Genomic DNA, 115,343 nt, shown 5'->3' with positions numbered 1-115,343 from the left:
TGTCCTGCCCAATCGGATCATGAAGAGAAACATCCTTTTTTGTCTTTTTTAAAGCTCGCAAATGCATTAATATTTCGTTTTCAATACAACGAGCAGCATAGGTGGCAAGCTTTGTCCCTTTTCCTTCTGAATAGCTCTCAATCGCTTTGATTAATCCGATTGTACCGATGGAAATCAAATCCTCTGAATCTTCACCCGTATTTTCAAACTTTTTCACAATATGGGCCACAAGTCGTAAATTATGCTCGATTAGCATATTGCGAGCATGGCTATCACCTTCAGCCATTGAACGTAAAAATTTCTTTTCATCTTCAGGTGATAATGGTTGAGGAAAGGCGTTGTTCTTTACATAAGAGACAAGAAAGAAAATCTCTTTAATCAAGACTCCAAGTGCAGTCAAAATTCCAGACATATTGGCACCTCCGCTAATGTAACATTCGCCTATAACTAATACCTATGTGAAAGCGTGTTTGTTTTTGTCTGTCCCATAAAGATATTTTTTATGATTAATAAGTGTAGCTTTCCATTTTCTCCTTTGAACAGAAATCGACAGTTGCCTATACAGTTGGCAGGCTGTTGCATAGATTATTAATAGAGGATTAGTGGAGTCTCGATTAAAGGAGGTTGTGAGATGGCTTACGGATATCCGGGTCCTTACGCATATCCATCCCCTTATCCACCTCCATACTATCCTGGAAGTGGTGCGTGGGCGGCGTTATGGATTGTATTGTTCGTCCTTTTATTAATTTTCTTTGGATGGTGGTACTTCGGGGGGTACTATCGTTAAGTTGGAAAGAGTTTTGATATCACCTTTTTAGCAGTAGGCAAAATGCTTGCTGCTTCCATTTTGGCACTAGTAATCTTTAGACTAACGAAATATATTGTGATATACTAAAAAGAAATTTCTGAAAAGAGTAAATTTTTTATAGTGTATATAAATGGGAGGAAATTACATGGCGGAAAATACATATTCAGAAGTATGGGATTTAGATGTCTTTTTTGAAGGAGGAAGTGGCTCACCCAAATTTGCGCAGCATTTGCAGGAAACGAAGCAGCTCGTTGCAGAATTCAAAGCGCTTGTTTCGAATTGGGAGCCGAAAAATGTGGTGCGAGAAGATGCAATTGATCTTAAGACAATTGTTGATAAATTTGAAGTTGTCACGAAAAAAGTTCGCCAAGCGGGTGCATTTGTAAGTTGCTTACAAGCCCAAAATACAGAGGACTCAAAGGCTGATGTTTTAAGAGGAGATGTCACCGGTCTTAATGCTGAATTCCAAATTGTCTTGACAGAATTGAACCAAAAGTTAACGACGATTCATGATGATGTCTGGGCTGGCATTGTTGCCCAAGAGCGTTTAAAGGAGCTTTCTTTTGTCTTATCTGAAGGAAGACGTTCAGCGAGTGAAAGGCTTTCAAAGGGCGAAGAAACCCTTATTAATGCTTTAAGTGTTGATGGATATCATGGCTGGAGCCAAATGTATGATGTCATTGTCGGTACAATGAAAGTAAATGTGAATGAGGATGGAACAACGAAGGCATTGTCAGTAGGGCAAGCTGCTAACAAATTCTCTAACCCAGACAGAAGTGTACGCAAGAATGTCTTTGCAGCTTGGGAAACGGCTTGGGCTGATAAATCCACTTATCTGGCAAAAACATTAAATCATTTAGCGGGTTTTCGTTTAAATGTGTATAAACAACGCGGTTGGGAAGAAGTAATTAAAGAACCGCTTGATATTAATCGAATGAAAAAGGAAACATTGGATGCGATGTGGCAAGTGATCGCGGATAATAAAATGCCTCTTGTGAAATTCTTAGAGAGAAAAGCAAAGCTGCTTGGTCTCGGTAAATTAAGTTGGTATGACTTGGATGCACCACTTGGACAAGCAGATAGCAAAATTTCATATCAAGAAGGAGCAGAGTTCATCCTCGAACATTTCTCTAAATTTGGGGATGAAATGACAGCTTTTGCGAAAAAAGCATTTAAAGAGCGCTGGATTGAGGCGGAGGATCGAGATGGAAAAAGCCCTGGTGGTTTCCATACGTATTTCCCTGAAGACAGTCAGTCAAGAATCTTTATGACGTATTCAGGTACTCCCTCCAATGTTTCCACATTGGCTCATGAGTTAGGACACGGTTTCCATACATATGCAATGAGAGATTTACATACATTAAATCGTAATTATGCGATGAATGTTGCGGAGACAGCGTCCACGTTCGCAGAGATGATTGTTGCAGATGCTGCCGTGAAAAATGCAAGCTCTGAAGAGGAGCAGCTTGCGCTTCTTGAAGATAAGATTCAACGTTCCGTCGCACTATTGATGAATATCCATTCCCGTTTTCTTTTTGAAACAAGATTTTACGAAGAAAGAAAAGAGGGTACTGTTAGTGTGGAGCGCTTAAATGAATTAATGACAGAGGCGCAAAAAGAAGCCTACGGTGGGGCGCTTGAAGAATACCATCCTTTTTTCTGGGCTTCAAAGCTACACTTTTACATTACAGGTGTCCCTTTTTACAACTTCCCATACACTTTCGGTTACTTATTCTCATTAGGCATTTATGCGAAAGCTATAGAAGAAGGGAAAGGGTACGAAGAAAAATATATTGCTTTATTAAAAGATACAGCCTCAATGACTGTTGAAGATTTGGCTCTCAAACATTTAAATGTGGATTTAACAAAACCTGATTTTTGGCAGCAAGCAGTACAACTTTGCATTGATGATGTTGAAGAATTTTTACGATTGACAGAAGGAAAATAATGAAGTAAAGAACAGTACTCAGAGATGGGTGCTGTTTTTTTGTGAGTAGGATCGAATTTGTAGTTGTGGCTTCCAGCATATTTAACGTCTAGGACAAGCTGAAAAGTCTATCAACCTTTATGGGGACTTTGTTTCAAAGGTGCGCTGCTCCATAAGCCAAAAATTGTTATCATCTTATCTGTTTAACAAAGCGCTTGTTTTAATGTTACCTGCGTCTCATCAAGGCAATAAATATGGTATGATAAAGCGGGTATAGCTGAATTTAATATAGTATGATACAATACAGTTTTGTCTAAACGTTGATTGATAATGAGGTAATTAATGGAGGAATGCGATTTGATTCAATGGTTTTACCGAAATTTAATTGAATTATCGAATGGAAGGTGGACATCTTTTTTGTTGAAAAAATTGGCTCAATCGAAAGCGAGTCGATGGTTCATTCCTTCTTTTGCGAAAATATACAAGGTCAATGTACACGAAATGGCGACCCCGATAGAAGAGTTCACGACTCTTCATGATTTTTTCATTCGAAGATTGAAGAGAGGAGCTCGGACGATTGACGCTGGTGTAAACTCTATTGTAAGTCCGGTAGACGCTGTACTAGAGGATATCGGTTCGATTTCCCCTGAATTAACCTTGACTGTTAAAGGGAAGGAATACTCCGTTATTGAAATGCTTGGTAGCGTCGAAAAGGCACAAAAATATATGAATGGAACTTACTTTCTGCTCTATTTAAGTCCTAGTCACTATCATCGCATACATAGCCCACTCTCAGGAAAAGTGGTTGGTGAATGGACTCTAGGCAAGAAATCCTACCCGGTAAACCGCTATGGACTTAAATATGGCAGAGAAACGCTCGCAAAAAATTATCGTAAAATTACTGAGGTTGAACATGATTCCGGTGTAACAGCAATTGTGAAAGTGGGCGCGATGTTTGTTAATTCGATTGAATCGATTCATATGGGTGAGCAATTGGAAAAAGGCGAGGAAATTGCCTACTTCACTTTTGGTTCGACTGTGATCCTCTTATTTAATCCTGATTCAATTGAACCATTGCAAAAACACGTAACACCAAGGGAAGTAAAGGTTGGTGACGTGCTCTGCCTTATGCGGACCAAGCAAAATTAACAAAAAGAAAAGCCCTTTTGGGCAAATAGTAAGTTATGAAGAGGCTTTAATTTTATGAGTTAAAGAACGACGGTGAATTTCTGTTTCAATTAGAAGGATGAAATCTTTTGATAAATTCAATTCTTTCGCTTTGAAATAGGATTCAACTAGTAATTCATCTGACAGCTTTCTCATGTCAGAATTCACCTCCTCAATTACTCGTTCTAAAAAAGGGTGAATATACATATTATGTAAGTTCCCTTTGTTGTATTCTTACTCTAACAAAAATATGAAGGTAGAACAACCGTTCCGTTTATCCACAGTGTTCGGTGGATAAGTTGTGATTAAAATGTTTATAAGTTATGGGAAACTATATAAATCAATGTGGGATATGTGAATAAAGTTATCCACAACTGTTGAAAAGAGGCTATTTGTGTCGAAAAGTTTTTCCGTTATCGTGATTTTTTACTTCATTTCGACGTATTCTGACGCAGGGAGCGGCTTGTATAATAGAATTGCTTGCACTCCTTCTTACACAAAAGTAAAATTGGGAATAAAACCGAGATAAAGAAATTGAGGTGTCTATCATTGTTGAAGATATTTTTACCGGATCAGCATGTAAAAAGTATTTTCCAAATCACTCCTGAAAAACTAAAGGAGCAAGGGATAAAGGGAATTATAACGGATTTGGATAATACTCTAGTGGAATGGGATCGTCCCAATGCAACACCAAAATTAACGGAATGGTTTGAAATGATGCGAAAGGAAGATATTCGCATTACAATTGTTTCGAATAATAATCGAGAAAGGGTCCAAGCTTTTTCCGATCCCCTTAATATTCCGTTTATCTTTCAAGCGCGTAAACCACTTGTAAGAGCTTTTCATAAGGCTGTTCAGAACATGGGGTTGAGGAAGGAAGAGACCGTTGTGATTGGTGATCAGCTGCTGACGGATGTACTAGGCGGGAATCGCGGTGGATTTCATACAATATTAGTCGTACCAGTTGCATCAACCGATGGCTTTTGGACAAAATTTAATCGAATGATCGAAAGAAGAATATTAAATTGGTTTCGTAAAAAGGGCATGATTGTTTGGGAGGAAAAATCTTGAGTGAGCAATACATTTGTATAGGTTGTGGAGTTAAAATTCAAACGGAGAATAAGGAGCAAATTGGCTATGCGCCAAAGTCGTCTCTTGATAAAGAGGAAATTGTTTGTCAAAGATGTTTTCGTTTGAAGCATTATAACGAAGTACAGGATGTAAATTTAACGGATGACGATTTTTTAAAAATACTCAATGAACTTGGGAAAAGAGATGCGCTAATTGTAAAAATTGTTGATATATTTGATTTTAACGGTAGTTGGCTACCTGGTTTGCATCGTTTTGTAGGAGATAACCCCATCCTTCTAATTGGCAACAAGGTTGATCTTTTGCCTCACTCTGTTAAACCGAATAAATTGATTAACTGGATGAAGCAAGAAGCCAAGGAATTGGGGCTGAAGCCAAAGGATGTTTTTCTTGTTAGTGCGGAGAAGGGACATTTTATTAAAGAAGTAACAGAAGCGATCGACAGCTATCGTGAAGGCAAGGATGTCTATGTTGTTGGCTGTACGAATGTTGGGAAATCAACCTTTATTAACCGCATTTTAAAGGAAGTAACGGGAGAAGGCGATGTCATTACAACCTCCCACTTCCCAGGAACAACGCTTGATATAATTGAGATCCCTTTAGCTGACGGGAAATTTTTGGTGGATACTCCAGGAATTATCAATCATCATCAAATGGCTCATTATATTGATAAAAGAGATTTAAAAGTAATCACTCCGAAAAAGGAAATTAAACCGAAAATTTATCAATTAAATGAAGGACAGACTCTCTTTTTTGGTGGCTTAGCTCGTTTTGATTATATTAGTGGCGGCAGAAGTTCGTTTGTTTGTCATGTTTCGAATCAAATTCAAATTCACCGTACAAAGCTTGAGAAGGCTTCTGATCTTTATGAAAGGCATAAAGGGGAGATGCTGACTCCACCGCGTAAGGAGCAGATTGATTCCTTCCCACCGCTCATTAAGCATGAATTCACGATTAAAGAAGGGAAAACGGATATTGTTTTTTCAGGACTTGGCTGGATCACTGTCAATGATCCTGGAGTGAAAGTAGCGGTCTACGTTCCAAAAGGGGTCTACGCAATGCTTCGTAAGTCACTTATATAAGGATAGAAAGGATTGGGGAGGGGAATGAAAAAATTATACGCTGTAATTGGAAATCCGATTGCCCATTCTATGTCGCCTCTCATGCATAATGATTTATTTCAGCACTATGGAATCGATGCTCATTATCAGGCATTCGCGATTAAAGAAGAGGATTTGGCTGAAGCGGTTAAAGGATTTCGTGCGATGAACATGAGTGGATTTAATGTAACTGTGCCCCATAAAGTTGCCATTATTTCACTGCTCGACGATGTTGACCCATTGGCACGTTCGATTGGAGCCGTTAATACGGTAGCCAATGAAAATGGACGCCTAATTGGGTATAATACCGATGGAAGTGGCTATGTTAAAGCTCTCAAATCAGAGTTACAAGAGCTTAAAGAGAAGAAGGTGTTAATCATTGGCGCTGGAGGGGCAGCACGGGCAATATATTTTACCCTCGCTTTCGAAGGTGTAGCCCATATTGATTTGACAAATAGAACTCCGACTAAAGCGGAGCGTCTTGTAGAAGAATGTCCATATCATGCTAAATCGAATATTCTGAGTCTGAATGAGGCGGAAGAGCAATTGGCAGCATATGATATTATTATTCAAACAACATCTCTTGGCATGTCTCCGAATTCTGAATGCAAAGTATTATCATTACATAATTTAAAGGAAAGTGCTTTTGTGAGTGATATTATTTACAACCCGTTAGAAACAGAGCTATTACGCCAGGCTAGAGATAAAGGTGCAAAAACACAAAATGGGATTCAAATGTTTGTTCAGCAAGGAGCGCTTGCTTTTGAAATATGGACAAATGTAAAGCCGGATATTAATCGGATGACGAATAAAGTGTTACAACAACTAGGAGGAACCATATGTTAACTGGAAAACAAAAAAGATTTCTTCGCTCGAAAGCTCATCATCTTACCCCGATCTTTCAAGTGGGGAAAGGCGGAGTGAATGAAAATATGATTAAGCAAATTAGTGAAGCGCTTGAAGCAAGGGAACTTTTGAAAGTAAGCGTGCTTCAAAATTGTGAAGAAGAGCGAGGCGCAGTTGCAGAAAAGCTCGCAGATGGTTGCGTAGCAGAGCTTGTACAAGTAATTGGTAACACAATTGTTCTCTACAAAGAGTCAAAAGAAAACAAAGAGATTGTGCTGCCTTAATGGTACTTAAAAGCAGGCAATTAGTTCCCAGGGGTATAGCTATTATTGCCTGTAGGACTATGAATTCTTTTAGGTAGGGTGCTAAGAGCCTATCTTAGTGGTTTGGAGGTGTGTGAATGAGGAAAATTGGATTATTAGGAGGAACTTTTGATCCCCCGCACCATGGTCATCTTCTCATTGCAAACGAGGTTTTTCATGAGCTGGAGCTTGATGAGATATGGTTTCTTCCTAATCAGGAGCCTCCTCACAAGAAAAAATCCGCTCTGATTTCAACTGAGGATCGATTGAATATGCTTAAATTAGCGCTTGAAAATGTCGCCTATTTTAAAATTGAAACGATTGAACTGGAGCGTCCTGGCCCGTCGTATACGTACGACACAATCCAGCAATTAAAAAAACTGCATCCTGATAAGAGCTTTTATTTTATTATTGGAGCGGACATGGTCGAGTATTTGCCTAAATGGTATAAAATAGATGAATTGGTGCATATGGTGTCCTTTGTCGGGGTGAATAGGCCAACTTATCAGGACAAAACTTCGTATCCGATTATTCATATTGATATTCCGGAGTTTCAAGTTTCATCTAGCTTAATTAGGGAGAGAATTCAAGAAGGGAAATCGATCCGCTATTTGCTTCCAGACACCCTGATTGAATATTTGAAGGAGAATCATTTATATGAATCAAAGTGAAGCGTTGGCAATCGTAAGAGAGCATTTAACAGAGCATAGATATCAACATACGATTGGTGTCATGGAAACAGCAATACTTTTAGCGCGTCAATATGGGGCTGATGAGAAAAAAGCAGAAGTCGCCGCGATTTTTCATGATTATGCGAAATTTCGGCCAAAGGAAGAAATGAAACAAATTATTCTCGCAGAGAAAATGGCGCCTGAGCTGCTCCAATATAACAGTGAATTATGGCATGCCCCAGTCGGTGCTTTCTTAGTTGAAAAGGAAGTTGGTATTGCGGATATGGAGATTTTAAATGCGATTAAATATCATACCTCTGGTCGAGTTGGAATGTCTATACTGGAAAAGATTATTTATTTAGCCGACTATATTGAACCAGGGCGCCAGTTTCCAGAAGTGGAAGAAGTAAGGGAGCTCGCCAACAAGGATTTGCAGCTTGCTTTAATAAAAGCGGTGCAGAACACGATCTCATTTCTAATGAATAAAAATCAGCCTATATTCCCAGATACATTTCACACATACAATGATCTAATTGCAAATAGGAGGACTTTAGTTGATGAATGATAACCAATTATTAACGATAGCGGTAAAAGCTGCTGATGATAAGCGTGCAGAGGACATTGTTGCACTTAATATGAAAGGGATTTCTTTAATTGCCGATTATTTTATAATTTGTCACGGAAACTCTGACAAACAAGTGCAAGCAATTGCGCGGGAAATAAAAGAAAAAGCTGTAGAAAATCATTATGATGTGAAGAGAATGGAAGGCTTTGATGAAGCGAAATGGATTTTAATTGACCTTGGTGATGTTGTAGCACATGTCTTTCATCGTGATGAAAGAAGCTATTATAATCTGGAACGTCTTTGGGGTGATGCTCCTACCCTTAATATTCAGAGTGAACTCTCATGACTTATGAGCGATTTGCCTATTTATACGATGAGTTAATGAAAGATGTTCCGTATGAACAATGGGTTCGCATCGTTAATGATAGTTGCCAAAAATACAATATTTCTGGGAAAAAGCTGTTAGACCTAGCTTGTGGTACAGGAGAATTATCACTTCGTTTGCAAAAGCACGGTTATACAGTGACGGGAGTCGATTTATCTGCTGACATGCTCACTGTTGCACAGGCAAAGGCAGCTGATGAAGGACTAGCGATTGATTTTTTTCAGCAAAATATGGTTGAACTTGATTTGCTGACAAAATATGATGTAATAGGAGTATTTTGCGATTCTTTGAATTATTTACAGACAGAGGAAGAGGTGAAGCAAACCTTCCGTCAGATTAAGCAGTTTCTCAAAGAGGATGGTTTGCTAATTTTTGATGTTCATTCCCTTTATAAAATAAATGAAATCTTCCTAAATGAAACATTTACATATGATGATGGCGGTATTTGTTACATTTGGAACTGTTTTGCAGGGGAATACCCCGGTAGTGTGGAGCATGAATTAACCTTTTTTGTTGAGGAGTCTTCAGGGAAGTATGAGCGGATTGACGAGAATCATACTCAACGCTCATTTGCGCTTGAAACGTATGAGCAATGGTTAATTGAAGCTGGTTTCACTGTGCTCGAAAAAATTGGTGATTTTGCAGGGAAACCACAAGCCAATTCTGAACGTGTCTTTTTTGTTGTAGCTCATAAATTATAATTTTTGGCAGCACTGTTTTTACATAGAAACGCTGGGATTTTGAACTGAACTTAATACAGCTCAGAATTCCAGCGTTTTTTTTTACGTTCTTCCCTATCCGGTTGAATGTCCGAATGTCCCTGCTATTCGGAACCAGAGCATGCAAAAAAGTCGGTAAAAAGTCCGAATGGAAATCTACACAAAACTTGCAATTTGTTCAAACCCATGCAATTTAACGAGATTGAAATCCATTCGGTTGTGTTTTAGGTTTTCACATTTTTGTTCCAATTTATGATGGTCTTCTTTCCTGTTCAAAACTGTCCAAATAGGGCTTCTATTCTCCCCGGTTTATCAAGCATATATGGTCTGAATCCTTCTTCCCCATTCGGGCCCTCCTACGCAAATTTCCCTACCTTGCGCTTGATTGCGGATTTCTAGGAATGATAATCGAAAAAATGCAAAGGAAGAAGTAAGCTTCATTTATGCCTCTTGCTTTATTTTTGAAACTCTTCAGGCAGCTCGAGTTTGTCCGAAGGAAAACGACTTTGAATCATCATCGAAAGGAACAATCTGCTTTCCGATTTTTCCGAAGGTGCCCCACGCTGTTATTCTTACCACCTACTTTGATTAGTTTCATCTCTAGCCTATTTTACTTATGCTGTTTTTCTCAATTTTTTTTGCTTAACACTTTCATAAAACTCAAAAACAACATACCAATGCTTTTGACACAAAATCGCTACAATTCTTTTCATTTGTGAAAGGATTTCATCGTAATGAGTCGAATTATTTTAATATCTTGGACTCTTCTGTTCTTCTACTGTGGCGAAAGCTGCATTGACCTCTTGTAGATCTTCAGCAAACTTTACATGTGTTGCCTGAAACAGATGCTCAAATACTGATCCAAGCTCATTTTCCAACACTTTAATCCCTTCTCCTGTTACTCCACCTTTCACACTAACCTTTTCCTGTAAAGACTCAAAAGTATAGAACTGTTTGCTGAGGAGAGCACCTAGCCCTATCAGCATTTCACCTGCCATTTTTGTTGCTGACTCCCGGTCTATATTGGTTTCGGATACGGCAGCATCAATGAATCTTCTTGTTAAATAAGTAAAGAATGCCGGTCCGCAGCTAACGATGTCAGATGAAACCCGCGTTATATCTTCATCAATGATAAGCGGGGTGGAAATTTTCTCGAATAATTGTATTAAGTATTGTTGCCACTGAGGTTCGCATTGTTCGCTAAAGGTAAGAAGTGAGACTCCGGCCAGAGCTCGGTTGGTAATGCTTGGGATTGCCCGAGCTGTTGAACAGGGAAGGAGCGATGCCAGTAATGAAGTGTTGAGCGGACTTGTAATAGAAGTTAGACATTGTTCTTTGTTTAAAAAGGGAAGTATTTCTTGAATCACATCATACATATTTCCCGGCTTCACGCAAAGGAAAAGAAGATCTGCTTCCTTTGCTACCTCCGTAGCATCATGGGCTATGTTAATAGCTGGATAAAGCTCCTGGATCGCAACTGCCTTTGAAATCGTACGATTGGTCATAATGATCGAAGAAGGGGATACGGCTTTTCCATCGATAAAGGCTTCGATCATAATTCTCCCCATGTTGCCTGTACCAATAATCCCAATTTTCATGATTACAGCCCTCCTTCTTTATTTGAAAACCTCAAAATTAACCCATTAGTATAACGATATGAATTTTGTGATTGAAATATGTCAAGGAAAGGAAGATGGTGAATGATAGAGTGGATAAAAGAGCAAAAAAAATACCTTGCCATTGTGGTTGTTCTAGCAGGGCTTTTTAGCTATTATCTGTTTTCTTCCGGAGCGTCTAACGATAATGAAAGAGTTGAGGAAAGCTGGGGTTCCTCGGCTGAACCATTGCAAGAAGAGTTAAGCGATATAGAAGAACAAGAAGATCATGACATATTGGTTGATGTGAAAGGGGCAGTGCGGAGACCGGGAGTATATAGAGCTTCCGCTGGCGACCGAATCAAAGATGTGATTGAAAGTGCAGGAGGGATAACAGAAGACGCCAATCCTGATGCGACTAACTTTGCCATGAGGGTAACAGACGAGATGGTTGTATATGTTCCGAAGATTGGAGAGGAGGAAGCTATAGGTGAAGGGAGCTTGATGGATGGAGGAACTGATTCCGCTAATCAAAAAATCAATATTAATAAGGCAACTGCTCCTGAATTAGAAACGTTGCCAGGTATAGGACCAGCAAAAGCAGAGGCGATTATTGAGTATCGTGAAAGCAACGGGCCATTTAAAGCGATAGAAGATATTATGTCTATTAGTGGATTTGGCGAGAAGACTTTTGAAAAGTTAAAGGAAAGCATTGTAGTTAAGTAGGAAGAATTTTTACTCCATTGCCATAATTTCAAATTGACGAGTCTTCTTCTTTCCCATTAAACTGAAGATAAGTCAGAAAAAAGGGTGAGACATTTGAGTGATAACAGGTTAACTTGGGATCAGTATTTTATGCTGAATGCCCATCTAATTAGTATGAGAAGCACATGCAATCGATTAAATGTTGGTTCAGTGCTCGTGAAGAATAACCGTATTATTAGTACAGGCTATAATGGAGGAATTAGCGGAGAGGACCACTGCTTAGATGCAGGTTGCTTTGTTGAAAATAATCATTGTTTAAGATGCCTTCATGCAGAAGAAAATGCTATTTTGCAATGTGCTTTACAAGGGGTTTCGACGAAGGGAAGCCAAATTTATGTGACCCATTTTCCTTGTGTCCATTGCATGAAGAAAATCCTTCAAGCTGGCATTACAAAAATTTATTATAATTATGATTATAAAAATCATGACTATTGCTATCATCTCCTAGAAATTAGCAATGTCGAGGCAGTCAAAATGGATGTGCAAATTGAAAATTATAGCGATGATATACGAAACTCCGCTGGAGGATTAAAGTGGGATTTTCAACCTTTATAAGTGAGTGGGAGGAGTAGCCTCGTCGAGAGAGTGCGCTTTCGAGAGATGCTATCTCCTATTCTTTTGAAAGGAGGATATCGTTGAAAGGTAAATTTATTTTTGTTGGCTTAGGAGCGCTCTTTGGAGTATTAACTGCTCTAGAAAGTCTTGTTTTTTCAGGTGTCTTCTTGCTCGTTTGCTTCTCTTTTTTTATCCTCAAAAGATATTCTTTTCCACAGCTGCTCCTTATATTCAGTGTGTTTCTTCTCTTTTTTTTACAAGCAAAAATATATGACAGTAAAAATCAGACTCGAATGAGCGGTGATGAGCAAGAGTTTATAATTGCTCTTCAAAATCCAATGAAGATTGACGGAGATTTTTTCTCAGCATATGGAAAGGAAAGCAAATCAAAGGAAAAGCTTGTCCTGCAACATCGACTTTCCAGCATAACAGAAAAGGAGAATTTTTCAAAGCTAACAGTTGGCACAGTTTGTCAGGTACAAGGTCGATTAAAGGAACCGGAGACAAATGGAAATCCGCGAATGTTTAATTATCGGGAGTACCTGCGTTACGAGCAAACATTTTGGATATTAGAGGTGGAAAAGTGGAATCCCGCACATTGTTATGAACAAAAGAATCCTCTTCTTTATCTTCAAAAACTGAGACAAAAAGGCATTCAATTTATCGGTGAGCAATTTCCTGAAAATTCAGCTCCTCTTGTAGCGGCTCTCGTATTTGGTGAACGGAATTTCATCCGTGAAGAATTAATTGAAGCATATCAGAGGTTGGGGATCATTCATTTGTTAGCGATCTCTGGGCTGCATGTTGGAATGCTAGTGGGATTTTTATTTTTCATCGGGTTGAGATGCAATGTTTCTAGGGAACTAATGCTGCTCTTTTTAATGATGTTTTTACCAGTTTATATCGTTTTGACAGGAGGAGCACCCTCTGTCATTCGAGCGTGCTTTATGATGTTGCTTGCTTTGCTTCTCATGAAGTTAACAAGAAAGAAACTCATTCCTGCTGATATAATTAGTATCGTGTTCCTTTTTTATGTGTTTACAGATCCATTTGTCATTTATCATGTTGGGTTCCAGCTCTCCTTCGCTGTAAGTGCATCTTTAATTTTTTCTCGTTCTATTTTGCGCCGTTACATGGATAGACCATTCTTGCTTTTATGTGCTACCTCTTTCATTGCTCAACTGGCCTCCATCCCCATTATGCTTTATCATTTCTATGAATTCCCCCTCATTTCCTTAGTCGCGAATATTATTTTTGTGCCCCTTTATTCAGTTGTTGTTCTCCCGTTATGTCTTATTTGGTATATCTTTGCGCTTCTGTTTGGAGAAATTATGGCTCCGGTGGCATCCTTTTTAGATTTTAATTTTCAGTTGCTGAACGGACTTACATTGTTTCTTGCGAAGTTTCCTTATAATACATTAGTACTTGGAAGACCGAATCAGTTGGGCCTGGTCATGCTTTGTTTTGGGATCCCTTATGGGTTTTATTTATGGGAAAAATTTAAAGCAAATAAGCAAATGTACCTGAGGCTGTTTTTTTTATTATTGCTCTTATTTATTCCTTTCTTTGTGGAAAGGTATTTTTCTCCAGGTGAAATCACACTTATTGATGTCGGGCAAGGGGATAGTATTTTAATTCAATTACCTAAAAATAAAGGCACATACTTAATTGATACAGGTGGAACGATACAATTTTCACTTGAGGATTGGAAGAAACGAAGAAATCCTTTTGAAGTGGGAAAGGATGTTCTGGTTCCATTTTTAAAAAGTAAGGGCATCAACGTTCTTGATAAGCTTATTCTCACGCATGGAGATATGGATCATATCGGCGGTGCGACGGCAGTGTTAAACAATATGAAGGTTAAGGAAATGGTTGTTCCAACTGTGGAAAATCGAGCAGAGCTTGAAGATGAAGTGATTGCTCTTGCAAGAAATAAAGAAATTCCGATTTATTATGCGCAAAAGGGAGATCAATGGAAAGTTAGTGAGTATACTTTTCATGTTTTATCGCCTAGCTCTGACAGAGAGTTGGAACGAAATGATCAATCTATTGTTATTTATGTGAAATTAGGGGGACTGCATTGGATGTTTACAGGAGATTTAGAGGAAGAGGGAGAGGGAAGGTTACTTTCATCCTATCCAGCTCTCCGAATTGATGTTTTAAAAGTAGCTCATCATGGAAGTAAAACGTCTACATCAGAATTTTGGTTAGAACATTTAAAACCGGAAATTGCCCTCATTTCTGCCGGTAAGAATAATCGATTTGGACATCCTCATGCTGAGGTTCTGAAACGCCTGGAAGAGCGGAAAATCACTATTTTTAGGACTGATAGGGACGGAGCAATCGGCTATTATTTTAAAGGTGATAAAGGAACCTTTTTAACAGGAAAGCCATATGCTAAAGCAAAAGCAAAATCGAATTGAACACATAAATAAAAAGACTGCACAAACGATGTGCAATCCCAAGAAATGAATACTATGTACTTAAGAGCCGATGTATTGAATTACGGTTGCAATAATGAACAATGTTGCAAAGAAACCGAAAGAGACGATAAAACCTACTCCAGAATCAATAGCATCATTGCGTTTGCTTTGTACTTCTTTTTCAAATGGATTCACAATAACCCCTCCTATTTCCATTATAATAGATGGACCTCATAAAGCAATAAACAATTGCCAACGAAGCACAAATTAGCTTTGTTCGTTTTCGAAATTCTTCAGAATTCATGAAAATGCTCAGACGTTTTATAGTATAAGCGACTTTTCCTTTACTGACAAGAGTTGTCACAAATAGTTTGCATTCATCCGGCTACACTAGTAATAACAGGGTGTACCGCTAGTGGATAAGTATCCTAGGCCTTATTTGCTAGCGTTTACTATAAACAGGGAGTTGGTTTTAAGCGAAACCAATTCCCTTTTAGTATGTCCTGAAAATTTTTCTCCCTTGTCAAAAACTCCGTGCTTCTATACGATAAACGTAAGAATGTTAAAGAACGGAGAGAAAAAATTGGTTTTAGATGTGTGGAAGCAAATAAAGAAAAAGCAATTTTCCCCCGTATATGTATTATATGGAACAGAGTCCTTTCTTATCAATGAAACGAAGCATTTATTAATGAAATACGCCCTCAATGAAGAGGAAATGGAATTTAATTTTGCGACATATGATTTGGAGGAGACTCCGATTGAAGTAGCGCTAGAGGATGCAGAAACATTTCCTTTTATGGGAGAACGTCGACTCATTCTGATGAATAATCCTTATTTTTTAACTGCAGAAAAATCCAAAGCAAAAACCGAACATAATTTAAAGAAGTTGGAATCTTACCTACAAGAACCTGCTCCGTATTCGATCATTGTGTTTGCCGGCTCCTATGAGAAGCTTGATGAGCGGAAAAAGCTTACAAAGGAGCTGAAAAGAAAAGGGATCGTTGTTGAGGCGAAGAAATTAAACGAACAGGAGCTAAAGCTCTGGGTTAAAGAACGGGCTGCTCTTAATCGTGTCAGTATTGATGAAGAGGCAGTTGAGCAGATGTTGACGTTAGCAGGAACAAACTTATTCATGTTAACAACTGAAATAGATAAGTTGGCTCTTTATGCGACAGAAGGAAATACGATCACAGTCGCAATGGTTCACGAGCTTGTGTCCAGGTCATTGGAACAAAATATATTCGTATTAGTGGATAATATTGTCCAAAGAAAAATAGATGCAGCTTTTCGCATTTATTACGATTTATTGAAACAAAATGAAGAGCCGATTAAAATTTTATCAATCCTTTCTGGACAGTTCCGACTAATTTATCAAGTGAAGGAATTTGCGAGAAAAGGCTATGGGCAGCAGCAAATTGCCGGCTCCATTAAGGTCCATCCCTTTCGTGTAAAGCTGGCAGCAGGCCAAGCAAAGTTATTTAAGGATGAAGAGCTGACAAAGATTATGCAGCTGTTAGCAGAGGCTGATTACCAATCAAAAACAGGTGCGATGAATAAAGAGTTGATTATAGAAATGTTTTTATTCCGCTTACAAGGAGGAATTTAAAAAAAGGAACCGGGAAGGTTCCTTTTTTGTGCAAAAAATAAGGGCTATCTGTTTGAGAGATAGCCTCACACAATTATGCGTTTAAAGTGTTTAACTTCTTTGCTAAACGAGATTTTTTACGAGCAGCAGCATTCTTGTGGATAAGACCTTTTGCAGCAGCCTTATCTAATTTTCTTGCAGCTTCTACGTAGCTTTCTTTTGCAGCAGCTTCGTCGTTATTTACAATTGCAGCTTCTACTTTCTTAACAGCAGTACGCATTGCAGATTTAACTGTTGAGTTGTGAGCATTACGTTCTTCACTTGTCTTAGCACGCTTGATAGCAGATTTAATATTTGCCATTCCATTCACCTCCCGAAAAAGCAATCGAGATTATATAAAACTCGATATTCACAATCCTAACATTAATTGCAGAACAAGAGATATTTTATCAAACGGATATATCTTTTGCAATACTATCTGTTTATTTTACGGGAAAGTAAATGTTTTTTCAAATGAATGTTTTGTATATGTGACGGTAATGCTAGATACTAGCAAGATTTTTATGGAATTACTAGTAGATTTTCCCTGGAAAGGAAAGGAAAGGAGAGGTGTTAATGGATTTAAGTAAATTTACTGTTCGAACCGATTTAGCAGTGGAAGCAAGAGAAATGGTCATTGCTGAAAGAGAAAAGGATCATGTACACGGACAGGAAGATATCTCTCAAGTTGAGGGAGTGATCATAAAGGAGAAGGAAGAAAACAATATAAAAGTTTCTTTAGTAGAAATTACGAAAGAGGGTTCCGATGCAGTCGGGAAAAAAGAAGGAAAGTATTTAACTCTTGAAGTGATTGGTATCAGACAACAGGATACAGAGCTTCAACGAAAGGTTGAAGACACATTTGTATTAGAATTCTCTCATTTCTTAAAGGAGCTGGGAATTAAAGAGGATGCCTCCTGTTTAGTAGTTGGTTTGGGAAATTGGAATGTTACGCCAGACGCCCTCGGACCACACGTATGTGAGAATCTTATTATAACGCGACATCTATATGAATTACAGCCTGAAAGTGTAGAAGAAGGGTTCCGACCTGTTAGTGCGATTGCGCCAGGGGTTATGGGCCTGACTGGAATTGAAACAAGCGATATTATTTTAGGGATTGTTGAGAAGACGAAACCGGATTTTGTCATTGCGATTGATGCTTTGGCGTCAAGGTCGATTGAGAGGGTAAACTCGACCATTCAAATTTCCGATACTGGCATTCATCCCGGTTCAGGGGTAGGAAATAAGAGGAAGGAATTAAGTAAAGAAACGCTTGGTATTCCAGTTATTGCCATTGGTGTTCCGACGGTTGTCGATGCTGTTTCGATTACAAGCGATACCATCGATTACATTTTGAAACATTTTGGAAAAGAACTAAAAGAAGGAGACCGACCTTCGCGTGCTTTAGCTCCAGCAGGCATGACTTTCGGTAAAAGAAAAAAATTAACAGAAGATGATTTGCCTGATGAGCATCATCGCAAAACATTTTTGGGAATGATTGGGACTTTGGAGGAAGAGGAAAAGAGAAAATTAATTTCAGAAGTTCTCTCTCCTCTTGGCCATAATCTTATGGTAACACCAAAAGAAGTGGATGTTTTTATAGAGGATATGGCTAATCTTCTTGCCAATGGATTAAATGCAGCATTACATCATTCGATCAACGAAGAGAATGCGGGCTTCTATACGAGATAATAGGTTCACTCCTTTTTAGGAGAGTGTTAAAAAAGGTTCTATCTTTTCTAGTAAAGTCATAAGAATTAGTAGACTTACTAAAAGAGGTGGAACGATGAAATATAACAGGTCTTCTTCATTTGTCGTAACTGTACAAGGGACCAGTGTTTTTCAATTTGTATTAGTCGTGATGTTATTGCTGTTGCTTATCTTTTCGGTGAGTGGCCTCATTACATCTTTGAAGCCAGAGTATCAAATTAAATCATCATCTATTAATAGTGCGACAGGACATTTGACAGGGGAAGTGTTATATCGCCTCCTAGGTACGGAAAATCATGCTTTTGGACAAGTGCTACCAAAAGATGAATCAACACCAAGTTTGACCAGTTTAGTGTTTAAGGTCTCAACAAATGTTAGTCTCGATGATCCAAGAAGTCTCCTCGGAAGAGAGTTGCCAGGATTTTCAATATTTGATGGGGAACTGGTGATTGCTGGAGAAGGCATTAATTATACGCATTTACCGATAGAATCCCCCCCACCTCCTGAAGCGTTGCAAAAGGAGAATGAGGCAGCGATAAAAGATATTGAGGAATTAGATGACTTAGATAATGGGGATGAAGAAGCGCCTCCACCAGCACAAACAACTGGTGATCGAAAAATGGTTTATCTTTATTTTACACATACTAGAGAATCCTTTCTTCCTCATTTAGAAGGTGTTACAGATCCTAATAGAGCACATCATTCAAAGATTAATGTGACAAGAATTGGCGATCATCTTCAAAAACAATTAGAACGTTATGGAATTGGAACGGTTGTAGATAAAACGGATATTATGACCAATCTAAGTGAAAAAGGGCTTTCTTATGGAAGATCTTATGATGAATCGAGAAAAGTTGTTGAAGCGGCGGTTACCTCTAATCGTGACCTTACGTATTTAATTGATATACATCGTGATTCACAACGGAAAGACAAGACTACAATAGAGATTAATGGTAAGTCCTACGCTCAGTTAATGTTTGTCCTTGGTGCAGAAAACCCAAATTATGAAAAGAATTTGAGACTAGCTGAAGAATTACACAAAAAGCTTAATAAGAAATATCCAGGCATAAGTAAAGGAGTTTCGAAAAAGCAAGGAGCTGGTACGAACGGAAAATTTAATCAGGATTTATCTGAAAATGCAATGCTCGTTGAGTTTGGTGGAGTTGATAATACATTTGAAGAATTAAATCGCTCCGCAGATGCCTTTGCAGCTGCATTTAGTGAAGTCTTTTGGCAAGCAGAAAGTGTGAACTTCCCGGTTGACGAGCCTGCAAATGAGCAATAATGGTGAAAAGGCAATTGCGATGATAACCCAATTGTTTCAGGATGTTGGCGACATTGAGTTTGTTCATCATAAAGAATTCATAAGGACAGTGGATGCAGAATTAGAGGAAAAGCTGTCCGCATAAAGAGTTCAAGAGGACCCCGAAAGCGGAAGTTGAGCGAAAGGTGCTCGCATAAAAGGGCTCAAGAGGACGGCAAAAGCAGATTTTAACCCAAATCTGCCCACATAGAGGACAAACTCAAGTAGATTTTGAGCAAAAATTGTTCTTATAACGGTTTACCAGCTTTTTCTAAATAAAAACGTAAGTAGGTGACATGATGAAGTTGTTTTTTTTGAAGTTTGTATTTGTCTTGGCTTTGATGTTTGTCTCTGTTTTATTTGGGATGCAACAGGCAAATGAAGGAATCGATCGGATGAAGGGCTTTGAGGATCACAACTTCAAAGAAGCGCTTCATGTTACTGAAAACGAAGGAGGGGAAGTGGAACTTGCTGTCTTAGGCAATGATATCAGTAGTCATGATATACAGGAAAAGAAAGCAAAGCTCGAAAAAATGAAGGCTTATAATTTTTTCTCCTCTATTGGCAAGAAGCTGGCAGAAGGTGTTTCCTCTTTTGCTAATAAGGCAATAGAATTAATTACAGAGCTGTTTCAATAGTGCCTTCTATTTTCCGTTGAATCTTGCCGAATCGACTGCTATAATCAAAAAATAGCGTATTTAATCAATTCCAACGGCTATGTGCTGTAAGCGTTTAGTTAAATTGGAATTGATTCGATGTGTGCGAGTATAGTAGGAGTGAACGATATGAACAAAGAAGAAAGACTGATGAGGCAATCAAAGATTCGCAATTTCTCGATCATCGCTCATATCGACCATGGAAAGTCGACGTTGGCAGATAGAATTTTAGAGAAAACGAATGCTTTAACTGCTCGTGAAATGAAGGACCAGCTCCTCGATTCGATGGATCTTGAGAGAGAACGGGGCATTACGATTAAATTAAACTCAGTTCAATTAAAATACAAAGCAAAAGATGGCGAGATCTATACGTTTCATTTAATCGACACACCTGGACATGTCGATTTCACCTATGAAGTATCCCGCAGTTTAGCAGCATGTGAAGGTGCTGTTCTCGTGGTCGATGCGGCACAGGGAATTGAAGCACAAACGTTGGCGAATGTTTATTTAGCACTTGACAATGATTTAGAAATCGTACCGGTTATCAATAAAATTGATCTTCCAAGTGCCGATCCGGAACGCGTTCGTAACGAGATTGAAGAAGTAATCGGATTAGATGCTTCTGAAGCTGTTTTAGCCAGTGCAAAAGCTGGGATTGGGATTGAAGAAATTTTGGAACAGATTGTCGAAAAGGTACCCGCACCTGTTGGAGATCCTGAAGCTCCATTAAAGGCGTTAATTTTTGATTCACTATATGATGCATACCGAGGAGTGGTTGCATATATTCGTGTGGTTGAGGGTACGGTGAAAGCTGGCGATAAAATTAAGATGATGGCAACGGGCAAGGAGTTTGAAGTGACAGAAGTAGGTGTCTTTACGCCAAAAGCCGTGCAAACAGAAGAATTATCTGTCGGAGATGTGGGATTTTTAACGGCTGCCATTAAAAATGTTGGGGATACCCGTGTTGGGGATACGATTACAAATGCAAAAAATGGTGCCTCAGAAGCGCTCCCAGGTTATCGTAAATTGAATCCAATGGTATATTGTGGTTTATATCCTATTGACAGCGCGAAATTTAATGACTTAAGAGAAGCTCTCGAAAAGCTTGAATTAAATGATTCCGCTCTTCAGTTTGAACCAGAAACATCGCAAGCATTAGGCTTTGGCTTCCGATGCGGGTTTCTTGGATTGCTCCATATGGAAATTATTCAGGAACGCATTGAAAGAGAATTTAAGATCGATTTAATCACGACTGCACCGAGTGTTATTTATGATGTTATTTTGACGGATGGTTCGCAAATAAAAATAGACAACCCTTCTGATATGCCAGATCCACAGAAAATTGAACGGATTGAAGAGCCATATGTAAAAGCAACGATGATGGCTCCAAATGATTATGTCGGCGCCATTATGGAGCTGTGCCAAGAAAAAAGAGGAAACTTCATTGATATGCAATATCTCGATGAAACGAGGGTGAGCATCATTTATGAAGTACCATTGTCCGAGATTGTCTACGATTTCTTCGATCAGTTAAAGTCGAGCACGAAAGGGTATGCTTCCTTTGACTATGAACTGATTGGCTATAAGCCATCAAAACTTGTGAAGATGGATATCCTTTTAAATGCAGAGAAAGTCGATGCGTTAAGCTTTATCGTTCATAAAGATTTTGCTTATGAACGAGGTAAGGTTATCGTAGAAAAATTAAAGGAATTAATTCCGAGACAGCAATTTGAAGTGCCTGTCCAAGCGGCAATCGGACAAAAAATTGTTGCCCGTTCTACGATTAAGGCGATGCGCAAAAACGTCTTAGCGAAATGCTACGGTGGAGATATTTCCCGTAAACGAAAGCTTCTTGAGAAGCAAAAAGAAGGGAAAAAGCGGATGAAACAGGTAGGCTCAGTTGAGGTACCTCAAGAGGCCTTTATGGCAGTATTGAAAATGGATGATAGTCAGAAAAAATAGGGTTTTTTAGAGTTTAACTTAAGAAAGAGGGGTTAGCCAGTCTTGTTATAACAAGAACTCTAACCTCTCTTTCATATTTAAAAAACGAGGTTGTGATTGTTTGATTAATGCGGCGTATATTCATATCCCCTTTTGTGAGCATATTTGCCATTATTGTGATTTTAATAAAGTGTTCCTTCAAGGACAACCAGTTGATGAATATATAAATTCATTAAAAAAAGAGATGGAGTTGACATTGCAAGAAGTGCCAACGTCTCACCTGCGTTCTATTTTTGTTGGTGGAGGCACGCCGACGGCATTAAATGAAAGGCAGCTTGCAGCTTTATGTCAAGGCATCCATGATTACCTTCCTTTCAATCAAGATACTGAGTTTACATTTGAAGCGAACCCGGGAGATCTTTCTAAAGAAAAATTGCAAATCCTCTATGAGGCAGGGGTCAATCGCTTAAGCTTTGGCGTCCAGACCTTTAACGATGAACTTTTGAAGAGAATAGGTCGTGTACATCGTGGAGCAGATGTATTCACATCGATTGCGCTTGCAAAAGCTGCAGGATTTGAAAACATTAGTGTCGATCTTATTTATAGCTTACCGGGCCAAACATTAGCTGATTTTAGAGAAACGCTTGCTACTTCTTTTTCATTAGATATTCAACATTATTCTGGGTATTCGTTAATAATTGAACCGAAGACGGTTTTCTATAATTTAATGAGAAAGGGCCGCCTTCCTTTGCCGGGAGAGGATGCTGAAGCCGCCATGTATGAGGAACTGATGGAGCAGATGGACAAGCATGGCTACCTTCAATATGAAATCAGTAATTTTGCAATTCCTGGCTATGAAAGCAGGCATAATTTAACGTATTGGAACAATAATGAATATTATGGTTTTGGAGCTGGCGCCCATTCTTATGTTAAAGGGCTGCGGCGTTCAAATGTTGGTCCTTTAAAGAAGTATATGGATCCACTTGAAAATGGGAAACTTCCTGTTTTTGAAGAAAATAAGCCGACAAAAGCAGAGCAAATGGAGGAAGAAATGTTCCTTGGATTAAGAAAGAATGAAGGGGTTTCGATTGAACGGTTTATTGAAAGATACGGGATTTCACCTGTGGATTTATTTGCAAATGAAATGTTGGATTTAAGGAAAAAGGATTTAATTTGTGAAGAAAATAATTATATAAGATTAACCAGGAAAGGTAGATTTCTTGGAAATGAAGTATTTCAATCGTTCTTAGGCATAGTCCAGTAATGTGATGATGGTTTTTTTGAATAAGGAATGGGGATGGCATCCAGACTGAATAAAAAAGCTTAAATGATTGACACGATCCCCTGATATTTGATAATTTAATAATAGATTTAGCACTCGATATAAAGGAGTGCTAACAGAGGTGATATAAAGTGTTAACAGATCGTCAATTGTTAATTTTCCAAGTGATTGTTGATGATTTTATTCGGTCTGCTCAACCAGTTGGTTCGAGAAGCTTGTCGAAGAAGGAAGAAATACAGTTTAGTTCGGCTACAATTCGAAACGAGATGGCAGATTTAGAAGAACTCGGTTTTCTGGAAAAAACACACACCTCATCGGGGAGAATTCCATCCGAGAAAGGGTATAGATTTTACGTAGATCATTTGCTATCTCCGCAAAAACTTGATACAAAAGATGTGAACTCTGTACGTTCAATTTTTACGGAGAGAATATATGAATTAGAGAAGATTGTTCAAAGATCTGCACAAATTTTATCAGAGTTGACAAATTATACTGCTATAGTTCTTGGTCCAGCAGTGAGGGAGAACAAGCTAAAGAAAATTCAAATTGTCCCTTTGAACGATGAAACAGCGATTGCCATTATTGTTACAGATACTGGGCATGTAGAAAATAAGATGTTCCATCTACCGATTGGAATTGATTCTAGTGATATTGAGAAGCTTGTCAATATTTTGAATGAACGGCTTACAGGTGTCCCACTTGAGGAATTAAACGGAAAAATCTACAAGGAAGTAGCTCTTGTTTTGCGGCAGCATATTCGCAGTTATGATTCGATGTTTTCTTCACTGGTAGAAACGTTGAAAATTCCAACAAATGAAAAATTATTTTTTGGTGGTAAAACGAACATGCTCAGTCAACCGGAATTTCATGATATTAGTAAAGTGAAAAACCTGTTGACAATGATTGAACATGAGGAAGATATGTATGATATCATTCGAAAAAATCCTTCTGGTATTAATGTTAAAATTGGGAAGGAAAATGGCAATTCTGCAATGGATGATTGCAGCTTAATCACCGCCACTTATTCAATTGGAACTGAACAATTAGGTACGATTGCTATTTTAGGGCCAACTCGAATGGAATATTCAAGAGTTATAAGTTTATTAAAATTTTTTAGCAACGATTTATCGGTAGTGCTAACAAAGCTGTATCAAAGTAAGTAGTGCTGGAAATATTGATAAAGGGTGGAATTAAGCAATTCCATCCCTTTTCCTTGCGTTGCTGTTATTTTTTGATTTACATAGATGTTAGCTGACAGATTTAGTCGGTGTCTACTTTAAAGGGAGGTGAAAACGTTGGCTGAAGAAAAAAACACACTGGAGGAAGAAGCGGTGTCTACCAACGAAGAACAAAATATTCAAGAAGAAATTGAACCTATAATTGATGAAGAGAAAGAGGAAGTACCTGAAGATTCATCCTCTGTTGATGAAGAAAAACTTACAAAGCTAGAAGAGCAGCTTGCAGCTCTGCAAAAAGAGCTGGAAGAAAAAGAAAACCGCTACCTTCGATTACAAGCTGATTTCGAAAACTCTCGCCGTCGAGCTAGATTGGATTATGAAGCGGCGCAAAAATATAGAGCACAAAATTTAATTTCTGATATTCTGCCTGTATTGGATAACTTTGAACGTGCATTGAATGTGGAGACCGATCATGAACAGACGAAATCCTTGCTCCAAGGCATGGAAATGATTTATCGCAGTCTTCTTGATGCTTTAAAGAAAGAAGGCGTAGAAGTGATTGAATCGGAAGGGAAGGAGTTTGATCCGAATTTCCATCAAGCGGTTATGCAGGTTGCGGAAGAGGGATATGATTCGAACATTGTCGTGGAAGAATTTCAAAAAGGATATGTATTAAAGGATCGTGTCATTCGACCAGCAATGGTTAAAGTTAATCAGTAAAAAATAGAGAAAAAGTGTTTACATATTAAAATTGGGAGGCTAATAACATGAGCAAAATTATTGGTATCGACTTAGGAACAACAAACTCCTGTGTAGCGGTTCTTGAAGGTGGCGAACCAAAAGTAATTCCAAATCCAGAAGGAAATCGCACAACTCCATCCGTCGTGGCATTTAAAAACGGCGAGCGTCAAGTGGGAGAAGTAGCAAAGCGCCAAGCGATTACAAACCCTAATACCATCCTATCTATTAAACGTCATATGGGAACTTCTCATAAAGAAACGATTGAAGGAAAAGAATATACACCACAAGAAATTTCAGCTATTATTTTACAGCATTTAAAATCTTATGCTGAAGATTATTTAGGTGAGCCCGTTACAAAAGCAGTTATTACAGTACCAGCATATTTCAACGATGCAGAACGTCAAGCAACAAAGGATGCTGGAAAAATTGCTGGATTAGAAGTAGAGCGTATTATTAACGAACCTACTGCTGCTGCACTTGCTTACGGTTTAGATAAAATGGAAGAAGATCAAACGATTCTAGTGTATGACCTTGGTGGTGGTACGTTTGACGTATCGATCCTTGAATTAGGAGACGGCGTATTTGAAGTTAAATCTACTGCTGGTGATAACCGTCTTGGCGGAGATGACTTTGACCAAGTTATTATTGACTATTTAGTTGAGGAATTTAAGAAAGAGAATGGCATTGATCTCTCAAAAGATAAGATGGCTATGCAGCGCTTAAAAGATGCAGCTGAGAAAGCAAAGAAAGATCTATCTGGTGTAACTTCTACACAAATTTCTTTACCGTTTATTACCGCTGGTGAAGCAGGTCCACTTCATTTAGAAGTCACATTATCACGTGCTAAGTTTGACAAATTATCTTCAGATCTCGTTGAAAGAACAATGGGACCGACTCGTCAAGCGTTACAAGATGCAGGTCTTACAGCTGCTGATATCGATAAAGTTATTCTTGTCGGTGGTTCTACTCGTATCCCAGCTGTGCAAGAAGCGATTAAAAAAGCAACTGGTAAGGAACCTCATAGAGGAGTAAACCCAGACGAAGTAGTTGCAATGGGTGCAGCTGTTCAAGGTGGAGTGATCACGGGTGATGTTAAAGATGTTGTCTTACTAGACGTAACACCTTTATCACTTGGGATTGAAACAATGGGTGGTGTCTTTACGAAGTTAATTGAACGCAATACGACGATTCCAACTTCTAAATCACAAGTATTCTCTACCGCTGCTGATAATCAAACAGCAGTTGACATTCATGTTCTCCAAGGAGAGCGTCCAATGGCAGCTGATAACAAAACACTGGGACGTTTCCAATTAACAGATATTCCACCAGCACCACGTGGAATTCCACAAATTGAAGTGTCATTTGATATCGATAAAAATGGTATCGTAAATGTACGTGCGAAAGATCTTGGAACCAACAAGGAACAAGCAATTACAATTAAATCTTCAACAGGTCTATCTGATGATGAAATCGATAAAATGATTAAAGAGGCTGAAGCAAATGCAGAGGCTGATCAAAAGCGTAAGGAAGAAGTGGAATTACGCAATGAAGCGGATCAATTGGTATTCCAAACAGATAAAACATTAAAAGATCTTGAAGGTAAAGTTGATGAAGCGGAAGTAACGAAAGCAACAGAAGCGAAAGATGCACTTAAAGCAGCAATTGAAAAGAATGATCTTGATGAAATCCGTGCGAAAAAGGATGCACTACAAGAAATCGTTCAAAACCTTTCTGTTAAGCTTTACGAGGAAGCTGCCAAGCAAGCACAGGCTGCACAGGGAGCTGAAGGAGAAGCAGGTGCTGCTCCTAAAGACGACAACGTTGTAGACGCTGAATTCGAAGAAATCAAAGATGATAAATAGAAAAGCGGATGCGGCTTGAACAAACCCGACAAGCACTGGAAGGCCAGAAGTGGAAGTCGCACTTTTGACTTTTGCGTCTGGACTGAAGTGTCTCGAGGGTTTAGCCGCAGAAGCTAGACAAATAGAAAAGCGGAGAGTGCTCGTCCATCGGCGACAAGCATCGAATTAGTTATTGAATATAGAATATAGAAAGGTCAAAGTCACTGTCTTTATGACTTTGGCTTTTTCTATGTAAGGTCCTAGTGATAGATTTATTTGCACTTCTACAAGTTTGAGTGTTAAAATAACTTTTATGCGAATGGATTCGGGGAGTGGTAAGGTTGAGTAAAAGAGACTATTATGAAGTCTTAGGAGTAAGCAAATCCGCCTCTAAAGACGAAATTAAAAAAGCATATCGAAAGTTATCGAAAAAATATCATCCAGATATTAATAAAGAGGCGGATGCGGACGAAAAATTTAAAGAAGTTAAGGAAGCGTATGAAGTATTAAGCGATGATGCGAAGCGCTCACAATACGACCAATTCGGTCACACTGATCCAAATCAAGGCTTCGGTGGTGGAGGCTTTGGGGGCGGCGGCTTCGGTGGCTTTGAGGATATATTTGAAACGTTTTTTGGCGGCGGTGGTTCCAGACGTCGTGATCCTAATGCTCCTAGGCAAGGTGCTGACCTTCAATATACGATGACGCTTTCTTTTGAAGAAGCAGTCTTTGGAAAAGAAACAGACATCGAAATTCCACGTGAAGAGACATGTGATACTTGTCACGGAAGTGGGGCAAAACCGGGAACGAAGCCGGAAACTTGTAAGCACTGTAATGGTAGCGGTCAATTAAATGTAGAGCAGAATACTCCTTTTGGAAGAATAGTAAACCGAAGAGTTTGTCATCATTGCAGCGGTACAGGCAAAGAAATTAAGCATAAATGCTCAACTTGTGGCGGCACAGGGAAAGTGAAAAAACGTCGCAAAATTCATGTCAAAATTCCCGCTGGAATTGATGACGGTCAACAGCTAAGAGTATCAGGACAAGGAGAGCCTGGCATTAACGGCGGTCCAGCTGGGGATCTATATGTAGTATTTCATGTTCGCTCCCATGAATTCTTTGAGCGGGATGAGGATGATATTTATTGTGAAATGCCGATCACGTTTGTTCAGGCAGCTCTTGGTGATGAGATAGAAGTGCCAACGCTGCATGGCAAAGTAAAGCTTAAGGTTCCAGCAGGTACACAGACAGGCACTAAATTCCGTCTTCGTGGAAAAGGAGTTCCTAATGTAAGGGGATATGGAGTTGGTGACCAGCACGTTATAATGCGAATTGTCACACCAACGAAGTTGACTGAAAAGCAAAAGCAATTGCTACAGGAATTTGCCGAAATAAGTGGAAAAGTCCCTCAAGGTGATCAAGAAGAAGGCTTTTTTTCAAAGGTAAAAAGAGCATTTAAAGGTGAATAACGCAAGTAATATACAGTGTTATCGGAGTTTAAGGAAACGGAGTTGGTAGAATGAAGTGGTCTGAAATTGCCATTCATACAACAAATGAGGCGGTTGAACCGATCTCAAATATTTTACATGAAGCAGGTGCCTCTGGTGTTGTCATTGAGGATCCTTTTGAGCTTGAGAAGGAGAGGGAAGACCACTTCGGTGAAATCTATCAATTGAACCCTGACGACTACCCTGAAGAGGGAGTAATTATTAAAGCTTATTTACCAGTTAATAGCTTTTTAGGCGAAACAGTTGAAGAGATTAAAGAAGCAATTAATGGACTAATTCTTCACAATATCGATATTGGGAAAAATACTGTTACGATTAGTGAAGTCAATGAAGAAGAATGGGCAACAGCTTGGAAAAAATATTACCATCCTGTAAAGATCTCAGAAAAATTCACCATCGTTCCTACCTGGGAGGAGTATACGCCTGTTCATAGCGATGAGCTCATTATAGAATTAGACCCTGGGATGGCCTTTGGTACAGGAACCCACCCAACAACGGTCATGTGTATACAGGCTCTCGAGAGAACGGTCAAACAAGGTGATCATGTTGTTGACGTGGGAACGGGTTCCGGTGTGTTAAGTATCGCTGCTGGTTTGTTAGGAGCAGAAAAAATACAAGCACTGGACTTGGATGAAGTGGCTGTCAATTCAGCCAGAATTAATATTAAACTTAATAAGGTCCACGATCGAGCAACTGTTTCTCAAAATAACCTGCTTGATGGGATCACAGGACCTGTTGATGTAGTGGTAGCTAATATTCTTGCTGAAGTCATTCTGCGTTTTACAGATGATGCAGCACGGATTGTAAAACAAAACGGATATTTCATAACATCTGGAATTATCCTGCAAAAGAAGCAAGAGGTTAAAGAAGCAATGATTACATCTGGGTTTGAAATTGTTGAAACCATTCAAATGGAAGATTGGGTTGCGTTCATTGCAAAACGAATTTAGTTAAGAGGTGCTTAAAATGCAGCGATATTTTGTGAGAAATTTCGAAGATAATCGTTTCTATATTTCTGATGATGATCGCCATCATATTGTCAAGGTAATGCGTTTGCAAGTGGATGATGAAATCTACTGTGTTACCAAAGGCAAAAGTGCCCTCTGTCGGATAGAAGAAATTACCGATCAACAAGTCGTTGCAAAAGTTGTAAAATGGGAAGAAGCTTCTGTTGAAATGCCGATACAGGTGACCATTGCGAGCGGTCTGCCCAAAGGGGATAAACTGGAGTGGATTATTCAAAAAGGGACGGAATTAGGGGCAGCTAAGTTTATCCCTTTTACTGCATCTCGCTCCATTGTGAAATGGGATGAAAAAAAGGCATTTAAAAAGGTTGAACGCTGGAATCGGATTGCAAAGGAAGCGGCCGAACAATCCCATCGTCACATACGGCCAGAAGTACACCAGCCAATTTCCTTAAAAAAACTAGTCGAGTTAAGTGAAAATTATGATTATAAATTGGTGGCTTATGAAGAAAGTGCGAAGCAAGGGGAAGCATCCGTTTTTTCCTCTGTATTAAAAGAAATGAAAGCGGGGCAATCCATTCTCATTATATTTGGACCGGAGGGTGGATTAACAGAGGAAGAAATAGCTCTGTTAAATGATGCTGGTTTCCTTTCTTGTAGTTTAGGTCCGAGAATTTTAAGAACAGAAACAGCACCATTGTATGCATTAGCTGCTGTTTCTTTTCAAACTGAATTAATGGGGTGAAGATAAATGGCATCAGTTGCCTTTCATACATTAGGTTGTAAAGTCAATCATTATGAAACAGAGGCCATTTGGCAATTATTTAAAGAGCAGGGCTATGACCGAACAGATTTTGAATCCCGAGCGGATGTTTATGTCATTAATACATGTACTGTTACAAATACTGGAGATAAGAAAAGCCGGCAAGTGATTAGACGTGCCATTAGAAAGAATCCTGATGCAGTTATTTGTGTAACAGGCTGTTATGCACAAACTTCACCAGCAGAAATCATGGCGATTCCTGGGGTAGATATTGTGGTCGGTACTCAGGATCGGGTGAAAATGCTTGAGTATATTGAGCAATATAAGGTGGAACGTCAGCCGATTAATGGCGTCGGAAATATCATGAAAAATCGCGTTTATGAAGAATTAGACGTGCCTGCTTTTACAGACCGTACTAGAGCCTCTTTGAAAATTCAAGAAGGCTGCAATAATTTCTGTACATTCTGCATCATTCCTTGGGCGCGTGGACTCATGAGATCACGTGATCCACAAGAAGTTATCCGTCAAGCACAGCAGTTGGTGAATGCTGGATATCAAGAAATTGTCTTAACCGGGATTCATACAGGTGGGTATGGAGAAGACATGAAGGATTACAATCTCGCATCCCTTTTAAGAGATTTAGAAGATCAGGTAAAAGGATTGAAGCGCCTTCGTATCTCTTCCATTGAAGCAAGTCAGATTACGGATGAAGTTATTGATGTCATCGATCAATCAAATGTCATTGTCAGACATTTACACATTCCAATCCAATCTGGTTCAAATACGGTGTTAAAAAGAATGCGTCGTAAGTATACAATGGAATTCTTTGCGGAAAGATTAGAGCGTTTAAAGGAAGTACTTCCCGGTCTCGCGGTCACCTCAGATGTGATTGTCGGTTTCCCGGGAGAAACAGAAGAAGAGTTTATGGAAACTTACAATTTTATCAAAAGACATCAATTCTCTGAGCTTCATGTGTTCCCATACTCTAAAAGAACAGGTACGCCAGCAGCAAGAATGGAGGATCAAGTAGATGAGGATGTGAAAAATGAAAGAGTTCATCGCCTCATCGCGCTTTCGGATCAATTAGCGAAAGAGTATGCTTCCCAATTTGAAAATGAAGTTCTTGAAGTGATACCTGAAGAAAAATTCAAGGATGATCCAAATGGTGAGATGTATGAAGGATATACAGATAACTATTTAAAAGTCGTTTTCAAAGGCACTGAAGACCTGATTGGAAAAATTGTTAAAGTAAAGATTGAAAAGGCTGGCTATCCATATAATGAAGGCCAATTTGTTCGCGTATTAAATGATTTGGATGTCCAAGAAACAGCAGTATAATCGTTAAAATAAAAAGATGTCCCAACTTCTACACCTTTGGACATCTTTTTATTTTCTGTCCATTTTTTGGTGCGTCTAACAGGAGCTTTTGCCTATCAAACTTCACGTCTCCTCCTTCAGCCAATTTAACTGGAGGTATTTTTTCACGATAGTTTGGTCGGCGATGGGCATGAAGGAAAGCTCATTTGTTTCGCAGCAACAAATAAATTTTAATTGTTCCCTGTTTTTCCGAAGCAATGTATAGGAAAATAGCTGCTGTATTCTTTCTAAAATTAAGTGCTAAAATCTGACGTTCTCAATTTGTATGATTTTTTCATAGAAATTTACCGTTGCAAGCTTTTGGAGTAATGATGACGAATATGGTGCTTTCTAAATGGCAAAAAAGCTAGGGAAACTTTAATGTCCATTTAAAAAGGTGATCGGTTATTTTTGTGAAAATGACAAAAAATAAGCTCGAAAAAGAAAAGCTTCAATGATATGATGAGAGAGGTACGTACAACTTAATGTTATTGGAAAGGGGCTTGAAAAAATGGAACATACCATTGCCAACTATATTGATCATACATTATTAAAAGCGGATGCGAAAGAAGAGCAAATTGAAAAACTTTGCTTGGAAGCAAAGGAATATGGATTTGCTTCTGTTTGTGTGAACCCTGCATGGGTCCGCTATGCAAGTGCAATTCTTGATGGTACCGATGTCAAGGTTTGTACAGTGATTGGCTTTCCGTTAGGGGCAGCTACTTCCGAAACAAAAGCATTTGAAACGAAGAATGCGATTGATAACGGGGCAACAGAAGTGGATATGGTAATTAATATCGGTGCTTTAAAGAGTGGTGATACTGATTTAGTAGAAGCGGATATTCGTGCGGTTGTAGAAGCGGCTAAAGGTAAGGCACTTACTAAAGTAATTATTGAAACATCTCTACTTGCTGAAGAAGAAAAAGTAACTGCTTGTGAATTATCTGTCAAAGCTGGTGCAGATTTTGTGAAAACATCAACCGGGTTTTCCACGGGAGGAGCAACGATTGAAGATATTCGCCTTATGAGAAAAGTTGTTGGACCGAATATTGGCGTAAAAGCATCTGGAGGAGTAAGAAGTGCCGATGACGCAAAAAATATGATTGACGCTGGGGCGACAAGAATTGGTGCAAGCTCTGGCATTGCAATTGTACAAGGATTAGCTTCAAACTCCGATTATTAACAGAGTCGAATTATGCTAGGTTCTAACAATATTTTGAGAAATTGATTATTTCTTCATTTCATGTGAACTCTTGGTCTCATGGAATAAGAGAGAAAATGAGCCAATAATGAACAAGGACATACAGCAAAGCCTTAAAAAAAGATTGAGCGGATTCACTCAATCTTTTTTATTTCTGATAAAATTTCAACATTATGTCGGCTATTTTGTTAGCAAAAGGTAGAGCGATAATGGATGAAATGCAGTTAAAGATCAAACTAATATGAGCTAATTGGACATCTGGCTGTGTTGCAAGTATTTGAGCGAGTTTTGATAAGTAAGGAATAAATGGATAGAACAATATCACTCCAAGAAGATTCAACCATATATGGGCATAGGCACAGAGCTTTGATTCATTACCTCCGCCAATGCTGGCAAGAAGGGCAGTAATGCAGGTACCAATATTGGCTCCTAGCATTATGGCAATTCCAGCATCAATTCCGATTACAGCGCTGCTTAAAAATCCCATTGCAATCCCAGTTGTTGCCGTGCTTGATTGAATAATCATGGTTATGATCATTCCTGCAACGATGCTCGCAAAGTGATTTTGATTAAGCATTGAAGTATACTCGTTTATCCATGGCAATGCGGCAATTGGTGTAGCAATAAGTTCAAATCCATTCATAGCTGAAAAAATGAGGGCCAATCCAAGTAAAACGAATCCAATGCTTTTAAGGATCGTTTTTTTCACTAATGCGAGAATCGCTCCTGCTATCGCAATCGGAACTATGGCGGAATTGATGTTGAAAGTAATGAATTCAGTTGTAAAAGTCGTGCCTATATTCGTTCCTAAAATAATGCCGATTGACTGCTTAAAGGTGAGCATTTTTGCTCCAATAAGGCCAATTGTCATTACCATAACGGCTGAACTTGATTGCAGGATCCCAGTAACAACAGTTCCAACAAGCATTCCCCTAAAGGGGGTATTGGTAAGTTTAATTAACCATTGTTTTGAAGAGGAGGCAGATGCATTAAACAAGCCTGTTCTTAAAACAGTCATCCCAATGAGAAACAAGATAATAAAAAAGATAAATACCAAAATATTAAACAAGCTTATCACCCTTTCCATAAACTCTATGGCGTGAAGAAGACAAGCATGCCTATATTTCTTGTAATGAGGAATTTATAATGATACTAATTACAACAAAATACGACAATTAGCTTTTTCAACAAAGGTTAAAATAGGAGTCGTGTGGTAATAGGAGCGAATACTGTTGACCTTGCCCCGTCATTATATTATAATTGCAAAGTACATGGTTTCATGTAGTGTAAGTGTGTTGTGTTCGGAGGGAGGGAAAGAGAATGTCTAAAACTGTTGTTCGTAAAAACGAATCACTTGAAGATGCTCTTCGTCGTTTTAAACGTACTGTATCTAAATCGGGTACTATACAAGAAGCTAGAAAGCGTGAATTCTACGAAAAACCTAGCGTAAAGCGTAAGAAAAAGTCTGAAGCTGCAAGAAAACGTAAGTGGTAAGAGAGGGTGTAAGTAATGAGTCTTCTCGAGCGTTTGAATCAGGATATGAAGCAGGCGATGAAAAACAAAGAAAAAGACAAACTCTCCGTTATTCGGATGGTCAAGGCTTCTTTGCAAAATGAAGCGATTAAGCTTGGTCACGAGTTATCCGAGGATGAAGAGTTAACAGTCCTTTCTCGTGAAGTAAAACAACGCAAGGATTCCCTCCATGAATTTGACAAAGCAGGCCGCGAGGACCTAGTTGAAAAAATTCGTACTGAGTTGCAGTATGTGGAAGAATATATGCCTAAGCAGCTATCTGAAGAGGAAATTTCTAAAATTGTCCAAGAGACAGTTGCAGAAGTAGGTGCTACTTCAAAAGCTGAAATGGGAAAAGTGATGGCTGCGATTATGCCGAAGGTAAAAGGCAAAGCAGATGGATCACTTGTTAATAAACTTGTACAACAACACCTTTCATAAGCGTATTAAAGACCGTAGGGCCCGTGCTCTATGGTCTTTTTACGCTCTTCGCTTGAATTTAGCATAGTACGAACGATTTAAATGAATGTTTGACCGCCGCAAATTCTCGTTGACTTATCCGCGCAAATTGTTTGCCACTTCATATAAGTTTTTACAGTCCAAAAGTGCAGTCTTGGCCCGATCAATAGACAATAGCTCCTATTTGCTTTTGCATTTGTTCCATACCTGAGATATATTGTTACTTAGTTTAAGAGATATTTCGTTAAATGGGCGCAATTGATTAAACTATTTGACCTAATTGTGGTAGAGTATAAAGAGAAAAGTAACGAATTTTTGAAACCTTTTCATGCTTTCATCCGTATTGATTACTATCGTTATATATGAGAGGGGGGAAGATTGTGCAAAGCCATTTGAGGCTCAGAAGGGTAGTTACGCTCCTTTCTTTTCTAGCAGCCCTCATCATCCTATCACTGCCATTTCACGGGAAAGCTGACAATGATGTAGTTTACGTTGTACCGATCGAAAATTCTGTTGAGAAAGGCTTGTCATCTTTCTTAAAGCGGGGAGTAGAAACTGCGGAGAAGGAAAATGCGAAAGCGATTATTTTTGAAATAAATACACCTGGTGGTGCGGTTGATGCAGCAGGGGAAATTGGGAAATTATTTACGTCAACATCTCTTAAAACGGTCTCATTTATTAATAAAGATGCCTTGTCTGCAGGGGCCTTTATTTCATTAAACACAGATGAGATATATATGGTACCTGGAGCAACGATGGGGGCTGCAGCAATTATTGATTCAGAAGGGAATGCAGCCGATCAAAAAGCCCAATCCTATTGGCTGAGTGCGATGAAAGGAGCAGCTGAACAAAACGGTCGCGATCCGATTTACGCGCTAGCAATGGCAGACACGGATGTCGATTTACCTGAGCTTGGCTCTCCGAAAGGAAAGCTTTTAACACTTACGTCTGACCAGGCATTTGAGGTCGGATATTCAGAAGGTACTGTCGCCTCAATTGATGAAGTTTTAGTGAAGATTGGATACCCAAACGCAGAAATTCGTACTATTGAAGAAAGTTTCGCTGAGAAATTGGCAAGATTTATTACGAATCCTGTCGTCATCCCTATTTTACTTTCTGTAGGGAGTCTAGGGCTTATATTAGAACTGTATTCACCTGGTTTTGGTATCCCAGGTTTTATGGGGATTTCTGCCCTCTTACTGTTCTTTTACGGTCATTTAGTGGCAGGTCTAGCAGGTTATGAGACGCTGATTTTATTCGTTCTTGGGATAGGACTTATCATCCTGGAGTTTTTCCTTCCGGGTGGGGTAGCAGGAATAATTGGGTTTATTTCCATATTGGCGAGTTTATTCCTGGCCACTGATAATGTGGTTTACATGGGAATCTCTTTACTAATCGCCATTGGTGTATCAATTTTAGCTTCTATCTTAATGATAAAGGTGTTTGGTAAAAAGATGAAAATATTTAAGAAGCTTGTTTTAACAGATTCAACAAATACGGAGAGCGGTTATGTATCAAATGAAACGAGAACAGAGCTTGTCGGTCTTGTTGGTCAAACGCTAACTGCATTGCGACCATCTGGGACCGTAGTAGTTGAAGATGAACGCCTTGATGTAGTTAGTGAAGGGGCATTCATTGAAAAAAATAAAAATGTTAAAATTGTCAAAGTAGAAGGAGCAAGAATTGTTGTTCGAGAAATACCAAATTTAAATAAAGAATAGCTTTAAGGAGGAAACAATATGCCTATTGATGCACCAACGATTTTTTTATTAGTGGCAGTAGTAATCGGTATTATCCTGATTGCCGTGCTACTAACATTTGTACCAGTAATGCTGTGGATTTCAGCACTTGCAGCAGGTGTAAAGGTCAGTATCTTTACTCTTATTGGTATGAGATTAAGAAGAGTAATTCCAAGCCGGGTAATTAATCCGCTAATTAAAGCTCATAAAGCGGGGATCGATGTGACAACGAACCAGCTGGAGAGTCATTATTTAGCTGGAGGAAATGTTGATAGAGTTGTAAATGCATTAATTGCAGCACAAAGAGCGAATATTGAGCTTTCTTTTGAACGCTGTGCTGCGATTGACTTGGCTGGACGTGACGTTTTAGAGGCTGTCCAAATGAGTGTAAATCCGAAAGTAATTGAAACTCCTTTTATTGCCGGTGTGGCGATGGATGGGATTGAAGTGAAAGCAAAGGCGAGAATCACCGTTCGTGCGAATATTGAGCGTCTTGTCGGTGGTGCGGGTGAAGAAACTGTTATAGCCCGTGTTGGTGAGGGAATTGTCTCAACAATTGGTTCCTCAGACGACCATAAGAAGGTTTTAGAAAATCCAGATATGATTTCTCAAACTGTATTATCAAAAGGTTTAGATTCTGGAACAGCCTTTGAAATTCTTTCGATTGATATTGCGGATGTTGATATCGGTAAAAATATCGGAGCTGAGTTACAAACAGAGCAAGCTGAAGCGGATAAGAAAATTGCTCAAGCAAAGGCAGAAGAACGTCGTGCAATGGCGGTAGCCCAGGAGCAAGAAATGAAGGCGCGTGTCGAAGAAATGAGAGCAAAAGTGGTCGAAGCCGAAGCAACTGTACCACTTGCGATGGCAGAAGCGCTTAAATCTGGAAACATCGGTGTAATGGACTACATGAACATCCAAAATATTTCAGCAGATACGGATATGAGAGATTCGATCGGTAAAATAACGGATGACGAAAAAGGGAAAAAGAACGACTAGATGAAGTGCCAGAAAGATAAAACGGCTCCTAATTAAAGAAGGGAGGTAGCCTCTCTTGCAATTCTTATTAGAAAACCCTTTTATACTCATTATCCTTTTAGGGATCATTTCGTCGATGTTTAAGACAAACAAAGAACAGCCAACGAATAAGAGACCTACAAGGCAAGCTTCAACGACAAGTACTGAAAACCCTCCTCCTTCGAATCCGATGGCAGAGGTATTTAGAGAGCTTGTAGAAGAGGCTCCAGCCAAGCCGATTTATAATGAATATGTGGATACAAAAAAAGAGGCAGAGGCAAAAATTGCCGCTTTGAAAAAACAGCAGGAGCAGTATGCTGAAAAAGTAAGTAGAATGAATACACAAAGTCGTATAAATGGACAATCACATCCATTGATGGATAGTGTTTCCAAAAGCAGCCGTACTTTCAAAGTTGAAGGAGAAAAACTGGCAGATGCTATTATTTGGTCTGAAATACTTGGTCCTCCAAGAGCGAAAAAGCCTCATCGCTCCATGAACTTTCGCTCGCGATAAAAAGAAGTGCTAGAACCCTCTTTCATCTCATAAATATGAGATGAAAGGGGGTTCTTTTTTTATGGCAAAAAAGTGGGGACATCGCATAAAAAGCTGGATGACAACGCAAATGGAGCTTCCTCAAGATGTCATGATGGACCTACCCCGAATAACGATGATCGGTCAAATTCATATATACATTGAGAACCACCGGGGATTAATAGCATTTTCTGACAAGGAAGTTAGACTGCTTTTAAAGCATGGGCAATTATTAGTAAAGGGAAAGGCATTTGTTATAAAAACGATTCTTCCGGAAGAGATCCTTCTGGAAGGAAAAATTGATCAAGTTGTCTTTTTGAAGGAATAAATGGTTGAGAAAAATGGGGAAAGGAAATCTCTCTAGGTGATTTCCTTTCTGTTAAAAAGAAGTGCGGGAGGCAAAGATATGAGAAATCATTGGATCTATTTTTATTGGGGAATTGTTACTGTAAAAGCAACGGGAACCGGTTTAGAAAGGTTCATTAATCGTCTTACAAGGAATGGAGTTTTAATTTGGGACGTTAAAAAGCATGGATTAGAGACAATGACCTTTAAAATGTCATTGAAAGATATGAAAGAGCTGAAGCAGGCAGTAAGGAATTCAGGATGTAAGGTGAAATTTTTAAAGAGGACAGGCCTTCCGTTTTTAATTCGACGTCTCTTTAAGAACAGTGGTTTTTTTGTCGGTGCAGTTCTTTTTTTAACGGTACTTTTCCTTTTATCGAATATGATCTGGGGCATCGAAATAAATGGGGCTGATCCGGCTACAGAGCATAAAATTAGGAAGGAATTGGATGCCATTGGACTAAAAAAAGGGCAATTACAGTTCTTCGTTGAGGAACCGGAAGGTATTCAGCGAGCTATAATGAATGCGGTTGAAGAGGTTACATGGGTTGGTGTCGAGTTGCAGGGGACAACCTATCATTTTCAAGTGGTCGAAAAAAATGTTCCGGAGGAGCCTGAAAAACTCGGGCCACAAAATTTAGTAGCAGCAAAAAAAGCGGTAATTGTGGATATGTTTATTGAAGAAGGACAGCCAAAAGTCGATATCCATGATCACGTGAAACCTGGACAGCTTTTAGTATCAGGACAAATTGGGAAGGAAGGACAAACAAAGTCTGTTTCAGCCAAGGGGAAAGTATATGGTGAAATTTGGTACAAATCTGAAGTGATTTTACCTTTAAAAAGCAGCTTTCAAGTGTTTAATGGCAATGAACTAAGGAAGCATTATCTAAAAATTGCGGATTTCTCCATTCCGATTTGGGGTTTTAAAGACCATGGCTATAAGACATTTGAAAAAGAAAAGAAAGAGAAAAAATTTAAATTTTTAAAATGGGAATTGCCAATAACTTATATTGAGGATACGTTTCGAGAGAGTGAACATATAACAAGACTATACAAAGAGAACGAGGCAATTGAAGCAGCGAAAGAAATGGCAAGAACAGATATAAAAAATGGCTTACCTGAAGATGCTACTATTAAGGGAGAAAAAGTTTTGCGCCAAACAATCCAGAATGGTAAAGTATATTTATCAATGCATTTCCAAGTGATCGAGAATATTGCAAAATCATATCCCATCATTCAAGGAGAGTCGGAATGACAGAAGAATTAACAACTATTAAAGTACAATTAGAAGACCCAAATGAAGCGGTTTCTTTACTCGGTAATTCGGACGCGAATATTAAAATTTTGGAAGCTGAGTTAAACGTATCAATTATTACTAGAGGCGAAACGGTTCATGTCTCTGGGAATGAAAATAATGTAGAGCTCTTCTCTCACATCATTGAACAGCTGCTCTATGTCATTCGCAAGGGAATCAACATTTCCGGTCGCGATGTCATGTACGCTATTCAAATGGCAAAAAAGGGAACGCTTAATTATTTTAAGGATATTTATGAAGAAGAAATTACAAAAAATGCAAAGGGTAAATCAATCCGTGTTAAAACCCTTGGGCAGCAGCAGTATATTGCAGCGATGAAAAAGCATGATCTTGTTTTTGGGATTGGACCTGCGGGAACAGGGAAAACATATTTAGCGGTTGTGATGGCGATTCATGCTTTAAAAAATGGCAGTGTGAAGCGAATTATTCTTACCCGTCCTGCTGTTGAGGCGGGTGAAAGCCTTGGTTTTTTACCAGGCGATTTGAAAGAAAAGGTAGATCCTTATTTAAGACCGTTATATGATGCCTTACATGATATTTTAGGGACTGAACATACAGGAAGAATGATTGACAGAGGAACGATAGAAATTGCTCCCTTGGCCTATATGCGGGGGAGAACACTTGATGATGCGTATGTCATATTGGATGAAGCTCAAAATACGACAAATGCACAAATGAAAATGTTTTTAACTCGCCTTGGATTTGGATCAAAGATGGTTATTACAGGTGATAAAACACAAATCGATCTCCCGAAAGGAGTTCAATCAGGGCTTGTAGAAGCAGAAAAAAGATTGCAAGATGTAAAAGGAGTTGGGATGGTTCATCTTGAGCAATCTGATGTTGTAAGGCATCCGTTAGTTGCTAAAATTATCCAAGCATATGAAACTTAAAATCGCTGACTACTAAGCCGTTTGGACCTTCCAAACGGCTTTTTTCATCGTGAAAACTAGAAAATATAGGTGAAACTTGGAAGGAAACCTGTTATCATTTTCATAAGTGAGTGGCTATTCCATACATTTGGAACTATTTTATGACAATAATCATGTTTATTTTTGCTCATAACAACCATATACATATAAATAAGGCGATATTTGTTTAAGCATCAAAAACGAGTGAGTATTTGTTGCTGACATTACTTTGACGATGTAGGAGGAAGTTTTAAAATGGAGAAATTTCAGCGACAATTGGCCAAAATTCGCAATTTATTAGATATTTCATTCTTTAGAGTAGCACTGTTCCTAATTTTGGGCTTTGTTTTATACCTCGTCATGTATAGTAATGTTAAGCCTGAAAAGCTGAATTTAACCCTTTTTTCTGTTGCAACTGAAGCAATTCGGTCGCCGGTGACGGTCTCGGATCGAGAAAGCACAGAAAGGAAGCGCGAAGCTGCAGAAGAGCAAGTAGCGGATGTCTATGTGCTAAAAAAAGAAATTAACGAAAACCGAGTCGATCTCATTACCTCGATTTTTGATTCTTCGATCGCTGTAAAAAAGGAGTTAGAGGCGCCAAATAATACGGAAACAGAAGAGGGCGCTGCTAATAAAAGTACTGACGATGCAGGAGATCCAACACAACCGGTAACGACAAGCGAAAAGATTGGCATGCTGAAGGAGCATTTGACGGAAGACGTTGCCAATGATGTATCCGACGCAACTTTTACAGCCCTCATTTCGGCATCGACAGCAGACCTCTCCATTGCCAAGGATTTAACGATAACAGCAATTAATAATATTATGAAAAATAAAATTCCCGCCGATGAAATTGAGAATGCTAAAAAAAGGGTGGAAGATGAATTAAGATATACGAACTTAGAAAGTAATTTAAAAAATGCTGTTATTGAACTTGGGCGTTATGCCATCATGCAAAATGAATTTTATGATGTCGAAGCAACACAGGAGCTAAGACAACAGGCAAGAGAAAGTGTGGAGCCTGTGAAAATTTTGCAGGGGCAAATTATTGTTGAAGAAAATCAGCTCATCAATCCGGAGATTTATCGTCAGTTAGAACTTGTTGGCTTGTTGGATAGTGAAAAGTCATTTCTTCCATTTATCGGCCTTGGCTTGTTTATTATTATTTTGTTGGCAGCTTTATATTATTATTTTTACGAACTAAAGCTTAAGCGAGAAACGAGGCAAAATTATCTTTTGCTTTTTAGCATTATTTTTATTTTCTCCATTGTATTATTAAAGGGAATAAGCCTTATTCAGCTTGAATACTCGGAAATAGGTTATGTATTTCCTGTTGCGATGGGTGCAATGCTATTAAAGATATTAATTGATGAGCGCCTTGCCATTTTATGGACAGTATCAATTTCTCTTTGTGCAACGATCATTTTCAATGAAGGAGTGACGTCGGCGCTAAATTTTCATGTGGGGATTTACTTGCTTTGCAGTGGAATTGCAGGCATCCTATTTTTAAGTAAGCAAAATCAAAGATCGAAAATTTTGCAAGCGGGCTTGTTTATTTCCTCAATTAATTTAATGGTTATATTTGCATTAGTGTTTATGCAAAATGCTCACTATAATGCACTTGAGTACACATTTTATTTTGTAGCTGCATTTATTTCGGGGATTGCATCCGCAGTATTAACGATTGGGCTTTTACCATTTTTTGAAGCGGGCTTCGGAATTTTATCGACAATGCGATTAATTGAACTGTCAAATCCTAATCATCCATTATTAAGGAAAATATTGACGGAGGCACCTGGTACTTATCATCATAGTGTGATGGTGGCGAATTTATCGGAATCAGCTTGTGAAGCAATAGGGGCAAATGGACTTTTAGCACGTGTAGGCTGTTATTATCATGATATTGGCAAGACAAATAGACCGCAATTCTTTATAGAAAATCAAATGAATATCGAAAATCCTCATGATCGTTTGCCTCCGCAGACGAGCAAGAATATAATTATTGCGCATGCAACTGATGGTGCGGAGATTTTACGTAAGTATAAGCTTCCAAAGGAAATTGTTGACATCGCAGAACAGCACCATGGTACGACTTTATTGAAATTCTTTTACCATAAAGCAAAAGAGAACGGATTGGAGGTTGAAGAAAAGGATTATCGTTATCCCGGTCCAAAGGCCCAAACGAAGGAAACGGCTATCATAGGCATTGCTGATAGCGTCGAAGCGGCTGTCCGTTCCATGGCAAGTCCGAATCCTGAACAAATTGAAGGTTTAGTGCGTAATATTATTGCTGATCGCTTGCAGGATGGACAATTAAATGAATGTGATCTAACTTTAAAGGAATTAGAAATAGTAGCCAATACGTTATGTGAAACATTGAAAGGGATTTTCCATTCTCGCATCGAGTATCCAGAAATGACAAAACAGAAGGTGAAACAAGCATGAGTTTGAATATTGATTTTTTAGATGAAACGAATGAAGTAGGGGAGAAGCTGACCGAACAGCTTGAAGATTTATTACAATTCGCAGCGAGCAAAGAAATGGTGGAATCGGGGAGTGAGCTTTCGGTTACATTTGTGACAAATGAAAGAATTCAAGAAATAAATCGTGAGTACCGCGGTAAAGATTATCCTACAGATGTGATTTCCTTTGCCTTAGAAGAGATCGGAGAAGGAGAAATTCAAGTAAGTGGAAACGAACTTCCTCGAGTGTTGGGAGATATCATTATTTCGATTAAAAAAGCACACGAGCAGGCAGGCGAATATGGCCATAGCTTTGAGCGGGAAATTGGCTTTCTTGCAGTGCATGGCCTCCTTCATTTATTAGGATATGATCACGAGAATGAAGAGGACGAGAAAAAAATGTTTGCTCGACAAAGGGTCATTTTAGATGAATACGGATTACAGAGGTAAGCGCCCCTTCAAAGCGAAAGGTGTCCTCCAATCTTTTTACTATGCCTTTGAGGGAATAAAGCATACCATAATGACAGAAAGAAATATGAGAATTCATGTGTTGATTTCTATTCTTGTTATCGGAACAGGATTTATTCTAAAGATCACAGCTTTAGAATGGTTATTCATATTAATCGCTGTGGGCGGAGTTATTTCGTTAGAGCTAATCAACACAGCGTTAGAAAGGTTAGTTGATCTGGCGACGAACGACTACCATCCATTGGCCAAACAAGCGAAGGACGTTGCTGCTGGAGCAGTCATGGTCTATGCTTTACTGTCAATTATCATCGGATTGATTATATTTTTACCAAAACTAATTGGATGAGAGCGTTGAAAACCTGTAGACAAAGCAAGTATTGTCTATGGGTTTTTTTATAGAGTATCAAGTTCTGGCACGGTACGTCCTCCATTGATCGTAAACAGTTATCGGGCCAAGAATATCGAGGGAGGCTCTTTTGATTACTTAGCAGAAAAAAAGTTCTTGAGGAACCGAGCAAAGTTAGTTTCATAAAGGAATCATAAGCACAAACTTTTACAAGATCCGATATTTGTCAAATATATTGGCATTTATAAGCAGACGAACGATTGTGAAAGAATTTAACTAACAATCAAATTTTCACCAAGTAGTTATGTTAAGATGGAGTCAATTAAAATAAAGGAGGGAGCTAAGGTGGGATTCGTTTTGGAAATCGGGAATATTTTACTCCCTCTAATAATTGTGGGTGGGATTGCAATATTTGTAGTGGTCAGAATGAAGCACAAATATAAAAAAGGTACTTTGAGTAAGAAGAAATCAAAAAATGCTCAAAATTTATTAGACAGTTTAATTCCACTTGGTATGATGTTTGGTTCTGCTCTTGGTGCAATTATTAGCATGTATTCTCCGCTCTCTTTATTATTCACCATCAATATTGGTGCTGGAATAGGTTTATTATTTGGATATTTTGCTTATGAAATTTTTGGAAAGAAGATTGTTTAGGTGAAGATCAGCTAGCGAACAGCTTTGAAGATGATCGACAAATGACCTATAGAGAAAAATCAGCATTTAAATTGCTCATTTATCCACTTTTATCATGAGAACTTTCAAAATTGGCTTTTCTTTTTTGCATCTGACTTCAGAAACCGCTAAAATAACATCACATATATTTTACCCGTAAGGTTGATTTTTTAGAAAATTCAAATTCTTTTATTACAATTTTGCAACAACTAATGAAATCTCGGCAAGAATACGGTAAAATATAGGAAGTAGTAGTCTTCGTTATGAAAGGAAGTAGTAATTGGTGAATCAAGCAGAATTAATCGAACAAGCAAAGATCGCAATGGATAAAGCGTATGTACCATACTCTAAATTTAAAGTCGGAGCTGCCCTCCTTACAGCCGATGGAAAGGTCTATCATGGCTGTAATATTGAAAATGCAGCATATAGCATGACGAACTGTGCAGAAAGAACAGCATTGTTTAAAGCTGTTTCTGAAGGGGTTAGGAATTTTACTGTTCTTGCTGTAGTAGCAGATACGGACCGACCTGTCCCTCCATGCGGTGCATGTCGCCAAGTAATTGCGGAATTGTGCCCAAAAGATATGAAAGTAGTTTTAACGAACTTAAAAGGGGATATTAAAGAACTAACGATAGAAGAATTATTGCCTGGAGCATTTACACCGGAGGATTTGCATGACTAACGTAGAAGAAACTAGACAACATAAGTCAGGATTTATTTCTATTATTGGACGTCCCAATGTAGGAAAATCAACATTTTTAAATCGAGTGATTGGACAAAAAATTGCCATTATGAGTGATAAGCCGCAAACAACTAGAAATAAGGTTCAAGGTGTGCTCACAACGAATGATGCCCAGCTCATTTTTATTGATACGCCAGGAATTCATAAACCAAAGCATAAGCTTGGTGATTTTATGATGAAGGTCGCTCAAAACACTCTCAAAGAAGTTGATATCGTTTTGTTTATGGTCAATGCTGAAGAGGGTTATGGCCGAGGAGAAGAATTTATCCTTGAGAAATTTAAGAGTGTGAAGACACCTATTTTCCTAGTGATTAATAAAATTGACAAAATACATCCTGATCAATTATTAACGTTAATTGAATCCTATAAAGAGAGGCACCCATTTGCAGAAGTGATCCCAATTTCTGCTCTAGAAGGTAATAATGTTGAAACATTACTTGAGCAAATTAAAAAGTATTTGCCTGAAGGTCCACAGTTTTACCCAGCAGATCAAGTAACCGATCACCCTGAAAGATTTATTGTTTCAGAATTGATTAGAGAGAAAGCGCTCCATTTGACACGGGAGGAAATTCCTCATTCTCTAGCCGTGGTCATTGAGAAGATGGAACGTCGGGAAGACAGTGATGTCGTTCATGTGATGGCTACAGTCATTGTTGAAAGAGATTCGCAAAAAGGGATTATTATTGGTAAGCAAGGTAGCATGCTTAAAGAAATTGGAAAAAGAGCGCGAATTGACATAGAGAACCTTTTAGGGACGAAGGTTTTTCTGGAATTGTGGGTGAAGGTACAAAAAGATTGGCGCAATAAAATGACTCAGCTTCGTGATTTCGGTTTTCGAGAGGATGAATACTAACATTCTTCTTTTTTCTAAATTATTATGGAAGCCATTAGAATATGCCTGTTTCGAGACATTTACTTGTCTAAAAAAACTGGCAGGTGAGCGGGAGCTTTCCCTATGTATTGGTCGTTTTAACAATATTTATGTAACATGAAATTTAGATGTCAGGGCTATGATAAGGTTAAGGATTTGGGATAGTAATTGCTAGTCGAAAAATTGAAAGGTGGGGTTTTTGATGTTGGATTTTACCTGGAGAATCTTTTCAGAGACAGGTAATATTGACACGTATCTTCTCTACAAGGAATTGGAGAAAGAAAATCAAGAAATACCCGAAAATCAGAGCAACGAGCTAGCAGAGAAGTTTCCATATCTCTAGTTTTGTCCTGCTATAGGATGGATGGTGATGGTCGATGCTGCAAAAATGCGAGGGCATCGTCATTCGAACAAGTCATTATGGTGAAGCGAATAAGGTTGTCACTTTATATACCCGAGAATGGGGAAAGGTTGGTGTGATGGCTGGAGGGGCGAAAAAGCCAAACAGCCGCTTAGCGGCCGTCACCCAACCTTTTACATATGGATATTTCTTAATTAAGAAAGGTTCAGGTTTAGGAAATCTTCAACAAGGGGATATTCTTTCCTCAATGAGAGGGATTAAGGAAGATATTTTTCTTACCGCCTATGCAAGCTATATCATTGATTTAACAGACAAAGCTACAGATGAGAAAAAACCGAATCCTTTTCTGTTTGAGCTTCTTTATCAAACTCTAAACTATATGAACGAAGGCATCGATCCAGAGATATTAATGAATATTTATGAGATGAAAATCCTTAATATGCTTGGATTGTATCCAGTGCTTAATCAGTGCTCCATTTGTGGGAATACCGAAGGTGAGTTCTCCTTTTCGATTCGAGAAGGAGGCTTTATTTGTCACCAGTGTCTTGAGAAAGACCCGTATCATTATAAGATTTCAAAAGCAACCGTACAGCTTTTGCGGTTATTTTATTTCATTGATATTTCAAGATTGGGAACTATCTCCGTTAAAGAGGAAACAAAGAAAGAATTAAAAATGATTATATCTGCCTATTATGATGAGTACTCAGGCCTGAATTTAAAAACAAAACGATTTTTAAAACAAATGGATCAAATTAAAGGATTGGATGAGAAAAACTAGCTATAGTCATTTTCATATTGCTTTTTCATCATTTAACTTATGAAAAATTGTAAGAGTTTCTTTGCCTCTCGTTGGATTACGGGGTTTGTTTTTAATGAGCAGCGATTATACGTGATGAATAATTGACAATTTTTTTGTTTTTCGATATTATAATTGAAATTACAATACGCGAAGAAGGAAAAGAGTACTTAACATTTCTCTATGAAAGCGATCCTAGGATGGTGTAAGCTAGGAGATAGGGCGTTAAGGAAGGGCGTTCCGGAGCGTTCGTTAGAAAGTGGCTGTCATCAGTGGCAGCAAATAGGGTGGAACCGCGGGTAAACTCTCGTCCCTATGCTTACTAAAAGCATATGGAACGGGAGTTTTTTTGTTTCTATATGCTAGAAAATGAGAAGGAAGGGAAGAAACGATGAATATTCAAAACATGATTTTAACACTGCAAAAGCACTGGTCTAATCAAGGCTGCATTCTCATGCAAGCCTATGATGTCGAAAAAGGAGCCGGTACGATGAGTCCATATACTTTCCTGCGTGCAATCGGCCCAGAACCTTGGAATGTTGCTTATGTCGAACCATCTCGTCGACCGGCAGATGGACGTTACGGAGAAAATCCAAATCGTCTTTATCAGCACCATCAATTTCAGGTAATTATGAAACCTTCTCCAGATAATATTCAAGAGCTTTACTTAGATTCTTTAAAGGCATTGGGAATTAATCCGTTAGAGCATGATATTCGTTTTGTTGAGGACAATTGGGAAAATCCATCACTTGGTTGTGCTGGTCTAGGCTGGGAGGTATGGCTTGATGGTATGGAAATTACTCAGTTTACGTACTTTCAACAAGTTGGTGGATTAGAATGTAAGCCTGTTTCCGTTGAGATTACTTATGGAATTGAGCGCTTAGCTTCCTACATTCAAGAAAAGGAAAATGTTTTTGATCTAGAATGGACAGAAGGTTTTACGGTGAGAGATATTTTCCTTCAGCCTGAGTTCGAGCATTCTAAGTATACATTTGAAACATCGGACACAGAAATGCTCTTTCATTTATTCAATATTTATGAGAAGGAAGCACATCGTCAGATGGATGAAGGTCTTGTTCATCCAGCTTATGATTATGTGTTAAAATGCTCCCATACTTTTAACCTGTTAGATGCTAAAGGGGCTATCTCGGTTACTGAACGAACTGGATATATTGGCCGCTGTCGCAATTTAGCAAGGAAAATCGCGAAAACATTTTATGAGGAAAGGGAGAAGCTTGGCTTTCCGATTTTACAGGCAAAGGAGGACATGAGCCATGAGTAAGGATTTATTAATTGAGATCGGTTTAGAGGAAATGCCTGCACGTTTTGTCACAAGTTCGATTGAGCAATTTACTGCTAGAATTCAAAAATGGTTTATCGAACAAAAAATTGAGATTGGAGAAATCTACTCATACTCGACGCCGCGTCGCTTGGCAGTCATCGTGAAGGAAGTTTCCGAGTCGCAGCAGGATATTCAGGAAGAAGCGAAAGGACCTGCTAAAAAAATTGCTATGGATGAAAATGGTAATTGGTCTAAAGCTGCTGTTGGCTTTTCCCGTGGACAAGGAATGAGTGTTGATGATATTTACTTTAAGGAAATCGGCGGCGTTGAATATGCTCATGTTGAAAAATTTATTAAAGGGGGAGAAACCCGTTCGCTTTTACCTGAATTAAAGCAAATTATTACCGGCTTAACTTTTCCGAAAAATATGCGCTGGGCAAATGAGGATATGAAATATATTCGCCCGATCAAATGGTTAGTTGCTATGTATGGCAGCGAGATTATTTCGTTTACAATCGCAAATGTAGCAACAAGCAATTGGACAATGGGACATCGTTTTCTCGGGGAAAGGGTAGAAGTTCCTGCACCGGAGGAGTATGTTACTACTCTTTTAGGACAGTATGTAATTGCGGATAGTGGGGAAAGAAAAGCAGCTATCGTATCACAATTGAAAAAAATAGAAGAAGAAAATAATTGGGTTATTCCAATTGATGAGGATTTGCTGGAAGAGGTAAATAATTTAGTCGAGTATCCAACCGCTCTTTTCGGAAAGTTTGCAGAAGAATATCTTGAACTACCGGAAGAGGTCTTAATAACATCAATGAAGGAACACCAACGTTACTTCCCAGTAAAGTCAGCAGACGGAAAGCTTCTTCCCTTTTTTGTAACAGTTCGAAACGGTGATCACCAGCACCTCGAAACCGTCGCAAAAGGGAATGAGAAAGTGCTAAGAGCAAGGTTAGCCGATGCGGCATTTTTCTATAAGGAAGACCAGAAACTTGAGATTAACAAGGCTTTAGAAAAGTTTAAAACGATTGTTTATCATGAAGAAATTGGCACTTTAGCTGAAAAGGTAGAACGTGTTAAACGATTAGCTAATAAGTTAACACTTGAATTGAATTTTTCAAATGAGGAAAAAAATATTACGAATCGTGCTGCAGAAATAAGTAAATTTGATCTCGTTACGAATATGGTGTACGAATTCCCTGAGCTTCAAGGGATTATGGGTGAGAAATACGCTATTCAAAAGGGCGAGGCGGAAGAAGTCGCGAAAGCGATTAATGAGCATTACATGCCTAGAAATGCGGAGGATGATACAGCGGGATCGAACCCAGGAGCGGCATTGGCAATTGTTGAAAAATTAGATACAGTTGCATCTACATTTGCAATCGGATTGATTCCAAGCGGTTCTCAAGATCCGTATGCATTAAGAAGGCAAGCGACTGGAATCGTGCAAACACTGATCAATAAAAACTGGCATGTCGAACTTGAGAAACTTATTTTGCTTGCAATTGACTCGATTGAAGAAGCTCAATTTTCAAAGATGACGAGAGCTGATTTAGAGAATGAACTGATTGCTTTCTTTAAACTTAGGTTAAAGTACGTTCTACAGGAACGGGGCATTCGCTATGACGTTATTGATGCTATTATTTCGCAAAAAATAGGAAGTGTAGCAGTGCTGGTGCGTAAAGCAGAAACACTGAATGCTCATAAAGAGGATGCTGATTTTAAAGAAACGATTGAAGCTCTGAGCAGGGTGATAAATATTGCTGCAAAGGCGGAAACGCTGGTGAATGTTGATTCAGCATTATTTGAAAATGAGCAGGAAAGCGAGCTGAATACAGCGTTGATTGCAGTAGAGAATGCTCTAGAAACTGAAGTAACGGAAGAAGAGTATTTTCAATTACTTGTATCATTAAAGGCGTCGATCAACAACTATTTTGAGCATACAATGGTTATGGTTGAGAATGAACAGTTAAGAACAAATAGACTGAGTTTATTAGCGAGAGTAGCAAATGTGATTAAAGGTTTTGCTGATGTTACTGAAATAATCGTGAAATAGAAAACGGTATAAGTCGGAGAATTCATCCAATTGTCTTTTTATTTGTAAGAGCCTGCTCTACATGAGCGGGCTCTTGCTGATAGTTTCGGAATATTGGCATAGTCCATTAAGTAAAAACTTTCAGTACAACTTTAAGTAGTATATAATAATAGTCATAAAGTATAGCATTATTCACTAGGTTGATTAGGTGGTGAGTACAATAGAGCTGAACAAACGACAAGAGCAAATTTTAGAAATCGTGAAGGAAAATGGTCCTATAACTGGAGAGCAGATTGCTGAGCGGTTAAGCTTAACTCGTGCTACGCTGCGACCAGATTTGGCCATTTTAACGATGGCAGGTTATTTAGATGCTAGACCGAGGGTCGGCTATTTTTATACAGGGAAATCAGGGGTGCAGCTTTTAACTGAGAGTCTCAAAAAACTGTATGTAAAGGACTATCAATCTATTCCGGTCGTTGTCAATGAAAATATCTCTGTATATGATGCGATCGTAACGATGTTTCTCGAAGATGTGGGAACACTATTTGTGGTAGATCAGAAAAATCTTTTAGTTGGAGTGCTGTCTAGGAAAGATTTACTTCGCGCAAGTATTGGCAAGCAGGAATTAACGACTCTCCCGGTTAATATTATAATGACAAGGATGCCCAATATTACGATGTGTGTAAAAGAAGATTTGTTAATTGATGTAGCAAGTAAATTAATTGATAAACAAATTGATGCTTTACCTGTCGTTAAAGAAACAGATAAAGGATTTGAAGTGATTGGCAGAGTTACGAAAACGAATTTAACAAAAGCGCTGGTTGCCCTTGCCAATAATGAATAAATGGTTATTTGTACATATACTGCTATTGCTTATCGAAACAGGGGCCTTAAAAAATGGATGCAAAAACTTGATCTGTGAAAATTGACTTGAAAATGAGTGTAAAGCATCTTTTGTTTTGTAGCTACAAAGCTCTATAAGGGAAAACATAGTCGAAAAAGTGACAGAGGGGATGGTTTTTTAAATGGGAAAGGTTCCAATCATCTATGTTGTATCTGACTCTGTTGGGGAGACAGCAGAGCTTGTAACAAAGGCTGCAGTCAGCCAATTTAATGGTAGCAATACCACCATTAAACGATTCCCATATGTAGAAGATATTGAAGATATTGATGAAGTTATCTCACTTGTGAAAATGGACAAGGGAATGATTGCCTATACGTTGGTAAAACCAGAGATTCGCAACTATATGAAGCAAGCGAGCAAGAAAGAGCAAATCTATGCCTGTGACATCATTGGGCCATTAATTGATGAAATTCAAGCAGCAAGTGGGATAAAACCGCTTTTTGAACCAGGATTGGTAAGAAAGCTCGATGAAGACTATTTCAAAAAGGTGGAGGCAATCGAGTTTGCAGTCAAGTATGATGACGGAAGAGATCCGAGAGGGATTTTGAAAGCTGATATCGTCCTTGTTGGTGTTTCGCGCACATCGAAAACGCCACTCTCGCAATATTTAGCCCATAAACGACTCAAAGTTGCTAACGTACCGTTAGTTCCTGAAGTCGACCCACCTGAGGAGCTTTTTCAAACTTCGTCTGAAAAATGCTTCGGATTAAAAATCGGCTCGGAAAAATTAAATAGTATTAGACGGGAGCGTTTAATTTCCCTAGGACTAAATGATCAAGCGAGCTATGCCAACTTAACGAGAATTAACGAAGAACTTGAATACTTTGAGAAAATTGTTTCCAAAATTGGTTGCCAAACCATTGATGTGACGAACAAGGCTGTGGAAGAAACAGCAAATATCATTTTAAATCAGTATTATAAAAGAAAAATATCTCAATAAGTGAGTGTGACTAGTGCATAAATTTTGTGCTAGTTTTCTTTTTTATTGGCTTTGTTATATGCCAGTGTTCGATCTTTAGCCGAACTTTTTCAGCATAACCCAAAAAGGTGGGGGAAACCTTGATTCACACGAAATGAGTCAAAAATCGTTTGAACCATCATATTGTTTAATAAAGTTTTTTATTATGAAAGAAAAAATAATGGAAAAATACTATTGTTTATACTATAATAAAAAATTGTGATAAAAATGTTTATTATAGGTTTAGACTTACTTCCGAACGAATAAACTAATTATGAATAGAAGTCAAGTTCAGAACCAAAAGAAAATTCGACAAATTCAAGATTTAAAACTTATTCCTATTTTAAGCAGGAATATGTGGAGTGATGTAGAATTTATAGTACATTAGGAAATATAAAGGTCATTGTGGATGCCGATTCTTGTCCGGTAAAAGCGGAAATTGTCGAAATTGCTCAGAATTTTGGTGTGGCTGTTTCCTTTGTTGCTTCCTACAATCATATGACAAATAACACTTTAGGCGGGAGCTGGCATTATGTTGATTCAGATAAAGAGGCTGCAGACTTGTTTATCATGAATCATGTTCATGCTGGTGACATAGCTGTTACACAGGATATTGGTTTAGCCTCAACCCTATTGGCAAAAAACGTTTCTGTCCTTAGCCCACGCGGAAGCTTGTATGATGAAAAAGATATTGAAGCTGCCCTGCATATGCGATATTTATCGGCTAAAGCACGAAGACAAGGGAAGTATGGCAAGGGACCGAAGCCATTCACGACGGACGATCGAATCTGCTTTGAAAAAAATTTCACTAAATTATTGTCGAAAATTAAAGGGGTTCTTTGATTTTTGCCGAATATCTCATCATTGAGCTTATGATGAACATTTCTTTTTTCATGTTATGACCTTACGAAATTCAATATATGGAGTTGTTTTCAATGCAAGTGCGAATTCCGGAAGACAAAATAAATGAAATTCGCCAAGCCGTTGATATAGTTGACCTCATTAGTGACTATGTGCAACTAAAAAAACAAGGGCGTAACTACATGGGTTTATGCCCATTCCATGGTGAAAACACACCATCCTTTTCCGTTTCACCAGATAAACAAATTTACCATTGTTTTGGGTGTGGAGCAGGAGGAAATGTTTTCTCGTTTATTATGGAGCTTGACAGTCTCACGTTTCCTGAAGCGGCGATTAAACTGGCTGAAAAAGCAAATATCGCGTTAGATATTACGTCATCACAGGTTACATCTACGACTGAGACTTCTTTTTCAAAAGAATTAAAACAAATGATTGAAGCTCATGAATTAATACGTAAATTTTATCATCATTTGCTGGTGAATACAAAAGACGGTCAGCACGCTTTGGAATATCTGCTTAATCGAGGATTTACAATAGAATCGATCGAGAAATTTCAAATCGGATATGCATTAAATTCATGGGAATTTGTTTATAAATTTTTGACAAAGAGAAAATTCGAACCCTCTATACTGGAAAAATCAGGTCTCATTATTAAACGAGAAAAGGACGGAACTTATTTTGATCGTTTTCGCGATCGAATTATGTTCCCTATTTTTGACCAAAAGGGAAATACGATTGCATTTTCAGGGAGATCATTGGGGTCAGAAGAACCTAAATATTTAAATAGTCCCGAAACAGCAATCTTTAATAAAAGTAAAATTTTATATAATTTTCACTTAGCAAGATCGAGCATGCGAAAATTACAGCAGGTTGTACTATTTGAAGGTTTTGCCGATTGTATCGCAGCAAACAGAGCTGGAATTGAAAATGGTGTTGCTACAATGGGAACATCGTTAACAAGTGATCACGTTGCTTTAATTAGGAGGAATAGTGAATCGGTAACGGTTTGCTATGACTCTGATAATGCAGGAATTGAAGCGGCTTATCGTGCAGCCAATTTGTTGAGTGAAGCTGGCTCCCAAGTGAGGGTTGCGATGATGCCTGATGGTCTGGATCCGGATGATTATATTAAGAAATACGGAGAAGATAGATTTACAAAAGAAATCATCGGTTCAAGCATGACCTTCATGGCTTTTAAGCTATTGTACTTCAGAAGAGGAAAAGATCTGCAAAACGAAGGAGATCGCTTGCAGTATATCGAAGAAGTATTAAGGGAAATTAGCCAGCTCGATAAGGCGGTGGAGCGGGATCATTATTTAAGGCAGATTTCGAATGAGTTTTCTCTTTCCTTGGATGCTTTAAAAGAGCAACAGAAGCAGCTCTATTTTGCACAGAAAAGAAAAAAACAAGGACAGTCCTTTACGGAACAAAAACAAAAATTTGTCTCCAATAGGCAGATTGAACCATTAAAACCAGCCTTTCACAATGCTGAAAGAAGATTAATTTACCACATGATGAGAGATCCTAATATAGCCTATAAAGTGCAAGAGAGGCTTTCAGGTCATTCTTTTAATATTGATGAGCATCAAGCGATTATTACTTATTTATATGGATATTATGAAAAAGGAATGGAGCCCAATCCAAGTCAGTTTATGAACTTTTTGTCAGACGATAAACTTAGGCGGGTTATCGCGAACATCGAAATGATGTCTGTTAATGAAGAACTGAGTGAACAAGAGTTAAGTGATTACATTAATCAGGTGTTGAAACACCAAAAGTTGTTAATGATAAAGGAAAAAGAGAGGGAACGGCAACAATTAGAGACAGAATCTGATTTTTCTGGCGCGGCTCGAGTTGCGATGGAAATCATTCAGCTCAGAAAATCCTTATAATCAATATTGGTTTCAAAATGAAGGTTATGCAATGAAAAATAACCAAAATTTTAACGATAAAAGTAAAAATTTCAATCGTTTTCGTGATTTTTAGAAGGAGGGGTACATATGGCTGAAAAGTCGGCCCGTTCAAAAGAGGTTGATTCAGATTTGACCCTAGAACAAGCAAAGGAACAATTAACAGAAGTAGGAAAGAAAACAGGTGTTCTCGCCTATGATCATATTGCGGAAAAACTGTCCAGTTTTGAATTAGATTCGGATACTATGGATGAATTTTATGCTTTCTTAGAGGAGCATGGTGTGGAACTTGTAGATGAGAATGATGATAGTGATCCGAATGTGCAGGAACTTTCAAAAGGTGAGGAAGAGTTTGATTTAAACGACCTCAGTGTTCCTCCTGGTGTGAAAATTAATGACCCAGTTCGTATGTATTTGAAGGAAATTGGGCGCGTTGATCTACTCTCTGCGGAAGAAGAGATTAACTTAGCTGAGAGAATTGAAGATGGTGACGAAGAAGCAAAGCGCCGTTTAGCTGAGGCGAATCTTCGTCTCGTTGTTAGTATAGCAAAGCGTTATGTCGGACGCGGAATGCTTTTCCTAGATTTAATTCAAGAAGGAAATATGGGCTTAATTAAAGCAGTTGAAAAGTTTGACTACCGTAAAGGTTTTAAATTTAGCACGTATGCAACATGGTGGATTCGCCAAGCGATTACTCGTGCAATCGCTGACCAAGCAAGAACGATTCGGATTCCGGTTCACATGGTGGAAACGATTAATAAACTAATTCGTGTCCAACGTCAACTTCTTCAAGATTTAGGACGTGAACCGACACCAGAAGAAATCGCGGAAGATATGGATTTAACACCAGATAAAGTCCGGGAAATTTTAAAAATTGCGCAAGAGCCTGTTTCTCTTGAAACTCCGATTGGTGAGGAAGATGATTCGCATTTAGGAGATTTCATTGAAGATCAGGATGCAACATCACCTTCTGAACATGCGGCATATGAATTATTAAAAGAACAGCTTGAAGATGTTCTTGATACATTAACCGATAGAGAAGAAAATGTGCTACGTCTGCGCTTTGGATTAGATGACGGACGCACACGTACACTAGAAGAAGTGGGCAAAGTCTTCGGAGTGACACGTGAACGGATAAGACAAATTGAGGCAAAAGCGCTTCGCAAGCTTAGACACCCAAGCAGAAGCAAAAGATTAAAAGACTTTTTAGAATAAAGCTTCAATAAAATATTAAGAAAGTTATTGCTAGAAAATAGTTTACTTCTTACAATTGAAGTAAGCTATTTTCTTTTTATAAGGAATAGCCTTTTATAATAAAGGATGCGAAACCATGGATGAAAAGCGAAAAACGATTATCATAAAAGAAATTATGACCTGGAAGGAAAACAGGATGCTTCCTGAACAGTATTGTGACTATTTATTAACTTTATATACGGAAGGAGACCATCCTCAGCAGTCTAACTCAAAAAAAATCAAAAAAGTATTTCAGAAGCAATTTATTCTTCCGATCCTGTTAATTCCAATATATGTTTTTTTCTTTTATTTTACAGAATTATCTTTCGATTTGCAAATAGGGGTTGCAGTTCTTTTTACGATAATGGGAATATTGCTCACATATTATTTTTTCAAAAAAGGCATACAATATCACATTGCTTTAATTATGACGGGTCTTCTTTTATTACTGTCCAGTGCGGAAATAGCAACAAATTTCATGGGCGACAATATGCTCATTCTCTATGTTGTACTATGTATGAACTGCTTGTTATGGATCATAACAGGGAAAAAGTTAAGGCTTGTATATTTTTTGATTTCTGGATATCTTGGTTTAGTCCTTCTCACAATATCTATTTTGATCCAAATTTTTTAGGTTAATGCCTAGCTTTTTTAGAAATACAGAGATAATTCACGAATTTTCTTCATACTATCATTGTAAGCGATTGCATCGTCAGGTCAAGGGGGGAGTTTTCGTGAATTTCGAATTAACGCCTGAACAAAATATGATTCGACGTACGATTAAGGAGTTTGCGAAGGAAGAGGTTGAACCAGGGGCAATTGAACGTGATGCGAAAAGGGAATTTCCGAGAGATATTTTCAACAAACTTGGTGAAATGGGGATGATGGGCTTGCCTTTTCCCGAAGAGTATGGGGGAGGGGGAGCTGATACAATCAGCTTTGCGATTGTTACAGAGGAATTAAGCAGGGCCTGTGCATCAACAGGCATCACGTATTCTGCTCATATTTCATTAGGGGGTGCTCCACTCGCATTATTTGGAACGGAAAAGCAAAAGCAGGAATATTTAGTACCCATTTGTGAAGGCCGTTCTCTCGGGGCATTTGGGCTAACGGAGCCTAATGCAGGCTCTGATGCTGCAGGTACGGAAACAGTGGCAAAGGAAGAGAATGGCTCATTTTTCATTAATGGAAGCAAGTGTTTTATCACCAATGCCAGCTACGCAAACCATCTTGCGTTGACCGCTGTGACTGGTCAAGTAAATGGAAAAAAACAAATAAGTGCAATAATTGTTCCAACTGATACTTCAGGGTTTTCAGTTAAAAACAATTATGAAAAAATGGGCTTACACGCTTCAAATACGACAGAACTTGTTCTGGACAATGTTGAAGTTCCGACTGAAAATCTGCTTGGTAAAAAAGGTGAGGGATTTAAACAATTTCTTATTACGTTAGATGGGGGAAGAATTGGAATAGGGGCGATGGCGGTAGGAATTGCTCAAGCAGCCTATGAAAAAGCGCTGCAATATGCAAAAGAAAGACGACAATTCGGAACAACCCTTTCAAAATTTCAGGCAATTCAATTCAAGTTAGCAGATATGGCGATGAAGATTGAACTCGCTCGCAATATGGTTTATAAAGCAGCATGGTTAAAAGACGTTGGGCGCTCTTTTACAAAGGAAGCATCGATGTGCAAGCTCTATGCCTCTGAAATTTGTTGCGAGGTTGCCGACCAAGCGATACAAATTCATGGTGGCTATGGATATATGAAGGCGTACGAAGTCGAACGCTATTTTCGAGATGGAAAATTAACGGAAATTGGGGAAGGGACTTCAGAAATTCAACGGATGGTCATTGCACGCCAAATTGGCTGTTAAAGATTGATTAGAATAAAAAATAACAAAATAACAAATCATAACCGATGAAACTTCACGTTTATTAGTGAAGTTTTTGACTTTTTTTTGAACTTACTGTGATAAACTTTACTTTAGGTCTTTTCCTTCAATCATTTTTCGAGTAAAATAAAAGTTGTTTGTATTTATATTTGTCCTTTTCATAATGGCTCTGCAATAGGATTGAACGAACGCGATGAAATGATCTCATTTTTTGCTCTACGTATGTATAAAGGTTCGTTTTTTGCCTTTAGCTCATTATGGAATTGACTAAATCTATGGGACTGGCGTTTTTTACATAAGGGAGGTTTAAAAGCAATGAATCGGAATCCAATTATTCCATTTGTTTTAATTATGGTCATTGGGGTGGCTGCCATGTTCTTAATGTCTTTTAAAGGTGTTGGAGACATGAAAGAAATTGCGGCTGAGCAAGAAAAAGGCGGTGCAGAAACGGAAGACTTGGCATCTGCAACTCCGGAGGAGCTTTACCAACAAAAAGGTTGTGTTGCTTGCCATGGTGGTAATTATGAGGGTGCCACTGCCCCTGCATTAATTGGTGTTGGTGATAAATTTAGTCAAGAGGAAATTGTTGAAATCTTAACGAATGGAACTCAGGGAGGTATGCCTGGAGGACTAGTTCCAGGTCAAGAAGAAGCAATGGCTGAATGGCTTGCAGGATTAGAATAAAACAAAATAGTATTATAAGGTCCTTTGCATATGTAAAGGACTTTTTCTATACTTATAAAATGGACAGCCCCTATAGTATTGAAAAAGTGGTGAAGAGATGAATATTGATAAATTATCGCAGCGTCTGCAAACTGTAGCGGAATACATACCAGAAGGAAGTCGGATTGCGGATATTGGTTCAGATCATGCCTATTTGCCATGCCATGTCGTGAAAAAAGGAATAGTCAGCTATGCCATTGCTGGCGAAGTGGTAGAAGGCCCTTTCCAGTCTGCTAAAAAGCAGGTCGAAGCTGAAGGCTTATCGGATAGGATTGATGTGCGCAAAGGAAATGGACTTGAGGTCATTTCTAACGATGAAGTCGATTGCATAACAATTGCGGGAATGGGTGGAGCGTTGATCGCAAGCATTCTTGACTCTGGTGAAGCAAAGCTTACAAATGTTAAACGACTCATACTGCAGCCAAATTTAAGTGCTAAGTCAATCAGGCTCTGGTTATTGGAACATGGTTGGCAGCTAGTGGCGGAAGAAATTTTGGAAGAAGACGGGAAAATTTATGAAATACTAGTCGCTGAAAAAGGTGAGCCCAATAAGCCTTATCATAATATGAATATTGCAGCGTCTTTATTAATGGGCCCGTTTTTAATCGAGCAAAAAAAAATGCCCTTCGTGAAAAAATGGCGGAGTGAAGTGGCCAATTGGAAAAGAATATTAGGCAGGCTTGAAGAAGCTGCCGAAAATGAAGACAATCAAAAGAAGAGAATGGAGTTAAGCAACAAGATACTGTTGGTAGAGGAGGTATTGGATTAATGAAGAATGCAAATGGCTATGAAGTGATCGAATTATTTGAACAATTTTCACCTAAAGCATATGCGATGGAGGGAGATAAGATTGGCTTGCAAGTCGGCCGTCTCAATAAACCGATTAGCAAGGTATTGGTAGCATTAGATGTGCTGGAAGAAGTTGTCGATGAAGCAATTGCTGCTAACGCTGAACTTATTATTGCCCATCATCCGATTATTTTTCGTCCACTGCAAAAAATTACAACTGAACAGACATCTGGCAGGATCATTGAAAAACTTATTAAGCATGATATTGCTGTCTATGCTGCCCATACCAATTTAGATGTGGCAAAAGGTGGGGTAAATGATCTATTGGCAGATGCGTTAGGATTAACAAATACGGAGGTTCTTGTTCCGACCTACGAAGTGAAACTGAAAAAGCTAGTTGTCTATGTCCCGGAGGAAAACGCAGAAGCACTGAAACAAGCATTAGGAAATGCGGGAGCTGGTGCGATCGGTAATTACAGTCATTGTACTTTTTCCACTAATGGAACGGGGCAATTCCTTCCTGGGGAGAATACGAATCCCCATATCGGCACGCACGGTAAGCTAGAAAGTGTGAATGAGTCTCGAGTAGAAACCATTTTCCCAGCCCATTTGGAAAAAAAGGTTCTCTCTGCTATGTTTAAAAGCCATCCTTATGAAGAGGTGGCTTACGATATTTATCCATTAGACAACAAAGGAGAGGCATTAGGGCTCGGAAGAATTGGCTATATAGATGAAATGTCATTAGAGGAATTTGCCATGCATGTTAAACAGGCATTGGGGGTAACTGGCTTGAGGGTCGTCGGAAACCTAAAAGAGCGGATAAAAAAAGTTGCTGTACTTGGTGGCGACGGCAATAAGTATTTTCGCGCTGCGAAGTTTAAAGGGGCAGATGTTTATGTTACAGGGGACATGTATTATCATGTTGCCCATGATGCAATGATGGAAGGGTTGAATATTATCGATCCAGGTCATCATATTGAAATGATTATGAAACAGGGGGTTGTCGATGTCCTGACTAAAATGTGTCAGGCCAAGGGTTTGAATGTTTCTTTTATCGCCTCTAAACCAAATACAGACCCATTTCATTTTATGTAAATATCTAGGCGCTGACGTCTCTTTGCAACGAATAAAGTGCAGGATGATGCTCAATACTTCTCGCTAAAGTAAATCCGGTCTTATTTAGCAGATGTGTAAAAAGCAATGTTGAAATGATTTATTTATGGCAATGATAAAAAAAGTATAGCCGACAGCCCGGCTATACTTTTTTTACTTTTGGCAAGATTTTACTTAAAGGCACCTTTTTTTCTACATTCCAAGTGGATTGATCGTTTGGATCGAACTGCTCAATAAATGAGATAACTTCCTTTGTTATGGGGGTCGGTGTTGATGCACCTGAAGTAACAGCGACAGTTTCTACATCTTTAATCCAGTCTATATTCAGTTCACTTACATCACCGATTCGATAAGCCTTTGTTCCAGCAATCTCCTCTGAAACCTGTGCTAATCGGTTAGAATTATTGCTCTTTGGATCGCCGACGACGATTGTTACATCAGCAGCTCCTGCCGTTTGCGCTACAGCTTCTTGTCTTACTTGAGTAGCATTACATATTTCGTTATGAAACTCAGCATGAGGGAATTTCTCCTTTAGGAGATCCATAATATGACCAACATCCCATTGGCTCATCGTCGTTTGGTTTGTGACGATCAATTTATCGTGATTGAGTTGAAGTCTATTTACATCCTCTTCTGTCTCAACGAGGTGCACGATGCCAGGAGCAACACCTAGGGCTCCTTCAGGCTCTGGATGACCTTTCTTGCCAATATAGATCACTTGAAATCCTTCTGCTTTTTTTTCTCTTATAAGATTATGAGTTCTTGTCACATCAGGACAAGTGGCATCAATCGTTACAAGCCCTTTTTCCTTGGCTAACGCCCGAACCTCAGGAGAGATTCCATGAGCGGTAAAAATAACCGTACCTTGGTCAACCTTTTCAAGAATCTCTTTACGATTGCTTCCATCTAATGTAATAATGCCTTCTTCTTCAAAAGCATCTGTGACATGCTTGTTATGAACAATCATCCCAAGAATATAGATTGGTCTGGGCAATGTTTTATCTAAAGCAGCATTTCTTGCAATGACCATAGCATCAACGACACCATAGCAGTAGCCGCGTGGAGAAATTTTAATAACTTTCATTTTGAAACCTCCTAAAAGCGAAGATTGCTCTTAATCTATTAGTCAACCTCTCACTTTTAAACAAAAAAGCAGAAATTGATTGAATGCCGTGCAATAAACACAGAAATTATTTTTAATCATTATAACGTATTCTTCTCCTACGAACCTATTATAAAGGATTATGTCTAAAACCTCAATTTGAGGAAGCTGGAAAAAAGAAATGGGAAGAGTGTTGATAGCTCCAATACTGCTGATTTAGAGGGCTTTCTGTAGTGATATGGCCGTAGAAATAGAGGGCAGTTAAATTTTAGACCTTGTCAAGGGACGTTGAGAAGCTAGAATTTAAGCATAAAGATGTTAAAAAAATCGCTGTACAGGGCAAATATCATGCAAAACTAAAGCTTTGCATGATATGGATCAAAATAGTTCTCAAAAGTCGATCATAAAAAAAGAACGCTTGTAACAGCATTCTTTCAGGAAATTATCCATCCATTAAATATATAGTTTTGGGACGGATATATTGTTTTCAGAAGAACTTCTCTTTTGATTTGTTTCTTTATGCTCTTCAGAACTTGAACTTTTTTTCTTTTTCGTTTGGCCGTTGTTTTTCTTCGTGCTTTTTTTGTCTGTCTCTTCTTTTGGAGCATCATCTTCAGTGTCGGAAGGGAGATCTCTGAAGCCTTTATACAGCTTCCATAATGAAGGTAAATTTTTGACTATTGGACCATATTGCTGAACCATTGGACCGATCTGCTGTGCAGTATTGAGCACTTTCTCAGTATTCGCAAGAAATCCGTTTAACGCATTCGGGTCGGTTAAGGTTTTTAACAAACCGCCACTGCTTCCACCACGGCTAGTGGCTTGCCCGGCTGCAGTGGAAGTGGGGAAAGAAAAAGGATTTGAGCTTGCTCTTTGACTCCCGCGATTTCCAAATATTCTGGCCAACAGTCCACCGCCACCGCCCCGTTGCGGTTGTGGCGGTCTAAATCCAATCCTATTCATGGGAGGCCCACCTCTAGGCATCATAGAACGCATGGCTGGGTTTCCAGGTGGAGGGAAAGGAGCTCTCATTCTTGGTGGCATGTTCTTCCTCCTTTCAATCTTTAGCCTTTAGACATATGCATAGATTCTCTCCTATTAAGGTATGCATTTAGGCTGGAATCGTTAAGTACTTTTGCGGATTTCTAAGGAATTTGGTATAAAGGATAAGAAAACATCCTTAATTGGCACAAATAACAATTCTCGATTATAATGGGTAGATGATGTCCGAAAACGGGCGAAGTTAATGAAGGAGTAGAACTATGGCAGAATCGAAATTTAATATATATGGATTTCAACCATTTGTGATGAAGGCTTTACAGAAGATCGGATTTCATGAACCAACCGAAATCCAACAAAGATTGATCCCTCTCGTCCAAAGAGGAGAAAGTGTTATTGGACAGTCGCAAACGGGAACGGGAAAAACCCATTCTTATATTTTACCGCTCATCGATAAAATTGATCCAACCAAAAAAGAGGTACAAGTGGTGATTACAGCACCGACGCGGGAACTTGCAAGTCAAATTTACCAAGAGATTATAAACATAACAGAATTCAGTAATGAAGAAATTTTAACACGTTTATTCATCGGCGGGACGGACAAGCAGAGAACGATCGAAAAGCTCAAGGTTCAGCCACATATTGTCGTTGGTACTCCAGGGAGGATTAATGATTTAACGAAGGAGCAGGCGCTCTTCATTCATAAATCGACTACACTTGTTATTGATGAAGCAGATTTAATGCTTGACATGGGTTTTCTTGAAGACATTGATCAATTTGCTTCAAAAATGCAAGAAAAACTGCAAATGCTCGTTTTCTCTGCAACAATCCCTGAAAAGTTAAAGCCGTTTTTGAAGAAATACTTGGAAAATCCTCAATACATTCATATTGAACCGAAACAATTAACAGCAGAAAAAATTGCTCATTATTTATTGCCCGCCCGCCATCGTAATAAAAAGGAAGTAGTTTATGATGTGTTGACGGCATATAATCCATATTTAGCGATTGTGTTTACAAATACAAAAAAAATGGCTGAAGAAGTAGCATTTGCGTTAACAAATAAAGGTCTAAAAGTTGGGCGGATTCATGGCGATCTTAGCCCTAGAGAACGCAAAAAAATGATGAAACAAATTAAGGATTTAGAATTTCAATACATTGTCGCAACAGACTTAGCGGCAAGGGGAATTGATATCGAGGGAGTAAGCCATGTTATTAATTATGAGCTTCCTTCAGATTTAGACTTTTACGTCCATCGTGTAGGGAGGACTGCACGTGCGGGTTATTCAGGTGTTGCCTTAACGATTTACAGTTCGTCAGATGAGGATGCGCTTAATCGGCTAGAAAACCTTGGAATCCAGTTTAAAAACGTTGACTTAAAAGATGGGGAGATCATTGAAATTAGCGATCGCAACAAAAGAAAGAAACGGCAAAGACAGCAGGATGAGATTGATGTTATGGCGAAAGCAATTGTGAAAAAACCGAAGAAGGTAAAACCTGGTTATAAGAAAAAAATGCAATCAGAGGTTGATAAAATTAGAAAGCGTCAAAATCGCTTAAAAAGAAAATAAGTGAGTAATGTTTATGTTAAGGGAGAGATAATGATGTTGAAAATTGGATCGCATGTATCAATGAGCGGAAAAAAGATGCTTTTATCTGCAAGTGAAGAAGCTGTATCATACGGTGCTAATACTTTTATGATTTATACAGGTGCACCGCAAAATACGAGACGCAAAAAAATTGAAGATTTAAATATTGAAGCAGGACGCCAACATATGAAAGAGCACGGCATTGATGAAATCGTTGTCCACGCACCTTATATTATCAACATTGGAAATACGACCAATCCTGATACCTTTGAGCTGGGAGTCCGGTTTTTAAGAAGTGAAATTGAGCGTACAGAAGCGATTGGCGCTAAGCAAATTGTGCTCCACCCAGGTGCCCATGTCGGCGCAGGAGCGGAAGCAGGAATTCAGAAAATCATTGAAGGGTTGAATGAAGTGTTAACCGGAAGGGAATCGTTGCAAATTGCCTTAGAAACAATGGCGGGCAAAGGTTCAGAATGTGGAAGAACATTTGAAGAAATTGCAATGATTATTGACGGGGTAACTCATAATGAGCGTCTATCTGTTTGTTTCGATACTTGCCATACCCATGATGCAGGTTATAATATTGTCGAAGATTTTGATGGGGTATTGAATGAATTCGATAAAGTTATCGGCATTGATCGTTTAAAAGTGCTCCATATTAATGATAGTAAAAACGAACGTGGCGCAAGTAAGGATAGACATGAGAATATTGGATTTGGCCATATCGGATTTAAGGCATTAAACGATATTGTTCACCACCCTCAATTAATGGATATCCCAAAAATTCTTGAAACTCCTTATGTAGGTGAGGATAAAAATAATAAAAAGGCACCTTACAAGCATGAAATTGCCATGTTCCGCGAGAAAGAATTTAACAAAAGCTTGCTAGAAAATATTTTAGCCGAGTAAGTAAGATGGAGAAAGAAATCCGCTCAGGCTGCCCGCAAACGCTCGCTTTCTTTGTTGCTCGTCTTGTCCGGTGCTCATTACCCATTTTGGTAACTCCGCTCCTCCCAAGGCTTCGCGCCTCGAAAACAAACGTTTTCAATCAGCCTGAAGGGAACTGATTTTATTTATTTTTGACTTTGTCTACACTCTGAATCCGCTTCTTCTGAAGTGGATTTCTTTTTGTGTTATTTTGTAAAACTAACAAAAAGACGATTTATCTCGTTTGCTTTTTCGTTACCGACAATGTTGGCAAGTTCATTTATGAGGTTTTTCCTTTCTCCATCATTAAAAATATTAACATTTTTCCCTCTTAAATGGGCGGCGATTTGTTCAGCCTGTTCATTTGTAATGCTTATTTGAAATTGCTTACCGTATTTAAGCAACTCTCTTCCTGTAATGGAATTGATTTTATGATTAATAATTTTCTGGAAGATTTTCAAATGTCCCACACCCCTTCTTCTTTACTTTATGAGCATGGTCATTTAGTTGTGACGGACTGCATAAAGCTTTACAATAAAGATTTGATCCTGTATACTTCTAAATCGAAATGATTCTTTTTTAAATTCGAAGCTGTGAATCAGGCTGTTGAATGGCTTTCCTTCAACCTTGACTTGATTGGGAACCAACAACATTTTCATACATGGCTAATTTCAAAAAATAGGTGATATGATGAATGCCACGCAACCAATTATCGAAATAGACGATTTGTCCTTTCATTATGAAAAGGAAAATGTTTTAGAGAATATACAACTAACGATCCCTATGGGAGCTTTTTTAGCTGTAGTTGGACCGAATGGATCTGGAAAATCTACATTATTAAAATTAATTCTTGGTCTTTTGAAGCTACAAAGAGGAAGTATTCGCCTTTTTGGTGAGGACATTCACCGTTTTAAAGACTGGCAGCAAATAGGATTCGTCTCGCAAAAAGCGAATTCATTTAATAGCGGATTTCCTGCGACTGTTTATGAGGTCGTTAGTAGCGGATTAACCAAAAAGATCGGAATGTTTAAATTTTTGCGGGCTGAGGACCATCGGAAGATTAAGGCAGCGATAGACTCGGTTGGGTTAAACGAGTATCGGAATCGGAATATTGGACAGCTATCAGGTGGTCAGCAGCAAAGGGTTTTTATTGCCAGAGCATTAGTAAGTGAACCGAAACTGCTGATTCTTGATGAACCTACGGTCGGCGTAGATGCACAAAATGTTCAATCCTTTTATGAAATGCTCGCACACTTAAATAAAGAGCGAGGAATTACACTGCTGTTGGTTACCCATGATATTGGTACCATATCTGATAAAGTCTCGCATGTAGCTTGTTTAAATAAATTTTTACATTTCCATGGGAAATCCGAGGAATTTGAACAGCTGCAAATTAATGACATGTCGCAGATTTATGGTCATGATGTTCATTTGCTCTCCCATGAACATCATCATGAAGGAGTTTGAAAATGATCAAGGATATTTTTCAATTTGAATTTTTACAAAATGCCTTTCTGACGGGGATGATTATTGGCGTAATTGCACCATTGCTAGGGGTTTTTATCGTGGTTAGACGCTTATCGCTCATTGCGGATGCATTGAGTCATGTGACATTAGCTGGAATCGCGGCAAGTCTGCTCCTTGAAAAAAAATTCTTAGTGATGAGTGGTCTGAATCCACTGTATATGGGGATGGCGTTTTCTGTTACGGGTTCATTATTTATCGAAAAGCTGCGAACCGTTTATAAACATTATCAAGAGCTGGCGATACCGATCATCCTTTCAGGAGGAATTGGCTTAGGCGCAATCTTCATTTCTTTAGCAGACGGGTTTAATACGGATCTATTTGGTTATTTGTTTGGAAGTGTAAGTGCTGTAAGCAGGGCTGACTTATATACAATCTTATTCATTAGCGCATTTGTGATTATTGCAATTATACTGTTGTATAAGGAACTGTTTTTATTATCATTTGATGAAGAGCATGCGAAAGCGTCTGGCATCGCTGTTAAAAGCATTCATTTCATTTTTATTATTATGGTTGCCCTCGTAATTGCTGCATCAATGAGGATCGTTGGGATTCTTTTAGTTTCTTCTTTAATGACCCTGCCAGTTGCGGCAAGCATCCGGATTGCAAAGGGATTTAAAGAAACGATCTTTTATTCCGTATTATTTGGCGAAACATCTGTTTTGGGTGGATTACTTATTTCTTATTATTTAGACTTGGCACCGGGTGGAACTATTGTTATGATCGCAGTAGTAATATTAGTTGTCACGATCGGCTTAAAGAAAATAAGCTCATCTAGACCTGTTAATAATGGGGTGAAATCATGAATGTAAGTGAAGCGTTGCAATTATTGAAAGAAAAAGGGTACAAGCATACTGGCAAACGGGAAGAGATGCTCGAATTGTTTTCAAATAGCGAAAAATACTTAACGGCAAAGGATGTTCTTGATCAAATGAAGGATGATTATCCTGGCCTGAGTTTTGATACAATATACCGCAATCTTTCAATGTTTGTTGAATTAGGGATCTTTGAAATGACAGAATTATCAGGTGAAAAGCATTTTCGGTTTACTTGCTCTCACCAGACTCATCACCATCATTTTATTTGCTTGGATTGTGGCAAAACGAAAGAAATTGAAACGTGTCCAATGCAAAGTTTAAGTGAAAATTTACAAGGATTTGATATATCAGGTCACAAATTTGAAATTTATGGACGCTGTCCTGAATGCAATGCATAGAGTCTTATTCGTAGGCTCTATGCTTTTTTTACCCTTGCTGGACCCATCTCTTTACCCATGCTTTTGCTTCAAACCAATGATAAATTCTAATGACACCTTGGGGGAGTGGTTGTTGATTGTACGGGGTGTCGAAGAGAAGAACAGGGATTTTGCATTCTTGATGAACAATCACTGCATTATCATGTTTGTCTTCAATAAACAAATCAAGCTGGTAATTTTTAATCAATTCGACCTTATTATGCGAACCGGTTAACTCAATATGATGAAAGGGTAAACCCTCTTTTTTAAACCAATTCTCGGTAATCGCTAATAAATGGGTACTGCGGGCACTAATAAAATAGAGCTCATGCAACTTTTCCCATTCGAGCAAAACGTCTTTTACATGCTCCGCTAAAGGTGATTCTTCATATACTTTTGCTTCAATATTGAGCCACCATTGTGCAAATTCTGAGGCTGGGATGTCAACTAAAAGAGATAGATCGTAATCGACTATGTCTTCTAACGATAATGATAAACCAAAATCTTTGTTCATATACGGGAGGATCGTCTCTGGACGAGTAACGGTCCCATCTATATCGATGCCTAATCTTTTCTTCATCTTCGCTCTCCTTTGTCAATGCTCACATCATCATTTTAACAATTTCAGCTGAAATTATGTAGCGCAATTTTACATCCTTCTTTGACAGACTTTAACACTTTTAAAATGACTCGCTCTGAAAAATAATATAAATGCTCCTATAAAGAAAGCGAGGGATTTTAAATATGGCAGATCAAGAACGCAAGGTCCCCGTCACTAATTTGCGAAAGGATGACTGGGGATTAGAATCGTATGAACAAACAAAGACTGCAGATTATTTAGAGGAAACCTCAGCTGAAATGGCTGCTCCAGTAACTTTTGACAGAGAAAATAAGGAAGAGCGGGATGCGGATGCAGGTGCGGGGGGAACAGGACTGGGCTTTGCCGCGATCATCCTCTCGATCTTATCTTTATTTGTTTCTCCGATTTTGTTTGGGGCAGTAGGCATCGTGCTTGGATTTATTGCACGTCGCAGAGGAGCACAAAGTCTCGGTAGCTGGGCGATTGGGATCGGGGCTGTATCTATTATTTTAGGGATGTTTATTCTTCCGTTTTTTTAAGCTTTTCAAGCTAGGAGCACTTGAAAGCTATAAAAAATACGAGGCTTGGCATACAGCCAAGCCTCGTATTTTTATTATTGAACAGTTTCCACTTTTGCTTCTGCTTCTTTTTTAGCAAAATATTCGGCCGCAATTTGATCAATTTCTTTTTTCAATTCCTCAACCATTGTTTCCTCGGGAACTTTACGAACAATTTTTCCTTTGCGGAAGAGGAGTCCTTCGCCACGGGCACCTGCAATACCAATATCTGCTTCCCGGGCCTCACCTGGACCATTTACCGCACAACCAAGCACCGCTACTTTTATAGGGGCTTTAATCGTTGAAATATATTCTTCAACTTCATTTGCGATGCTTATTAGATCGATTTCGATTCGACCGCATGTCGGACAGGAAATTAAAGTTGCTGCATTTGAAGATAGTCCAAATGATTTGAGAAGCTCTCTAGCCACTTTAACTTCTTCAACAGGATCGGCACTTAAAGAAATCCGTAATGTATTTCCAATTCCTTTGCTGAGGATTGCACCTAAGCCAGCAGCACTCTTTACTGTGCCGGCGAATAATGTTCCGGATTCTGTTATTCCTAAATGTAATGGGTAATCAAAGGCTTTTGCCGCTTTTTCATATGCCTCGATCGCTAAATTTACATCAGACGCTTTCATGGAAACGATAATATCATGGAAATCGAGATCTTCTAAAATTTTAATATGATGAAGGGCGCTTTCCACCATGCCATCAGCAGTCGGATAACCATATTTTTCAATTATGCGTTTTTCAAGGGAACCAGCATTAACTCCAATGCGAATAGGAATTCCTTTTGCTTTAGCGGCTTTCACAACAGCTTCTACTTTTTCTCTCTTACCAATATTGCCTGGGTTAATGCGGATTTTGTCGGCTCCTCCTTCGATTGCTTTAAGAGCCAGCTTGTAGTCAAAATGTATATCGACTACTAAAGGGATATTAATTCTTTTCTTAATTTCAGCGATGGCATCAGCGGCCCGCTCATCTGGACATGCAACCCTGACAATTTGACAACCAGCTTCCTCTAATCGATTGATTTGTTCTACAGTAGCATCCACATCATGCGTTTTGGTTGTTGTCATACTTTGGATGACAAGTTCATTATTGCCTCCAATTGTTAAATTACCAACTTTGACAGGACGGGTTTTTGTACGATGTATAATTTCACTCAAAAGTGATTCTCTCCTTTTTTTAAAAGAAATAAGCACCTGAATCAAATCCGTTAAGTAGGACAATACGAAGTTGATTCATCTATCATTATAATGCTAATATGAGTTAATTGTATCAGTGAAGGGTTTACCTTGACAAGAAACTTACTGGTTTAAATGGATTATTCATGTATTTTACTATAATCTGGAAATTTGTAAATTTTACCAATTTGTATTTTATTCGCTTCAGTTCCATTATTGAGGATGCGAAAATCCTTTGTTATTTCATCTATCGGAACAGGGATTGGACCATTTAATTGTTTTTCGATAATGGACAGGACTGTTTCCCCGCTTTGCACTTCTTTATCAAAGTAACTGATACTGGATTGCCAATTTGTAGGCATTTCACTTTGAGCACTCGTATTTGTTTCAATTGCCATAGGGAGTGTTCCTTTACTCAAGTCATAGTAAATGGAAAAAATAGTTGCGACGATTAAAAGTAGGATGAATAGGCGTTTCATTGGTCTAACTCCTTTATCGGGTTTTTTCCATATATATGCTCGTCCAATTTATAATAGTACAAAAATGGAAGTAACAGGTATTTGGCATTATTATTTGAAGTTTATTTGTCTGTGGAAGAACTATTGAAACAGGATTCATGTTCCATCCCGTCATTCTAACCTTTCTTTTTTAGGATGAAGATGTGCAGTTAAGAAAACTGTTAATTGCACATTGAGTTTTCAATGATGTTTTTGCAAGGATAAGGGAATGAATTTTAAAGTTTCGCTTATAGAAGAAGAGTGCGCGGTGCCCTGCCCTGTATGTCGTTTGAGGAAGCGTATAAAGAGACTGTTTCGATTTTTATGAACTCTCTAAAATGACAAAAGACAGTGAGAGTCATCTCGCTGTCTTTTGCTGATAATCAAAAACGCATTTATAGTTCTGCTTCTTTTGCAGAAGGAACTTCTTTTAATGCTAGGAACAATACAAGTACAGAGACGAGCCAATTTAACCAAAAGCCATATGGAACAACTGTACGGAAGATATCCATAATCATGAAAAATACTGTAGGCAGAACAATACTATAGGCAGCCATTCGCCATATATGACGATACTTTAGTTCCTCGCCTTTTCTATAAATCATGACTCCGATTAGGGCCAAAACGGAAATTCCAATAAATTTCATCGCGCTTGCAAAGAGATAAATAAAGATGATTAAAATGGGGATGGCAATAGCTAAAAGAGAGTCCAGGGAATTGACAAAACTGGCTATATCACTCTTTGTTAAAGCGATGTCCATTGATGAATAAGAAAAATGATCATTAGCACTGCCTGGGATGATAATGGCAAAGTCATTTTTTAAAAGAGCAATGGAATTAATGGAAAGATCTAAATCATTTAATTCAATTTCTCCAGTTGAGTCGAAAATAACGGTCAAATCTGGATGTTCAATTTTGACAGGAGCGTCATGATCAGAAATTAATTCACCATCTGCAATGGTGAAATCTGGTATGTCCTTATCGATCGATTGTTGCATGACATTAAATCCATTCACAATATCCGTACTAATCTGTATAGAAGTAGGAATAATGGAAATAAGGACGAGCAAAAAGACAAATAAAATCGTTTTGCCTATTCCTTGGTGTCGCCATGATGCAATGCTTTTTGGAGAGTATATGCTCAAGATGAGCTGCTTAAAAATATTCATGTGAAACCACCTTTTAGTTATTCTTTATTCATTTTAGCCTGTGCTAAACCCCAATACAAGATATTCGTATAAGCTTTTTTGTATAAACGATATTAACAACTGCTAATAAGGCTCTGATGTCTGAAAGGGGAGGAGAAGTTCTCATGATTTATCAGTCAAGCGCTCTTTTAAGTATCCACTAATGTAAAGAGAACCTTTTTCTTTCCTTATAGCTTTGATAAAACGATTTTTAGCTCATTTCGTTCGAAATTTGGTTTCACACGAAATGAGCTAAAAATCGCCAAAAATACGTAATATTCCCTTTTGAATAATATTATAATAATTATTGTTTGTAATTTGTTTGTAATATAACGTTGATTTATTAAGGGATTGTAAATTTACATCATAAATTATTTACATTGTTACAAACGATAACGCATAATAGGAGAGTCGGTTTTGTAAATATACTCATTAACGAGCACTTAAGCGGTTCAAATACTGATGACAGAGATAAAATTTGGAAAGTGAATCGAGTTCGTTCTTACTCTGAAGCGTATTTTTATGAGATTGATGCGAGAACTTTTTTATTACTTTTTCTTTATTTCATGTAATAGGGGTTGAAGAGTTTGGAGTTTGATGTTCAACAGATGATATTTGAGTTTCTTGGTGGACTAGGGATTTTCTTGTTTGGCATAAAGTATATGGGCGATGGTCTGCAAAAATCTGCTGGGGACAAGCTTAGAGATATATTAGATCGATTCACGACCAACCCTTTAATGGGAGTGCTGGCTGGGATTATTGTTACTGGATTAATACAATCGAGTAGTGGAACGACCGTTATTACAATTGGTTTGGTTAGTGCTGGCTTTATGACTTTACGTCAGGCAATTGGAGTGATCATGGGTGCCAATATTGGAACGACCATAACGGCTTTTATTATTGGCATTGATGTTGGCGCATATGCCTTACCTATTATTGCTCTAGGATCTATATTATTATTTTTCTTTAAAAATAAAAAGGTGCACAGTATAGGACAAATTGTTTTCGGTTTTGGTGCCTTATTCTTTGGACTTGAGCTGATGAGTAGCGGAATGAAACCGTTAAGTGGTTTAGAGACCTTTCATGAATTAACAGTAAGCATGAGTTCTAATCCAATTCTTGGAGTTATAATTGGAACCGTCTTTACTGTGATTGTCCAAAGTTCTAGTGCTACAATAGGCATTTTGCAAGGCTTATTTGCTGAAGGTTTAATTGATCTTAATGCTGCGCTGCCAGTATTATTCGGAGATAATATTGGAACAACAATAACAGCTGTTCTAGCATCGATTGGAGCTTCTGTAGCAGCAAAACGCGCCGCAGCAACCCATGTGTTATTTAACTTAATCGGTGCAACGATTTTTATGATATTTATCACTCCTTTTACAATCCTAATTGAATTTTTGCAAGATAAGCTACATCTTAATCCGGAAATGACAATTGCTTTTGCACATGGTATTTTTAATACAACGAATACATTGATTCAATTCCCGTTTATTGCGGTTCTTGCCGTGATTGTGACAAAATTGATTCCAGGTGAGGATTCTGTCTTTGAGTATAAAGCGAAGCATTTAGATCCGGTTTTCATAGAGCAGTCCCCTTCCATTGCGTTGGGACAAGCGAAAGAAGAGGTCCTGAGAATGGGGCAATTTGCTGTGCTAGGATTGACAGAGACGAATAATTATATGAAAACGAAAGCGCAAAAACACTCAGATACAGCAGCTCAGCTTGAAGATGCGATAAACAATTTAGATAGAAAGATAACGGAATACTTAGTGGCATTATCATCTAGCTCTTTATCAGAAACAGAATCAAATGAGCATTCTACTTTAGTTGATACCATTCGTGATATTGAAAGAATTGGTGATCATTATGAAAACGTGCTTGAATTAGTTGAATATCAATTAGCCAATAAAGTAAAAATAACTAAACCGGCGATGGATGAGCTTGAGGAAATGTTCCAATTAACGATCTCTACTGTTAAGGAAGCAGTCAATGCCTTAGATCATAATGATAAAGAACAGGCACGAAACGTCATTAAGAAGGAAGAGCAGATTGACAAGATGGAAAGAAAATTGCGCAAGCAGCATATTCTTCGCTTAAGCGGCGGGGAATGCAGCGCCCAAGCAGGTATTGTGTTTGTTGATATAATTAGCAATCTTGAAAGAATCGGCGATCATGCTGTAAATATCGCTGAAGCTGTGTTAGGAGAAAGACATTAAATTATGAAAAACTCGCTCTTTTTGGCGAGTTTTTCTGATCTCGTTTATAATTTATGTGAATGATGGAAAGGAATTGATAAAATGGATATTTTGTACTGGATTATTATTATTGCGCTTTTTGTCATTTCATTTATTGGATTGATTTATCCGATTGTTCCAAGTGTTTTGTTTATTCTTGGAGGATATCTTTTATATGGATTTTTCTTTAGTTTTAAACCATTTAATTGGTTTTTTTGGATTATTCAGGGTTTATTCATTCTATTATTATTTGTCGCTGATTTCGTCGCCAATTTGCTGGGAATAAAAAAATACGGAGGTTCAAAAGCTGGAATTTGGGGCAGTACCATTGGAATATTGATCGGTCCATTTGTTATTCCTTTTCTTGGGATTATTATCGGTCCTTTTTTAGGGGCCGTCATGGCGGAATGGATGATTAATAAAAAAGGGTTTAAAGAGGGGCTAACGATTGGATTTGGTTCTGTCATCGGTTTTATTAGCAGTGTTGTAACAAAAGGATTAATTCAAGTGTTGATGATCATTTATTTCTTTGTCATTGTGTAAAAAACAATACTAGCTCAATTTTTTATGGGGCCAGTATTGTTTTTCTTGCAAGCTGGTTTTAATATCTCGGGCTCTAAACTTATCAAGCAATTGAAAGGAAATTCAGTGCGAACAATGTTTCGAGGTAGTTGCCGTTTTGTTAATTTATCCCGCAAATTTCAAACGGACAGTTTTGACAATCCACGCTTTCTTTTAAATAATTAATGTTTTTAATAATGAGCTTTTGCTGATTATAAGAGATGATATCTTTTTCACGAAGCTCTTTTAACATCCTTTGTATAACTTCTCTCGTTCCATAAGTAAAATTGGCAAGCTCCTGGTGTGTCAGCGGTAAATCAATCAGTATTCCCTCATCCGTCATAACGCCATAGCTATTGCATAAACGAATGAGAATGGAATAGAGTCCGCCCTTTTTCCCATTCATCATCAGATCCTGGCATTTCATTTGCGCTTTCAAATAACGGGTGCTTAACCATGAGGATAAGGCATTTAAAAGATTTTGATTGCTATGCACAAATTCTTCGAAATCGGCACGTTTAATCATAAGCATTTCACAGTCTGTAAAAGTTTTTGCGTAAAAATGATATTTGGCTTGTGGTTTGAATAGTTGATATTCAATAATTAATTCTTCTCCTGATAAAATTTTCAGGATGAATTCTTTTCCTTTCATATGAACACGGCCAAGGGCAACGCTGCCACGCAGTAATATAAAAATATAATCAACTGAATCTCTTTCATTAAAGAGGATGGTTCCAGCTTTATATTTTTGAATGGTTTCTTTATCAATAAATTCTTGTATGAGGAGGCTATACAGAGAAACGGTGGACTCTTTCATACGATCTCACTCCTATGTTCAAAATTTTCGATAGAAAGGTTATCATAAATAGTATAATGAAAATGACCTTTCTTTCTTTTTAAGGGACACCTCGATTTCGAAAGAATACCTTTTAACAGGTTGAAATATGCCAAATCAATTTGGTCGAAGCAGATTGTATAAAAAACATTGTGATATTCTTCACTTTAGAAAAATTTATCGATACTGTCAATATCGTCAGGAAGCTGAAATCTCTATTAATACAGTGATTATGACTTAAAACGTTGATATATAAGGAAATAGAGACTCTTGACAAATTATCGAACTTTGTGATAAATAGTGTTGAATTTAAGAAGGAAAAAAGAACCTGCATGTGGAATACTATCAGTTGAATAGGAAATAATAGTTATGTTACCTAAGTCATTATGTTTGAAAGGAATTTCTAACTTTGGTAATCTTAATTTAAACACATTAGGAATATTCTTAATATAGAAAAGGGAATATTTCTAAAATCATTTCTATTACATAGGGAGGAATTAACAATGGCTTTTGAATTACCACAATTACCTTATGCTTATGATGCACTTGAACCGCATATTGACAAAGAAACGATGAACATTCACCACACAAAGCATCACAACACATATGTTACAAATTTAAATAATGCGTTGGAAGGTAATGAGGAGCTTCTTTCTAAGTCGGTTGAAGAAGTTGTTTCAAATCTTGATGCGGTACCGGAAGCTGCACGCACAGCAGTACGTAATAACGGTGGCGGTCATGCTAACCATTCGTTATTCTGGACCATCCTTTCACCAAATGGTGGAGGTGCACCTACTGGAGAATTAGCGGATGCAATAACTGCTAAATTTGGAAGCTTTGATAATTTCAAGGCCGAATTCACAAAAGCAGCAACAACACGATTCGGTTCTGGTTGGGCTTGGTTAGTTGTAAATAATGGAGAATTAGAAGTAACAAGTACGCCAAACCAAGACTCTCCATTAATGGAAGGCAAAACACCTGTACTTGGACTTGATGTTTGGGAGCATGCCTACTATTTAAATTATCAAAACCGCCGTCCTGACTACATCGGTGCTTTTTGGAATGTAGTTAATTGGGATGAAGTGGCTAAGCGTTACAGCACAGCGAAATAATTACTACTGCAAAAAAAGCAGGGGATTTTCCCTCTGCTTTTTTTGATCTTGATTATTGTGTATAATCATGCTCCTTTTGTTAGAAACTACCCCTTAGATATAAAGGGGAGAATTAAATGAGTAAAATAAATAAACTGCTTGGTGATGTAGAACTAACAAGAGATCTGTCTTTATTACTAATGATTGGCGGATTATATTCCCTCAGCATTGCTCTATCCAATACATTCGTGAATATATATTTATGGAAGCAATCAGGTGAATTTCGCGATTTGGGAATGTATAATCTGGCTGTCGTTGTATTACAACCGATTACATTTATTCTTGCGGGAAGGTGGGCTAAGAAAATTGACAGAGTGATTGTGCTAAGGATCGGCGTCATTTTTTTAGCTCTCTTTTATTTGACCGTTTTAATTATCGGCACCGCTGCTTCTAAATATTTATTACTGCTTGGCGGTTTATTAGGTGTTGGATACGGGTTCTACTGGCTTGCTTACAATGTACTTACCTTTGAAATTACGGAGCCGGAAACGAGGGACTTTTTTAATGGCTTCCTCGGAATTTTGTCTTCTGTTGGCGGGATGATTGGACCGATAGCAGCAGGTTTTATTATTGCAAAGATGGAAAAGTTTATTGGTTATTCAATCGTATTTGGAATTTCATTAGGCTTGTTTTTTTTAGCTGTGATTCTAAGTTTTTCTCTGAAAAGGAGACCGGCAAAAGGAAAATATTATTTTATTCGAATCTTGCAAGAAAGAAAACAGAACAAAAATTGGCAATTGATCAATCATGCCCATTTCTTTCAAGGTTTTAGAGAAGGTACGTTTGCTTTCATTATTTCCGTGTTTGTCTTTATTGCTACTGGCAGTGAGCTATCGTTAGGAACCTTTGGGTTGATTAATTCGGGAGTTGCTTTTGTCGCCTATTACTTCGTTTCTAGAATGATAAAAAAAGAAATGAGGAAAAGAGCAATATTAATCGGAGGCATTATTTTATATTTATCCATTTTTATCATTGTCTTCGATCCAACCTATATGAAGCTGCTGATTTATGCTGGAGTAATTGCTGTCGCCTATCCGCTCCTACTGGTGCCATATATGTCGATGACATACGATGTCATTGGCCGTGGTTGGAAAGCAGCGGAGATGAGAATAGAATATATTGTCGTAAAAGAGATATTTTTAAATGCTGGCAGAGTCATTTCGATTTTATTATTCCTGCTGGGAATAGCATTTTATGATCCGGAAAAGGTGATCCCGCTCCTATTATTGCTGCTTGGAGCAGGACACACATTGATCTATTTTTTTATTCGAAAAATAAAACTTGCTTAATGAAGGGAAGGGGGCAATTAACCTCTCCCTTTTATTATGTTTCAATGTGCGGATGTTTCAGGGAAAAGGACTTTTGTTTAGATGAAATGTTAGAAGAATCGCGATCTTCTACCTGTTCAATAAAAACCGAAGCAAATTCTGTTAAAACATAAAATGCTCCTTCATGGAGTTGTGTAAAAAGGAAAAATCTTTTATTGCATAAGAATAGAAATTTCAAGGCCTTTCAATTACAATTAAACTATTGTATAAAGCAACTAGGAAGTAGGTTTGACAAAATGGTTCAAAATAAAAAAAAGAAGAAAAAGAAAATTATTCCAGTTCGGTTGAATTTGTTGTTTTTTGTTGTCTTTTTTCTATTTTCTATTTTGATTCTCCGTCTTGGGGTCGTCCAAATAGTGTATGGGGATGACTATAAACGCGAAATCGAAAGAACGGAGGATATTACGGTAAACAATCCGGTTCCAAGAGGGAAAATGTACGATCGAAATGGTCATGTAATTGTAGATAACACTCCGAAAAATGCAATTACCTATACGAATTTTGGAGCAAGTCAAAGTGAAATGCTTGAAGTGGCAGAGAGGCTAGCTCAATTGATCGAATTGAAGCCTGATAAGGTGCAAGAGAGGGATAAAAAGGATTATTGGATAATCAAAAATCCTGATCGTGCTGCTGAAAAAGTATCTGAGGAAGAACATGAGGCATTAAAAGAAGAGCTTGAAACTAAAGAATATAATAGTAAAGTATACAGCCTTCAGCTTGAACGGATTACAGATGAAGAACTTGAAGAGCTAACGGAAGATGATTTAGAAATTTTAGCGATTTATCGAGCGTTTAGTAGTGGTTATGCTTTGACACCGCAGATTGTCAAAAATGAAGATGTAACGCAAAAAGAATTTGCTCTTGTCAGTGAAAATTTGCAATACCTTCCTGGTGTTGATACGACGACAGATTGGGAACGTTCTTATGCATTTGGAAATACATTGAGGACAGTGCTAGGAAAAGTAACGGACTCAAATGAAGGAATCCCGAAAGAAGAGCTTGATTATTACTTAGCGAGAGATTATAACCGAAACGACCGAGTTGGCAAAAGTTATATTGAAAAGCAATATGAGGATGTGCTCCACGGTCAAAAGGCGAAAGTAAAGAATATTACCGATAAAGCAGGGAAAGTGATTGAAACCGAGGTGATTTCCGAAGGTCAACGAGGAAAGGACCTTGTTCTAACCATCGATATGGATCTTCAGCTGGAGGTTGAAAAAATCATTGAAGAAGAACTAAGGGCTGCGAAAAAATCACCAAGAACAGGATTATTAGATCGGGCATTTGTCGTTCTGATGGATCCAAATACTGGTGATATTATAACGATGGCTGGCAAACAGCTTGTTCGAGACAAGGAAACAGGTAAAACCGAAATGCAAGACTTTGCATTAGGAACGATTACGACTTCCTACAATGTTGGCTCAACGGTGAAGGGGGCAACGATCCTTACTGGTTATCAAACGGGAGCGATCAGACCTGGAACCGTATTTTACGATGCACCATTGAAAATTGCTCAAACACCTGAAATGAGTTCTTGGAAGAATTTTGGAAATACAAATGATATCCGTGCTTTAAGAGTTTCGTCCAATGTTTATATGTTCAAGACAGCTATTGAAATTGGTGATGGCCGTTATCAATACGAAAAGCCGCTACCAATCAATACGGAAGCTTTTGATACGATTCGTGAATCTTTTGCCCAATTTGGACTTGGAACAAGGACAGGCATTGATTTGCCAAATGAAGCAACTGGCTATAAAGGGCCTTTAAAAGACCCTGGATTATTGCTCTTTTTATCAATTGGACAGTATGATACGTATACTCCAATGCAATTGGCACAATATGTGTCAACGATTGCCAATGGGGGAAATCGAATTCAACCGCGCATCGTTAAAGAAATTCGTGCGCCATTAATGGAGACAAACGAGCTAGGGCCTGTAATTGAAGAAATAAAACCAACTGTTCTCAATCGGATTAAGCTTGAGAACGGCTGGATGGAAAATGTGCATGAAGGATTTCGTCAAGTTACCCAGCATCCTGAAGGAACTGCGTATGGAAAATTTCATGATGCTTACTATTCACCCGCTGGAAAGACGGGAACGGCACAAGCCTTTTATGATGGTCCTGAAAGAAGCAAATATGCTGAGCCACCAGAAGTGATGAATTTGAGCTTTGTCGGCTATGCTCCTCATAATAATCCAGAAGTGGCCATTTCTGTTGTCGTTCCGTGGGCATATCAGGGAAGAAGCGGAGGACACTCTGCCAATACGATTATTGGACGCAGAGCTTTGGATGCCTATTTTGACTTAAAGAAAACGAGAGAAGAAGCGAAGCTTCACAATACATCCATTGTTGAACAAGAGAATGCAGATGATGATCAGGAACAAACGGAAGAAGAATAACTGTTGCACAAGAAGCTGTGTCAAAAGGTCGTTAAAACGACTTTTTGATGCAGCTTCTCTTTTTTATTTCAAAAATGAAGAGGCTTTATTTGATAATGTCGGGCAAATGGGGAAACCAATGATAAGTCTTTTAATAGAGAGCGGAGGGATGTTCATTTATATTTGAATTGCGCCAGGAACATATTGTCTTTAATCAAATAGTGTGTCCACAAAAATCGACTTTTACTTACATTTACTGCATATTTACACAAGCTTTACAATTTATTAAAACCCTTTTTACAGTCAAACGTTATGCTAATATGCGTAGGACAAAACCACCAATACTCTTAGGGGGAATTAAAGAAATGAAAAGTCTTAAAAAACTAGGTTTATTTTTAATCCTAGCAGCATTTATCGTTGTAGCGACAGCATGTGGTGGCTCAGATGATGCTGATGAAACAGAAGGCAACGAAAACAGCAGTACTGGAAATGAAACTCCAACTGAAGAAGTAGCAGATGAAGGACTTGAAGGTAGCGTTGTTATCGATGGTTCAGGTACTGTCTACCCATTCATGGCAAAAATGGCTGAGAACTATATGACAAACGAACAAGAAGGCGTTTCAGTAGAAGTAGGCCGTGCTGGAACTTCTGCAGGATTTAAAAAATTCTTAGTTGATCAAGGCGGAACAGATTTCAATGATGCCTCTCGTCAAATCAAAGACGAAGAACAAGCAACAGCTGATGAATTAGGAATTGAAGTTCAAGAAATTAAGGTAGCTTTAGACGGTTTAACATTCGTCATTAATCCAGAAAATGATTGGGCAAAAGAATTAACAAAAGATGAGCTTATCAAAATTTTCTTGGATAGCGAAGGAATTAAAAACTGGTCTGACGTTCGTCCTGATTTTCCAAATGAACCAATTTCTAAAATGGGTCCAAACGAGAACCATGGAACTTACGAATTCTTCTGGGAAAAAATTCTTGAAGAGCAAGATTTAGATGCGGACACAAATCTTCAACAAGAATATTCAATTTTAGTTGATCTTGTTTCCAAGGATAAAAATGCTATTGCGTTCTTCGGGTATGGATATTATGAAAACAACAAAGATAAACTGCAAGCAGTACAAGTTGACTTTGGAAATGGTCCTGTTGAACCGAATTTAGATACAATTGGTGAAAGTGAAGACTTTGCTTATAGCCCATTCACACGTCCAGTATTCACATACTTGAATGTAAACATGGCAAAAGAAAAGCCACAAGTATTAGACTTTGCTATCTATGCTGTTGAAAATGCTCAAACTGTTGCAGCAGAAACAGGATTCGCACCATTGACAGATGATGAAGTTAAAGCTTCACTTGATGCGTTAAATGCATTAAAATAATTCATTTTTGAAAGATGAGATGGGGAATTTCCCCTCTCGTCTTTCAGGTTTATATAAATGCCTTCTTGTATATAAATAGGGTCAAATTCTGGAAGGGGAACGTTACGTTGGAAAAGTCGATTGGTCAAGTAAGAAAGATGATCGAAGAAAATAAGAAAACTGCATCTTTAACGAATGTGGTAGAAAAAGTAATCCCGAAAACATTATTTGTTATTGCTGTAATTTCCATTTTAACGACATTGGGTATTTTAGTAACGCTATTGTCTGAAACTGTTGCGTTTTTTAAAGAGATCTCATTCATTGAATTTTTTACAGGTACAGTATTAAAGCCTCTAGGGCAGAATGCGCAGTTCGGTGTTCTCCCTTTACTTACAGGTACATTAATCTCCTCAGCTATAGCGATGGTCGTTGCAATACCGATTGGCTTAATGACAGCCGTTTATTTAAGTGAATATGCATCTGAGAAAGTACGGAAGGTTGTAAAGCCGATTTTGGAAATCCTTGCAGGAATTCCAACGATTGTATACGGCTTTTTTGCGCTTACATTTGTTACTCCTATCTTAAGATCTTTAATTCCAAGTTTAGAACCAACAAATATTTTGAGTCCTGGTATTGTCATGGGAATTATGATCATCCCGATGGTAGCATCACTTTCAGAGGATGCGCTTGGTGCAGTTCCGAACTCGATGAGGGAAGGTGCTCTTGCACTTGGAGCAACGAAATTAGAAGTAACATGGAAGGTAATTGTTCCCGCGGCAATTTCAGGGATTGTAGCATCATTTGTTTTAGCTATTTCCCGAGCAATTGGAGAAACGATGATTGTGACAATTGCAAGTGGTAGTTCGAAAAACTTTACCTTCGATATTACACAGTCTATGCAGACGATGACCGCTTATATTGTAGAGGTAACTGGTGGAGATGCTCCGGCAGGTTCAACACTCTACTATAGTTTATATGCAGTTGCGATGACGTTATTTGTTTTCACCCTTGTGATGAACCTAATTGCCCAATATATCTCTCGTAAATTTAGGGAGGAATACTAAACATGAAATATTTTGACTCAGGACAAATACAGAAAAAATTAGGTTCCCGTTTACTTTTGAATCAGGTTGCCAAAAGATTATTCTTCCTAGCCACTTTAGTAGGGCTAGTAGTCCTTGTCATCCTAATTTATCGCGTTTTTTCAGATAGTCTTGGATGGATTGATTTTGAATTTCTTTCAAATAAGCTCTCAACAGATCCGCAGAAGGCAGGAATTCTTGGGGCAATAAGCGGAACCTTCTGGCTCATGGTCGTTGTTGCACCCGTTACTTTTTTTCTTGGAGTTGGAACGGCTATTTATCTAGAGGAGTTTGCTAAAAAAGGGCGCTTCCAGTCGTTTATTCAAACGAATATTTCCAATCTTGCTGGTGTGCCGTCAATTGTTTTTGGTTTGTTAGGCTTAACCGTTTTTGTAAGAGGACTAGGTTTAGGTGCGGTTGTCTTGGCCGGTGGACTTACAATGGCATTGCTTGTTCTTCCGATTGTTGTCGTTAGTGCGCAAGAGGCGATTCGAGCGGTTCCTCAATATTTGCGGGATGCTTCATATGGGATGGGAGCCACGAAATGGCAAACGATCAAAAATGTCGTTTTGCCGGCAGCAATTCCAGGGATTTTGACAGGAATTATTTTAGCATTATCGCGGGCCATTGGCGAAACAGCTCCATTAGTTGTGTTAGGTATTCCAGCTCTTTTAATCCCGCTTCCAGAAGGAATATTCGATAAATTTACAGTAATGCCATTGCAAATTTATTACTGGACAATAGATGCTGCACTAGTGACGGAATATGCAAATTTAGCTGCTGCTTCAATCGTTGTTTTATTGTTCATCTTATTTTTAATGAATTCGGTAGCAGTTTTTATCCGCAATAAATATCAGAAGAGATATTGATGAAGGGAATGAAAAGAATGGCAGTGATGACAAAAGTGAAGAAGAACTTTGTGAGTCCAGCAAATATAGGAACTCTTGAGCCTGCCCAAAAGAGTAAAAAGGTTGCCTTTCAAACAAAGGAGCTCAATCTTTGGTACGGCGAAGATCACGCATTAAAGAACATTAATCTTGATATTTTTGAAAATGAAGTGACGGCTATTATCGGACCGTCCGGATGTGGAAAATCCACCTTCATCAAGACGTTGAATCGTATGGTTGAATTAATTCCTGTTGTAAAAATTTCAGGAGACATCTTATATCGGGAAAAAAGTATTTTGAATAAATCTTATAAGGTTGAGGATTTACGTACACGCGTTGGAATGGTCTTTCAAAAACCAAACCCTTTTCCAAAGTCGATTTATGAAAACATTGCATACGGCCCTAAAATCCATGGAATTCGAAATAAAAAGATTTTAGATGAAATTGTTGAAAAAAGCTTGCGTGGTGCAGCAATTTGGGATGAAGTGAAAGATAGACTACACGAAAATGCATATGGATTATCTGGTGGGCAACAACAGCGAATTTGTATTGCACGCTGTTTAGCAATTGAGCCAGACGTTATTTTAATGGATGAGCCGACTTCTGCACTTGATCCAATCTCGACTTTGAAAATTGAAGAACTTGTTCAGGAACTAAAGAAAGATTTTAGCATTATTATCGTTACTCATAATATGCAGCAGGCTGCCCGTATTTCTGATAAAACAGCATTCTTTTTAAATGGAGAAGTAATTGAATTTGATGCAACAGATAAAATCTTTTCTACCCCTTCAGATAAACGTACAGAAGATTATATAACTGGGCGATTTGGATAAATTGCATTGGAGAGGATGTAGGTTTCATGGTCGTAAGAGAACAGTTTCAGCTTGATCTGAATGAATTACAAGCGAAACTCCTTGAGCTTGGGAGACTGGCAAATCAAGCTTTGGAGAATTCAATCGAGGCCCTGGAGACGTGTAACCTTGAAAAGGCTCTTAAGGTCATTGATGATGATTCAGAGGCGGATGCTTTGTATGAGGAAATTAATGATTTTGCCATCCTATTAATAGCAAAGCAGGCTCCCGTGGCAATCGATTTACGACGGATCATTGTCGCCATAAAGATTGCTACTGATATTGAAAGAATTGGTGATTTTGCCGTCAATATTGCGAAATCAACGATCCGAATTGGAAATGAAGAACATGTGCGCACATTTCAGCAGGTAAAGAAAATGTATAGTATTACAACAGAGATGCTAAACCTATCACTTCAGGCTTTTGGTAACGAAGATGTTGTCAGTGCGAAAAAGGTTGCAGATATGGATGATGAAGTGGATGAATTATATGGTTCGTCCATCCGCGAGCTTCTAGAGTTACATCGTTCGCATCCTGATAACATTAGTCAAATTACCCAATTATCGTTTGTTTGTCGCTACTTAGAGCGAGCGGCGGACCATGTGACAAACATAGCAGAGAGCATTTTCTACCTCGTCAAAGGGAGACATTATGATTTAAATGCATGAAATGAAGAAAGATGGGAGTAAACAGGCTTCCTTCTCAGACTGGAGACAAACTCGATGAAACCAAGTTTGCCTCTAGTCTTTTTTGCCGTTGAGGAAATATGGATTTCATAGTTTATATAACTATGGAGAAGAGGCTGAACTACCTTCGTCACACAAATGAAATATTCGCATGCCGTAAAGAATCGCTTGAACGAGTCTTTGCTGATGCAAAAGAATGCGATGGACTACCTTATGGGATTAAAAACAAGTTCATACAGGCAACGCTTACTTTTAGTGCCATGAACTTAAATAAATTGGCTAATTGGACTTGGCAATTTGCTTGAGTACGACTCAAACTAGTTGAGTGGAGTGGAAGGTGCTTGCTTCTTCGGGGATTTGCGGTCAGGTAAGACCCGAAGGAGCGACTGAGAGGCCACTGAAAAACTCAGTAAAAATGGGGAGTTGTCCATTATACTGACTTTTTTAGTGGTATTAATGGAGAGGAAGAATTCGGACAGAACGGGGAAAGCGAGAAAGACATTTGTCCGAATGAGAAGTGTATTCGGACAGAATGGGGAAAGCGAGAAAGACATTTGTCCGAATGAGAGGAGTATTCGGACAGAATGGGGAAAGCGAGAAAGACATTTGTCCGAATAAGAGGTGTATTCGGACAGAACAACGCGTGAAACTTTTAAGGTCAAGTCCGAATAAGCTCCCAATTCGACTAACCAGAATAAATGAAGTCTGCAGGAGTCCAATATTTAAAACAATCTGCCATAAACCAACGTCATTTGCGTTCTCCCTCGACAGAACAGAGGACAGCAGTTCTAGAAATTCTGCAAAAATAGACGCTGAAAACTTTTCAAGTGGCTCAAACGACTGCTTCGGAGGCTCACCGCCCACCGGAAAGCAAGCGCCTGGGGCGGAAATCAACGTATATTAAGCGCAATTCCATCCAAAAATGCCAAGAGGCATCGAGAAGTAGTAATCTCGACGCTTTTGGTGACAAAATAAAATATGAAGGTAGCAAAATGCTTCTCTATTTTCTTATTTGTTTTTTGTGATGATTTTACTGATCTCCTCATAGGTCATTTCGCTGTTGAGCTCAAAGCTTCCAATCTGAACCTTCGTATGGTAGCCATGCTCGATTAAATACTGTTCAAATTCGCCAGCGTTTTCGATGATTTGCTCTTTAGCAAGAATATCTGCTATTTTCTTTGTGCTCATGTTTAGCTTAATCTCTAATGTGATTTGCTTTTTTTCTTCAATTGGAGTTTCTTCATTTGTCTTGGTTTCTTTCGCTGGAGGCTCCATTTGCTTATTCTCTAAATCGTTAAATTCTTCTTTAGTCAAAACAATAAATCCCGCCTCTGTTATTCTTTCTTTTGCACTATTTATAGGTATTTCCGGTTCACGTTCTAAAACAGTGAAATGGAGCAGAACAACAGCGAGAATAATCCCAAGTGCAAAAGCTCGCAGTGTATGTTTATTCATATCTCACACCTGCTGATAGTTCATTAATAATATCTTTCACATCCTCTTTTGTTAACGAGGATTGCTTGGCGATTTGGGCAACGGATACCCCTTGTTGTGCTAGTGACCAAACTTGATTTTTAATGATCGCATGGATCTCCTTTTTAGGTTCTGGAAATGAAGAAACAGTTTGAAAATCCCGATCGTCGATGAGCAATTCTTCCTCCAATACTTTGATTTTTCTTTTCAATTGATAAATTTCTTGAATTTGCTGCATTGAAAATTGATCAAGTTCATTTTTTATCTCTTTATAGGGGTCTTTTATAAAGAATGAAATAATAAATAGCAAAATAGATAATCCAAGTAAACCAGGTACTATATATTCCATTGTCTTTCACCTCTTTATGTTGGTCAGTTCGTACGAAGACCATTTTACCATTTAAATCGACGTTTTTCGATGGTATTGACGAAAGAAACTAATAATTGCTATTTTACAGGGAAAATTGCAGATTTATAACGAGTGAAAGTGGTCTCCAAATGAAAACAAAAAATGACAAAATGCGTTTATTGTGGGCTCCCGCTATCAGTGCTAACATAAAGGAGAGCTCATTGAAATGTTTTTTTCTGACATTATTGAATATTTAGGCTTTGTTATATGTCGGTATTGATTTTGGCTTACGTCCTTCAGTTATGCAGAAAGATATGTGAAACCAAGGTTTCACATGAAATAAGCAAAAAAGTTTTCTCAACAATATTGTTTAACAAAGCCAATATCTAAAAAATTCATAAGAAATCATGATGATCGCAAATATGCAATTGGGAATATCAAAATAAATATGATGAGAAGGGGAAGTAATGGAAGCAAATATAACACTTAATACAATAACCAGTACTGAACGTGAAAATAATGTTTATAGTGGATTGATGGCGACACCTGGCATTTGGATCGGTGGGAAAATATATTGGCTTAGGGATAGTCGGGAAAAGCTTATTTCTGAAGAGAATATATCAGTCATTGTGAAAGAACGTTCCATACATTCAAAAACGAAAATTCATGAGATGTTTATAAAAAATCATGGGGACGAAATAAGGGATATTAAGGTGCTCTTTGTTCATCACTATCCGGAAATCTCAAAAGAGGTTCTTACCTTTGTTGCTCCGGTGGAAAAAGCGATATTTCATATAATGAACCCACTGCTTTATTTAGTCAATGGATACTGTCAAGGCAAGACGATGGATCAAGCTACAGTACAACCGATGTGGAAGGTTAATACAGAAAATATATGGCAATCGCTTGGAAAAGGAGTTCTTCAGTACCAGCCAATGGCTAAAGGGATGATGGCGAGTATTTTTTCATTGGATGGAACGATCGCCGTTAATGAAACCTGCAAGGCAAGTTCTTGGACGGTAGTAGGGGAAAGTAAAAAAGAAGCGCTGCAGCTTAATCAAGCAATAAAAAAAGCTTTGCTGTTTATATGAACAAGAAGAAAAAACGCACTAGCATTTCCTTGCAAAAAGTGATATTATAGAAAAGTCGTATGTGGAACAACAGTTAGATAGTAGTTTGGAGGGAAATTCATGCGTGTAAACATTACTTTAGCTTGCACTGAATGTGGAGAGCGTAACTATATTTCGAAAAAGAACAAGCGCAACAATCCAGATCGTCTTGAGCTAAAAAAATATTGCCCAAGAGACAAAAGAAGCACAACACATCGTGAAACAAAGTAAACAGTGGGAATCTATTTCCTGCTGTTTTTTTATGATTTAGGAAAGGATGTTCATTCTTTTATTTCGTACATCTATGACGGATACAAGCCGCTTATATAATTTCTTAATAAACTACTTGTGGAGGCAAAGCATGGAAGAGAAAACAAAACTGCGAAAATCTTTACAAGCACAGTTACAAAAAATGTCTAAACCTGAATATGAGCATCTCTCGTACAAGATTGCACAAAATTTATTTTCGACTTCGCTCTGGCAGGAGGCCAAAGTGATTGGCATTACAATCTCTCGAGTACCTGAAGTCGATACATATCAAATTATTCGAAAAGCCTGGGAAGAGGATAAAGTGGTTGTCGTGGCTAAATGTGAGCCCCAAAAAAGAAGGATGCATTTTCGGGTCTTGACCGCATTTGAGCAGTTAGAAAGCGTTTATTATGGGCTATACGAACCAATTGTTGAACAAACGCTAAAAGTCGAGAAAGAAAAAATTGATTTATTGATCGTACCAGGATTAGCCTTTACGAAGAGCGGATATCGCCTTGGCTTTGGCGGCGGGTACTATGACCGATTTATGGCGGATTATCAAGGAAACAATGTAGCATTGGCTTTTCCGTTGCAATTGCTTGACGCTCTTCCTATCGAGAGTCATGATATACCTGTCAGACAAATTGTGACGACAGAGGAGATTATATCTACCCATGAATAGCTTTTTCTACTTTATCATTATAATTATAGCTGTCTTCTTTGGATATGTCGGGCGTTTTTTAACCCTTTCTGGGAGTATTGCAGCAGCATTTGTTGGTATACTAACGGTGTTAGGACTACATATAGAAGGTTTGTTTCTATTAGGGTTATTTTTTGCTACTTCAAGCTATTGGTCTAAGTACAAGAAGGACCAAAAAGACCAAGTAGAAGAAAGGTTAGCAAAAGGTTCGCGCAGAGATTGGCTACAAGTCATTGCGAATGGTGGATGTGCTGCGCTAACAAGCCTTCTCTATTATATAACAGGTGAGCCGTTATATGTAATCGCTTTTTGCATCTTGATTGCAACCTCAAATTCAGACACTTGGGCTTCGGAGATCGGTACACTTAGCAAAAAACTTCCACTTAGTGTACGATCATTTCAATTGGTGCCAAAAGGCACTTCAGGAGCCATCAGTGCATTAGGAACTTTAGCTGGAATTGCAGGCTCGGCGCTCATTGCAATTGCCTCGCTATTTTTATTTGCCTTTTCCATTGAAATTGCATTTTTAGTGTTTCTGTTTGGCTTTTTTGGAAATTTACTCGATACGGGACTCGGAGCTTTATTTCAAGCAACCTATCGCTGTAATCACTGTTCGCTTGAAACGGAGAAAACCTACCATTGCGGTCAAAGGACAGAAAAAATTAGAGGGTTTTCATTATTAAATAATGATGTTGTAAATTTATTATCGAGTTTGCTAGCAGCGCTGCTGGGATGCATCGTGATCAATGAACTTTATTATTTTTGAGGAGGTTTTTTATTTTGATCGATCGTGTTAATCGAGTTGTCTTAATTGGTACTGGTGCAGTAGGTTCAAGCTACGCTTTTGCGTTAATTAATCAAGGAGTCACTGAAGAGTTAGTCCTAATTGACTTAAATAAGGAAAAGTCTGAGGGAGATGCGATGGATTTAAACCATGGAATTCCATTTGCTCCATCGCCAACAAAAATTTGGTTTGGAAACTATTCTGACTGTCAGGACGCTGACCTTGTCGTTATATGTGCAGGGGCTAATCAGAAGCCTGGAGAGACTCGCCTTGACCTCGTTGAAAAAAATACGCGAATTTTCAAAGGGATTGTGGATGAGATAGTAGCGAGTGGCTTTCAAGGTATTTTTCTTGTTGCGACAAATCCAGTTGATATTTTAACATATGCTGTTTGGAAGTTTTCGGGCTTTCCAAAAGAACGGGTCATTGGATCGGGGACGATTCTAGATACAGCAAGATTCCGTTATTTACTAGGCGATTACTTTAAAGTAGATACACGAAATGTTCACGCTTATATTATTGGAGAGCATGGAGATACGGAACTTCCTGTCTGGAGCCATGCTGATATTGCAGGAAGAAAGATATCTGATTGGATTGGTACGAAGGATGAGTATCAACAGGAGCATTTAGAGCAGCTATTTTTGAATGTGCGTGATGCTGCATATCATATTATTGAACGTAAAGGTGCTACTTACTATGGTATCGCAATGGGATTAGTTAGATTGACGAAGGCGATTCTTCAAAATGAGAGTTCAGTGCTTACTGTGTCTGCTTTTCTTAATGGTGAATACGGGCATGAAGATGTCTATATCGGTGTACCGGCAGTGGTTAATCGAAAAGGGATTCGGGAAATTGTCCAATTAGATTTAGATGAAACAGAAAAGGTAAAGTTTGCCCATTCAGTCTCAGTTTTAAAGAAAACGATGGGGCCTGTTTTAAGTAACTAGATTTATTTTTTTGAGAAAGATTTGGGTGATTGACAGTCCCTGTCTATGCTCAATTTGTAAGCTTCACAGTCAAAAAATTATTCCAGGTTTTTCGGATAAAAGCCAAGAAAATATCTCAAACTATTTCCATAGGAGGGATATAAATGGGTCGTTTAGTATCATTGCTTCTCATTGGAATCGGAGGCTACTGGGTATTTCAGAATCGCTTTCGCCTTGCCAACTTTTTACTGGGAAATAGCATGATGAGAAGGGTTTTAGTCTCGTCCTTTATGCGCATTCCCCTCGTTCGTAATCAGATGTTTAGCAGTCTATTTTCAGGCGGAGCACAAAAACAATATGGAAATAGTTAATTTAAGAGAGGCTGTATCAACAGGTCGTTGGAAACGACTTTTTGATATCAGCTTTTTCTTTTGTGTAGGTTTTTGGGTATTTTTGGTTATTGGATAGTGATTAAAAGAGGGCTTTCGCCTTTTTTGCTTTATGCCCATTCTCCTTTTCTCATTTTTTTACATGGATTTGTTATATGCAGGTGTTGTTTATTTCGTGTGAAAGCGTTGTTTCACAAAAGCTGGGTCAAAAATCGATCATCAATATTGTTGAACAAAGCAGATAAATCATGGGAAAGTGGCTGTATCTACGGTTAGATTGTCATCTTTTTAATCGCGTAAGGGGCTATTCTTATAAAATTCCACAATATTTGTTTATAATGGAGGTAATGAATGGACTCTCTGAATGAATAAGATTTGTGATGTGAAAGTAGGGGGAATTTTTGATTAATAACGAACGCTATTTATTTTGGAAACTTGCTCATGGATTTATTGTTGAGCTTGGCTATAGAATGATAAAGTTATCCAGTGATCAAAATGAACTATGGTTGGAAAAAAGAGAAAATAGACAAGCTCAAATAGTTCGCTTGCTTCATTATGATATTGATTGGAGTAACTGGTTGCAGCAGGATATTGAACGAACCGCAGTAAATGGTGAAAGAATCCGAAAACAAATGACAAGGGGCGAGCTTCAAGTTGCGAATATTTATGTTTCGTCCTATCCACCTGTTGATGATTATGAATTTCGGCTGTTAAAGCCTTACTTTGATCCGGTACAAAATAAGACGAAGGTAACGTCCTCTCTAATTGCAAATTCTAATTATATCGAGGAAATCCAGCGATTAGAAAAGCTTTTCAATATGGAGCTTAACATTTCCGAGCAAATCCCTGTGGAGGAGGAAGCGGTTGAAAAGCTGAAAAGAGAGGTTTTAAATACTGCTGTTCAACGTGAAAGACAGGAGAAAGCTCTTTTTGAACAAGGAAAACCATTTTTTACATATATGTTTATTGCGATTCAAGTCTTGATGTTTTTAGTACTTGAGGTGTTTGGTGGGAGCACCGACACAAGTACATTAATTCAATTTGGCGCAAAATTTAACCCGCTTATTTTAGAAGGAGAGTGGTGGCGTTTCCTCACGCCAATGGTTTTACATATTGGTTTTCTTCACTTAGCAATGAATACGCTGGCCTTATTCTATTTAGGGACGGCGGTGGAAAGAATATTTGGCAGGGGTCGCTTCTTGTTCATTTATATTTTAGCTGGTTTTGCCGGTACTGTTGCGAGTTTCATTTTTAGTCCTAATCTTTCTGCTGGTGCCAGTGGTGCCATTTTTGGCTGTTTTGGTGCTTTGCTTTATTTTGGCGCCACTTATCCCAAATTGTTTCTTCGAACAATGGGACTTAATATTTTTGTCGTCTTAGCGCTCAATTTATTATTTGGTTTTACTGTTCCCGGAATCGATAATGCAGGTCATATTGGTGGTCTTATCGGTGGCTTCTTAGCTTCAGGTATTGTTCATTTTCCAAAAAAGCGGAAGATTGCACTGCAAGCGATTTGTTTAGCGCTAACTCTTGTTGTAGCAGGTGGGATGCTTCGATATGGTTTTGAAAATCCAAAGCAGGTTTTAGATGAAACATCTGTATTAGTACTTGTTCAAGATTATTTCGAATCAGAAAGATTTACAGAAGCGTACCAGCTATTAAGTGATTTTCCGAATAGGGAGGAGCCGTCTGCTCAATATTATTTTTTATTGTCCTTTTCTGAAATAAAGTTGGAAAAGTTTGACGAGGCCGAAAAATCACTTTTAAAAGCAATAGAAGTAGAGCCAAATTTCCATGAAGCACACTATAATCTTGCCCTTGTTTATTTACATAAGCAGGAATTTGAAAAAGCTAAGGTTCATGCAGAAAAAGCGGTGGAAATTAACCCAACGGATGAATATCACCAGTTGTTAAATCAATTTAATTGATTTCAAATTGTCGACAAAAGGCATCGAGACTATCGATGTCTTTTGTCAGTTCTGGATGGAATTGTGATTAAAATCCGAATGATCTCCGTTTTCGATCACTGCTTTTAATAAAGCCTAAAAGAAAAAAACGATAAAACTAAATAAATGTTAGTTCACCTTATTAATTCCTCAAGGATGGCAGAGTATTTTTTTTCCTTGGAATGTCTAAGCTGAAGAGGACATTGTTGGAAAAGGATTTGAGGTGGATTATGGAGGAAAAAGCTAAGAAACTTGTGCATGCCAACATAGACGAAAACATCAGCTACTTAAAAGAACAATTGGGTGTTGAAAAGAGCTTCGATGTTCTGCAGCTGGATGTGGAGTATGCTGAAAGAAAAATGGCCTTTTACTTTATTGATGGATTTGTCAAAGATGATATTTTACATTTAATCATGAAATTTCTTGCAAAATTATCAAAAGAAGCACTTGAACCAAATACTTTACACAAGCTAATCAAAACGTATCTTCCCTATGTTGAAGTGGAAGTTACCGATGATTTGGATAAAGTCGTAGAGATGGTGTTGGCAGGACCTACTGCCTTGGTCGTCGATGAAATCAAACAAGTAATCTTAATTGATGCTCGTACGTATCCGGCAAGGGGCCCAGAAGAACCAGATATAGAAAGAGTTGTACGCGGCTCAAGGGATGGATATGTGGAAACGCTTGTTTTTAATACGGCCCTTACAAGAAGAAGGGTACGGGATCGCACGTTAAGAATGGAATACATGCAAATTGGCCGACGTTCTAAGACAGATATTGTCATTAGCTACATTGAAGATATTGCCGAGCCAAATATGGTGCAGGAAATAAAAGATTCACTTAGTAAAATTGATACGGACGGCGTGCCGATGGCAGAGAAAACGATAGAGGAATACATTTCAGGTCGCCATTGGAATCCCTTTCCGGTTGTTCGTTACACAGAGCGGCCGGATACAGCAGCTAGTCATCTTTATGAAGGTCATGTTTGCATCATTGTTGATGGTTCTCCTAGCGTCATTATTACTCCCTGTACGTATTGGCATCATTTGCAGCACGCCGAAGAATATCGAAACAAACCGATCATTGGTTCTTATTTAAGATTTGTCCGTTTTGCGGCTGTGTGGGCATCCATTTTTCTTCTACCCCTATGGTACTTATTTTCGATCAATCCCAGTCTTCTTCCTGATGCTCTATCCTATATCGGACCAAATGATAAAGGGGAAATTCCGCTGTTGCTTCAATTTATATTTGTTGAAATTGGCATTGACATGTTAAGAATGGCAGCGATCCATACCCCTTCAGCATTAGCGACAGCACTAGGGCTTGTGGCAGCGTTGATGATTGGACAGGTAGCCGTTGAAGTCGGTTTATTAACGAATGAGGTTATTTTATACCTATCTATTGCTGCATTGGGAACGTTTGCAACTCCGAGCTATGAAATGAGCCTTGCAAATCGGCTTGTAAGGATTTTTCTGTTGCTTGCTACCGCTGCTTTTCATTCATATGGTTTATTAATTGGTTCCGTTTTGATTGTTATATTCCTTGCTCGGATGCAATCATTTGGAATCCCATATCTCTGGCCGTTTATCCCGTTTCATTTTCGCGCGTTTGTCGATGTTATGTTTCGATCACCAATTCCGCTAAAAAATCGCAGGCCAAGTGTTTTGCATCCAAAAGATCCTGATCGTTAATATTATAGAGAACATTGAACAACTGTGTAACAATTGCTTGAGGACCTTAAAAAATTGAATTATACTTGACTCGGAAGATATAATTTAGAAATTAAAGAGGTCTAATATGAAAAGCATTTACGATATACAGCAATTTCTCAAAAGGTTTGGGACCATTATCTATGTAGGTGACCGAATTGCGACTCTGGAGCTAATGGAAGAGGAGCTAAAGGATTTATATCAGTCTCAGCTAATAGAAACGAAGGAATTTCAATCAGCGCTTCTACTATTAAGACATGAAATTCGAATGTTGAAGGAAGAAGGAACAAATCCTTCTTAAAAGTGGCTATAGATTCGTTTGTTTGCTTAGAGGCAAATTAAGCAAAGTTTTCACAAGATAAACGTCAATTAGCGCTTAAATCAACATGATTAATGTCATGCAACTATGAAGCAACAACTATTTTTACGCTGCTTCATGTTATTCGGGTACATGTTCTGTAGTTCGCTTATGTGATTCAGCGCTTCGACCTCTTTACATTCGGCAAAGGAGTTTGTGTTATGAAGAAATGGGTAGCAGGAGTAGATTTAGGTGGTACTTCAATAAAAATCGCATTTATTGATACGCTGGGAACGATTATCTCAAAGTGGCAAATTCCAACGGATAATCGGGAGAAAGGAAAGAACATTACGATCGATATTGCGAGAACGATTGAAGAGAAATTAACTGAGCTTGGTCAATCAAAGGAAATCCTCGAAGGAATCGGGATGGGAGCACCAGGACCTGTAGATTATGTGAACGGAATCCTTTACAATACGGTTAATTTAGCGTGGGAGGATCATTATCCGTTGCGGGATAAACTTGAAAAAGAGCTCTCCCTTCCTGTCTATATAGAAAATGATGCGAACTGTGCTGCACTAGGAGAAATGTGGAAGGGTGCGGGAGCTGGAGCTAAGGATTTAGTTTGTGTCACATTAGGAACAGGGGTTGGCGGCGGTATTATTACAAACGGAGAGATCGTCCAAGGGGTAAGTGGTTCTGCTGGAGAAATCGGCCATATTACGTCTGTTTCCCGTAACGGGGCTCCCTGCAATTGTGGAAAAAAAGGATGCTTGGAAACGGTCGCTTCCGCAACTGGTATCGTAAGATTGGCAACTGAAAAGCTGGAGAAAGAACGAGACAACGAAGGAAAGTTAATGAAAATATTCAAGGCAAACGGAAAAATTGCCGCGAAGGATGTTTTTGACTTTGGCCGTGAAGGAGACGAGCTGAGCCTTGAAGTGGTTGAGGAAGTAGCCTATCATCTAGGATTGGCGCTCGCCAATTTAGGGAATACCTTAAACCCTGAAAAAATAGTTATCGGTGGCGGTGTATCAAAAGCGGGAAATATTCTATTAGATAGGGTTCAGGCTTATTTCAATGAGTTCGCCTTTTCAAGAGTAAAGGAATCTACAACAATTTCGATTGCGACTCTGGAAAATGATGCTGGTATTCTTGGTGCAGGGTGGCTGGTTGTAAACCGTATGTAATAAAGCTGTTAAAGGCCATTTGCACCCTATTGGTTATCAAACGGGAAGAATAGCCTAAAATAAAGACAAATTTTGCAGAGTTTACGAGCAAAAAGTTTTCCCGTGTATTTTCTACACAAAAGAACGAATAATATGAATAAAGCAGGCTGACAAAAGTAGTGAACCATCACCTTTTGAGCCTGTTTTTTTATAATTAAATGAGCAGGAATCGGGTATTGTTCATGTTGGATAAGTTTACTAAAATGAAACTTTTTAGCCATTCAAACGTCTATAATATATGTGAGGTATTACGCATGGACATTACATAATTTTACAAAAACAATTTTAACTTTGGTTTGATCTTTTGTAAAAAAAGTATTAAGATTATCTTTGATTATCAGTAAATACCTAATATTGTAAAAATGAAAGGTTCTTGCGGTAGGGGGGGAATTATGCGCTATTTAAAAGATTCCAAAGTATCGATAACCGTGCTTGCCATAATACTTCTATGGATCAAGACATATATCGTCTATAAAACTAGTTTTGAAATAAATATTGAGAACTGGAGACAAGAATTAATTCTCTTTATCAACCCTCTTAGTTTCCTTATGTTTATATTAGGGCTTAGTTTACTAATGAAAGAGAAAATTCGCAATCGCTATATTTTAATTACAAGCTTTTTAATTTCAACCGTTTTATTCGCCAATGTCGTTTTTTACCGTTTCTTCAATGACTTTTTAACGCTTCCTGTTCTTATGCAAACAAGCAATATGTCTGATTTAGGAAGCAGTGCAGGAGAATTGATTCATTTTCGGGACTTAGCTTATTTTATTGACTTTTTCATTTTGCTCCTGGCAATAAAGTTCAAGCCTGCATTTTTGGAGAATCGCAGTTATGGAAAAGTTGGAAAAAGAGTATTTTTTTTAGTGGCAATTGCTATTTCTTTTGCTAATTTAGGTTTGGCCGAAACAGAAAGACCACAGTTATTAACCCGTACATTTGATCGAGAAATGCTCGTTAAAAACATCGGTACGTATAATTACCATTTATATGATTTATTTTTACAATCAAAATCGTCTGCTCAACGAGCGTTAGCAGATGGAAGTGAACTTGTCGATATTGAAAACTATATCCGGGCGAATTATAAGAAGCCAGATGAAGAAATGTTTGGAATTGCAAAAGGGAAGAATGTTATTTTAATATCGATGGAATCAACGCAAAGCTTTGTCATTAATAACACGGTTAATGGGGAAGAGATCACTCCATTTTTAAATGACTTTATCAAGGAAAGCTACTACTTTGAGAACTTTTATCATCAAACTGGGCAAGGAAAAACGTCAGATTCTGAATTCCTTGTTGATAATTCCCTGTATCCTTTAGGGAGAGGTGCTGTCTTTTTTACCCACTCAGGAAATGAATTTGAGGCAAGTCCGAGCATCTTGAGTGAAAATGGCTATTTTACAGCTACGCTTCATGCCAATAATAAAAGCTTTTGGAATCGTGATATCATGTATGATTCATTAGGCTATGAACGTTTTTACGAAATTAATGATTATGATGTGAATGAAGAAAACTCTGTTGGCTGGGGACTCAAAGATGATGATTTCTTTCAGCAATCAATTCAGCATTTAAAAGAGATGCCACAGCCTTATTATGCTAAATTTATCACGCTTACGAATCATTTTCCGTTCGAATTAGATGAAGAAGATAAAATGGTTCAACCATATACTTCAAATTCGAAAACATTGAATAATTATTTTCCGACCGTCCGTTATCAGGATGAAGCACTTAAAAACTTTATTCAAAGCTTAAAGGATGAAGGAATTTACGAAAATTCGATTATCATTCTTTACGGTGATCATTATGGAATTTCTGAAAATCACAATAGAGCAATGGGAGAATATTTAGGAGAAGAAGTTACCCCATTTGTAAGCGCGCAATTGCAGCGAGTACCGCTTATCATTCATATACCTGGCCATAAAGGTAAAACGATTTCGACGGTATCGGGGCAAATAGATTTAAAGCCGACGATCCTTCACTTATTAGGGATTGATACGAAAAGGGACTTCAATTTTGGAAGTGATTTGTTTTCAAAAGATAAAATGGAGTTTATCGTGCTTAGGGATGGCAGTTTTATAACTAAGGATCATGTTTATACTCGTGAAACGTGCTATGACAAAAATACAGGCGAGGTCACCGATGGGAGTGGCTGTGAGCCATATTATGAGAAAGCGAAATATGAATTAGAATATTCGGACAAGATTATTTACGGTGATTTGCTTCGTTTTTATGAAAATTTAGCAACCGACGAGAGTCAATGATAATCTATGTTGAAGTAGGGAAACACGAAAAGCCGCAATCAGAAAGTCAAATAAAAACGACTTTTTGGGTGCGGCTTTTTTATTTGGGTAAGTTTTTGTGGCGGCAACGGTATCAAGGAGAGCGCATTTTTACGGCAGCAATTGAAACTTTAGTGCTTCCGAAGAAACTTTAACATTACTTTTATTTTTAAATCAACAGCTCGTGCGAGGAAGTGAACTAAACTATACTTAAAGTTATTGGTTGTTTCCATAAAATTCTCAACGAGAAGGTGAGATCAATGAGTTGCCGCTCAGGGTTAAGAGTTAGATGCGAAAAAGGTATAAATACAAATGTTAAAGAGGCTTGTTTGGATTTTGCTGTATGGCTCCGGCTAAATATGGAATTTCCTATAAGAGTGGTAGTATATATATAAAAGAACTACCAAATTAAAACCATTGATGGGAAAGAATGGGTTAGTGCAACCTTTTTTGCACCTTACGATAAAAGGGTTGAGCCCTACATTAGAGTTGCGACTGGAGACTATGTGGAGTTAGTGGAGGAAAGGGGCACGGAAAACGCTATTTATGCAATCCTAAATAGTATGGCGCACGAGCTTGTACACTATCGGCAATGGCTGGATGACAGGGAATTGGATGAAGGAGAGGCAGAAATTGAAGGTTCTAAATTAGTTGATAATTACTATGAAGGTAGCGTGTTTTTCGAAGAGGTAGTTCAACAAAAAAAAGTTTGGATAATCACAAACGATGAATGGGTAGCTACTGCTAACAATGATGAAGGAGAAACATTAATGCCTTTTTGGTCCGCTAAAGCAAGAGCGGAACAAATCATAAAACTTGTTCCTGCTTACCATAAATTCCGTGTAGAGGAAATTACTTTAGATGATTTTTTAAATATTTGGATCAATGGTCTAAAAAAAGATAATCGACTTGTTGGGATTAACTGGTGTGGAAAGAGATTAATAGGGCACGAGATGGATCCGAATGAAATTTTTGAGCGCATCCATGAGCAGATTAAATCAGTAAATGAACTGGGCTAATAATTTTGCATACTTGGATATACTCATAATATTGAAAATGAAAGAGTATCAAGTAGATCATTCACTTCCTTTTAGTATTCTTTCGGATAAATGAGGTGACGTAATCTACTTCTCTTTACATTAGGCCTTGTTAAACAGAATGGTTGATAAAATGATTTTTAGCTTAGTTGTAGTGAAACCAAAATTCACACGCCTTTCATTATTACTAAAAGGCTTTCTCTCCTTTCATGAAACGATAGAAGAAATCTCGCTTTTCCTTTTGAAAAAAGATAGTAGTCATAATAATCTCTTCCATTCATAATATGTATCGTATTCGCGCAATGATTCTGTGAGAGGAATGATTGAGCTAATAAGTAAGGAGGAGAAGAGAGTGCAAGTTCAAATTCGCAAAGGTGATAGTTTATGGTATTACAGCCAGCTATTTCTCATTCCGTTAAATTTGCTTACCGATTCGAATCCCAGCATTAATCCGACGGCTCTTCAAGTTGGGCAACATATTAAAATTCCCGGGTTTGTCGGTGAACCTTATACAATTAAAAGCGGCGATACTTTCTGGAAATTAGCAAAGCGGCGCAACTTGGAAGTTGATGCTCTCCTGTTACTAAATCCGAATTGTTCTCCGAATTCTTTAAAAATTGGTGATACAGTTGTTCTTCCAAGAAGAATAATCGCTCCATTAAAAGAACGGCAAATTCCTTATCATTCTGCATTGCTAAGTAATGATCTTTCAGTACTAAGCAATGTATACCCTTTTATGCAAATAAATACGATTGGCTCCAGTGTCTTAGGAAAGCCAATTACAGAGATTCGTCTCGGGAGAGGTCGGAAGAAGGTTCACTTCAACGCTTCCTTCCATGCCAATGAGTGGATCACTACACCGATTTTGCTAGACGCTCTCAATGCATTTTTATTATCTTTAACGAACAGTTCTTCCATCCGTGGCATATCTTCTTCTCCCTTATATGAGCAAGTAGAAATATCGATTGTGCCGATGGTAAATCCAGATGGAGTTGACCTTGTTTTAAATGGGCCCTCATCAGAGAAACGAGATGAACTAATTCGACTCAATAAAGGAAGCGACGATTTTTCCGGTTGGAAAGCGAATATTGCCGGAGTCGACCTTAATAATCAATTTCCGGCAAATTGGGAAATTGAAAAAGAGAGAAAGGAAGAGAAGGCACCAGCACCAAGAGACTATCCGGGTGATGCTCCTCTTACAGAGCCTGAAGCAGTAACGATGGCAAATTTAGCTACAAACCGAGGGTTTGATCGCATGCTTGCTTTACACACTCAAGGAGAAGAATTTTATTGGGGCTACGAGGGACTGGAACCACCCGAATCACAAATACTGGCACAAGAATTTGAGCGTGTGAGCGGTTATAAAGCGGTTCAGTATATTGACAGCCACGCTGGCTATAAGGATTGGTTTATTCAAGAATTTCGCAGGCCTGGTTTTACATTGGAACTGGGGCTCGGTACGAATCCACTTCCATTATCACAATATAATGAAATATATGAAGAATTTTTAGGAATATTTTTAGCAGCGTTGTATATGTAAAAGGGTGATGTTTTTGAAGGAAGTGTTATCACTTTATAGCCAATCGATTCTATTTGTGTTAAAGAATATAGAAAAAGAAAAGTCCGTTTTGGGCTTTTTTCTTTGCACTGTGTTCGAAATCAACAGGATTGTATTAACATTACAGAGACGCATAAACTAAAAAGAAAATCGTACGTAGACTGTCTAACTGAGACAAAAGTAACAAATTGTAACAATTTGAAATATAATTGAAACATTTTTACTTAAATATCGTATTATTAATGTATATCGTTTTTTGAATGGGGGGGGTAGATATGTGTATATATTGGCAAAACGAGAAGTCGGCTCAAGAAGCTGCGTGATTATCCTGTTTTTCATAGTGATATTCCTATTAGTTGCTTGTCAAAGGAATGAGCAAACGAGTCCATTACCACCAGCAAAAGACGGGGTAGATATGGAAAAGGATGTGAATGGAAATCGAGATTTCTCGATAGAACCTCTTGATGTTGAGGCTGGTTCTTTTCATTCCATTGGCGGTTGGCTCAATGATGAGACCATCTTTTACATAACTGATTCGAGTACTGGTTCAAACGTGTATACACATCATCTAAACAATGGAGATAAAAAGCTGCTCTTCGAAGGCAACTCCCCCATTGTTTCTACATTAGTTAGTCCCTCAAGGGAATATTTGCTTATACACTCAGCACCATCTTCAAATGAAGCATCACTCACCATTATTAATAAGGATGGGGAAAAAATCATGGAAGAAAATCTTCCTTCTTCCGAATTGAATATTCAGTGGAACCCATATGATGAAGCTTTCATCCTTATTACAGCGTTCACAGTGGATTGGGATTTCGCTGTTTGGAATCTTAATCTGGACAATCATACGTTGTCACAGGTGGCTCTTCCACAGCCTTTTGCCTATTGGACTGAAAGGCAAAAACTTTTATATTTAAATTGGGATTTGGATAGCCCGTCCTTAGATGCCGATCTTGTCGCCTATGATTTGCAAACGGGAGAAAGCAACGAATTGTTAAGCGATGTTTTACAAATCAGTACATATCGCGATCTTATTGTAGTAGTTAAGGTGGATGAATTGGATGAAAAAAAGTCTGAGTATTTATTTCTGACAAACGAATTTGACGGAGATTTTTCCTTTTCAGCCCCCCATCTTTCTAGTTATTCAGAATGGGTTGTCCCTTTTTCTGATTATAATCGAAAGACGGATTCCTTCCTAACTTATCAGCCTTTATATTCAGTTGAAGCTGATGTTTATAACGAAGGCTTTCAACTCGTGAGATATCATCTAGATACTGGTGAAAAGGAAATTATGATGGAGGATATGGAGAATACCCCAATTGCTTGTTCTCCGAATGGAAGTAAGTGTTTAACGGGATTTTACTATGAAAAATTGATTGATTTGGAAAATAAAAAAGTTCATTCCTTGGTGGAAAGTGAGCAATAGAAAAGATGGCAAATGAAAAAGGACTGCTCCCAGTCCTTTTTTGTTTGAATTAATGGCCAGTAGGAAATCCATTTTTCAAAATAGTCATGATCGTGAACCATCCAAAAACAAGAAATGTCCCTGCGCCAAATAATAAGCCTAGTCCATTTTTGTTTTTAAGAGCAGATAATGTGCCATATCCAGCAAGTATTGCTACTAAGCCAAAAATGATCATTAATCCCATTGTATAGCCCCCTTTAAGTTTTTAATTATCAGTTCTTAAGCTTTGTTAGATATGGATCTAACATTCATTATGATTATACCCATAATGAAAATCGTCAATCTCTATGTAAGATTTTAATATCATTGCATCCGTTTTTATTTTATAGGTTTTGTTCAAGTTTGTCGAGGTCTAATCATGACACTTCCATGAATTTTACAGAGGTTCTTGGGAAAGAGCTTGAAAACAAGCGTTGCACCAATTACGATGTTATATGTAAGATAGTAGTGTATTTTAATAAATGGAGGTGTATAGATTGAACTGGGAAAAGTTGCCACTTGGTCCGTTACAAACAAATTGTTATGTACTAGCAAACAGCAAGAAAAATTGTATCATCGTTGATCCAGGAGAAGAAGGAGTGCGGTTAACCAATCATCTTCAACAAAGAAAGCTAACACCGCAAGCGATTCTTTTAACTCATGCCCATTTTGATCATATTGGGGCAGTTGATTATATACGAAATGCTTACAATATTCCCGTCTATCTACATAATAAAGAAAAGAACTGGCTTATCGATCCCACTTTAAATGGCTCCCATTTATTTATGATGGGGGAAATTAAGATTAAGGAAGCAGATCATCATTTCAGTTCAGAATGTGAAATGACAGTAGGGGATTTTATATTTGAAGTGTTTGAAACACCAGGACATTCACCTGGCAGTGTTTCTTTCTATTTTAAGGATGATGGAGTGGTTGTGTCAGGAGATGCTCTTTTTCAGGGCAGCATCGGAAGAACGGATCTTCCGGGCGGGGATCATACGCAATTAATGAAAAGTATTCATGACAAATTACTTGTTTTACCTGAAGAAACTCAAGTGCTTCCAGGACATGGGCAGCCTACGACGATTGGGGAAGAAATGGATAGCAATCCATTCCTTAATGGTTTTTAAAGACAATTACCTCTTTTTTTGCGATAAGAAAAGCCCTTCTCAAAGGAGAAGGGCTTTTCTAGGGGATGTTCTATTCATTCAATGGGAGGGGATAATTTTAGCTACTATTAAAAGGATATTATAAAGTTTTCACTGTGTCAATAGTGTAAAATGAAAGGGGGAAAACGATGCTCTCATATGTAAAAGAATTAATTAAAGCTCGACCGGAGCAGATGATTACCTATGCGGAGTTGATCGGAGAAGCGCTCTATCATCCACAATGGGGCTATTATATGAAACAAGGTGAAAAAGTTGGTAAAAAGGGAGACTTTATTACAACGAGTAATGTTTCCGATATATACGGCCGCATTATGGCAAAATGGTTCTTGAAGCTGAAAGCAGAACGGCAGTTGCCTGGAGTTGTATGTGAGCTCGGAGCTGGAAACGGTCGTTTTGCAGCGGCTTTTATTGCGGAATGGAATAAAAGCTGTGATGAGCACTTGTCATATTATGTTGTGGAGACAAGCCCCTATCATCGAAAACTTCAAAAAGAACTACTTGGTACAAGTATCCAGCAGGTTGAAAGTATAGATGCCCTAAAGCCTTTTAACGGTTTCATTTTTTCAAATGAATTATTCGATGCCCTTCCTGTTCATGTTGTCGAGTGTCATCATGATCTTCTTTTTGAAGTGATGATCACGGTTGAAAACGATCAATTAATGGAAAAACGAATTCCTTTAAATAATAACGAGATTGAAATGTTTATGAAGCAAAGTAAGCTCAAGCTAAATCATAAGCAAAGAATTGAAATACCTTTAGCAATGGGAAGAATGATTGCTCGCATGGCAGATGTAGTTGAGAGCGGCTGGTTTGTGACAGTGGACTACGGCTATAGTGATGAAGAATGGGGAGAGGCGTTTCATCGTGAGGGAAGCTTAAGAGGATATTATCAGCATGAACAAATACGAGATGTTTTGAAATTTATTGGTGAGATGGATATTACAAGTCATGTTCATTTCGATTCACTAATACGAATTGGCGAAAAACATGGATTGGAATTTGTCAGTAAGCAAAGACAGGACCAGTTTTTAATATCGATTGGGATTCTTGAGGAGTTGGAGAATCATGTTGATCCTAATCCTTTTTCAGAAGTTAGCCGCCGCAATCGTGCCATTAGGAGCCTCATTATGCCTTCAGGAATGAGTGCCTATTTTCACGTTGTAGTACAAAAAAAAGGTATATAAAAAAGCGATGGTATTCCATCGCTTTTTTATATTAAATATGAGATAAGTGCCTGCTTGCTTTTAGTGGCCCGCTCCAGGAGTCATTAGGAATGTCGTATAGTAGGTAAATCCTACAAAAAAGACAGTTAAGTATGCCCCAAAAATATAAATATACATACGCTCAGTTAGTTTTAGGTAGCTTAACAATACGAAAAATCCTGTTTGACCAAAGAAAATTAGAGATGTTATGTACATATCGCCCAAGAAAAACATAACGGCAAAGATGCCAGTCCAGAATCCCATTACTCTGTACATACGATCCATAGATATATCCTCCCTTTTCCTATAAGTCCATCACTACCATATTATAAGTAAACGGCAATGAAAAGTAAATATTAGTTTGTTTCAAAAAAGTGAACGCATACATGTATGTAGCAAAATCTAGCTTCAGCAAAAAATGTCAGAAGGCTAGATTTTGTTGGGTTTGAATATAGTGCACCTATGATTCATCTTGTGGTGGAACATTGAAAAGGATACTCCTAGTTTGAAACTAATGCATGATAAGAGCAGGAGTTGCATCCGTGCAGCATATTTTCTTTTTCTATTAATTCTACTGAGTCAAAAAGAGCTTCAAACATTCCTCTTAAGAATTCATAGTGTGTCTCACAGATCGTTTTTGTATGCTCTTCTGCGACTTCTTTAAATGGACAATTAAAAATTTGGAAAAATATTTTGGTATTATCTTCGTTCGTTTCAAATTCTGGATAGAAGCCTGCCATCGTCGCTGCACTTTTAAGGAAATGCAGCTTTTGTTCAAATGATAATTGATCACTTTCTTGGTTGCGCTTCATCTCTTGCTCGATCATTTCAGTTCCAAATTTTTTCCCTGTTGCATACAAAGCTATTTTACCAGCTTCACCAAGACCTACAAAAGTTTCCATAGCAATTTTTGAAAGCAATTGGTAATCTCTGAAAGGAAAATTCAATTGAATAACATCTTCAGAGAGACGATACAATCTGCTCGGTCTTCCGCCTTTGCCTGTTTTCTTTGTTTCTGACATCAGCATATTGACGTCTTCAAGCTTTGATAAATGTAGTCTTGCCACATTCGGATGGATGTTGAAATTATCTGCAATTTCTTGAACGGTTACATCTTGATGCCTTTTTGTAATGTATTGGTAAATATAGTAACGAGTTGGATCAGATAGTACGTTCGTTATTTTTAATGTCTTCTCCACAAATTTCACCTCGAGGCGCATGATTTATTCCATTATAATACAGTAATCATTAGTTAACACTGTAATCACTATAAGTTTAGAAAATGTTCACATTTACATGTCAAAATCATGAACAGATCTTTATTAATTATAGGTCAGTGTTGATTTTTGGATCATTTTCTCTGGTGCTGAGGATCTGGTCATAAAGGCTTTAGTCGTTGGGCAATGAACATGCGGCTGAAATTATAGACATTTTGTGAACTGGCAATTTTTTTGCAGGAAATGTGAGAATAACGTCGAATTAGCTAAAGTATATCAATAAAAGGTGGTGTTATTATAGTTGAAATCAATTGAAATGATTGCCGACAAAATTGTAAGTGATGCGGTTAAAAACCATGCATCAGACATTCATATTATTCCTCGGAGAGACGATACGCTAATCCAATTAAGAATGGCGAACAGATTAATTCCAAGATTTCATTTGCCAAAGGAAGATTGTGAAAGGTTGGTCTCCCACTTTAAATTTACCGCATCGATGGATATCGGTGAAAAAAGACGTCCCCAAAGCGGAGCATTTTCTGTTAAAGTAAATCAGAAATATGTTGGACTGCGCTTGTCCACATTGCCTGCCAATCAAAAAGAAAGCCTCGTGATTCGCCTTCTCCCTCAACAGCAACAAATTCCCTTTTATAAAATTTCCCTTTTTCCTGCAGCAACGATGAAACTTCTAGCGCTCTTAAACCATGCACACGGTTTAATCCTTTTTACTGGACCGACTGGTTCTGGAAAAACAACGACATTGTACTCCTTATTAGACGAATCCTCCCACATTTTTAACCGCAGTGTTATCACACTAGAAGATCCCATTGAGAAAGAAAATGAATCAGTTTTGCAAGTTCAAGTGAATGAAAAAGCAGGAGTAACCTATTCAACCGGTTTAAAAGCCATATTACGCCATGATCCCGATATCATTATGGTGGGGGAAATTAGGGATAGTGAAACGGCAAAGATTGCGGTTAGAGCTGCGCTTACAGGACATTTAGTTCGTACAATAGGCACAGAAAAAGAGATTAATTGAAATTAACCTCTTTAAATACGTAAGCGTCAGGACTTTTCTTCATGCTGGTACGGTCTACAACAATCGATTCAAAAACAATCATTACAAATTGCTTCTTTTCTTCGGTAGTCATATAATTCCAATTTAATTTTACATCTGACCACAATTCGATTATATTGTCTATAGGTCGTGATGATTCTTTTGGCTTTAGGTTTTCTAATTCCTTAAGAATCATTTTTTCTTTTTCATCTTCTTCTTTTTTTCTCTTCATGAAGTCTGTGTCGGAAAGCATTTTATTTGCCCAACCGTATTGCCATTGGGTTCGTCTTTCTTCGATTTCCTTCAATTCTTGTTCCAATTGTTTAATAAGCTTTGTATTATCAGCATCATTTTCTGAAGCGTCTTGTGCTGATTTCTTTTTAGCGTCTTCCAAAATGTCCATATTGTCTAACACTTGAAGAAATTTTTGTTCCAAATGATTTTGATTGATTATAGGAAGGTCACAAATTCCTCTTTGGCGGTTGTTGCAATAATAATTATACGAATAGTACTTTTTATCTTCTCTTGTCGTCTGGCTGCTCTTGCCTATTAAAGATTTGCCACATCTACCGCATTTTAATATCCCACTGAAAATATATCTTGAAGTAGCTCGTCTTGGGTGATAACCTACTCGACTATCAATTATTTTTTTAACCATTTCGAATTCATCGGTAGAAACAATTTCAGGAATTACTCCTTTTACCTCAAAATATTGTTCGGGATTAATACGGTAATTATATCTCATGTTGCCAATATAAATTGGATTGGTTAAAACATATTGTACCGTTCCTTGTGACCATGGTTTATTTTTTTTGGTATATAAGCCCCTTTGGTTAAGTATCTTTGCAATTTTGTGCATGCCTGTACCATTGATGTACATCGAATAAATTTCCTTAACTAAAGCTGCTTCCGTAGCGTTTATTTTTAAGCTATCCTTGCCATCTAGGTCATAACCAAAAGGAGCCATATTGATTACCCATTTTCCTTCTTGCGCTTTTTGGAGCATACCCATTCTCACGCGTTCTCCGAGGTTCTCACGCTCCCATTGTGCCATTGATGCAACTAATCTTATAAATAGTCTACCTGTGGCTGTTGTGGTGTCGTAGACCTCTGTAGAGCTTTTAAACATGACATTATATTTAGAGAATTCTTTTAAAAGATGATCTAAATCAATGACTGAACGAGTAAGCCTGTCCAATTTATAAACTAGCACAATATCGAAAAGTCCTTCTTTAACTCCTTTTAACATTCTTTGTAATTCGGGTCTGTCCATATCTTTAGCAGAAATACCTTCATCAACATAATACTGAACAATTTCCCAACCCTGAGAAAAAGCAAAAGCATTTAATCTTTCCTTTTGTGCTGATAAAGAATATCCATCTTCTACTTGCATATGGGTGGAGACACGAATATATGCTGCAACTCTCAAAATATTACACCGACCTTTGATTCAACAATGTAATTTTTCCTTTCTTTCTTACGCTTCCTCTCAATGTCTATCTCCTTCCAGGTTCAAACATTACTTGTATCACCTTTCCTATGATTCGAGCATTTTCATTGTCTACAATAACAGGTTCGTATTTAGGGTTATCCGGATACAAGAACGTTTGACCATTTATTTTTCTTACACGTTTAAGTGTTGCGTCGTTCCCATTTACATTCACAACTGCAATTTCACCAGATTCTACTTCTTGTTGGATTTTAACAATTACTTTATCCCCATCATGAATTCTACTACCAATCATTGAATCGCCTTTAACTTTTAAAACAAAAATTTCCTCTTCATCTAAATTCCACATATTTGGTATGTCAGTCCATTCTTCAATGTGATCAGATGCTAAAATAGGATTTCCAGCTGCAATGTTTCCCAAAACAGGAACAGTAATAATAGATTGAAAAGAATTTTCGTCGTTTAAATCATTTGTAAATTTTTCAATTTCTAAATCCTTAAGTGATAGATCACGCCAAAATTGATTGACTAAAATGGTTTTTTCCATTACTTGCATTTCATCTAAATCAGGATAAACCGTGTAAATTGCTTCTTTTAATTCGTCTTCATCATATTCATTACCAACATATTTACTTAAAGCAATGAGCTTTTCGGGAGTGGTTCTTAATACTTTCGCAAGAACAGCGGAAATTTTGAAAGATGGCGGTCTCATTTTTCCGTTGCGTAGTTTACTTAAATAAGAAACGGTGATTTTTACCCCTTCATCAGCACATTTATTTGAGATATCAGTTAAAGTCATATTTGACTTAGTGATTAATTCATCTAAGTAATCAGCATATTTGTTCATTTTCTATTACTCCTTTCTTTATCTATATTTTATTTTATAGTTTCTTAACTTGTTAATCAAAAGAAATTAAAAAAAATTAAAAATAATCATTGACTAATCAATCAACATGTATTAATATTTGATTATAAAGTCAAAATCGTTTGAAAGGAGGGGTTAAAATGCCCACACTAAAAGAACTTAGGCTTCAAAAAGGGTGGACCCAAAAGGAATTAGGTATGAAATTCAGAAAAACAAAGCCACCCGAAATGATTTCGAGGTGGGAGAATGGTATTTCTATTCCTAGTTCCTTAAGCTTAATGGAAATATCCCAAATTTTCAATGTAAAATTTGAAGATATTTTGATTGATTTATCAATCAACAAAAAAGAAGCTAAATAATACTACAAAATCCTATCTGGAGGTAAAAAATGGACCAATTAAAAATATTCAATTTCAAACGTAGTGAAGTGCGCACTGTATTAAGAGATGGTGAACCTTGGTTTGTAGCAAAGGATGTATGTAGGGTTTTGGAAATTGAAAAACATCGAGATGCAGTATCTCGTTTAGATGAGGATGAAAGGGAGTCGGTATTAGTGGACACCCTTGGAGGTTCTCAGCAAGTAACTGCTATCAATGAACCTGGTCTATATTCTTTGGTATTAAGAAGCCGTAAACCAGAAGCAAAAGAATTTAAACGATGGATAACTCATGAGGTTATTCCTACTATTAGAAAAACAGGTGGATACGTTGAACAAAACAGAGCTATTGATTTCGTTAACTCTTGGTTACCACTAATCGATGACACTTCAAAGTTAGCAATTGCTTCTGCTTTAGAACAAAACAGAGAACTGTTAATTCAAAATAAAGAGCTTACTAAAACTTTGGAAAATCAAAAACCTAAAGTAGTTTTAGCTGAAGCTATTGAGGTTTCATCCAATTCTATTCTTGTTAAGGACTTAGCAGCAATACTCAAACAAAAAGGAGTAGATATGGGTCAAAATCGGTTGTTTATATGGCTCAGAGAAAATGGGTACTTGTGTAAAAAGAAAGGGAACATGTTTAATAAGCCGACTCAAAGAAGTTTGAACTTAGGTTTATTTGAAGTAAAGGAACATGTTCATACAGGGAACAATGGAGAATTAAAAACAACCTTCACACCTAAAGTCACTGGAAAAGGGCAGTTATATTTTATTAATGAGTTTTTATCAGATGTTAAGAAAGATGATAAAGCCCTTACTTATTAACAACAGGAGGTAGTCATAGAATTGGAAGTTATATCATTTAAAGAAGCTTTGGAAAATGAATGTATTTGGATTTTTGATGATGAATGCGCGGAAATCTTAAAGAAGGGAGAAAAGGGGGAACTTTCGGATTTTCAAGTTCAAGAATATGCTGGTCCTGTTATTTCTGAATATCTTGTAAATTTGCTTGTACACGATAAAAACGGGGAAAATTTAAATGTTTTCAAAACTTTATTAAAACAAATAAACGAAAGTTATACTCAATCAAAGAAGAATGCAGAAGCGGAACTGAAACGATTAAATCTTCGAGTCATTAAGTGAAAATTCCTTTTTAAAGGAGGTAAATATGAATAAACCATCCGAAAAAACAATTAATTTGATGCTTGAGTTTATGAAGAAGACATCGTTACCAAAAATCATTCAAGCCATGGAGCAAAAACAAAAAATTTCTTAGGAGGAATGAAAAATGAATAAAGAATTATTGTTGCAAGTCGTAAGTGAGGTTATTGACCGTGGAGGATTCCTTACAATCCACATGAGCCACTATAATCAACAAACAGTATTACCGTGGGATGAAACCACAAGAGAAGAAGCGCTGCAATTCGCAGAGAGGTTTCAAGATGCTCTAGGCTCTGTTGAAATTATCGAAAACACTGATAACAAAGAATTAAACGTGCATGACTTTACTGTTAACACTGGACAAATAAGAGGATGTTTTAGTTATGTACCACAATCGCCAACTCGAGAACCACTGCCATTCGTTGATGAAGAGTTTTTAATTAACGAAGTCATGAAAGAGGATATGCGTTCAGAGGATTATGTCAGTAGCTTTGATTTACACAAAGGAGAGGGGATTTAAATATGAAGCCATTAGAAGCTGTATTAACCGAAATTGAAGAACAAGAGCAAGAAGTTGTTTACCAACCATTTAGAGTAACAGACCTCGAAACAGCCGCAGAAGCTAGTCGCAGAATTGCTTATTTTGATGAAAAGCAAAAGGAAATTGATTCAATTATAGAAACTCAAATAGCACCATTCTTAGCAAAAATTGAAAAAATCAAAGACTGGGGAGTTGAAGCAAAGAAAGAATTTGTAGAAAAGCAACAGTTTTACTCAGACCAACTAGAATTTTATCTTCGTGAAGAAGTTGCCAAACAAGTAGAAGCTGGAAAAAAGCCAAAGAAAACCATTTCTTTACCACATGGAAAAATCAGTTTAAAGAAACAACAGCCGGAATTTGTAAAGAACGAAGAAGAATTGTTCTCTTATGCCAAGTCAACAGGGTTTATCAAAGTGAAAGAGTCTACGGATTGGGCAGAACTCAAGAAAAAATGTTCAGTTTACGATGGAAAGCTTATTGATGAAAATGGGGAAGTTGTTCCAGGTGTGACCGTAGTCGAGAGGAATGAAAAGTTTGAAATTAAATTGGATTAGTGAAAAGGCTAATCAGACCGCCATCTGAATTAGCCCCTTTGAAAAACACCTACTTTTATCATACCACAGGAGGTCAAGTGTATGGATGTGATTGAAGTAAACGGAAAGTTGTGTATAAAAGATGACCGTTATGTCAGTGGATATAGAGAGCTTACCTTGTATGAATTAGAACAGTTAGGAGTGATTGATTGATGAAAACCAGTGAAAGTATCGCTGAAATTGCTAAGGCTTTGGGAACGTTTCAACAAGAGGTTAAACAACCGGAAAAAAGTGGAGAAAACCCTCATTTTAAATCTAAGTACGTCACCTTAGATGGAACAGTTAAAGCTATTCATGATTGCGCGCCTAAACACGGATTATCTTACACGCAGATGCCAGTCAGTAATGAAAATGGGGTAGGTGTTGTTACAGTTATTTTCCACACTAGCGGACAGTTTATAGAGTTTGACCCCTTCATATTACCACTTGAAAAAAAGACAGCACAAGGCGTAGGAAGCGCTACCACGTACGCAAGAAGATACTCCCTATCTTCCGCCTTTGGGATTGTGAGTGATGTGGATGACGATGGTAATGAAGCGGAAAAGGGAGCGCCGCAAAACACGCATCAGAAAAATGATTCTATTTCGAGTAAACAAGTAGGAATGGTGAAATCTCTTGTAAAAGAGCTTGCATTACATGGGAAGGTTGAAGACTCTGTTATTTACGAATCGTTAGCAGTCAAATTGAAAATTAAATTTTCTGATGTAACTGAACTCACTAAACAACAGGCATCTCAAGCAATTTCCATCTTGAATGGGTGGAAAGAAGAAAAAATAAATAAGAAGGGAGCTTGATGTTTCTGTGAATGCCTTAGACAAACTAGCAGAGGAATATAAAAAAGCAGAAATAGTTGTACCGAAAAAGGAGAAAGATGATTTCTTTCTCCTGAATGAAAAACATCCTATTTGGAAGTGGTTGCTGCCTGTTTTCATGGTTATTGTAGGCGCTTTAGTGTGCTTGGTAGGGTACTGGGAAGATTAAATGCTGGAACTTACGAGTTTAAGGGATTAGAAGACTAATATCTTAAAGGAGTGAGACCGTTGAAAACCGTACAACCTATTCGTAATAAAGCTGATATTGAAGCTATGAAAGAAGTTCTATTGAAGCAACATTATAGGAATTATTTCTTGTTTACGTTAGGTATTAACACCGGTTTGAGAATAAGTGATTTGCTTGCTCTAAAGGTAAGCGACGTAAGGGGTAAAAGCCATATCGTCATCACTGAACAAAAAACAGGTAAGTTAAAACGGTTTAGGATTAACAACGAACTCCAGGAGCATATCAGCAAGTTTACGATTCACAAGGATAAAGCATCATATCTATTTCAGTCGCGGCGAGGACAGGACAGAATACATCGAGTACAAGCTTGGAAAATACTAAATGCTGCAGCAAAAGAGGTAGGACTTGAAGAGATAGGCACTCACACCTTGCGTAAGACGTTTGGATATCATTTTTACCAGCAATACAAAGACGTAGCAGTCCTGCAACAAATATTTAATCATTCATCCCCTGCGGTAACTATGAGGTATATAGGTATCACTCAAGACATTATTGACGAAAAGGTGGATGGGTTTAATTTATAGATTTGTATCTGTAGTTATCAATTCCGCACATAACAGCTATCACAATAAAGGGAAATTCGTTTCAGAACATACGAGAAAAAAGATATCAAAAGCGAATAAAAACCGAAAAGGAATGAAAATGAAAAAGCGACATGATATTCCAATCAGCGAATTAAAAGAGTTTTTATTGAACGGAAAGAGTATTAATTGGATAGCGAAACATTACAATGTGGACTGGTCAACTATTAAAAATAGAATTTACGAAAATCCAGAGTTATTGGAGGAAGGTAAATGAGTGTATTTACTGGATATGGTCGAAAGAATGAAATCGATTTTGGTGATTACGTAAAAATTGAAATGCTTCGCTATGGTGTTCCCAATGAATTTTATATTCATAAAGTAGTTGGTTCTCTTGAATCAAATACTTGGGTTGATGTTCCTGTCAAATGGCCGGAGGAAGAAAAGATTCATAACAAGATGGAAAAAGTCTTGAATGTCATCTGTTGTGGTGTAGATGAAACGAACGTGTATCGGGTTAGGGAAAGTGATTGCACCAAGATTGGTGTAGATTAATCAACTCTTGAATTATTAAGTTTACTAGGTTAGGAGGGGAACTATGAATATAAAATGCGAATTGCATCATGACCATTTTCAAAACTTTAAAAGATACAACATTCCTAGAGCTCAA

At 38.0% G+C, this 115,343-nt stretch carries 120 protein-coding genes, 1 pseudogene and 1 other annotated feature (1 of these 122 running past the window's edge); of the genes and pseudogenes, 100 read left to right on the top strand and 21 right to left on the bottom strand.

What is annotated here, in order from left to right; genetic code table 11:
• Positions 1-412, bottom strand: the 5' portion of a protein-coding gene (gene sigK, locus FCJ93_RS12965; protein ID WP_095306899.1) for an RNA polymerase sporulation sigma factor SigK. The gene continues 308 nt to the left of window position 1, outside the view; the window shows 412 of its 720 coding nt (coding positions 1-412); the start codon lies at positions 410-412; its stop codon lies beyond the left edge, outside the window.
• 219 nt (positions 413-631) lie between these two features.
• Between sigK and FCJ93_RS25000 the strand changes: the two genes are divergently transcribed.
• From FCJ93_RS25000 to FCJ93_RS12955, 3 genes are all read left to right on the top strand, one after another.
• A complete protein-coding gene (locus FCJ93_RS25000; protein ID WP_170211302.1) occupies positions 632-787 on the top strand; it encodes a hypothetical protein in 156 nt (51 codons plus the stop codon).
• A 166-nt stretch (positions 788-953) separates the two neighbouring features.
• Positions 954-2,756 (top strand): M3 family oligoendopeptidase, encoded by a 1,803-nt coding sequence (locus FCJ93_RS12960; protein ID WP_095306898.1) that lies wholly within the window; start codon positions 954-956, stop codon positions 2,754-2,756.
• 336 nt (positions 2,757-3,092) lie between these two features.
• The gene (locus tag FCJ93_RS12955) at positions 3,093-3,884 is read left to right on the top strand and encodes a phosphatidylserine decarboxylase (protein ID WP_095306897.1); all 792 of its coding nucleotides are present in this window, start codon (positions 3,093-3,095) and stop codon (positions 3,882-3,884) included.
• A 33-nt stretch (positions 3,885-3,917) separates the two neighbouring features.
• Here FCJ93_RS12955 and sda read toward each other — a convergent pair whose 3' ends face one another.
• Positions 3,918-4,058: a sporulation histidine kinase inhibitor Sda gene (gene sda, locus FCJ93_RS12950; protein WP_095306896.1), complete on the bottom strand. Its 141-nt coding sequence runs from the start codon at positions 4,056-4,058 to the stop codon at positions 3,918-3,920.
• 393 nt (positions 4,059-4,451) lie between these two features.
• Between sda and FCJ93_RS12945 the strand changes: the two genes are divergently transcribed.
• The 8 genes from FCJ93_RS12945 to FCJ93_RS12910 all read left to right on the top strand — a co-directional run bounded on the left by FCJ93_RS12945 (position 4,452) and on the right by FCJ93_RS12910 (position 9,561).
• Entirely contained in the window at positions 4,452-4,973 is a 522-nt protein-coding gene (locus FCJ93_RS12945) for a YqeG family HAD IIIA-type phosphatase (protein ID WP_095306895.1), read from the top strand.
• Positions 4,970-6,073 (top strand): ribosome biogenesis GTPase YqeH, encoded by a 1,104-nt coding sequence (gene yqeH / locus FCJ93_RS12940; protein WP_373315017.1) that lies wholly within the window; start codon positions 4,970-4,972, stop codon positions 6,071-6,073. The genes FCJ93_RS12945 and yqeH overlap by 4 nt, the downstream gene beginning before the upstream one ends.
• Before the next feature lie 24 nt (positions 6,074-6,097).
• A complete protein-coding gene (gene aroE / locus FCJ93_RS12935; RefSeq protein ID WP_095306894.1) occupies positions 6,098-6,937 on the top strand; it encodes a shikimate dehydrogenase in 840 nt (279 codons plus the stop codon).
• Entirely contained in the window at positions 6,931-7,221 is a 291-nt protein-coding gene (gene yhbY, locus FCJ93_RS12930) for a ribosome assembly RNA-binding protein YhbY (RefSeq protein WP_137743860.1), read from the top strand. The genes aroE and yhbY overlap by 7 nt, the downstream gene beginning before the upstream one ends.
• A gap of 116 nt (positions 7,222-7,337) precedes the next feature.
• Complete coding sequence (locus FCJ93_RS12925) at positions 7,338-7,910, top strand: nicotinate-nucleotide adenylyltransferase (protein WP_095306892.1); 573 nt, start codon at positions 7,338-7,340, stop codon at positions 7,908-7,910.
• Positions 7,897-8,475 carry a bis(5'-nucleosyl)-tetraphosphatase (symmetrical) YqeK gene (gene yqeK / locus FCJ93_RS12920; RefSeq protein ID WP_137743859.1) on the top strand — a complete coding sequence of 193 codons (579 nt, stop codon included), beginning with the start codon at positions 7,897-7,899 and terminating at the stop codon, positions 8,473-8,475. The genes FCJ93_RS12925 and yqeK overlap by 14 nt, the downstream gene beginning before the upstream one ends.
• Entirely contained in the window at positions 8,468-8,821 is a 354-nt protein-coding gene (gene rsfS, locus FCJ93_RS12915; RefSeq protein WP_095306890.1) for a ribosome silencing factor, read from the top strand. The genes yqeK and rsfS overlap by 8 nt, the downstream gene beginning before the upstream one ends.
• Positions 8,818-9,561, top strand: a complete 744-nt coding sequence (locus tag FCJ93_RS12910) for a class I SAM-dependent DNA methyltransferase (RefSeq protein ID WP_095306889.1) — start codon at positions 8,818-8,820, stop codon at positions 9,559-9,561. The genes rsfS and FCJ93_RS12910 overlap by 4 nt, the downstream gene beginning before the upstream one ends.
• Before the next feature lie 767 nt (positions 9,562-10,328).
• On the opposite strand, the gene comER is transcribed toward FCJ93_RS12910, so the two are convergent.
• A complete protein-coding gene (gene comER, locus FCJ93_RS12905; RefSeq protein ID WP_095306888.1) occupies positions 10,329-11,177 on the bottom strand; it encodes a late competence protein ComER in 849 nt (282 codons plus the stop codon).
• Between the two features lie 102 nt (positions 11,178-11,279).
• On the opposite strand from comER, the gene FCJ93_RS12900 reads away from it, so the two are divergent.
• From FCJ93_RS12900 to FCJ93_RS12890, 3 genes are all read left to right on the top strand, one after another.
• Entirely contained in the window at positions 11,280-11,900 is a 621-nt protein-coding gene (locus tag FCJ93_RS12900; RefSeq protein WP_095306887.1) for a helix-hairpin-helix domain-containing protein, read from the top strand.
• A gap of 129 nt (positions 11,901-12,029) precedes the next feature.
• Positions 12,030-12,494: a deaminase gene (locus tag FCJ93_RS12895; RefSeq protein WP_095307130.1), complete on the top strand. Its 465-nt coding sequence runs from the start codon at positions 12,030-12,032 to the stop codon at positions 12,492-12,494.
• Between the two features lie 80 nt (positions 12,495-12,574).
• Entirely contained in the window at positions 12,575-14,917 is a 2,343-nt protein-coding gene (locus FCJ93_RS12890; protein WP_170211301.1) for a DNA internalization-related competence protein ComEC/Rec2, read from the top strand.
• A 60-nt stretch (positions 14,918-14,977) separates the two neighbouring features.
• Here the strand turns inward: FCJ93_RS12890 and FCJ93_RS12885 are convergent, their stop codons facing one another.
• Positions 14,978-15,112, bottom strand: a complete 135-nt coding sequence (locus FCJ93_RS12885) for a YqzM family protein (protein WP_095306885.1) — start codon at positions 15,110-15,112, stop codon at positions 14,978-14,980.
• A gap of 388 nt (positions 15,113-15,500) precedes the next feature.
• Here FCJ93_RS12885 and holA point away from each other — a divergent pair, with 388 nt between their 5' ends.
• The gene (holA, locus tag FCJ93_RS12880; protein ID WP_137743857.1) at positions 15,501-16,523 is read left to right on the top strand and encodes a DNA polymerase III subunit delta; all 1,023 of its coding nucleotides are present in this window, start codon (positions 15,501-15,503) and stop codon (positions 16,521-16,523) included.
• A gap of 73 nt (positions 16,524-16,596) precedes the next feature.
• On the opposite strand, the gene rpsT is transcribed toward holA, so the two are convergent.
• Entirely contained in the window at positions 16,597-16,863 is a 267-nt protein-coding gene (gene rpsT / locus FCJ93_RS12875) for a 30S ribosomal protein S20 (RefSeq protein WP_095306883.1), read from the bottom strand.
• A gap of 254 nt (positions 16,864-17,117) precedes the next feature.
• On the opposite strand from rpsT, the gene gpr reads away from it, so the two are divergent.
• The 14 genes from gpr to deoC all read left to right on the top strand — a co-directional run bounded on the left by gpr (position 17,118) and on the right by deoC (position 32,968).
• Positions 17,118-18,233 carry a GPR endopeptidase gene (gene gpr / locus FCJ93_RS12870; protein ID WP_095306882.1) on the top strand — a complete coding sequence of 372 codons (1,116 nt, stop codon included), beginning with the start codon at positions 17,118-17,120 and terminating at the stop codon, positions 18,231-18,233.
• A 94-nt stretch (positions 18,234-18,327) separates the two neighbouring features.
• Positions 18,328-19,536 carry a stage II sporulation protein P gene (locus FCJ93_RS12865; RefSeq protein WP_095306881.1) on the top strand — a complete coding sequence of 403 codons (1,209 nt, stop codon included), beginning with the start codon at positions 18,328-18,330 and terminating at the stop codon, positions 19,534-19,536.
• Positions 19,526-19,660, top strand: coding sequence for a hypothetical protein (locus FCJ93_RS25665; RefSeq protein ID WP_268951586.1), 135 nt, complete (start codon positions 19,526-19,528; stop codon positions 19,658-19,660). Before FCJ93_RS12865 ends, FCJ93_RS25665 begins: the two co-directional genes overlap by 11 nt.
• 193 nt (positions 19,661-19,853) lie before the next feature.
• Positions 19,854-20,192: a YqxA family protein gene (locus FCJ93_RS12860; protein ID WP_137743856.1), complete on the top strand. Its 339-nt coding sequence runs from the start codon at positions 19,854-19,856 to the stop codon at positions 20,190-20,192.
• A gap of 147 nt (positions 20,193-20,339) precedes the next feature.
• A complete protein-coding gene (gene lepA, locus FCJ93_RS12855) occupies positions 20,340-22,172 on the top strand; it encodes a translation elongation factor 4 (RefSeq protein WP_095306879.1) in 1,833 nt (610 codons plus the stop codon).
• 100 nt (positions 22,173-22,272) lie between these two features.
• On the top strand, positions 22,273-23,415 hold the full coding sequence (gene hemW / locus FCJ93_RS12850; protein ID WP_095306878.1) for a radical SAM family heme chaperone HemW: 1,143 nt from the start codon (positions 22,273-22,275) through the stop codon (positions 23,413-23,415).
• Between the two features lie 149 nt (positions 23,416-23,564).
• On the top strand, positions 23,565-24,596 hold the full coding sequence (gene hrcA, locus FCJ93_RS12845; RefSeq protein WP_095306877.1) for a heat-inducible transcriptional repressor HrcA: 1,032 nt from the start codon (positions 23,565-23,567) through the stop codon (positions 24,594-24,596).
• Positions 24,597-24,728: 132 nt separating this feature from the next.
• Positions 24,729-25,331, top strand: a complete 603-nt coding sequence (grpE, locus tag FCJ93_RS12840) for a nucleotide exchange factor GrpE (RefSeq protein WP_095306876.1) — start codon at positions 24,729-24,731, stop codon at positions 25,329-25,331.
• Positions 25,332-25,378: 47 nt separating this feature from the next.
• A complete protein-coding gene (gene dnaK, locus FCJ93_RS12835; RefSeq protein ID WP_137743855.1) occupies positions 25,379-27,214 on the top strand; it encodes a molecular chaperone DnaK in 1,836 nt (611 codons plus the stop codon).
• A 320-nt stretch (positions 27,215-27,534) separates the two neighbouring features.
• Positions 27,535-28,662, top strand: a complete 1,128-nt coding sequence (gene dnaJ / locus FCJ93_RS12830) for a molecular chaperone DnaJ (RefSeq protein ID WP_095306874.1) — start codon at positions 27,535-27,537, stop codon at positions 28,660-28,662.
• A 50-nt stretch (positions 28,663-28,712) separates the two neighbouring features.
• Complete coding sequence (gene prmA / locus FCJ93_RS12825) at positions 28,713-29,651, top strand: 50S ribosomal protein L11 methyltransferase (RefSeq protein WP_095306873.1); 939 nt, start codon at positions 28,713-28,715, stop codon at positions 29,649-29,651.
• 16 nt (positions 29,652-29,667) lie between these two features.
• Positions 29,668-30,411, top strand: coding sequence for a 16S rRNA (uracil(1498)-N(3))-methyltransferase (locus FCJ93_RS12820; RefSeq protein ID WP_095306872.1), 744 nt, complete (start codon positions 29,668-29,670; stop codon positions 30,409-30,411).
• Between the two features lie 6 nt (positions 30,412-30,417).
• Complete coding sequence (mtaB, locus tag FCJ93_RS12815; protein ID WP_137743854.1) at positions 30,418-31,767, top strand: tRNA (N(6)-L-threonylcarbamoyladenosine(37)-C(2))-methylthiotransferase MtaB; 1,350 nt, start codon at positions 30,418-30,420, stop codon at positions 31,765-31,767.
• 529 nt (positions 31,768-32,296) lie between these two features.
• A complete protein-coding gene (gene deoC, locus FCJ93_RS12810) occupies positions 32,297-32,968 on the top strand; it encodes a deoxyribose-phosphate aldolase (RefSeq protein WP_095306870.1) in 672 nt (223 codons plus the stop codon).
• Between the two features lie 166 nt (positions 32,969-33,134).
• On the opposite strand, the gene FCJ93_RS12805 is transcribed toward deoC, so the two are convergent.
• Entirely contained in the window at positions 33,135-34,064 is a 930-nt protein-coding gene (locus tag FCJ93_RS12805) for a Na/Pi symporter (protein WP_408014798.1), read from the bottom strand.
• A 242-nt stretch (positions 34,065-34,306) separates the two neighbouring features.
• On the opposite strand from FCJ93_RS12805, the gene rpsU reads away from it, so the two are divergent.
• The 28 genes from rpsU (at position 34,307) to FCJ93_RS12665 (ending at position 61,219) form a co-directional block, all read left to right on the top strand.
• Positions 34,307-34,480, top strand: a complete 174-nt coding sequence (gene rpsU, locus FCJ93_RS12800) for a 30S ribosomal protein S21 (RefSeq protein WP_019154564.1) — start codon at positions 34,307-34,309, stop codon at positions 34,478-34,480.
• Positions 34,481-34,495: 15 nt separating this feature from the next.
• Entirely contained in the window at positions 34,496-34,939 is a 444-nt protein-coding gene (locus tag FCJ93_RS12795; protein WP_095306868.1) for a GatB/YqeY domain-containing protein, read from the top strand.
• 398 nt (positions 34,940-35,337) lie between these two features.
• Positions 35,338-36,678 carry an NfeD family protein gene (locus FCJ93_RS12790; RefSeq protein WP_095306867.1) on the top strand — a complete coding sequence of 447 codons (1,341 nt, stop codon included), beginning with the start codon at positions 35,338-35,340 and terminating at the stop codon, positions 36,676-36,678.
• An 18-nt stretch (positions 36,679-36,696) separates the two neighbouring features.
• Positions 36,697-37,695: a flotillin-like protein FloA gene (gene floA, locus FCJ93_RS12785; RefSeq protein WP_095306866.1), complete on the top strand. Its 999-nt coding sequence runs from the start codon at positions 36,697-36,699 to the stop codon at positions 37,693-37,695.
• 55 nt (positions 37,696-37,750) lie between these two features.
• Positions 37,751-38,227: a hypothetical protein gene (locus FCJ93_RS12780; RefSeq protein ID WP_095306865.1), complete on the top strand. Its 477-nt coding sequence runs from the start codon at positions 37,751-37,753 to the stop codon at positions 38,225-38,227.
• A gap of 61 nt (positions 38,228-38,288) precedes the next feature.
• On the top strand, positions 38,289-38,573 hold the full coding sequence (gene yqfC / locus FCJ93_RS12775) for a sporulation protein YqfC (protein WP_095306864.1): 285 nt from the start codon (positions 38,289-38,291) through the stop codon (positions 38,571-38,573).
• Between the two features lie 78 nt (positions 38,574-38,651).
• Entirely contained in the window at positions 38,652-39,845 is a 1,194-nt protein-coding gene (yqfD, locus tag FCJ93_RS12770; protein WP_095306863.1) for a sporulation protein YqfD, read from the top strand.
• Entirely contained in the window at positions 39,842-40,795 is a 954-nt protein-coding gene (locus tag FCJ93_RS12765) for a PhoH family protein (protein WP_095306862.1), read from the top strand. Before yqfD ends, FCJ93_RS12765 begins: the two co-directional genes overlap by 4 nt.
• 273 nt (positions 40,796-41,068) lie before the next feature.
• Positions 41,069-43,258 (top strand): HD family phosphohydrolase, encoded by a 2,190-nt coding sequence (locus FCJ93_RS12760; RefSeq protein WP_095306861.1) that lies wholly within the window; start codon positions 41,069-41,071, stop codon positions 43,256-43,258.
• Complete coding sequence (gene ybeY, locus FCJ93_RS12755; protein WP_095306860.1) at positions 43,255-43,725, top strand: rRNA maturation RNase YbeY; 471 nt, start codon at positions 43,255-43,257, stop codon at positions 43,723-43,725. Before FCJ93_RS12760 ends, ybeY begins: the two co-directional genes overlap by 4 nt.
• A complete protein-coding gene (locus tag FCJ93_RS12750; RefSeq protein WP_137743853.1) occupies positions 43,703-44,089 on the top strand; it encodes a diacylglycerol kinase family protein in 387 nt (128 codons plus the stop codon). The genes ybeY and FCJ93_RS12750 overlap by 23 nt, the downstream gene beginning before the upstream one ends.
• A 312-nt stretch (positions 44,090-44,401) precedes the next feature.
• On the top strand, positions 44,402-44,743 hold the full coding sequence (locus FCJ93_RS12745; protein ID WP_373315018.1) for a hypothetical protein: 342 nt from the start codon (positions 44,402-44,404) through the stop codon (positions 44,741-44,743).
• Positions 44,744-45,044: 301 nt separating this feature from the next.
• Positions 45,045-45,443, top strand: a complete 399-nt coding sequence (locus tag FCJ93_RS12740; RefSeq protein ID WP_095307115.1) for a cytidine deaminase — start codon at positions 45,045-45,047, stop codon at positions 45,441-45,443.
• Positions 45,436-46,356, top strand: a complete 921-nt coding sequence (era, locus tag FCJ93_RS12735) for a GTPase Era (protein WP_095306858.1) — start codon at positions 45,436-45,438, stop codon at positions 46,354-46,356. The genes FCJ93_RS12740 and era overlap by 8 nt, the downstream gene beginning before the upstream one ends.
• 220 nt (positions 46,357-46,576) lie before the next feature.
• The gene (locus FCJ93_RS12730) at positions 46,577-46,717 is read left to right on the top strand and encodes a YqzL family protein (RefSeq protein ID WP_019154550.1); all 141 of its coding nucleotides are present in this window, start codon (positions 46,577-46,579) and stop codon (positions 46,715-46,717) included.
• A 34-nt stretch (positions 46,718-46,751) separates the two neighbouring features.
• Positions 46,752-47,513 (top strand): DNA repair protein RecO, encoded by a 762-nt coding sequence (gene recO / locus FCJ93_RS12725; RefSeq protein ID WP_095306857.1) that lies wholly within the window; start codon positions 46,752-46,754, stop codon positions 47,511-47,513.
• 162 nt (positions 47,514-47,675) lie between these two features.
• Positions 47,676-47,849: a binding site (T-box leader), on the top strand.
• A 73-nt stretch (positions 47,850-47,922) separates the two neighbouring features.
• Positions 47,923-48,813: a glycine--tRNA ligase subunit alpha gene (gene glyQ, locus FCJ93_RS12720; RefSeq protein WP_095306856.1), complete on the top strand. Its 891-nt coding sequence runs from the start codon at positions 47,923-47,925 to the stop codon at positions 48,811-48,813.
• The gene (gene glyS, locus FCJ93_RS12715) at positions 48,806-50,875 is read left to right on the top strand and encodes a glycine--tRNA ligase subunit beta (RefSeq protein ID WP_095306855.1); all 2,070 of its coding nucleotides are present in this window, start codon (positions 48,806-48,808) and stop codon (positions 50,873-50,875) included. The genes glyQ and glyS overlap by 8 nt, the downstream gene beginning before the upstream one ends.
• 187 nt (positions 50,876-51,062) lie before the next feature.
• A complete protein-coding gene (locus FCJ93_RS12710) occupies positions 51,063-51,698 on the top strand; it encodes a helix-turn-helix transcriptional regulator (protein WP_095306854.1) in 636 nt (211 codons plus the stop codon).
• Between the two features lie 181 nt (positions 51,699-51,879).
• Positions 51,880-52,698 carry a pyruvate, water dikinase regulatory protein gene (locus FCJ93_RS12705; protein WP_095306853.1) on the top strand — a complete coding sequence of 273 codons (819 nt, stop codon included), beginning with the start codon at positions 51,880-51,882 and terminating at the stop codon, positions 52,696-52,698.
• A gap of 423 nt (positions 52,699-53,121) precedes the next feature.
• Positions 53,122-53,559, top strand: a complete 438-nt coding sequence (locus FCJ93_RS12700; protein WP_095306852.1) for a YaiI/YqxD family protein — start codon at positions 53,122-53,124, stop codon at positions 53,557-53,559.
• A gap of 92 nt (positions 53,560-53,651) precedes the next feature.
• The gene (gene dnaG / locus FCJ93_RS12695) at positions 53,652-55,469 is read left to right on the top strand and encodes a DNA primase (protein ID WP_095306851.1); all 1,818 of its coding nucleotides are present in this window, start codon (positions 53,652-53,654) and stop codon (positions 55,467-55,469) included.
• Between the two features lie 108 nt (positions 55,470-55,577).
• Positions 55,578-56,702, top strand: a complete 1,125-nt coding sequence (gene rpoD, locus FCJ93_RS12690; protein ID WP_095306850.1) for an RNA polymerase sigma factor RpoD — start codon at positions 55,578-55,580, stop codon at positions 56,700-56,702.
• Between the two features lie 115 nt (positions 56,703-56,817).
• A complete protein-coding gene (locus FCJ93_RS12685; protein WP_137743852.1) occupies positions 56,818-57,354 on the top strand; it encodes a hypothetical protein in 537 nt (178 codons plus the stop codon).
• A 100-nt stretch (positions 57,355-57,454) separates the two neighbouring features.
• A complete protein-coding gene (locus FCJ93_RS12680) occupies positions 57,455-58,594 on the top strand; it encodes an acyl-CoA dehydrogenase family protein (protein ID WP_095306848.1) in 1,140 nt (379 codons plus the stop codon).
• A gap of 333 nt (positions 58,595-58,927) precedes the next feature.
• Positions 58,928-59,296: a cytochrome c550 gene (gene cccA, locus FCJ93_RS12675; protein WP_095306847.1), complete on the top strand. Its 369-nt coding sequence runs from the start codon at positions 58,928-58,930 to the stop codon at positions 59,294-59,296.
• A gap of 97 nt (positions 59,297-59,393) precedes the next feature.
• Entirely contained in the window at positions 59,394-60,104 is a 711-nt protein-coding gene (locus FCJ93_RS12670; protein WP_137743851.1) for a tRNA (adenine(22)-N(1))-methyltransferase, read from the top strand.
• Complete coding sequence (locus FCJ93_RS12665; RefSeq protein WP_095306845.1) at positions 60,104-61,219, top strand: Nif3-like dinuclear metal center hexameric protein; 1,116 nt, start codon at positions 60,104-60,106, stop codon at positions 61,217-61,219. The genes FCJ93_RS12670 and FCJ93_RS12665 overlap by 1 nt, the downstream gene beginning before the upstream one ends.
• A gap of 160 nt (positions 61,220-61,379) precedes the next feature.
• Here the strand turns inward: FCJ93_RS12665 and FCJ93_RS12660 are convergent, their stop codons facing one another.
• Both FCJ93_RS12660 and FCJ93_RS12655 read right to left on the bottom strand, forming a co-directional pair.
• Positions 61,380-62,321, bottom strand: a complete 942-nt coding sequence (locus FCJ93_RS12660) for a 4-hydroxy-3-methylbut-2-enyl diphosphate reductase (protein WP_137743850.1) — start codon at positions 62,319-62,321, stop codon at positions 61,380-61,382.
• Positions 62,322-62,792: 471 nt separating this feature from the next.
• The gene (locus FCJ93_RS12655; RefSeq protein WP_235879472.1) at positions 62,793-63,302 is read right to left on the bottom strand and encodes a YqfQ family protein; all 510 of its coding nucleotides are present in this window, start codon (positions 63,300-63,302) and stop codon (positions 62,793-62,795) included.
• Between the two features lie 299 nt (positions 63,303-63,601).
• On the opposite strand from FCJ93_RS12655, the gene FCJ93_RS12650 reads away from it, so the two are divergent.
• Together FCJ93_RS12650 and FCJ93_RS12645 are read left to right on the top strand one after the other, a co-directional pair.
• Complete coding sequence (locus FCJ93_RS12650) at positions 63,602-64,906, top strand: DEAD/DEAH box helicase (RefSeq protein ID WP_095306843.1); 1,305 nt, start codon at positions 63,602-63,604, stop codon at positions 64,904-64,906.
• Between the two features lie 33 nt (positions 64,907-64,939).
• Positions 64,940-65,833 carry a deoxyribonuclease IV gene (locus FCJ93_RS12645; RefSeq protein WP_095306842.1) on the top strand — a complete coding sequence of 298 codons (894 nt, stop codon included), beginning with the start codon at positions 64,940-64,942 and terminating at the stop codon, positions 65,831-65,833.
• A gap of 224 nt (positions 65,834-66,057) precedes the next feature.
• On the opposite strand, the gene FCJ93_RS12640 is transcribed toward FCJ93_RS12645, so the two are convergent.
• On the bottom strand, positions 66,058-66,321 hold the full coding sequence (locus FCJ93_RS12640; RefSeq protein WP_408014797.1) for a DUF2624 domain-containing protein: 264 nt from the start codon (positions 66,319-66,321) through the stop codon (positions 66,058-66,060).
• Positions 66,322-66,541: 220 nt separating this feature from the next.
• On the opposite strand from FCJ93_RS12640, the gene FCJ93_RS12635 reads away from it, so the two are divergent.
• Genes FCJ93_RS12635 through FCJ93_RS12625 form a run of 3 tightly spaced genes read left to right on the top strand, consistent with a single transcriptional unit; the run spans position 66,542 to position 68,591 of the window.
• Positions 66,542-67,318, top strand: coding sequence for a metal ABC transporter ATP-binding protein (locus FCJ93_RS12635; RefSeq protein ID WP_137743849.1), 777 nt, complete (start codon positions 66,542-66,544; stop codon positions 67,316-67,318).
• 2 nt (positions 67,319-67,320) lie between these two features.
• Positions 67,321-68,181 carry a metal ABC transporter permease gene (locus FCJ93_RS12630; protein ID WP_095306839.1) on the top strand — a complete coding sequence of 287 codons (861 nt, stop codon included), beginning with the start codon at positions 67,321-67,323 and terminating at the stop codon, positions 68,179-68,181.
• Positions 68,178-68,591 (top strand): Fur family transcriptional regulator, encoded by a 414-nt coding sequence (locus FCJ93_RS12625; protein WP_095306838.1) that lies wholly within the window; start codon positions 68,178-68,180, stop codon positions 68,589-68,591. The genes FCJ93_RS12630 and FCJ93_RS12625 overlap by 4 nt, the downstream gene beginning before the upstream one ends.
• 28 nt (positions 68,592-68,619) lie before the next feature.
• On the opposite strand, the gene FCJ93_RS12620 is transcribed toward FCJ93_RS12625, so the two are convergent.
• A complete protein-coding gene (locus FCJ93_RS12620; RefSeq protein ID WP_137743848.1) occupies positions 68,620-69,189 on the bottom strand; it encodes a hypothetical protein in 570 nt (189 codons plus the stop codon).
• A 164-nt stretch (positions 69,190-69,353) separates the two neighbouring features.
• Between FCJ93_RS12620 and FCJ93_RS12615 the strand changes: the two genes are divergently transcribed.
• Complete coding sequence (locus tag FCJ93_RS12615; protein ID WP_137743847.1) at positions 69,354-69,728, top strand: DUF4190 domain-containing protein; 375 nt, start codon at positions 69,354-69,356, stop codon at positions 69,726-69,728.
• A gap of 74 nt (positions 69,729-69,802) precedes the next feature.
• Here the strand turns inward: FCJ93_RS12615 and ispG are convergent, their stop codons facing one another.
• From ispG to FCJ93_RS12600, 3 genes are all read right to left on the bottom strand, one after another.
• The gene (gene ispG / locus FCJ93_RS12610; protein WP_213085522.1) at positions 69,803-70,909 is read right to left on the bottom strand and encodes a flavodoxin-dependent (E)-4-hydroxy-3-methylbut-2-enyl-diphosphate synthase; all 1,107 of its coding nucleotides are present in this window, start codon (positions 70,907-70,909) and stop codon (positions 69,803-69,805) included.
• 167 nt (positions 70,910-71,076) lie between these two features.
• Entirely contained in the window at positions 71,077-71,415 is a 339-nt protein-coding gene (locus FCJ93_RS12605; protein WP_137743845.1) for a hypothetical protein, read from the bottom strand.
• 413 nt (positions 71,416-71,828) lie between these two features.
• Positions 71,829-72,602: a DUF1189 domain-containing protein gene (locus FCJ93_RS12600; RefSeq protein ID WP_095306833.1), complete on the bottom strand. Its 774-nt coding sequence runs from the start codon at positions 72,600-72,602 to the stop codon at positions 71,829-71,831.
• 605 nt (positions 72,603-73,207) lie between these two features.
• Between FCJ93_RS12600 and FCJ93_RS12595 the strand changes: the two genes are divergently transcribed.
• Both FCJ93_RS12595 and FCJ93_RS12590 read left to right on the top strand, forming a co-directional pair.
• Positions 73,208-74,839 (top strand): Na/Pi cotransporter family protein, encoded by a 1,632-nt coding sequence (locus tag FCJ93_RS12595; RefSeq protein WP_211344116.1) that lies wholly within the window; start codon positions 73,208-73,210, stop codon positions 74,837-74,839.
• A gap of 81 nt (positions 74,840-74,920) precedes the next feature.
• Positions 74,921-75,400 carry a DUF456 domain-containing protein gene (locus tag FCJ93_RS12590; protein WP_137743844.1) on the top strand — a complete coding sequence of 160 codons (480 nt, stop codon included), beginning with the start codon at positions 74,921-74,923 and terminating at the stop codon, positions 75,398-75,400.
• A 139-nt stretch (positions 75,401-75,539) separates the two neighbouring features.
• Here FCJ93_RS12590 and FCJ93_RS12585 read toward each other — a convergent pair whose 3' ends face one another.
• Entirely contained in the window at positions 75,540-76,235 is a 696-nt protein-coding gene (locus FCJ93_RS12585; protein ID WP_095306831.1) for a Crp/Fnr family transcriptional regulator, read from the bottom strand.
• A 521-nt stretch (positions 76,236-76,756) separates the two neighbouring features.
• Between FCJ93_RS12585 and sodA the strand changes: the two genes are divergently transcribed.
• The 8 genes from sodA to phoU all read left to right on the top strand — a co-directional run bounded on the left by sodA (position 76,757) and on the right by phoU (position 85,959).
• The gene (gene sodA / locus FCJ93_RS12580; protein ID WP_137743843.1) at positions 76,757-77,365 is read left to right on the top strand and encodes a superoxide dismutase SodA; all 609 of its coding nucleotides are present in this window, start codon (positions 76,757-76,759) and stop codon (positions 77,363-77,365) included.
• Between the two features lie 116 nt (positions 77,366-77,481).
• Positions 77,482-78,693 carry an MFS transporter gene (locus tag FCJ93_RS12575; RefSeq protein WP_095306829.1) on the top strand — a complete coding sequence of 404 codons (1,212 nt, stop codon included), beginning with the start codon at positions 77,482-77,484 and terminating at the stop codon, positions 78,691-78,693.
• Positions 78,694-78,968: 275 nt separating this feature from the next.
• On the top strand, positions 78,969-81,131 hold the full coding sequence (locus tag FCJ93_RS12570; RefSeq protein ID WP_095306828.1) for a peptidoglycan D,D-transpeptidase FtsI family protein: 2,163 nt from the start codon (positions 78,969-78,971) through the stop codon (positions 81,129-81,131).
• 344 nt (positions 81,132-81,475) lie between these two features.
• The gene (locus FCJ93_RS12565) at positions 81,476-82,492 is read left to right on the top strand and encodes a PstS family phosphate ABC transporter substrate-binding protein (protein ID WP_095306826.1); all 1,017 of its coding nucleotides are present in this window, start codon (positions 81,476-81,478) and stop codon (positions 82,490-82,492) included.
• A 137-nt stretch (positions 82,493-82,629) separates the two neighbouring features.
• Entirely contained in the window at positions 82,630-83,535 is a 906-nt protein-coding gene (pstC, locus tag FCJ93_RS12560; RefSeq protein WP_095307090.1) for a phosphate ABC transporter permease subunit PstC, read from the top strand.
• A gap of 2 nt (positions 83,536-83,537) precedes the next feature.
• Positions 83,538-84,422, top strand: coding sequence for a phosphate ABC transporter permease PstA (pstA, locus tag FCJ93_RS12555; RefSeq protein ID WP_095306825.1), 885 nt, complete (start codon positions 83,538-83,540; stop codon positions 84,420-84,422).
• Complete coding sequence (pstB, locus tag FCJ93_RS12550; protein ID WP_235879471.1) at positions 84,422-85,273, top strand: phosphate ABC transporter ATP-binding protein PstB; 852 nt, start codon at positions 84,422-84,424, stop codon at positions 85,271-85,273. The genes pstA and pstB overlap by 1 nt, the downstream gene beginning before the upstream one ends.
• A 26-nt stretch (positions 85,274-85,299) precedes the next feature.
• Positions 85,300-85,959, top strand: coding sequence for a phosphate signaling complex protein PhoU (phoU, locus tag FCJ93_RS12545; protein WP_095306824.1), 660 nt, complete (start codon positions 85,300-85,302; stop codon positions 85,957-85,959).
• A gap of 1,026 nt (positions 85,960-86,985) precedes the next feature.
• Here phoU and FCJ93_RS12540 read toward each other — a convergent pair.
• Positions 86,986-87,432: an endolytic transglycosylase MltG gene (locus FCJ93_RS12540; RefSeq protein ID WP_137743842.1), complete on the bottom strand. Its 447-nt coding sequence runs from the start codon at positions 87,430-87,432 to the stop codon at positions 86,986-86,988.
• The gene (locus FCJ93_RS12535) at positions 87,425-87,799 is read right to left on the bottom strand and encodes a hypothetical protein (RefSeq protein WP_095306821.1); all 375 of its coding nucleotides are present in this window, start codon (positions 87,797-87,799) and stop codon (positions 87,425-87,427) included. Before FCJ93_RS12535 ends, FCJ93_RS12540 begins: the two co-directional genes overlap by 8 nt.
• A gap of 467 nt (positions 87,800-88,266) precedes the next feature.
• Here FCJ93_RS12535 and FCJ93_RS12530 point away from each other — a divergent pair, with 467 nt between their 5' ends.
• The 14 genes from FCJ93_RS12530 (at position 88,267) to FCJ93_RS12465 (ending at position 103,441) form a co-directional block, all read left to right on the top strand.
• Positions 88,267-88,890 (top strand): hypothetical protein, encoded by a 624-nt coding sequence (locus tag FCJ93_RS12530; RefSeq protein ID WP_137743841.1) that lies wholly within the window; start codon positions 88,267-88,269, stop codon positions 88,888-88,890.
• Between the two features lie 99 nt (positions 88,891-88,989).
• Positions 88,990-89,139, top strand: coding sequence for a 50S ribosomal protein L33 (gene rpmG, locus FCJ93_RS12525; protein ID WP_095306819.1), 150 nt, complete (start codon positions 88,990-88,992; stop codon positions 89,137-89,139).
• A gap of 130 nt (positions 89,140-89,269) precedes the next feature.
• Positions 89,270-89,839, top strand: coding sequence for a 5-formyltetrahydrofolate cyclo-ligase (locus FCJ93_RS12520; RefSeq protein WP_137743840.1), 570 nt, complete (start codon positions 89,270-89,272; stop codon positions 89,837-89,839).
• Positions 89,832-90,623: a DUF92 domain-containing protein gene (locus FCJ93_RS12515; protein ID WP_137743839.1), complete on the top strand. Its 792-nt coding sequence runs from the start codon at positions 89,832-89,834 to the stop codon at positions 90,621-90,623. The genes FCJ93_RS12520 and FCJ93_RS12515 overlap by 8 nt, the downstream gene beginning before the upstream one ends.
• Positions 90,624-90,637: 14 nt before the next feature.
• A complete protein-coding gene (locus FCJ93_RS12510) occupies positions 90,638-91,588 on the top strand; it encodes an L-lactate dehydrogenase (protein ID WP_095306816.1) in 951 nt (316 codons plus the stop codon).
• A gap of 143 nt (positions 91,589-91,731) precedes the next feature.
• Positions 91,732-91,938 (top strand): hypothetical protein, encoded by a 207-nt coding sequence (locus FCJ93_RS12505; RefSeq protein ID WP_095306815.1) that lies wholly within the window; start codon positions 91,732-91,734, stop codon positions 91,936-91,938.
• 419 nt (positions 91,939-92,357) lie between these two features.
• Complete coding sequence (locus tag FCJ93_RS12500) at positions 92,358-93,884, top strand: rhomboid family intramembrane serine protease (protein WP_137743838.1); 1,527 nt, start codon at positions 92,358-92,360, stop codon at positions 93,882-93,884.
• Between the two features lie 248 nt (positions 93,885-94,132).
• Positions 94,133-95,593, top strand: a complete 1,461-nt coding sequence (locus FCJ93_RS12495) for a spore germination protein (protein ID WP_095307073.1) — start codon at positions 94,133-94,135, stop codon at positions 95,591-95,593.
• Positions 95,594-95,699: 106 nt separating this feature from the next.
• Complete coding sequence (locus FCJ93_RS12490) at positions 95,700-95,912, top strand: YqgQ family protein (RefSeq protein WP_095306813.1); 213 nt, start codon at positions 95,700-95,702, stop codon at positions 95,910-95,912.
• Between the two features lie 218 nt (positions 95,913-96,130).
• Positions 96,131-97,099 carry an ROK family glucokinase gene (locus FCJ93_RS12485; protein ID WP_137743837.1) on the top strand — a complete coding sequence of 323 codons (969 nt, stop codon included), beginning with the start codon at positions 96,131-96,133 and terminating at the stop codon, positions 97,097-97,099.
• A gap of 431 nt (positions 97,100-97,530) precedes the next feature.
• Entirely contained in the window at positions 97,531-99,399 is a 1,869-nt protein-coding gene (locus FCJ93_RS12480; RefSeq protein ID WP_095306811.1) for an LTA synthase family protein, read from the top strand.
• 524 nt (positions 99,400-99,923) lie between these two features.
• The gene (locus FCJ93_RS12475; protein WP_137743836.1) at positions 99,924-100,436 is read left to right on the top strand and encodes a DUF2750 domain-containing protein; all 513 of its coding nucleotides are present in this window, start codon (positions 99,924-99,926) and stop codon (positions 100,434-100,436) included.
• Between the two features lie 370 nt (positions 100,437-100,806).
• Positions 100,807-101,994, top strand: coding sequence for a M14 family metallopeptidase (locus FCJ93_RS12470; protein WP_095306809.1), 1,188 nt, complete (start codon positions 100,807-100,809; stop codon positions 101,992-101,994).
• A gap of 295 nt (positions 101,995-102,289) precedes the next feature.
• Positions 102,290-103,441, top strand: coding sequence for a YqgU-like beta propeller domain-containing protein (locus FCJ93_RS12465; RefSeq protein ID WP_095306808.1), 1,152 nt, complete (start codon positions 102,290-102,292; stop codon positions 103,439-103,441).
• 49 nt (positions 103,442-103,490) lie between these two features.
• Here FCJ93_RS12465 and FCJ93_RS12460 read toward each other — a convergent pair whose 3' ends face one another.
• The gene (locus FCJ93_RS12460) at positions 103,491-103,664 is read right to left on the bottom strand and encodes a DUF2759 domain-containing protein (RefSeq protein WP_095306807.1); all 174 of its coding nucleotides are present in this window, start codon (positions 103,662-103,664) and stop codon (positions 103,491-103,493) included.
• Between the two features lie 292 nt (positions 103,665-103,956).
• On the opposite strand from FCJ93_RS12460, the gene FCJ93_RS12455 reads away from it, so the two are divergent.
• Positions 103,957-104,589: an MBL fold metallo-hydrolase gene (locus tag FCJ93_RS12455; protein WP_095306806.1), complete on the top strand. Its 633-nt coding sequence runs from the start codon at positions 103,957-103,959 to the stop codon at positions 104,587-104,589.
• A gap of 167 nt (positions 104,590-104,756) precedes the next feature.
• Positions 104,757-105,812 (top strand): class I SAM-dependent methyltransferase, encoded by a 1,056-nt coding sequence (locus tag FCJ93_RS12450; RefSeq protein WP_095306805.1) that lies wholly within the window; start codon positions 104,757-104,759, stop codon positions 105,810-105,812.
• Between the two features lie 60 nt (positions 105,813-105,872).
• Here FCJ93_RS12450 and FCJ93_RS12445 read toward each other — a convergent pair whose 3' ends face one another.
• Positions 105,873-106,115 carry a DUF2626 domain-containing protein gene (locus FCJ93_RS12445; RefSeq protein WP_095306804.1) on the bottom strand — a complete coding sequence of 81 codons (243 nt, stop codon included), beginning with the start codon at positions 106,113-106,115 and terminating at the stop codon, positions 105,873-105,875.
• Positions 106,116-106,330: 215 nt separating this feature from the next.
• Positions 106,331-107,029, bottom strand: coding sequence for a helix-turn-helix transcriptional regulator (locus FCJ93_RS12440; RefSeq protein ID WP_095306803.1), 699 nt, complete (start codon positions 107,027-107,029; stop codon positions 106,331-106,333).
• Between the two features lie 319 nt (positions 107,030-107,348).
• Here FCJ93_RS12440 and comGA point away from each other — a divergent pair.
• Positions 107,349-108,059 (top strand): annotated as a pseudogene (comGA, locus tag FCJ93_RS12435) (competence type IV pilus ATPase ComGA); the annotation flags it as partial.
• Between the two features lie 19 nt (positions 108,060-108,078).
• On the opposite strand, the gene FCJ93_RS12430 reads toward comGA, so the two are convergent.
• Positions 108,079-109,533 carry a recombinase family protein gene (locus FCJ93_RS12430; protein ID WP_137743834.1) on the bottom strand — a complete coding sequence of 485 codons (1,455 nt, stop codon included), beginning with the start codon at positions 109,531-109,533 and terminating at the stop codon, positions 108,079-108,081.
• A gap of 67 nt (positions 109,534-109,600) precedes the next feature.
• On the bottom strand, positions 109,601-110,401 hold the full coding sequence (gene lexA, locus FCJ93_RS12425; RefSeq protein WP_137743833.1) for a transcriptional repressor LexA: 801 nt from the start codon (positions 110,399-110,401) through the stop codon (positions 109,601-109,603).
• A gap of 158 nt (positions 110,402-110,559) precedes the next feature.
• Between lexA and FCJ93_RS12420 the strand changes: the two genes are divergently transcribed.
• The 10 genes from FCJ93_RS12420 to FCJ93_RS12375 all read left to right on the top strand — a co-directional run bounded on the left by FCJ93_RS12420 (position 110,560) and on the right by FCJ93_RS12375 (position 115,228).
• Positions 110,560-110,778: a helix-turn-helix transcriptional regulator gene (locus tag FCJ93_RS12420; RefSeq protein WP_137743832.1), complete on the top strand. Its 219-nt coding sequence runs from the start codon at positions 110,560-110,562 to the stop codon at positions 110,776-110,778.
• A gap of 29 nt (positions 110,779-110,807) precedes the next feature.
• Entirely contained in the window at positions 110,808-111,623 is an 816-nt protein-coding gene (locus FCJ93_RS12415; protein WP_137743831.1) for a phage antirepressor, read from the top strand.
• A 21-nt stretch (positions 111,624-111,644) separates the two neighbouring features.
• A complete protein-coding gene (locus FCJ93_RS12410; RefSeq protein WP_137743830.1) occupies positions 111,645-111,941 on the top strand; it encodes a hypothetical protein in 297 nt (98 codons plus the stop codon).
• A 145-nt stretch (positions 111,942-112,086) separates the two neighbouring features.
• On the top strand, positions 112,087-112,479 hold the full coding sequence (locus FCJ93_RS12405; protein ID WP_137743829.1) for a hypothetical protein: 393 nt from the start codon (positions 112,087-112,089) through the stop codon (positions 112,477-112,479).
• Between the two features lie 2 nt (positions 112,480-112,481).
• Complete coding sequence (locus FCJ93_RS12400; RefSeq protein WP_137743828.1) at positions 112,482-113,054, top strand: host-nuclease inhibitor Gam family protein; 573 nt, start codon at positions 112,482-112,484, stop codon at positions 113,052-113,054.
• A 191-nt stretch (positions 113,055-113,245) separates the two neighbouring features.
• Positions 113,246-113,887, top strand: coding sequence for an ERF family protein (locus FCJ93_RS12395; protein WP_137743827.1), 642 nt, complete (start codon positions 113,246-113,248; stop codon positions 113,885-113,887).
• Between the two features lie 7 nt (positions 113,888-113,894).
• Complete coding sequence (locus FCJ93_RS12390) at positions 113,895-114,074, top strand: hypothetical protein (protein ID WP_137743826.1); 180 nt, start codon at positions 113,895-113,897, stop codon at positions 114,072-114,074.
• A 59-nt stretch (positions 114,075-114,133) separates the two neighbouring features.
• The gene (locus FCJ93_RS12385) at positions 114,134-114,676 is read left to right on the top strand and encodes a site-specific integrase (RefSeq protein WP_137743825.1); all 543 of its coding nucleotides are present in this window, start codon (positions 114,134-114,136) and stop codon (positions 114,674-114,676) included.
• The gene (locus tag FCJ93_RS12380) at positions 114,660-114,950 is read left to right on the top strand and encodes a hypothetical protein (protein ID WP_137743824.1); all 291 of its coding nucleotides are present in this window, start codon (positions 114,660-114,662) and stop codon (positions 114,948-114,950) included. Before FCJ93_RS12385 ends, FCJ93_RS12380 begins: the two co-directional genes overlap by 17 nt.
• Positions 114,947-115,228, top strand: a complete 282-nt coding sequence (locus FCJ93_RS12375) for a hypothetical protein (protein WP_137743823.1) — start codon at positions 114,947-114,949, stop codon at positions 115,226-115,228. Before FCJ93_RS12380 ends, FCJ93_RS12375 begins: the two co-directional genes overlap by 4 nt.
• Positions 115,229-115,343: the final 115 nt, after the last annotated feature.

Origin of the sequence: Robertmurraya siralis, from assembly GCF_005502275.1 — a bacterium.
GTDB classification, from domain to species: Bacteria; Bacillota; Bacilli; order Bacillales; family Cytobacillaceae; genus Robertmurraya; species Robertmurraya siralis.
The sequence above is the reverse complement of the archived record's forward strand: the minus strand, read 5'-3'. Positions and strand labels throughout refer to the sequence as shown.

Excerpts from the sequence above, each read along its gene's own strand:
- FCJ93_RS12540 (WP_137743842.1), bottom strand. The coding sequence starts at position 87,432 with ATGAATAAACATACACTGCGAGCTTTTGCACTTGGGATTATTCTCGCT.
- pstA (WP_095306825.1), top strand. The coding sequence starts at position 83,538 with ATGAAATATTTTGACTCAGGACAAATACAGAAAAAATTAGGTTCCCGT.
- pstB (WP_235879471.1), top strand. The coding sequence starts at position 84,422 with ATGAAGGGAATGAAAAGAATGGCAGTGATGACAAAAGTGAAGAAGAAC.
- FCJ93_RS12535 (WP_095306821.1), bottom strand. The coding sequence starts at position 87,799 with ATGGAATATATAGTACCTGGTTTACTTGGATTATCTATTTTGCTATTT.
- FCJ93_RS12765 (WP_095306862.1), top strand. The coding sequence starts at position 39,842 with ATGACAGAAGAATTAACAACTATTAAAGTACAATTAGAAGACCCAAAT.
- FCJ93_RS12515 (WP_137743839.1), top strand. The coding sequence starts at position 89,832 with ATGAATAGCTTTTTCTACTTTATCATTATAATTATAGCTGTCTTCTTT.
- FCJ93_RS12895 (WP_095307130.1), top strand. The coding sequence starts at position 12,030 with ATGCTGAATGCCCATCTAATTAGTATGAGAAGCACATGCAATCGATTA.
- FCJ93_RS12705 (WP_095306853.1), top strand. The coding sequence starts at position 51,880 with ATGGGAAAGGTTCCAATCATCTATGTTGTATCTGACTCTGTTGGGGAG.
- FCJ93_RS12745 (WP_373315018.1), top strand. The coding sequence starts at position 44,402 with ATGGAGTCAATTAAAATAAAGGAGGGAGCTAAGGTGGGATTCGTTTTG.
- era (WP_095306858.1), top strand. The coding sequence starts at position 45,436 with ATGACTAACGTAGAAGAAACTAGACAACATAAGTCAGGATTTATTTCT.
- FCJ93_RS12635 (WP_137743849.1), top strand. The coding sequence starts at position 66,542 with ATGAATGCCACGCAACCAATTATCGAAATAGACGATTTGTCCTTTCAT.
- FCJ93_RS12795 (WP_095306868.1), top strand. The coding sequence starts at position 34,496 with ATGAGTCTTCTCGAGCGTTTGAATCAGGATATGAAGCAGGCGATGAAA.
- FCJ93_RS12490 (WP_095306813.1), top strand. The coding sequence starts at position 95,700 with ATGAAAAGCATTTACGATATACAGCAATTTCTCAAAAGGTTTGGGACC.
- FCJ93_RS12750 (WP_137743853.1), top strand. The coding sequence starts at position 43,703 with ATGAATACGGATTACAGAGGTAAGCGCCCCTTCAAAGCGAAAGGTGTC.
- FCJ93_RS12445 (WP_095306804.1), bottom strand. The coding sequence starts at position 106,115 with ATGGATCGTATGTACAGAGTAATGGGATTCTGGACTGGCATCTTTGCC.
- FCJ93_RS25000 (WP_170211302.1), top strand. The coding sequence starts at position 632 with ATGGCTTACGGATATCCGGGTCCTTACGCATATCCATCCCCTTATCCA.
- FCJ93_RS12665 (WP_095306845.1), top strand. The coding sequence starts at position 60,104 with ATGAAGAATGCAAATGGCTATGAAGTGATCGAATTATTTGAACAATTT.
- FCJ93_RS12395 (WP_137743827.1), top strand. The coding sequence starts at position 113,246 with ATGAAAACCAGTGAAAGTATCGCTGAAATTGCTAAGGCTTTGGGAACG.
- FCJ93_RS12670 (WP_137743851.1), top strand. The coding sequence starts at position 59,394 with ATGAATATTGATAAATTATCGCAGCGTCTGCAAACTGTAGCGGAATAC.
- FCJ93_RS25665 (WP_268951586.1), top strand. The coding sequence starts at position 19,526 with ATGAGCAATAATGGTGAAAAGGCAATTGCGATGATAACCCAATTGTTT.
- FCJ93_RS12620 (WP_137743848.1), bottom strand. The coding sequence starts at position 69,189 with ATGAAGAAAAGATTAGGCATCGATATAGATGGGACCGTTACTCGTCCA.
- dnaK (WP_137743855.1), top strand. The coding sequence starts at position 25,379 with ATGAGCAAAATTATTGGTATCGACTTAGGAACAACAAACTCCTGTGTA.
- FCJ93_RS12460 (WP_095306807.1), bottom strand. The coding sequence starts at position 103,664 with ATGGGATTAATGATCATTTTTGGCTTAGTAGCAATACTTGCTGGATAT.
- FCJ93_RS12480 (WP_095306811.1), top strand. The coding sequence starts at position 97,531 with ATGCGCTATTTAAAAGATTCCAAAGTATCGATAACCGTGCTTGCCATA.
- FCJ93_RS12585 (WP_095306831.1), bottom strand. The coding sequence starts at position 76,235 with ATGAAAGAGTCCACCGTTTCTCTGTATAGCCTCCTCATACAAGAATTT.
- yhbY (WP_137743860.1), top strand. The coding sequence starts at position 6,931 with ATGTTAACTGGAAAACAAAAAAGATTTCTTCGCTCGAAAGCTCATCAT.
- aroE (WP_095306894.1), top strand. The coding sequence starts at position 6,098 with ATGAAAAAATTATACGCTGTAATTGGAAATCCGATTGCCCATTCTATG.
- FCJ93_RS12485 (WP_137743837.1), top strand. The coding sequence starts at position 96,131 with ATGAAGAAATGGGTAGCAGGAGTAGATTTAGGTGGTACTTCAATAAAA.
- glyS (WP_095306855.1), top strand. The coding sequence starts at position 48,806 with ATGAGTAAGGATTTATTAATTGAGATCGGTTTAGAGGAAATGCCTGCA.
- pstC (WP_095307090.1), top strand. The coding sequence starts at position 82,630 with ATGATCGAAGAAAATAAGAAAACTGCATCTTTAACGAATGTGGTAGAA.
- FCJ93_RS12760 (WP_095306861.1), top strand. The coding sequence starts at position 41,069 with ATGGAGAAATTTCAGCGACAATTGGCCAAAATTCGCAATTTATTAGAT.
- recO (WP_095306857.1), top strand. The coding sequence starts at position 46,752 with ATGCTGCAAAAATGCGAGGGCATCGTCATTCGAACAAGTCATTATGGT.
- FCJ93_RS12655 (WP_235879472.1), bottom strand. The coding sequence starts at position 63,302 with ATGAATAGGATTGGATTTAGACCGCCACAACCGCAACGGGGCGGTGGC.
- glyQ (WP_095306856.1), top strand. The coding sequence starts at position 47,923 with ATGAATATTCAAAACATGATTTTAACACTGCAAAAGCACTGGTCTAAT.
- FCJ93_RS12615 (WP_137743847.1), top strand. The coding sequence starts at position 69,354 with ATGGCAGATCAAGAACGCAAGGTCCCCGTCACTAATTTGCGAAAGGAT.
- FCJ93_RS12645 (WP_095306842.1), top strand. The coding sequence starts at position 64,940 with ATGTTGAAAATTGGATCGCATGTATCAATGAGCGGAAAAAAGATGCTT.
- prmA (WP_095306873.1), top strand. The coding sequence starts at position 28,713 with ATGAAGTGGTCTGAAATTGCCATTCATACAACAAATGAGGCGGTTGAA.
- rpoD (WP_095306850.1), top strand. The coding sequence starts at position 55,578 with ATGGCTGAAAAGTCGGCCCGTTCAAAAGAGGTTGATTCAGATTTGACC.
- FCJ93_RS12685 (WP_137743852.1), top strand. The coding sequence starts at position 56,818 with ATGGATGAAAAGCGAAAAACGATTATCATAAAAGAAATTATGACCTGG.
- cccA (WP_095306847.1), top strand. The coding sequence starts at position 58,928 with ATGAATCGGAATCCAATTATTCCATTTGTTTTAATTATGGTCATTGGG.
- FCJ93_RS12900 (WP_095306887.1), top strand. The coding sequence starts at position 11,280 with ATGATAGAGTGGATAAAAGAGCAAAAAAAATACCTTGCCATTGTGGTT.
- FCJ93_RS12625 (WP_095306838.1), top strand. The coding sequence starts at position 68,178 with ATGAATGTAAGTGAAGCGTTGCAATTATTGAAAGAAAAAGGGTACAAG.
- phoU (WP_095306824.1), top strand. The coding sequence starts at position 85,300 with ATGGTCGTAAGAGAACAGTTTCAGCTTGATCTGAATGAATTACAAGCG.
- comER (WP_095306888.1), bottom strand. The coding sequence starts at position 11,177 with ATGAAAATTGGGATTATTGGTACAGGCAACATGGGGAGAATTATGATC.
- yqeK (WP_137743859.1), top strand. The coding sequence starts at position 7,897 with ATGAATCAAAGTGAAGCGTTGGCAATCGTAAGAGAGCATTTAACAGAG.
- mtaB (WP_137743854.1), top strand. The coding sequence starts at position 30,418 with ATGGCATCAGTTGCCTTTCATACATTAGGTTGTAAAGTCAATCATTAT.
- FCJ93_RS12375 (WP_137743823.1), top strand. The coding sequence starts at position 114,947 with ATGAGTGTATTTACTGGATATGGTCGAAAGAATGAAATCGATTTTGGT.
- yqfC (WP_095306864.1), top strand. The coding sequence starts at position 38,289 with ATGGCAAAAAAGTGGGGACATCGCATAAAAAGCTGGATGACAACGCAA.
- FCJ93_RS12600 (WP_095306833.1), bottom strand. The coding sequence starts at position 72,602 with ATGAATATTTTTAAGCAGCTCATCTTGAGCATATACTCTCCAAAAAGC.
- FCJ93_RS12660 (WP_137743850.1), bottom strand. The coding sequence starts at position 62,321 with ATGAAAGTTATTAAAATTTCTCCACGCGGCTACTGCTATGGTGTCGTT.
- FCJ93_RS12570 (WP_095306828.1), top strand. The coding sequence starts at position 78,969 with ATGGTTCAAAATAAAAAAAAGAAGAAAAAGAAAATTATTCCAGTTCGG.
- yqfD (WP_095306863.1), top strand. The coding sequence starts at position 38,652 with ATGAGAAATCATTGGATCTATTTTTATTGGGGAATTGTTACTGTAAAA.
- FCJ93_RS12420 (WP_137743832.1), top strand. The coding sequence starts at position 110,560 with ATGCCCACACTAAAAGAACTTAGGCTTCAAAAAGGGTGGACCCAAAAG.
- FCJ93_RS12910 (WP_095306889.1), top strand. The coding sequence starts at position 8,818 with ATGACTTATGAGCGATTTGCCTATTTATACGATGAGTTAATGAAAGAT.
- rpsT (WP_095306883.1), bottom strand. The coding sequence starts at position 16,863 with ATGGCAAATATTAAATCTGCTATCAAGCGTGCTAAGACAAGTGAAGAA.
- FCJ93_RS12405 (WP_137743829.1), top strand. The coding sequence starts at position 112,087 with ATGAATAAAGAATTATTGTTGCAAGTCGTAAGTGAGGTTATTGACCGT.
- FCJ93_RS12860 (WP_137743856.1), top strand. The coding sequence starts at position 19,854 with ATGAAGTTGTTTTTTTTGAAGTTTGTATTTGTCTTGGCTTTGATGTTT.
- rpsU (WP_019154564.1), top strand. The coding sequence starts at position 34,307 with ATGTCTAAAACTGTTGTTCGTAAAAACGAATCACTTGAAGATGCTCTT.
- rsfS (WP_095306890.1), top strand. The coding sequence starts at position 8,468 with ATGAATGATAACCAATTATTAACGATAGCGGTAAAAGCTGCTGATGAT.
- FCJ93_RS12650 (WP_095306843.1), top strand. The coding sequence starts at position 63,602 with ATGGCAGAATCGAAATTTAATATATATGGATTTCAACCATTTGTGATG.
- FCJ93_RS12380 (WP_137743824.1), top strand. The coding sequence starts at position 114,660 with ATGGGTTTAATTTATAGATTTGTATCTGTAGTTATCAATTCCGCACAT.
- FCJ93_RS12495 (WP_095307073.1), top strand. The coding sequence starts at position 94,133 with ATGGAGGAAAAAGCTAAGAAACTTGTGCATGCCAACATAGACGAAAAC.
- FCJ93_RS12605 (WP_137743845.1), bottom strand. The coding sequence starts at position 71,415 with ATGAAACGCCTATTCATCCTACTTTTAATCGTCGCAACTATTTTTTCC.
- gpr (WP_095306882.1), top strand. The coding sequence starts at position 17,118 with ATGGATTTAAGTAAATTTACTGTTCGAACCGATTTAGCAGTGGAAGCA.
- sodA (WP_137743843.1), top strand. The coding sequence starts at position 76,757 with ATGGCTTTTGAATTACCACAATTACCTTATGCTTATGATGCACTTGAA.
- FCJ93_RS12960 (WP_095306898.1), top strand. The coding sequence starts at position 954 with ATGGCGGAAAATACATATTCAGAAGTATGGGATTTAGATGTCTTTTTT.
- FCJ93_RS12415 (WP_137743831.1), top strand. The coding sequence starts at position 110,808 with ATGGACCAATTAAAAATATTCAATTTCAAACGTAGTGAAGTGCGCACT.
- sda (WP_095306896.1), bottom strand. The coding sequence starts at position 4,058 with ATGAGAAAGCTGTCAGATGAATTACTAGTTGAATCCTATTTCAAAGCG.
- lepA (WP_095306879.1), top strand. The coding sequence starts at position 20,340 with ATGAACAAAGAAGAAAGACTGATGAGGCAATCAAAGATTCGCAATTTC.
- deoC (WP_095306870.1), top strand. The coding sequence starts at position 32,297 with ATGGAACATACCATTGCCAACTATATTGATCATACATTATTAAAAGCG.
- FCJ93_RS12575 (WP_095306829.1), top strand. The coding sequence starts at position 77,482 with ATGAGTAAAATAAATAAACTGCTTGGTGATGTAGAACTAACAAGAGAT.
- floA (WP_095306866.1), top strand. The coding sequence starts at position 36,697 with ATGCCTATTGATGCACCAACGATTTTTTTATTAGTGGCAGTAGTAATC.
- dnaG (WP_095306851.1), top strand. The coding sequence starts at position 53,652 with ATGCAAGTGCGAATTCCGGAAGACAAAATAAATGAAATTCGCCAAGCC.
- FCJ93_RS12630 (WP_095306839.1), top strand. The coding sequence starts at position 67,321 with ATGATCAAGGATATTTTTCAATTTGAATTTTTACAAAATGCCTTTCTG.
- FCJ93_RS12590 (WP_137743844.1), top strand. The coding sequence starts at position 74,921 with ATGGATATTTTGTACTGGATTATTATTATTGCGCTTTTTGTCATTTCA.
- rpmG (WP_095306819.1), top strand. The coding sequence starts at position 88,990 with ATGCGTGTAAACATTACTTTAGCTTGCACTGAATGTGGAGAGCGTAAC.
- ybeY (WP_095306860.1), top strand. The coding sequence starts at position 43,255 with ATGAGTTTGAATATTGATTTTTTAGATGAAACGAATGAAGTAGGGGAG.
- FCJ93_RS12400 (WP_137743828.1), top strand. The coding sequence starts at position 112,482 with ATGAAGCCATTAGAAGCTGTATTAACCGAAATTGAAGAACAAGAGCAA.
- FCJ93_RS12730 (WP_019154550.1), top strand. The coding sequence starts at position 46,577 with ATGTTGGATTTTACCTGGAGAATCTTTTCAGAGACAGGTAATATTGAC.
- FCJ93_RS12865 (WP_095306881.1), top strand. The coding sequence starts at position 18,328 with ATGAAATATAACAGGTCTTCTTCATTTGTCGTAACTGTACAAGGGACC.
- FCJ93_RS12820 (WP_095306872.1), top strand. The coding sequence starts at position 29,668 with ATGCAGCGATATTTTGTGAGAAATTTCGAAGATAATCGTTTCTATATT.
- FCJ93_RS12530 (WP_137743841.1), top strand. The coding sequence starts at position 88,267 with ATGGAAGCAAATATAACACTTAATACAATAACCAGTACTGAACGTGAA.
- FCJ93_RS12565 (WP_095306826.1), top strand. The coding sequence starts at position 81,476 with ATGAAAAGTCTTAAAAAACTAGGTTTATTTTTAATCCTAGCAGCATTT.
- lexA (WP_137743833.1), bottom strand. The coding sequence starts at position 110,401 with ATGAACAAATATGCTGATTACTTAGATGAATTAATCACTAAGTCAAAT.
- FCJ93_RS12450 (WP_095306805.1), top strand. The coding sequence starts at position 104,757 with ATGCTCTCATATGTAAAAGAATTAATTAAAGCTCGACCGGAGCAGATG.
- FCJ93_RS12505 (WP_095306815.1), top strand. The coding sequence starts at position 91,732 with ATGGGTCGTTTAGTATCATTGCTTCTCATTGGAATCGGAGGCTACTGG.
- FCJ93_RS12520 (WP_137743840.1), top strand. The coding sequence starts at position 89,270 with ATGGAAGAGAAAACAAAACTGCGAAAATCTTTACAAGCACAGTTACAA.
- FCJ93_RS12925 (WP_095306892.1), top strand. The coding sequence starts at position 7,338 with ATGAGGAAAATTGGATTATTAGGAGGAACTTTTGATCCCCCGCACCAT.